Source organism: Arthrobacter russicus, assembly GCF_031454135.1.
Taxonomy (GTDB): Bacteria; Actinomycetota; Actinomycetes; order Actinomycetales; family Micrococcaceae; genus Renibacterium; species Renibacterium russicum.
Map to the genome: position 1 here is coordinate 1,822,005 of NZ_JAVDQF010000001.1, position 114,567 is coordinate 1,936,571.

Annotated in this window: 101 protein-coding genes and 3 tRNA genes (2 of these 104 running past the window's edge); 49 read left to right on the forward strand and 55 right to left on the reverse strand. The window is 64.6% G+C overall.

Features of this window, described 5'->3' with window-relative positions; translation table 11 throughout:
- From JOE69_RS08520 to JOE69_RS08530, 3 genes are all read right to left on the reverse strand, one after another.
- Positions 1-1,166, reverse strand: partial view of a beta-N-acetylhexosaminidase gene (locus tag JOE69_RS08520; protein WP_309797802.1) — the 5' portion only. The gene continues 547 nt to the left of window position 1, outside the view; only the first 1,166 of its 1,713 coding nucleotides appear in the window; it begins with the start codon at positions 1,164-1,166; the stop codon falls past the left edge of the window.
- Positions 1,167-1,295: 129 nt separating this feature from the next.
- Positions 1,296-1,868: an orotate phosphoribosyltransferase gene (gene pyrE / locus JOE69_RS08525; protein WP_309797803.1), complete on the reverse strand. Its 573-nt coding sequence runs from the start codon at positions 1,866-1,868 to the stop codon at positions 1,296-1,298.
- 74 nt (positions 1,869-1,942) lie between these two features.
- Entirely contained in the window at positions 1,943-6,760 is a 4,818-nt protein-coding gene (locus tag JOE69_RS08530) for an NPCBM/NEW2 domain-containing protein (RefSeq protein WP_309797805.1), read from the reverse strand.
- A gap of 310 nt (positions 6,761-7,070) precedes the next feature.
- Between JOE69_RS08530 and JOE69_RS08535 the strand changes: the two genes are divergently transcribed.
- From JOE69_RS08535 to JOE69_RS08565, 7 genes are all read left to right on the forward strand, one after another.
- On the forward strand, positions 7,071-8,318 hold the full coding sequence (locus JOE69_RS08535) for an ROK family transcriptional regulator (protein ID WP_309797807.1): 1,248 nt from the start codon (positions 7,071-7,073) through the stop codon (positions 8,316-8,318).
- Between the two features lie 135 nt (positions 8,319-8,453).
- The gene (locus JOE69_RS08540; RefSeq protein WP_309797809.1) at positions 8,454-9,830 is read left to right on the forward strand and encodes an ABC transporter substrate-binding protein; all 1,377 of its coding nucleotides are present in this window, start codon (positions 8,454-8,456) and stop codon (positions 9,828-9,830) included.
- A 2-nt stretch (positions 9,831-9,832) separates the two neighbouring features.
- Positions 9,833-10,831 (forward strand): carbohydrate ABC transporter permease, encoded by a 999-nt coding sequence (locus JOE69_RS08545; RefSeq protein ID WP_309797811.1) that lies wholly within the window; start codon positions 9,833-9,835, stop codon positions 10,829-10,831.
- Positions 10,828-11,730, forward strand: a complete 903-nt coding sequence (locus JOE69_RS08550) for a carbohydrate ABC transporter permease (RefSeq protein ID WP_309797813.1) — start codon at positions 10,828-10,830, stop codon at positions 11,728-11,730. Before JOE69_RS08545 ends, JOE69_RS08550 begins: the two co-directional genes overlap by 4 nt.
- Positions 11,731-11,736: 6 nt before the next feature.
- Entirely contained in the window at positions 11,737-13,008 is a 1,272-nt protein-coding gene (locus tag JOE69_RS08555; protein ID WP_309797815.1) for a family 4 glycosyl hydrolase, read from the forward strand.
- Complete coding sequence (locus JOE69_RS08560) at positions 13,005-13,997, forward strand: N-acetylglucosamine kinase (RefSeq protein WP_309797817.1); 993 nt, start codon at positions 13,005-13,007, stop codon at positions 13,995-13,997. Before JOE69_RS08555 ends, JOE69_RS08560 begins: the two co-directional genes overlap by 4 nt.
- 296 nt (positions 13,998-14,293) lie before the next feature.
- Complete coding sequence (locus JOE69_RS08565; RefSeq protein ID WP_309797819.1) at positions 14,294-15,190, forward strand: alpha/beta hydrolase; 897 nt, start codon at positions 14,294-14,296, stop codon at positions 15,188-15,190.
- A 77-nt stretch (positions 15,191-15,267) separates the two neighbouring features.
- On the opposite strand, the gene manD is transcribed toward JOE69_RS08565, so the two are convergent.
- The 9 genes from manD to JOE69_RS08610 form a co-directional block, all read right to left on the reverse strand.
- Positions 15,268-16,500 carry a D-mannonate dehydratase ManD gene (manD, locus tag JOE69_RS08570; RefSeq protein ID WP_309797821.1) on the reverse strand — a complete coding sequence of 411 codons (1,233 nt, stop codon included), beginning with the start codon at positions 16,498-16,500 and terminating at the stop codon, positions 15,268-15,270.
- Positions 16,497-17,708, reverse strand: a complete 1,212-nt coding sequence (locus JOE69_RS08575; protein ID WP_309797823.1) for a mannitol dehydrogenase family protein — start codon at positions 17,706-17,708, stop codon at positions 16,497-16,499. The genes manD and JOE69_RS08575 overlap by 4 nt, the downstream gene beginning before the upstream one ends.
- Positions 17,705-19,114: a glucuronate isomerase gene (gene uxaC, locus JOE69_RS08580; RefSeq protein ID WP_309797825.1), complete on the reverse strand. Its 1,410-nt coding sequence runs from the start codon at positions 19,112-19,114 to the stop codon at positions 17,705-17,707. Before uxaC ends, JOE69_RS08575 begins: the two co-directional genes overlap by 4 nt.
- Entirely contained in the window at positions 19,111-19,989 is an 879-nt protein-coding gene (locus JOE69_RS08585) for a sugar phosphate isomerase/epimerase family protein (protein ID WP_309797827.1), read from the reverse strand. Before JOE69_RS08585 ends, uxaC begins: the two co-directional genes overlap by 4 nt.
- Positions 19,986-21,131, reverse strand: a complete 1,146-nt coding sequence (locus tag JOE69_RS08590) for a Gfo/Idh/MocA family protein (RefSeq protein WP_309797830.1) — start codon at positions 21,129-21,131, stop codon at positions 19,986-19,988. Before JOE69_RS08590 ends, JOE69_RS08585 begins: the two co-directional genes overlap by 4 nt.
- The gene (locus tag JOE69_RS08595; protein ID WP_309797832.1) at positions 21,128-21,961 is read right to left on the reverse strand and encodes a sugar phosphate isomerase/epimerase family protein; all 834 of its coding nucleotides are present in this window, start codon (positions 21,959-21,961) and stop codon (positions 21,128-21,130) included. Before JOE69_RS08595 ends, JOE69_RS08590 begins: the two co-directional genes overlap by 4 nt.
- Positions 21,961-22,836, reverse strand: a complete 876-nt coding sequence (locus JOE69_RS08600; RefSeq protein ID WP_309797834.1) for a carbohydrate ABC transporter permease — start codon at positions 22,834-22,836, stop codon at positions 21,961-21,963. The genes JOE69_RS08595 and JOE69_RS08600 overlap by 1 nt, the downstream gene beginning before the upstream one ends.
- Entirely contained in the window at positions 22,833-23,762 is a 930-nt protein-coding gene (locus JOE69_RS08605; protein ID WP_309801221.1) for a carbohydrate ABC transporter permease, read from the reverse strand. Before JOE69_RS08605 ends, JOE69_RS08600 begins: the two co-directional genes overlap by 4 nt.
- 63 nt (positions 23,763-23,825) lie before the next feature.
- Positions 23,826-25,121, reverse strand: a complete 1,296-nt coding sequence (locus JOE69_RS08610; RefSeq protein WP_309801223.1) for an ABC transporter substrate-binding protein — start codon at positions 25,119-25,121, stop codon at positions 23,826-23,828.
- 231 nt (positions 25,122-25,352) lie between these two features.
- Between JOE69_RS08610 and JOE69_RS08615 the strand changes: the two genes are divergently transcribed.
- Positions 25,353-26,369 (forward strand): LacI family DNA-binding transcriptional regulator, encoded by a 1,017-nt coding sequence (locus tag JOE69_RS08615; protein WP_309797836.1) that lies wholly within the window; start codon positions 25,353-25,355, stop codon positions 26,367-26,369.
- 12 nt (positions 26,370-26,381) lie between these two features.
- On the opposite strand, the gene helR is transcribed toward JOE69_RS08615, so the two are convergent.
- The gene (gene helR, locus JOE69_RS08620; RefSeq protein ID WP_309797838.1) at positions 26,382-28,601 is read right to left on the reverse strand and encodes an RNA polymerase recycling motor ATPase HelR; all 2,220 of its coding nucleotides are present in this window, start codon (positions 28,599-28,601) and stop codon (positions 26,382-26,384) included.
- Between the two features lie 223 nt (positions 28,602-28,824).
- Here helR and nadE point away from each other — a divergent pair, with 223 nt between their 5' ends.
- The 6 genes from nadE to JOE69_RS08650 all read left to right on the forward strand — a co-directional run bounded on the left by nadE (position 28,825) and on the right by JOE69_RS08650 (position 34,899).
- Positions 28,825-29,646 carry an NAD(+) synthase gene (gene nadE, locus JOE69_RS08625; RefSeq protein WP_309797840.1) on the forward strand — a complete coding sequence of 274 codons (822 nt, stop codon included), beginning with the start codon at positions 28,825-28,827 and terminating at the stop codon, positions 29,644-29,646.
- Positions 29,637-30,773 (forward strand): hypothetical protein, encoded by a 1,137-nt coding sequence (locus JOE69_RS08630; protein WP_309797842.1) that lies wholly within the window; start codon positions 29,637-29,639, stop codon positions 30,771-30,773. Before nadE ends, JOE69_RS08630 begins: the two co-directional genes overlap by 10 nt.
- 99 nt (positions 30,774-30,872) lie before the next feature.
- Positions 30,873-31,562 (forward strand): ABC transporter ATP-binding protein, encoded by a 690-nt coding sequence (locus JOE69_RS08635; RefSeq protein WP_296362872.1) that lies wholly within the window; start codon positions 30,873-30,875, stop codon positions 31,560-31,562.
- Entirely contained in the window at positions 31,559-33,154 is a 1,596-nt protein-coding gene (locus JOE69_RS08640) for a DUF6297 family protein (RefSeq protein WP_309797845.1), read from the forward strand. Before JOE69_RS08635 ends, JOE69_RS08640 begins: the two co-directional genes overlap by 4 nt.
- 108 nt (positions 33,155-33,262) lie before the next feature.
- On the forward strand, positions 33,263-34,066 hold the full coding sequence (locus JOE69_RS08645) for an exodeoxyribonuclease III (protein WP_309797847.1): 804 nt from the start codon (positions 33,263-33,265) through the stop codon (positions 34,064-34,066).
- A gap of 2 nt (positions 34,067-34,068) precedes the next feature.
- Positions 34,069-34,899 carry a DUF8083 family protein gene (locus tag JOE69_RS08650; protein ID WP_309797849.1) on the forward strand — a complete coding sequence of 277 codons (831 nt, stop codon included), beginning with the start codon at positions 34,069-34,071 and terminating at the stop codon, positions 34,897-34,899.
- A gap of 21 nt (positions 34,900-34,920) precedes the next feature.
- On the opposite strand, the gene JOE69_RS08655 is transcribed toward JOE69_RS08650, so the two are convergent.
- Positions 34,921-35,355, reverse strand: a complete 435-nt coding sequence (locus JOE69_RS08655) for a DoxX family protein (protein ID WP_296362865.1) — start codon at positions 35,353-35,355, stop codon at positions 34,921-34,923.
- 149 nt (positions 35,356-35,504) lie between these two features.
- Entirely contained in the window at positions 35,505-36,455 is a 951-nt protein-coding gene (locus tag JOE69_RS08660; protein WP_309801225.1) for a LacI family DNA-binding transcriptional regulator, read from the reverse strand.
- Here JOE69_RS08660 and JOE69_RS08665 point away from each other — a divergent pair.
- Positions 36,391-36,534 carry a hypothetical protein gene (locus JOE69_RS08665; protein ID WP_309797852.1) on the forward strand — a complete coding sequence of 48 codons (144 nt, stop codon included), beginning with the start codon at positions 36,391-36,393 and terminating at the stop codon, positions 36,532-36,534. The genes JOE69_RS08660 and JOE69_RS08665 overlap by 65 nt on opposite strands.
- 3 nt (positions 36,535-36,537) lie before the next feature.
- Here JOE69_RS08665 and JOE69_RS08670 read toward each other — a convergent pair whose 3' ends face one another.
- From JOE69_RS08670 to JOE69_RS08685, 4 genes are all read right to left on the reverse strand, one after another.
- Complete coding sequence (locus tag JOE69_RS08670) at positions 36,538-36,807, reverse strand: hypothetical protein (RefSeq protein ID WP_309797854.1); 270 nt, start codon at positions 36,805-36,807, stop codon at positions 36,538-36,540.
- Positions 36,804-37,685 (reverse strand): carbohydrate ABC transporter permease, encoded by an 882-nt coding sequence (locus JOE69_RS08675; protein WP_309797856.1) that lies wholly within the window; start codon positions 37,683-37,685, stop codon positions 36,804-36,806. Before JOE69_RS08675 ends, JOE69_RS08670 begins: the two co-directional genes overlap by 4 nt.
- A gap of 1 nt (position 37,686) precedes the next feature.
- Positions 37,687-38,706, reverse strand: coding sequence for a carbohydrate ABC transporter permease (locus tag JOE69_RS08680; protein WP_296362860.1), 1,020 nt, complete (start codon positions 38,704-38,706; stop codon positions 37,687-37,689).
- Between the two features lie 69 nt (positions 38,707-38,775).
- A complete protein-coding gene (locus tag JOE69_RS08685; protein WP_309797858.1) occupies positions 38,776-40,041 on the reverse strand; it encodes an ABC transporter substrate-binding protein in 1,266 nt (421 codons plus the stop codon).
- Between the two features lie 181 nt (positions 40,042-40,222).
- On the opposite strand from JOE69_RS08685, the gene JOE69_RS08690 reads away from it, so the two are divergent.
- Positions 40,223-41,929, forward strand: a complete 1,707-nt coding sequence (locus JOE69_RS08690; RefSeq protein WP_374709743.1) for a glycoside hydrolase family 13 protein — start codon at positions 40,223-40,225, stop codon at positions 41,927-41,929.
- Positions 41,930-41,951: 22 nt separating this feature from the next.
- On the opposite strand, the gene JOE69_RS08695 is transcribed toward JOE69_RS08690, so the two are convergent.
- The 6 genes from JOE69_RS08695 to JOE69_RS08720 all read right to left on the reverse strand — a co-directional run bounded on the left by JOE69_RS08695 (position 41,952) and on the right by JOE69_RS08720 (position 44,891).
- Positions 41,952-42,563: a hypothetical protein gene (locus tag JOE69_RS08695; protein ID WP_296362858.1), complete on the reverse strand. Its 612-nt coding sequence runs from the start codon at positions 42,561-42,563 to the stop codon at positions 41,952-41,954.
- Entirely contained in the window at positions 42,560-43,192 is a 633-nt protein-coding gene (locus JOE69_RS08700) for a hypothetical protein (protein ID WP_309797861.1), read from the reverse strand. Before JOE69_RS08700 ends, JOE69_RS08695 begins: the two co-directional genes overlap by 4 nt.
- Positions 43,189-43,608: a hypothetical protein gene (locus tag JOE69_RS08705; RefSeq protein ID WP_296362856.1), complete on the reverse strand. Its 420-nt coding sequence runs from the start codon at positions 43,606-43,608 to the stop codon at positions 43,189-43,191. Before JOE69_RS08705 ends, JOE69_RS08700 begins: the two co-directional genes overlap by 4 nt.
- Positions 43,605-43,796: a DUF2273 domain-containing protein gene (locus tag JOE69_RS08710; RefSeq protein ID WP_296362855.1), complete on the reverse strand. Its 192-nt coding sequence runs from the start codon at positions 43,794-43,796 to the stop codon at positions 43,605-43,607. The genes JOE69_RS08705 and JOE69_RS08710 overlap by 4 nt, the downstream gene beginning before the upstream one ends.
- Entirely contained in the window at positions 43,793-44,251 is a 459-nt protein-coding gene (locus JOE69_RS08715; RefSeq protein ID WP_309801230.1) for an Asp23/Gls24 family envelope stress response protein, read from the reverse strand. The genes JOE69_RS08710 and JOE69_RS08715 overlap by 4 nt, the downstream gene beginning before the upstream one ends.
- 133 nt (positions 44,252-44,384) lie before the next feature.
- Positions 44,385-44,891 carry a hypothetical protein gene (locus JOE69_RS08720; protein ID WP_309797864.1) on the reverse strand — a complete coding sequence of 169 codons (507 nt, stop codon included), beginning with the start codon at positions 44,889-44,891 and terminating at the stop codon, positions 44,385-44,387.
- Positions 44,892-45,041: 150 nt separating this feature from the next.
- On the opposite strand from JOE69_RS08720, the gene JOE69_RS08725 reads away from it, so the two are divergent.
- Entirely contained in the window at positions 45,042-45,272 is a 231-nt protein-coding gene (locus JOE69_RS08725) for a hypothetical protein (protein WP_296362852.1), read from the forward strand.
- A 16-nt stretch (positions 45,273-45,288) separates the two neighbouring features.
- On the opposite strand, the gene JOE69_RS08730 is transcribed toward JOE69_RS08725, so the two are convergent.
- The 9 genes from JOE69_RS08730 to JOE69_RS08770 all read right to left on the reverse strand — a co-directional run bounded on the left by JOE69_RS08730 (position 45,289) and on the right by JOE69_RS08770 (position 56,972).
- Positions 45,289-46,503, reverse strand: coding sequence for a beta-ketoacyl-[acyl-carrier-protein] synthase family protein (locus tag JOE69_RS08730; protein WP_309797867.1), 1,215 nt, complete (start codon positions 46,501-46,503; stop codon positions 45,289-45,291).
- A gap of 117 nt (positions 46,504-46,620) precedes the next feature.
- Positions 46,621-47,175, reverse strand: a complete 555-nt coding sequence (locus JOE69_RS08735; protein WP_309797869.1) for a hypothetical protein — start codon at positions 47,173-47,175, stop codon at positions 46,621-46,623.
- Positions 47,176-47,259: 84 nt separating this feature from the next.
- Positions 47,260-48,381: an ABC transporter ATP-binding protein gene (locus tag JOE69_RS08740; protein WP_309797871.1), complete on the reverse strand. Its 1,122-nt coding sequence runs from the start codon at positions 48,379-48,381 to the stop codon at positions 47,260-47,262.
- Positions 48,378-49,982 carry an ABC transporter permease gene (locus JOE69_RS08745; RefSeq protein WP_309797873.1) on the reverse strand — a complete coding sequence of 535 codons (1,605 nt, stop codon included), beginning with the start codon at positions 49,980-49,982 and terminating at the stop codon, positions 48,378-48,380. Before JOE69_RS08745 ends, JOE69_RS08740 begins: the two co-directional genes overlap by 4 nt.
- Before the next feature lie 2 nt (positions 49,983-49,984).
- A complete protein-coding gene (locus tag JOE69_RS08750; RefSeq protein WP_309797875.1) occupies positions 49,985-51,043 on the reverse strand; it encodes an extracellular solute-binding protein in 1,059 nt (352 codons plus the stop codon).
- 200 nt (positions 51,044-51,243) lie between these two features.
- The gene (locus JOE69_RS08755; RefSeq protein ID WP_309797877.1) at positions 51,244-52,893 is read right to left on the reverse strand and encodes a carbamoyltransferase N-terminal domain-containing protein; all 1,650 of its coding nucleotides are present in this window, start codon (positions 52,891-52,893) and stop codon (positions 51,244-51,246) included.
- A gap of 37 nt (positions 52,894-52,930) precedes the next feature.
- On the reverse strand, positions 52,931-54,187 hold the full coding sequence (locus tag JOE69_RS08760) for a cytochrome P450 family protein (protein WP_309797879.1): 1,257 nt from the start codon (positions 54,185-54,187) through the stop codon (positions 52,931-52,933).
- Positions 54,188-54,529: 342 nt separating this feature from the next.
- Entirely contained in the window at positions 54,530-55,414 is an 885-nt protein-coding gene (locus JOE69_RS08765) for a methyltransferase domain-containing protein (RefSeq protein ID WP_309797881.1), read from the reverse strand.
- 310 nt (positions 55,415-55,724) lie between these two features.
- Entirely contained in the window at positions 55,725-56,972 is a 1,248-nt protein-coding gene (locus JOE69_RS08770; protein WP_309797883.1) for a cytochrome P450, read from the reverse strand.
- 505 nt (positions 56,973-57,477) lie between these two features.
- Between JOE69_RS08770 and JOE69_RS08775 the strand changes: the two genes are divergently transcribed.
- From JOE69_RS08775 to JOE69_RS08810, 8 genes are all read left to right on the forward strand, one after another.
- On the forward strand, positions 57,478-58,644 hold the full coding sequence (locus JOE69_RS08775) for a cytochrome P450 (protein ID WP_309797886.1): 1,167 nt from the start codon (positions 57,478-57,480) through the stop codon (positions 58,642-58,644).
- A gap of 10 nt (positions 58,645-58,654) precedes the next feature.
- On the forward strand, positions 58,655-59,551 hold the full coding sequence (locus JOE69_RS08780; RefSeq protein ID WP_309797888.1) for a 4-hydroxybenzoate octaprenyltransferase: 897 nt from the start codon (positions 58,655-58,657) through the stop codon (positions 59,549-59,551).
- On the forward strand, positions 59,548-60,378 hold the full coding sequence (locus JOE69_RS08785) for an arylamine N-acetyltransferase family protein (protein ID WP_309797889.1): 831 nt from the start codon (positions 59,548-59,550) through the stop codon (positions 60,376-60,378). The genes JOE69_RS08780 and JOE69_RS08785 overlap by 4 nt, the downstream gene beginning before the upstream one ends.
- Entirely contained in the window at positions 60,375-62,480 is a 2,106-nt protein-coding gene (pabB, locus tag JOE69_RS08790) for an aminodeoxychorismate synthase component I (protein ID WP_309797891.1), read from the forward strand. Before JOE69_RS08785 ends, pabB begins: the two co-directional genes overlap by 4 nt.
- The gene (locus JOE69_RS08795; RefSeq protein ID WP_309797893.1) at positions 62,477-63,262 is read left to right on the forward strand and encodes an aminotransferase class IV; all 786 of its coding nucleotides are present in this window, start codon (positions 62,477-62,479) and stop codon (positions 63,260-63,262) included. The genes pabB and JOE69_RS08795 overlap by 4 nt, the downstream gene beginning before the upstream one ends.
- Positions 63,252-64,157, forward strand: coding sequence for a diiron oxygenase (locus tag JOE69_RS08800; RefSeq protein ID WP_309797895.1), 906 nt, complete (start codon positions 63,252-63,254; stop codon positions 64,155-64,157). Before JOE69_RS08795 ends, JOE69_RS08800 begins: the two co-directional genes overlap by 11 nt.
- Before the next feature lie 175 nt (positions 64,158-64,332).
- Positions 64,333-64,938, forward strand: coding sequence for an isopentenyl-diphosphate Delta-isomerase (gene idi / locus JOE69_RS08805; RefSeq protein ID WP_309797897.1), 606 nt, complete (start codon positions 64,333-64,335; stop codon positions 64,936-64,938).
- Positions 64,939-65,178: 240 nt separating this feature from the next.
- Complete coding sequence (locus tag JOE69_RS08810) at positions 65,179-66,225, forward strand: polysaccharide biosynthesis protein (protein ID WP_309797900.1); 1,047 nt, start codon at positions 65,179-65,181, stop codon at positions 66,223-66,225.
- A 201-nt stretch (positions 66,226-66,426) separates the two neighbouring features.
- Here the strand turns inward: JOE69_RS08810 and JOE69_RS08815 are convergent.
- From JOE69_RS08815 to JOE69_RS08825, 3 genes are all read right to left on the reverse strand, one after another.
- A tRNA-Phe gene (locus JOE69_RS08815) sits at positions 66,427-66,502 on the reverse strand.
- A gap of 39 nt (positions 66,503-66,541) precedes the next feature.
- Positions 66,542-66,615, reverse strand: a tRNA-Asp gene (locus tag JOE69_RS08820).
- 56 nt (positions 66,616-66,671) lie between these two features.
- Positions 66,672-66,744: transfer RNA gene (locus tag JOE69_RS08825), tRNA-Glu, on the reverse strand.
- Positions 66,745-66,866: 122 nt separating this feature from the next.
- Between JOE69_RS08825 and JOE69_RS08830 the strand changes: the two genes are divergently transcribed.
- Positions 66,867-67,271 carry a metallopeptidase family protein gene (locus JOE69_RS08830; RefSeq protein WP_296362836.1) on the forward strand — a complete coding sequence of 135 codons (405 nt, stop codon included), beginning with the start codon at positions 66,867-66,869 and terminating at the stop codon, positions 67,269-67,271.
- Positions 67,272-67,437: 166 nt separating this feature from the next.
- The gene (locus JOE69_RS08835) at positions 67,438-68,850 is read left to right on the forward strand and encodes a C40 family peptidase (protein WP_309797903.1); all 1,413 of its coding nucleotides are present in this window, start codon (positions 67,438-67,440) and stop codon (positions 68,848-68,850) included.
- A gap of 51 nt (positions 68,851-68,901) precedes the next feature.
- Here JOE69_RS08835 and JOE69_RS08840 read toward each other — a convergent pair whose 3' ends face one another.
- Positions 68,902-69,894, reverse strand: a complete 993-nt coding sequence (locus JOE69_RS08840) for a universal stress protein (protein ID WP_309797905.1) — start codon at positions 69,892-69,894, stop codon at positions 68,902-68,904.
- A gap of 330 nt (positions 69,895-70,224) precedes the next feature.
- On the opposite strand from JOE69_RS08840, the gene JOE69_RS08845 reads away from it, so the two are divergent.
- A complete protein-coding gene (locus JOE69_RS08845; RefSeq protein WP_309797906.1) occupies positions 70,225-70,830 on the forward strand; it encodes an FAD-dependent monooxygenase in 606 nt (201 codons plus the stop codon).
- 15 nt (positions 70,831-70,845) lie between these two features.
- Here JOE69_RS08845 and JOE69_RS08850 read toward each other — a convergent pair whose 3' ends face one another.
- Positions 70,846-71,454, reverse strand: coding sequence for a copper resistance protein CopC (locus JOE69_RS08850; protein ID WP_309797908.1), 609 nt, complete (start codon positions 71,452-71,454; stop codon positions 70,846-70,848).
- A 164-nt stretch (positions 71,455-71,618) separates the two neighbouring features.
- Here JOE69_RS08850 and JOE69_RS08855 point away from each other — a divergent pair, with 164 nt between their 5' ends.
- Complete coding sequence (locus JOE69_RS08855) at positions 71,619-73,061, forward strand: NCS2 family permease (RefSeq protein WP_296362831.1); 1,443 nt, start codon at positions 71,619-71,621, stop codon at positions 73,059-73,061.
- A gap of 147 nt (positions 73,062-73,208) precedes the next feature.
- Complete coding sequence (locus JOE69_RS08860; RefSeq protein WP_309797910.1) at positions 73,209-74,156, forward strand: trypsin-like serine peptidase; 948 nt, start codon at positions 73,209-73,211, stop codon at positions 74,154-74,156.
- 83 nt (positions 74,157-74,239) lie between these two features.
- On the opposite strand, the gene JOE69_RS08865 is transcribed toward JOE69_RS08860, so the two are convergent.
- Positions 74,240-74,824 (reverse strand): DinB family protein, encoded by a 585-nt coding sequence (locus JOE69_RS08865; protein WP_309797912.1) that lies wholly within the window; start codon positions 74,822-74,824, stop codon positions 74,240-74,242.
- A gap of 471 nt (positions 74,825-75,295) precedes the next feature.
- On the opposite strand from JOE69_RS08865, the gene JOE69_RS08870 reads away from it, so the two are divergent.
- Together JOE69_RS08870 and JOE69_RS08875 are read left to right on the forward strand one after the other, a co-directional pair.
- Complete coding sequence (locus JOE69_RS08870) at positions 75,296-76,669, forward strand: hypothetical protein (protein ID WP_309797913.1); 1,374 nt, start codon at positions 75,296-75,298, stop codon at positions 76,667-76,669.
- A 266-nt stretch (positions 76,670-76,935) separates the two neighbouring features.
- A complete protein-coding gene (locus JOE69_RS08875; protein WP_309797916.1) occupies positions 76,936-83,244 on the forward strand; it encodes a beta strand repeat-containing protein in 6,309 nt (2,102 codons plus the stop codon).
- 57 nt (positions 83,245-83,301) lie between these two features.
- Here JOE69_RS08875 and JOE69_RS08880 read toward each other — a convergent pair whose 3' ends face one another.
- From JOE69_RS08880 to JOE69_RS08900, 5 genes are all read right to left on the reverse strand, one after another.
- The gene (locus tag JOE69_RS08880; protein ID WP_309797918.1) at positions 83,302-84,051 is read right to left on the reverse strand and encodes a 3-hydroxybutyrate dehydrogenase; all 750 of its coding nucleotides are present in this window, start codon (positions 84,049-84,051) and stop codon (positions 83,302-83,304) included.
- A gap of 21 nt (positions 84,052-84,072) precedes the next feature.
- A complete protein-coding gene (locus tag JOE69_RS08885; RefSeq protein ID WP_296362825.1) occupies positions 84,073-84,879 on the reverse strand; it encodes a spermidine synthase in 807 nt (268 codons plus the stop codon).
- A 13-nt stretch (positions 84,880-84,892) separates the two neighbouring features.
- Positions 84,893-85,396, reverse strand: coding sequence for a GNAT family N-acetyltransferase (locus tag JOE69_RS08890; protein WP_296362824.1), 504 nt, complete (start codon positions 85,394-85,396; stop codon positions 84,893-84,895).
- Complete coding sequence (locus JOE69_RS08895; RefSeq protein ID WP_309797922.1) at positions 85,393-86,073, reverse strand: O-methyltransferase; 681 nt, start codon at positions 86,071-86,073, stop codon at positions 85,393-85,395. Before JOE69_RS08895 ends, JOE69_RS08890 begins: the two co-directional genes overlap by 4 nt.
- Positions 86,074-86,180: 107 nt before the next feature.
- The gene (locus tag JOE69_RS08900) at positions 86,181-86,483 is read right to left on the reverse strand and encodes a thiamine-binding protein (protein ID WP_309797924.1); all 303 of its coding nucleotides are present in this window, start codon (positions 86,481-86,483) and stop codon (positions 86,181-86,183) included.
- 60 nt (positions 86,484-86,543) lie between these two features.
- Between JOE69_RS08900 and JOE69_RS08905 the strand changes: the two genes are divergently transcribed.
- Positions 86,544-87,167, forward strand: a complete 624-nt coding sequence (locus JOE69_RS08905) for a TetR/AcrR family transcriptional regulator (RefSeq protein ID WP_309797926.1) — start codon at positions 86,544-86,546, stop codon at positions 87,165-87,167.
- Between the two features lie 15 nt (positions 87,168-87,182).
- Here JOE69_RS08905 and JOE69_RS08910 read toward each other — a convergent pair whose 3' ends face one another.
- Both JOE69_RS08910 and JOE69_RS08915 read right to left on the reverse strand, forming a co-directional pair.
- Positions 87,183-87,578, reverse strand: coding sequence for a DoxX-related protein (locus JOE69_RS08910; RefSeq protein ID WP_296362820.1), 396 nt, complete (start codon positions 87,576-87,578; stop codon positions 87,183-87,185).
- Positions 87,579-87,621: 43 nt separating this feature from the next.
- Positions 87,622-89,430, reverse strand: a complete 1,809-nt coding sequence (locus tag JOE69_RS08915) for a glycoside hydrolase family 15 protein (RefSeq protein WP_309801231.1) — start codon at positions 89,428-89,430, stop codon at positions 87,622-87,624.
- A gap of 83 nt (positions 89,431-89,513) precedes the next feature.
- Between JOE69_RS08915 and JOE69_RS08920 the strand changes: the two genes are divergently transcribed.
- Positions 89,514-90,521: a LacI family DNA-binding transcriptional regulator gene (locus JOE69_RS08920; protein WP_309797928.1), complete on the forward strand. Its 1,008-nt coding sequence runs from the start codon at positions 89,514-89,516 to the stop codon at positions 90,519-90,521.
- Between the two features lie 94 nt (positions 90,522-90,615).
- Positions 90,616-91,656 carry an NAD(P)-dependent alcohol dehydrogenase gene (locus JOE69_RS08925; protein ID WP_309797931.1) on the forward strand — a complete coding sequence of 347 codons (1,041 nt, stop codon included), beginning with the start codon at positions 90,616-90,618 and terminating at the stop codon, positions 91,654-91,656.
- 64 nt (positions 91,657-91,720) lie between these two features.
- Here the strand turns inward: JOE69_RS08925 and JOE69_RS08930 are convergent, their stop codons facing one another.
- Positions 91,721-92,575 carry a glycerophosphodiester phosphodiesterase gene (locus tag JOE69_RS08930; RefSeq protein WP_309797933.1) on the reverse strand — a complete coding sequence of 285 codons (855 nt, stop codon included), beginning with the start codon at positions 92,573-92,575 and terminating at the stop codon, positions 91,721-91,723.
- A gap of 52 nt (positions 92,576-92,627) precedes the next feature.
- On the opposite strand from JOE69_RS08930, the gene JOE69_RS08935 reads away from it, so the two are divergent.
- The gene (locus JOE69_RS08935) at positions 92,628-93,884 is read left to right on the forward strand and encodes a DUF445 domain-containing protein (protein ID WP_309797935.1); all 1,257 of its coding nucleotides are present in this window, start codon (positions 92,628-92,630) and stop codon (positions 93,882-93,884) included.
- 147 nt (positions 93,885-94,031) lie between these two features.
- Here the strand turns inward: JOE69_RS08935 and JOE69_RS08940 are convergent, their stop codons facing one another.
- The 4 genes from JOE69_RS08940 to JOE69_RS08955 are packed head-to-tail and all read right to left on the reverse strand — an operon-like array spanning position 94,032 to position 97,116.
- Complete coding sequence (locus JOE69_RS08940; protein ID WP_309797938.1) at positions 94,032-94,892, reverse strand: 5-oxoprolinase subunit C family protein; 861 nt, start codon at positions 94,890-94,892, stop codon at positions 94,032-94,034.
- Complete coding sequence (locus JOE69_RS08945) at positions 94,889-95,515, reverse strand: 5-oxoprolinase subunit B family protein (protein ID WP_309797942.1); 627 nt, start codon at positions 95,513-95,515, stop codon at positions 94,889-94,891. The genes JOE69_RS08940 and JOE69_RS08945 overlap by 4 nt, the downstream gene beginning before the upstream one ends.
- Positions 95,499-96,260, reverse strand: a complete 762-nt coding sequence (locus JOE69_RS08950) for a LamB/YcsF family protein (RefSeq protein ID WP_309797943.1) — start codon at positions 96,258-96,260, stop codon at positions 95,499-95,501. Before JOE69_RS08950 ends, JOE69_RS08945 begins: the two co-directional genes overlap by 17 nt.
- Positions 96,244-97,116, reverse strand: coding sequence for a hypothetical protein (locus tag JOE69_RS08955; RefSeq protein WP_309797945.1), 873 nt, complete (start codon positions 97,114-97,116; stop codon positions 96,244-96,246). Before JOE69_RS08955 ends, JOE69_RS08950 begins: the two co-directional genes overlap by 17 nt.
- 180 nt (positions 97,117-97,296) lie before the next feature.
- Here JOE69_RS08955 and JOE69_RS08960 point away from each other — a divergent pair, with 180 nt between their 5' ends.
- Positions 97,297-98,643 (forward strand): PA0049 family protein, encoded by a 1,347-nt coding sequence (locus JOE69_RS08960; RefSeq protein WP_309797947.1) that lies wholly within the window; start codon positions 97,297-97,299, stop codon positions 98,641-98,643.
- 87 nt (positions 98,644-98,730) lie between these two features.
- Here JOE69_RS08960 and JOE69_RS08965 read toward each other — a convergent pair whose 3' ends face one another.
- On the reverse strand, positions 98,731-99,366 hold the full coding sequence (locus JOE69_RS08965; protein WP_309797950.1) for an alpha/beta hydrolase: 636 nt from the start codon (positions 99,364-99,366) through the stop codon (positions 98,731-98,733).
- 82 nt (positions 99,367-99,448) lie between these two features.
- On the opposite strand from JOE69_RS08965, the gene JOE69_RS08970 reads away from it, so the two are divergent.
- From JOE69_RS08970 to JOE69_RS09015, 10 genes are all read left to right on the forward strand, one after another.
- Positions 99,449-100,456, forward strand: coding sequence for a cation diffusion facilitator family transporter (locus JOE69_RS08970; RefSeq protein WP_374709690.1), 1,008 nt, complete (start codon positions 99,449-99,451; stop codon positions 100,454-100,456).
- Positions 100,457-100,561: 105 nt separating this feature from the next.
- Positions 100,562-101,530, forward strand: coding sequence for a helix-turn-helix transcriptional regulator (locus tag JOE69_RS08975; protein WP_309797952.1), 969 nt, complete (start codon positions 100,562-100,564; stop codon positions 101,528-101,530).
- A 127-nt stretch (positions 101,531-101,657) separates the two neighbouring features.
- Positions 101,658-102,512, forward strand: a complete 855-nt coding sequence (locus JOE69_RS08980; RefSeq protein WP_309797956.1) for a chitosanase — start codon at positions 101,658-101,660, stop codon at positions 102,510-102,512.
- A 176-nt stretch (positions 102,513-102,688) separates the two neighbouring features.
- Positions 102,689-103,477, forward strand: a complete 789-nt coding sequence (locus tag JOE69_RS08985; RefSeq protein WP_309797958.1) for a DeoR/GlpR family DNA-binding transcription regulator — start codon at positions 102,689-102,691, stop codon at positions 103,475-103,477.
- Positions 103,474-104,469 carry a 1-phosphofructokinase family hexose kinase gene (locus JOE69_RS08990; protein ID WP_309797960.1) on the forward strand — a complete coding sequence of 332 codons (996 nt, stop codon included), beginning with the start codon at positions 103,474-103,476 and terminating at the stop codon, positions 104,467-104,469. Before JOE69_RS08985 ends, JOE69_RS08990 begins: the two co-directional genes overlap by 4 nt.
- On the forward strand, positions 104,466-106,442 hold the full coding sequence (locus JOE69_RS08995; protein ID WP_309797963.1) for a PTS fructose transporter subunit IIABC: 1,977 nt from the start codon (positions 104,466-104,468) through the stop codon (positions 106,440-106,442). The genes JOE69_RS08990 and JOE69_RS08995 overlap by 4 nt, the downstream gene beginning before the upstream one ends.
- Positions 106,443-106,453: 11 nt before the next feature.
- Positions 106,454-108,166: a phosphoenolpyruvate--protein phosphotransferase gene (ptsP, locus tag JOE69_RS09000; protein ID WP_309797964.1), complete on the forward strand. Its 1,713-nt coding sequence runs from the start codon at positions 106,454-106,456 to the stop codon at positions 108,164-108,166.
- Between the two features lie 8 nt (positions 108,167-108,174).
- Positions 108,175-108,462 carry an HPr family phosphocarrier protein gene (locus tag JOE69_RS09005; RefSeq protein WP_309797965.1) on the forward strand — a complete coding sequence of 96 codons (288 nt, stop codon included), beginning with the start codon at positions 108,175-108,177 and terminating at the stop codon, positions 108,460-108,462.
- 348 nt (positions 108,463-108,810) lie between these two features.
- Positions 108,811-110,421, forward strand: a complete 1,611-nt coding sequence (locus tag JOE69_RS09010; protein WP_309797966.1) for an MFS transporter — start codon at positions 108,811-108,813, stop codon at positions 110,419-110,421.
- A gap of 83 nt (positions 110,422-110,504) precedes the next feature.
- Positions 110,505-112,283 carry a glycoside hydrolase family 35 protein gene (locus JOE69_RS09015; RefSeq protein ID WP_309797968.1) on the forward strand — a complete coding sequence of 593 codons (1,779 nt, stop codon included), beginning with the start codon at positions 110,505-110,507 and terminating at the stop codon, positions 112,281-112,283.
- An 80-nt stretch (positions 112,284-112,363) separates the two neighbouring features.
- Here JOE69_RS09015 and JOE69_RS09020 read toward each other — a convergent pair whose 3' ends face one another.
- Both JOE69_RS09020 and JOE69_RS09025 read right to left on the reverse strand, forming a co-directional pair.
- Positions 112,364-112,579, reverse strand: a complete 216-nt coding sequence (locus tag JOE69_RS09020) for a hypothetical protein (RefSeq protein ID WP_309797971.1) — start codon at positions 112,577-112,579, stop codon at positions 112,364-112,366.
- Positions 112,580-112,755: 176 nt separating this feature from the next.
- Positions 112,756-113,514 (reverse strand): SDR family NAD(P)-dependent oxidoreductase, encoded by a 759-nt coding sequence (locus JOE69_RS09025; protein ID WP_309797973.1) that lies wholly within the window; start codon positions 113,512-113,514, stop codon positions 112,756-112,758.
- 82 nt (positions 113,515-113,596) lie between these two features.
- Here JOE69_RS09025 and JOE69_RS09030 point away from each other — a divergent pair, with 82 nt between their 5' ends.
- Both JOE69_RS09030 and JOE69_RS09035 read left to right on the forward strand, forming a co-directional pair.
- Positions 113,597-113,953 (forward strand): hypothetical protein, encoded by a 357-nt coding sequence (locus JOE69_RS09030; RefSeq protein WP_296362785.1) that lies wholly within the window; start codon positions 113,597-113,599, stop codon positions 113,951-113,953.
- Between the two features lie 142 nt (positions 113,954-114,095).
- On the forward strand, positions 114,096-114,567 hold the 5' portion of the coding sequence (locus tag JOE69_RS09035) for a hypothetical protein (protein WP_309797975.1). Its footprint extends 23 nt past the window's final position; 472 of the gene's 495 nt are visible here — the first part of the coding sequence; it begins with the start codon at positions 114,096-114,098; its stop codon lies off the right edge, out of view.

The window sequence follows — 114,567 nt, forward strand, 5'->3', positions numbered from 1 at the left end:
ATCCATTCGTGCCAGGCAATCACCTTCTTGCCCGCGGCCGTCGCCACCTCATTGGCCATCGCGGTATAGGCCGTGTACTGCTCCGCAGTGGCTTTCGGCGACTCGTCTCCGCCAATGTGCAGATACCGCCCGGGGTTTTGCGCCGCCACGTCGTTGAGCACCGAGACCAGGAACTTCCGGACTTCGTCCCGGCGCTGCTGGTTCTGCAAGCCGACCAGGGAGATTCCGACGTCGAACCCGGAGTAGGGCGGAATCGCTTTCCCGTCGTCGTTGATCTCCGGAATCGAGGCCAGCGCGGCAGACGTGTGGCCGGGGCCGTCGATTTCCGGCACGATCTCGACGAACCGGCTGCCGGCATAGGCCACCAGGTCGGCATATTCCTGTTTGGTGTAGAACCACGGCCCTGAGCCGGCCACCGGATCGACGGTGCCGGGGGCGAAGCCGCTTTGCGTGCTCGCCCCGGTTTTGGTCAGCTCCGGGTATGCGTCGATCACGGTCCGCCAACCTTGGTCATCACTGAGGTGCAGGTGCAGCACGTTCAGCTTGTACAACGCCATTTGGTCGATGACCCGCTTGACATCGGCCAGCGGCACGAAGCGGCGGGCCGGATCGAGCATTACCGCGCGGTAGCCGAATCGAGGTCCGTCCACGATCTCAGCCGCCGAAATGTTCCATTCCGCCGTCACCTGCTGCCGCGACTCGATGCGGGCCGGCAGGAGTTGCCGCAGAGTCTGCACGGCGCGGAACGCGCCTTCCGGTCCGGCCGCGGAAACCATGACTCGGAGGCTGGAGACCGAAAGCCGGTAGTCTTCTGCCGCCAAGCTCTGGTCCAGTCCGAACTCGATCACCGGACCGGACTGGCTTCCCGCGGCATTGACAACCGCCAGCTGCCAACCGGTAGCCGGAGCGAGCCGGGCCGCCAAATACTCGCCAACCGGACGGAACTGCGCACCGACCACGATTTGCGTCGTCGATTTCAGTTGGAATGTCCCACCGAGGCCGACGACGAAGCTCTTCGGCCACGGGATGATCGCCGGCAACACCCCGGCGACCTGCGGTACCGCAGCAGAGGCCTGGCCTGCCGGCAGCGCCGAAGCCAGCAGCAGCGCAGCCGATCCGGTAGCCAAACTGGTCAGCACTTTTCGCCGTGATGGATCAACCGCCATGTCGGTCAGCCCCCGATGGGTTGTGCGGCTGACCGTCAACGCGACCGCAGCCTGGTTGGTTATGGCGTAAATCTAGTAAACAAGATCATATTCGCTCACATCCCGGCTGCATAGGGCAGACCGCCGAATTCAGTCCAGCCCGAGTTCGTCCTTGCTGAACGCCGCCAGATAACGGACGCCGGTTTCCTGTTCGATCAAGGCCTGCGCGCCGGTTGCGCGGTCCACGATCACGGCGACCGCCTGCACCTCGCCGCCCGCGTTCCGCACGCCTTCGACGGCCTGCAGTGGCGAAGCTCCGGTGGTCGACGTGTCTTCCAGCACGACGACGGCGCGGCCCTGCACCGAAGGCCCTTCGACCTGGCGCTTCATACCGTGCGCCTTCTGCTCCTTGCGCACCACGAAGGCGTCGATCTTCCGGTCCCGGGCCGCCGCGGTGTGCATGATCGCGGTGCCGACCGGGTCTGCGCCCAAGGTCAGGCCGCCGGCCGCCTCGAACTCGATGCCGGCGTCGTCGAGCAGGTCCAACATCACCCGGCCGACCAATCCGCTGGCTTCGTGGTGCAGCGTGATCCGGCGCAGGTCGATGTAGTAGTCGGCTTCTTTTCCGCTGGAGAGCGTCACTTTGCCGTGCACCACGGCAAGCTCCTTGATCAGTTCCAGCAGGCGGGCGCGGGCAGCGGCAGAATCCAAAGTCGAGGTCATGGCAGCAAGTTTATCGGCTCCCACCGGCAACCCCCGATCCGCGCGAACGCACACCTAAAGCAGCGGGAAGCGGGTTAGCTTCGCGGACGACGGCGGAGCGCGAGTACCACGGCGCCCGCGGCCAGTGACCCGAAGCCGAGCAGCAACAGCGGCCAGATCTCGGTGCCGGTTTCAGCCAGCGGACCATTCGACTCGACCGCGGCCGGATTCACCGAGTTGCCCGATCCGCCACCGTCCGATTGACCGTTGCCCGATTGCCCCGCTCCGGCAACAACCAGAATCGCGCTGCTCGCCACAGTCGTGCCGATCAGCACCGCGGTCAGGGTATGCGCCCCCGCGGGCACATCGGCCGGGATGGTCAGCTGCGCAGAACCGGTACCGTCAGCACCGACCGTCAGCGAACCCAACCGAACCGGCGTCGAATGCAACCAGATTTCCACCGAAGCACCAGCATCGAAACCATTCAACGAGACTTTGATCCAACCACCGGCGACGGCGTTCTGTGGGGCTTCGATCTTCGGCGCAGCTGGTTGCACCGAAATCGGCGCAACGATCACTGCTGGCGCGGCCGCAGACACATTCCCGGCCTGATCGCTCGCCCGGTAGAGCAACGACAGCCCGCCGTCGCCAGCGGCCACCGGAGCGCTGTAGCCCTGCCAGGTCTGGCCGCCGTCGAGCGAATACTCGGTGGCGGCGATCCCGGAGCCGGCATCGCTGGCAGCTAGTGCGACCTTCCGGTCGGCAACCGTGGCCGAGACCTCCGGCAGCACGGTGTCGACTTTCAACGCCAGCGATTTGGCCGCCTCGACGTTGCCTGCCTTGTCCGTCGAACGGTATTCGAAGTTCTGCACCCCGTCCGGAACGCTGACCGGAGCGGTGTAATCAGTCCACGCGCTCCCGCCCGAGCGGTATTGTGTCGAAGCAGCCGCCACATTGTCGGTAGCACTCAAGGACACGGTCGGCGCGTTCAGATACCAGCCAGAGCCCGACGGCGTTCCGCTCACCGATGCAGTGGTCACCGGGGCCTCAGTATCCGGGGCCGCACAATTGAACTTCGCATTGCCCCAGATTCCATGCGCACCGTTGATCGCATCCGCATTGGCCGGATCAAGCGAGAGCTCCAGGTACTGCACTCCGGTCAGATCGGTTTTGATCGGCTCCGGGGCAAATCCGGGTGTAAAGGTCCGGCTTTGATAGAGCTGCCGACCATCGCCGTTCACGGTGAAAATGATCTTGCCGCCGAAGTCTTTCTCCAGACCCACCGCAGCACTGAACGAGCTGCATTGACCACCCAGGTAGTAGGTGATCTTGCTCGGCGCGTGTGCACCCAAGCCCTTGGCATAGCTCGGATTCGTGCCGGTTGCCGGATCGGTGTAGTTGATCGCGAGCGGCAAATCGGGAGAATCCACAGCGTCCTTGTTCGCCACGTCCTTGCCGATCACGCCATAACCATTGCTCGCGGACACCCAGGGCCAATCCGAAGCGAAGACATCCTGGTCCGGGGCTGCGGGCAGCTTCTGCGTGACCACTTTCCAATCGAAGAACTTCACGTTCGTCGCCACCGGCAAGGTCACCGAGGCCAGTTCCTTGCCCGGGATCAGGCGCAATGAATTCGAGAACGCCTGGTACTTGTACTGGGTGTACTCCGGTGACAGCCCATTGGCGTTGTTCCGGCCCTGACTCGAGACGGCAAGCACGCCGCCGCCCAGATCTTTGGGCTGCAACCAGTTGGGAAAGAACACTGTCTGCTTCTGCTTCGTGCCGTCCGCATAGGTCAGCGTGAGTTCGGGACTGACCCCCTTGCCGCTCGCTGCGGATGCCAGTACGGCCAGGTGTGTACCGGTCCCCTTCAAGGCGATGGTTTGGCCATTGAGCGCCACCGAGTTGTTCACGTCCGGACCAGCAGCCGGCCAGGTGTAGTTGATCACCGTGCCGTCGGCGGTAGTTACCGGAACCGTGCCACCCGGCTTCACGCCGCCAGCCGGGATCGGAGCGGATGCCAGTTGCTCGGCCGCGAACGTCGCCCCTCCGCCGTCGAAATTGCCGCTCGCTTTGCCCGCAACCGTGGTCACTGACACCGCATTGAAGGCGCCTGCCAGGCTGCTGTAAGCGACATCCAATTGATTCGCGCCACTGACCGATTGCGCGGTTCCAGCGGAATCTTGGTAGCTCGCCACCGCCTCAAGCGTCTGCACGCCGGCGGCGGCTGCCTGACCTGGCACCACCACGAACTTCGCCGTGACCGTGCCACCGGCGGGCACGTTGGCCACCGAATCACCGCTGACGGAATCCACCGTCCAACCGGTCGGCGTCTTGATACTCAGCTTCAGATCGGTCTTCGCGCGATCGCCGTTATTGCTGAAACTCGCGGTCGCCGTGGTCTTCGCCCCTTGGAAAACCTGCTTGTCCAGACTCAGCTTGACCTGCGCGGCCGTGGCATCCGAGTCTTTGCCGCCCACCGCGCTGCTGTCCTTCAGCACGACGACGGTGCTCGCGTCCTTCGCGACCTGGCCCGCCTTGACCCGGACTGCTCCGGCGGCGGTGTCGTAATACCAGCCGGTCTGCGCGGCGTCGAAAGCCTTCTGGTCCACGAGCGCGGAAAGTTCGGCACCGTCCCTGACCACCGAGCTGGGCTTGGAGCCGGAATTCACTTTCAACTCATAGGGCCGAGACGCCGCCATACCGGAGTAATCCCCCTTGCGGGCGCCGATCGTCACCGTGACATCACCGGCGTTCTTCGCTGGAGCCTGTACCGCGAAATCCTGCACGGTGTTTTTGCCTTGCTGGTAAGCACGACTGGTTTTGTCGTCTTCATACAAGCTGAAGGCAGACGAACCGCTCGGGTAGACGTTCAGGGTGAGTGCCGAATCTTCCGGCACCAGGGACGCGTTCCGAGCCACGATGCCTTGCGGCACCAATGCGCCGGCCCGCACGAACAACGGTAGGGTCTGCAGCGGTGCCTTGTAGCCATTGAGTGTCTGGCCGCCTTGGTAAACGTTCCCGGTCCAGTAATCCACCCACTGGCTGCCGGCCGGGAGCACGATGCCGTTGCGGATGTCGGTGCTGGCCGAAACCGGGGCCACCAGGTAGTCCGGGCCGAGCATGAACTGGTTGTTCGCCTCGGCGCTGTACGAGGCCGGATCCTGCGGGAACTCGAGCGCCATAGTACGGGCCATCGGGGTACCGTTCGCGTGCGAACCCGCTGCCAAGGAATAGATGTACGGCATCAGCTGCTGGCGCAACTGCAAGTACGATCGGTTGATCGCCGTGGCCGCGTCGCCGTACAACCAGGGGCGCTTGTCCGTGGGCGCCCAGCCGCTCATCGAGTAAAGCGCCGGCGCGAAGGCCTTCCATTGCAGATCCCGCACATAGCTTTCCGGCGAGCCGCCAAAGATGCCGTCTACATCGGCCGTGGTGAAAGCCAGACCCGAGTTTCCGGACCCGGCGATCGCCGGAACCTGCCAACGGATCGCGTCCAGGCTGCCGGTATGGTCTCCGGTCCATTGGATGCCGCAACGCTGGGAACCGGCCCAGCCTTCGACCATCAATGCGACTCCGCGATTCGCGGAATACTGCTCGATGCCGTTGTGCGCGGATTCGCAACCGGTCAACGCCATCCGGTAACCCTCGCCGACCCAGGCGACGTCGAGTTTGCGCAAGGCGATGCCGTCTTGACCGACCTCCAGCGGCTGGTTGGTCAACGAGCGCTGGGTCCAGAGCCCGGTCTTGAGATCGGCTACCTTTTGGATCTCCTGCACGGTGCCGCCGAGCCCCTTGCCGGGATTTGCCGGATCGTACGGGTCCGGGTCTTTGGTGTATTCGCAACCGTAACCGTCGTTGACCAGCATCCAGGCCCCGGGCATGTCGTTGGCTTTGAACTGTTCGGCGGTTTTCACTGCATCGAAAGTGTTTTGTTTCGGCGCCTTGGGATCGTTGAAACCTGAGGAGGAATAGTCCGGATTGGACCGGTTGTAGCAATCCGCATCTCCGTATTCAAGGGCATAGACCGGCGGCATCATCGGCCGACCGGTGAGCTTGGTGTAACCGTCCAAGGCCTGTTTGTAATCGCCCACGAAATAGTAGGCGTCGAAGCGCTTTTCCTGATGCGTGCTGGTTTCCAGCGGACTGGCAGCAGCCGGGGTGCTGCCGAAGTCGTAGCTGCCGGGCGCGAAGGTGTTGCGGAATACTCCGTAGCCGGCGCTGGACATGTAGTACGGCACCGCATTGGGGTTTCCGCCGTCGGCCCAGTTGTAGTCCTTGCTGATGTTGATCACTTGGCCGGTGTGCACCGAGCGTCCGTTCTGCATGCCGCCACCCAGGAATTGTTCGCCGGGTTGGCCCGCCAGGGCCTGAGTGGTCGACGAATTGCCGAAGCTCAATGGTGCCGCCTCAGTCCAGACCAGGCTCCCGTCGGCCCGGCGCAGGGTGAACTTCCCGCTGGCTTTGTCCACTTCCAGTTTCACCGCAGAGGTGGCGAGGGTGATCCTGGCGCCGTCGGTCACGGTCACCGGTACTGCGCTGAACTGATCGGCTCCGACCACCAGATTGGCCGACCGCGCGGGGTCGTTCTGCGAAGTATTCGCCGGATCGCTCAAGGTCCCGCTGGGATCGGCTTGGATCCGGAAATTCTTGGCGTCCAGGAACGTGACCCGCAACGCTCCGGAGGCCGGTTTGAGCGTGATCCTCGCGCCGTCCTGCTGGAACCCGGAAATCGCACCGAGCGGTTTCCCGTTGGCATCGACTGGGACTTGGGCTTTGATCCCGGTGCTGGCCGGCGCCGCCGGGGCGGCTTCCGCGGACTGGACGCCGAACAGCGGCACCGCCCCCAAGACCAAGGCCGCGGCGATGCCTACGGCCACCGAGCGGTGTGACTTCAGGGCAGAGAAAAACACAACAGCCTCACTTCGTCCACGCTGACTTTATGTGATTGCAATCACATCATATCAATCATAAATAATCAACAGTTTGAACATGAGTGCCGCATAGCTCAACCAAATTTTCCGAGCAAGCGCACAGTTCACGCGAATGTTTTCGGTAAACACCCGCGCGAAGTGTGCACTCGCGCTTGGAGTGGTGGGGTGGAGTGGCGGGATTCGGAGATCAGGAAATTGATCGGGGAATTCCTGTTGCGCAGATCACTTTCCGGTGTATCTTGTTTTAATCGATAGGTAAGTTTCCAGACGATTGATTCGAGCGAACCCAATGTCTACCGGACCCAGCAAACTCCGCATCATCAACGACCGTGCCGCGCTCAGCCACATCCTGCGCGCCGGTGAGATTTCCCGCGCCGAGCTCGAAGACCTGACCGGGCTTTCCAAACCGGCCACCGCGGACTTGCTGAGCCGCCTGGAATCCGCCGGCCTGGTGCAGAAGCAAGGCATGCGCTCGGGCGGTCCGGGCCCCAAAGCGCAACTCTGGGGAGTCCGGCCGGAGGTCGGATTCGCAGCCGGCGTGAACGTGACCCCGGCGAATATCGACGTGCAGATCACCGATCTGTCCGGCAACGTCGTATCACAGCACCAATTCGCAGCCTGCGCCTCGGCCGGAAGCGGCGTTCGGCGGGCCATCCAGGCCGCCTGCATCACCGCGAAAATCTCGGAACAGCAAATCCTGCACACGGTGATCGGCCTGCCCGGGGCCTTGGATCCGCGCAGCGGAATGCTCAAGTTCGCGCCGCATATGCCGGCCTGGAGCAATTACGACCTGATCGCTGCCCTGGACCTGGAGCTGGACATGCCGGTCACCGTGGAGAATGACGTCAACTTGATGGCCTTGGCCGAGCTCGACGGCGGTCTGGCCGCCGCAGCGGAGAACTTCGCCCTGGTCTGGATCGACACCGGCCTCGGCGCCGCAATCGTGATCCGTCGGGAACTCTTCCGCGGTTTCACCGGCGGAGCGGGCGAAATCGATTACCTTCCGGTACCCGACCGGGCCGAGGCGGAGACCGGGTTGGACCGCCGTGGCGGCAAGTTCGGAAATCTGCTCAGCCCGCAGGCGATCGCGGCACTGGCCCGGGCCCATGGGCTGCCCGGGGACGACCCGGTGGAAACGTTGCGCACCGCAGCCCGGACCGGCTCGGCATCGGGTCATGCTGCGTTCCTGAACGATTTGGCTTTGCGGATCGCCACCGGACTGTCCGCGATCGTGACCGTCCTGGACCCTGAACTGCTGTTGCTCGGCGGAGCCTTCGGCGTGGCCGGCGGTGAGCCCTTGGCGCAGCTGGTCCGGGAAAACCTCGGCGAAGTGATGAACGCACCGCACGGATCGACCGCCGAAGTCCTCGCGCTCGGGGTTCCCAGCCCAACCGCACCGAACCGCCAGGCCAAACCAGTCGATGGAGCCCCGGTCGAAGGGATCCCGGCCGGCAACGCGCTGGCCGGAGCCAGTTCCTTAGCTCTGAAACACGCCCGCGAAAAGGCCTTCGAAACCGGCTCGGTCATGACCGGCTAGCACCTCGAGAACGAAACCCGAACACAACTGCATCACTGCCATCACGCGCTGCCCCGGCATCCCGGTACCCGGTCGCGCGGCGATGGTTCGCACCCGAAAACCCGGCATCGACCCGGGCACCACTGAGGAGGAACCATGCAGCACCGTCGCAAGAACCGCCGGACACCGTCGACCGGCCGAATCAGCAGTCCCGTCCCGGCAATCGTCCTGGCCGGGGCACTCGCCTTCGGCCTCACCGCATGCGGCGGCGTCGGCAACGGAACCGGCTCCGGCCAGGCCGCGGCAGCGCCGTCGTCGGACGAAAAGGTCAGCATCACCATTTGGAGCAAGTTCGCGGACCGTGAGCTCGCTGCGGTCAACGCGGTGCTGGACAAATTCCACCAGCTGCACCCGAACATCACGATCAAGAGTGAGGGCAATCAGGACGACGACAAGATCACCCAAGCGATCCGCGGCGGCAATGCACCGGATGTCGCGATCTCCTTCACCACGGACAACATTGGCCAGTTCTGCAGCTCCGGCTCGTTCCAGAATTTGCAACCGTATTTGGACCGGGACAAAGTCGATCTGAATCAAATCCCGCAAGCAACCCGCGACTACACCTCGTTCCAGGGGACCCGGTGCGCCATGCCAATGCTCGCGGACGTCTACGGCCTGTACTACAACAAGAAAATGTTCGAGGCCGCGGGCATTACCGCCCCACCAAAAACCATGAGCGAACTCGCTGAAGACGCCAAGAAGCTGACCCAGTTGAACGCCGACGGCAGCATCAAAGTAGCCGGTTTCGTACCCACCCCCGGATTCTACGAAAACACCGTACAAACGCTCACCCCGCAGTTCGGCGCCAAATGGCAGAACGCAGACGGGAAATCTGCCCTCGCGGGCGATCCCGCGTGGTCCACCATGCTCAATTGGCAAAAGGACCTCACCAATTTCTACGGTGCCGACAAGCTCACCCAATTCACCGCGGCTGCCGGCCAAGAATATTCGGCGGATAACAACTTCGAGACCGGCAAGACCGCGATGATGGTCGATGGCGAGTTCCGCACCGCCTTCATCGCCGCCGAAGCGCCCGACCTGGACTATGCGACGGCACCGTTCCCGGTCCCGGATGACAAGCCGGAACTCTACGGCACCGCCTACACGACCGGCACCATCATCGGCATTCCGAAAGGTGCCAAGAATGCGGGCGCAGCCTGGGAACTGGTCAAGTACTTGAGCACCGACACAGATGCCCTGGTTGATCTGGCCAATGCGCTCAAGAACGTGCCGACCACCGCGGATTCAGCGAAGTCACCCAATCTCAAACTCACGCCGCAATTTCAGACTTTCCTGGATCTGTTCAACGGCGGGAAGTTGCAGAACAACCCGTCCTCGAACAACGGCGGCGCCTACATCAAGGTGGCCCAGGACTTCGCACTCAAGTACGCCAATGGCGGTGCACCGGATCTGGCCGCCGGGCTCAAAGAAGTCGACAGCCAAATCGATAATCTCTCGACGCTGGGGCACTAAACGTGGCCACGCTCACCGAGGCCGCCAAGCAGCCGCCGTCGGCAGTTGCCTTGCCGGTGCGGAAACAACCGAAAAACAACAGCAAGGCGCGACGACGGCTGACCGTTGTGGCTTTTATGGCACCGTGGATTCTGGGCCTGAGCATCTTTTTCCTCTACCCGCTGCTCACCACGGCCTACTACTCGTTGACGAATTTCGATCTGATCAACGACCCGACCTGGGCCGGTTTCAACAATTTCAGCTACATGTTCAGCAAAGATCCGCTGATCTGGAAGGCGATCGGCAATACCGTCTGGCTGACCATCGCGATCACGGTAGGCCGAGTCGGCTTCGGTCTGGTCACCGCGATCGTGCTCACGAAGCTCAAGCGCGCATCCGGGGTTTTTCGCACGCTGTTCTACCTCCCCGCGCTCGCGCCACCGGTGGCCGCCGCACTGGCTTTCGTCTTCATCCTCAACCCGTCCACCGGGCCGCTGAACCAGTTCCTTGGCCTGTTCGGCATTCAAGGACCGCTCTGGTTCAACGATCCAGCCTTCGCCAAACCCGCGTTGACCGTGATGGCGCTCTGGACCTCGGGCACTGTGATGGTGATTCTGCTTGCCTCGCTGCTCGATGTACCCGGCGAACTTTACGAAGCCGCCGGGCTAGACGGCGCCAGCGCCTGGCAGCAATTCCGGCACATCACCCTGCCGTCAATTGCGCCAGTGCTGACGTTCGCAGTGGTCAATTCGATCATCGTCGGACTGCAATTCTTCACCGAAGCGGTGGTCGCGGGCTCGGTCGCCTCGGGCAGCTCCGCCGTCGCCGGTTCATCGCTGTCCATCGGCTACCCAGACAACTCGACCATGACCTTCCCGATGTGGCTCTACGAACAAGGCTTCCACCAATTCCACATGGGCTATGCCTCGGCGATGGCGATTGCCCTGTTCTTGGTCAGCGCAATATTCACCATCATTCTGGTGCGCCGGATGCGTTCGGCCGGCATCGGGGAGGAAGCATGAGCGTTCTAGAAGCTCCGCGCAGCACCGCACCAAAGTTGCCCAAGCTGCGCAAACCAGCCAAGTTAAAGAGTCTGCGGCAGCAAAACACGCTTGCCTGGATTGGCAATCACGCGATTGCGATCGTGCTGGCGATCGGCTTTATCGGTCCGATCCTGTTCATTGTGCTCACTGCACTGATGAGTGATCAGCAAGCCCTCACCAAGAACCTTTGGCCTACCTCCTGGCACTGGGAAAACTTTGCTGAAGTCTTTGAAAAAGCGCCCATGCTGGCCTACTTTGGCAACTCGCTGCTGTACGCAGGATTGGCGACGGCGTTCATGCTGATCTCCAGCGTTCCGGTTGCCTACGCGCTCTCCCGGTTGAAGTGGCGCGGCCGGAACACGATGTTCTACCTGGTGATTGTGGCGATGCTGTTGCCGCCGCAAGTGATCGCGGTGCCGATGTACGTGGTCTGGGCCAAAATGGGCCTTACCGGCACACTCTGGCCGCTGATTCTTCCGAACTTACTGGGCGATGCCTTCAGTATCTTCTTGCTTCGGCAATTCCTGATCACCATTCCGCAGAGCTACTCGGATTCTGCCCGCGTCGATGGCGCTTCGGAGCTGTCCATCTTGTTCCGCGTGATCCTGCCGATGGCCAAACCAGGCATCGCCGCCGCGGCACTCTTCAGCTTCCTGAACACCTGGAACGACTACTTCGGCCCACTGCTTTATACCGGTGAAAACCAAGGCAATTGGACGCTTTCGCTGGGCCTGGCCTCCTTCCGCGGCGTGCATCAAGTGCAGTGGAATCTGACGATGGCCGCCACGGTGCTGGTGATGCTGCCAGTGATCATCTTGTTCTTCCTAGCCCAAAAACAATTCATCGAGGGCATCAAGTTCTCCGGCGTGAAAGGTTAGACAAACGTGAAAGTCACTGTAGTAGGCGGAGGATCTACCTACACCCCCGAGCTGATCGACGGCTTCGCCAGGCTGCGTTCGGTATTGGACATCACCGAGCTGTGGTTGGTTGATCCGGATCCGCGCCGGTTGGATTTGGTCGGCGGGGTTTCGGAACGGATTTTCGCGCATGCCGGGCATCCGGGCAGCATCCGGACTACCTCGGATCTTGAAGCGGGCGTGGCCGATGCCGACGTCGTCCTGATCCAGTTGCGCATCGGCGGCCAAGCCGCACGCCAGGGTGATGAGACCTGGCCACATGAGGCCTGCTGTATTGGCCAGGAAACCACCGGACCCGGTGGTTTCGCCAAGGCCTTGCGGACCGTGCCGGTAATCCTGCGGGTCGCCGATGCGGTACGGAAACATGCCAAGCCGAACGCCTGGATCATCGACTTCACCAACCCGGTTGGCATCGTGACCCGAGCCCTGCTGGAAGCCGGGCACCGCGCCGTCGGGCTGTGCAATGTGGCGATAGGTTTTCAGCGAAAGTTTGCCGAGATGCTTTCGGTGGCACCGGAAGCTGTTGCCTTGGAGCACGTGGGCTTGAACCACCTGACCTGGGAGCGTGGTGCCCGGATTGCCGGCGACGACGTGCTGCCTTCGTTGTTGGCCGAACGTTTGCCGGAAATGGCAGAACACGTGCATATGCCAGCGGCGTTGCTCCGACTGCAAGGCGCGGTTCCTTCGTATTATTTGCGCTATTTCTATGCGCACGACGTGGTGTTGGCGGAGCAACTCAAGGAGCCCACCCGGGCCGAAGCTGTGATGGCGGTGGAGCAGGCCCTGTTGGCGAAATACGCTGACCCGTCAGTAGTGACCAAACCGGCCGAACTGGCCGAACGTGGCGGCGCTTATTACTCCGAAGCCGCCGTGGACCTGATGGCGTCATTGGTCGGCAATCGCGGCGACGTTCAAGTGGTGAACCTGCGGAACGACGGCGCCTTGCCATTCCTGCCCGACGATCACGTGATCGAGGTGCCGGCCCGGATCAGTTCTGCCGGCCTGGAAATTCGGCCGATTGCCGCAGTTCCGGAGGAAATGGCGGGCTTGATTTCCGCGGTGGCGCGCTACGAACGGCTTGCCCTCGAAGCCGCAACTTTGGCTACCGCGGCCGACGGCCGGGACCGGGTACTGCGCGCAATGTTGGCGCATCCACTGGTCGGCCAGTTCGACCGCGCAGAGAAACTGACCGATTTGCTGATCGCAAATAATAAGCAGCACTTGGCGTGGGCACAGTGAGCGCAGAAGCGGGACATGCTGCGGCCGTCCGAGCCGTGCTGGCCGTCGACGGCGGCGGTTCCAAAACCGACGTCGTACTGCTTTCGCTCGACGGCGAGTTGCTGGCCAGGGAACGCGGTCCCGGTTCGAATCCGCAGATCACCGGGTTGGCCGAATCGGTTTCGGTGATCGAGATCCTGGTCGGCAAAGCCTTGGCCAGGACCTCGGTCGAGCTGGCCGGCAGCAGTGTCTATTTGGCGGGCATGGATTTGCCGGCTGAGATCACCGCGTTCCGGGAAGCAGTCTCGGAGGCGCCGTGGTTCCGCGAAGATTCAGTGGTGGAGGTGGATCTGTTGGCCCTCCTCCGGGCCGGGACCAGCGAGCCGGACGCCGTGGCGGTGGTTTGCGGTACCGGGATCAACGCGGTGGGTGTCCGGGCCGACGGCGCGACGTCCCGATTCCCCTCCTTGGGCCGGATTTCCGGCGACTGGGGCGGCGGCGGAGATTTGGGCGCGGAAGTCCTCTGGCATGCAGTGCGAGCCGAGGACGGCCGTGGCCCACAGACCGAGCTGCGTGATCTGGTGCTCGCCGAGTTCTCCGTGGTATCGGTGGCCGAGGTCTTCGAAGCCCTGCACTTCGGCCGGATACCGGGCCGCGCAGTGGTCGAGCTGGCTCCATTGCTGTTCACAGCCGCCGCCTCCGGCGATCAAGTCGCGGCCGCTGTGGTGGCCCGGCAGGCCGAAGAAATCGTCACCATGGCAGTCACTTCATTGCGCCGCCTGGGACTGATCGAGGAGCCGGTGCCGGTGGTGCTGGGCGGCAGCGTATTGGCCGCCGGGCACCGGGAGTTGCTGAACGCCGTCGAACGCGGATTGGCGCTCCGGGCGCCCAAGGCGCATACCGAGTTGGTCACCGCCTCGCCAGTGCTCGGCGCCGGCCTGCTGGCGTTGGAACACGCCGGGGCCGGCCGCAATGCGCTGCTGCGCGCCGAAGCGGCCCTGACCGGTTAGCGGAACCAGCGCACGAAGCGACCTTCCTCAGCGCGCGAACGCACACTTGGTGCGGGTGTTTTCGGAAAACATCCGCACCAAGTGTGCACTCGGGTTGGGTCCCTACGTGGCGAGCGGAGTTCGACACGAAAGGGCGCGAGTGCGCACGTGTGCACTCGCTGGGCCCACGGTTGCAGGGTTCCCTGGCCGAGCTTGCGAGGTGAGGGGGGTGACTGGGGAGGGCCCACAGGCACCGGATGGTCAGGGCACTCGGCTACGATCTGGATTGAAAGCGGATCGAGCGAAGGACCAAGACCGTGAGCAAAGCACAAAGGGAAGCCGTAGATCAGATGCTGCGGCAAGGCCCCAAAGGTTTCCAGAGCGAGCCGATTGACGTGATGCGCAGCAATTTCGCGGCGTTGATGGCGAATTTCCCGGTGCCCGAGGAGATCAAGACGTCACCGACTACGCTGGCCGGCATACCCGCCGTCCAGGTCGAACCGGAGCAAACCGCTCGCGCCGGCACCATTCTTTACTTTCACGGCGGCTCGTTCTCACTGGGCTCTCCGGAAACCGCGATGGGCCTCACTGGAAACTTGGTCACCCGGACCGGTTATCAAGCGATTTCCCTGGACTATCGTCTGGCCCCAGAACACCCTTTCCCGGCCGCAATTGAGGACTGCCTAGCGGCTTACCGGGCATTATTGGAAAGTGGCGTCGATCCGAGCTCAATTGCTTTCGCTGGTGACTCTGCGGGCGGCGGGCTGACCGTCACCACCTGCCTCGCCGCACGGACTGCCGGATTGCCGATGCCTGCCGCAATCGTCGCCTTCTCCGCGGGCTTGGATCACACTCGAAGCGGCGCAAGCATCACCACGAGGCTGGACGTTGATCCGCTTTTCACTACGGAATCAATTGACTACACCGGTGCAATGTATCTCAATGGGCAAGACCCGAATCAAGAATTGCTCGCGCCGGCGGTGTTGGCCGATCTGACCGGGTTCCCACCAATGCTGTTACAAGTTGGCGGGAACGAGGTATTACTCGACGATTCAGTGCGGTTGGCCGATCGGGCTCGTGAGGCCGACGTCGACGTGACGCTAGATTTCACGGCAAATGTGCCACATGTTTTCCAGTCACTTGTCGGCATGCTCGACGAAGCCGAGCAGGCCTTGGACCGGGCGGCGCTGTTCCTCAAGCAACGGCTCGGCTGAACCCTCAACCAATTCCGGACGCGGGTGGGCACGTGTGCACTCGCGCGGAGGGGGTTACCAGTCGTGCTTGGTTACCATTACCAATCGTGTACGGTCCCGTCGGCCAGCCGGTTGTAGGGCAGATACGCCTGTTGGTACGGGTAGCGCGCGGCGGCGTCCTCATCCAATGAAATGCCGAGCCCCGGCGCGGACGGATCAAGCCGAATCAGCCCGCCGCTGAAGCTCAACGACTGTTGGAACACCTCATTGGTCTGCGCGGAATGCAGCATGTACTCCTGAATGCCGTAGTTATGGATCGCCAGGCCCACATGGCATTGCGCGGCGAAACCGACCGGCGAAATATCGGTTGGCCCATGGAATCCAGACTTGATTTGGTACTGCGCGGCATAGTCCATGACCTTCTTGAGCGGCGAAATCCCGCCAAAGTGCGTTGACGCGGCCCGCACATAGTCAATGAGCTGCTCCCGAATCAACGTCTGGAAGTCCCACACGGTGTTGAACACTTCACCAATTGCTAGCGGAGTGGTGGTGTGCTGACGCACCAAGCGCAGCGCTTCTTGGTTCTCTGCGGGCGTGCAGTCTTCAAGCCAAAACAGATCGTAGGGTTCCAGGGACTTACCCAGTTTCGCGGCTTGGATCGGCGTCATCCTGTGATGGCCGTCGTGCAGCAGCGGCAAATCCGGACCAAACTCGTTGCGCACCGCCTCGAAAACACTCGGCAAATGGTTCAAATAGGCCCGAGTATCCCAGTCCTCCTCCACCGGGTGAGCACCCCGGCCAGCCGGCTCATAATCGTATCGCTCCCCCGAAGATTGCTCCTGCGCAGCGATGCCATAAATCGCTTTCAACCCCGGCACCGCGGTCTGAATCCGCACCGAGGTATGTCCCTCGGCCAAGTTCTCCCGCACCGAATCGAACAGCTCCGGCAAATCGCGACCAGACGCGTGCCCGTACGTCCGCAAACCAGTTCGCGAAGCGCCCCCGAGCAACTGATAAACGGGCAGACCTGCCGCTTTGCCTTTGATATCCCACAACGCCATGTCGACGGCGGCAATCGCGGCCATCGTTACCGGCCCGCGCCGCCAATACGAACTGCGGTACAAGAACTGCCACGTGTCCTCAATCCGATGCGGGTCCCGACCAATCAGCAACTGGCACAGATGGTCGCCGAGATAACTCGCCACGGCCAACTCACGGCCGTTCAGCGTCGCATCACCCAGCCCAGTGAGCCCCTCGTCGGTGCTGATCTTCAGCGTGACGAAATTCCGGCTCGGACTGCTGACAATCACCTCGGCAGCGATGATTTTCATCGGGGTTCCTCCACTAGTTTCGGGTCCAACAACGTCAAAAGCGCAGTACCTGATTCGCCGGACATCAAAGCGGCATCGATCTGGTCATCTTCAGCATCGGCGCTGCGAATACCGGCCTGCATCGCTTGGATCCAGGCATCAATAAACGCCATCGAAGCGGCCCCGGAACGGCCCGCCACCCGTTCCGCACGCAGTACCGGCAGCACTCGGACCCGCAACTTAGCCGTCGAGTCAGCGGCAATCTGGCTCAGCCGATGTTCAATCCGGGCATTCGCAAAGCGCTCAATCAGCTGCTCGGCGTACGCTGCGGCACCGACCTCAACAGGCAAATGCGCCGCCGCCTCGGCCCAAAAGGCATCAACCCCGGCACGCAGTTCTGCGTCCGCAATCGCTTCCGCCACCGTCACATGTCCGCGCGCTAAGCCGGCATTCGCCAAATACGTGTGCGCGCCGTTGAGCAGCCACAATTTGCGCTGCTCCCAGGGCGTTATGTCCTGGACAAACACCGCACCGGCCGACTCCCACCGCGGCCGCCCCGCCGGAAAGTCGCCTTGCAGAATCCAGCTGGCAAAAGGCTCGGTGACCACGGGGGCCATGTCCGTCCAACCGGTGGTGCGCCGAACGCTTTCTTGGTCGGCCGGCGTCGTGCGCGGCGTGATCCGATCCACCGAGGTCGAGACGAAACTCACCTCGCCCTCAACACCCACCAGCGCGGCTAACACCTCGCCATTGCCGCTGAGATTGTCGCAAGGTACGACGGTGATCGGCCCACCTCCGGCGGCGACCCGCGCGACCAACCCAGCGCGCAGCAAGCGGATAGCCGCCGAGTCGGCGGCATAGCCCGCCTCGGTAATGGTCAGCGTCACGACGGCGGTGCTCGGCGCAGCGATCAGCTCGACCATCCGCACGGCCCCACTTTCTGCGGAGGCATCGCCTACTTCGACAATCGGCCAGAGCAGTTCAACAGAATCCCTGGCACCGCGCTGCACCAGAGTAAACAAACCGTCCTGCGGCGCGAGGGCATCCGCTGCGGTGGCCGAGCGCATACTGAACGCGGCAATCCCCCATTCGGAACCGTCAGCGGCATGTTGGGTAAACCACACCTGATGTGCGCGGTGAAAAGCGCCCAAACCCAGATGCACGATCCGGACCGGCGGCTTGGGCACAGCGACGGCAGAACGGGCCAACTCAGAACGGTTCAGCTTCATAGCTTAAATACCCGTCGAGGCGCCGCATCCACCAAATCCACCATGACCTCGGCCGCCCGGGCTTCGGAGATCCGATGTTCCGCGACCAATCTCGCCAAAAACGACGCCTCCACCCGGCGCGAAGCATCGTGCCGGGCCGGAATGGAGCAGAACGCCCGAGTGTCATCGACGAAACCAGCGCTGCGTGAGAAGCCAGCAGTTTCAGTCACCGCAGAACGGAACCGCAACATGGCATCTGGTGCGTCCAGGAACCACCACGGCGCGCCAAGAAACACCGAGGGGTAGAAGCCAGCCAACGGTGCCAGCTCACGCGAAAACACCGTCTCGTCCAAGGTAAATAGCACCAAATGGAACCCAGCAGCGGTGCCAAAGTCGTTGAGCAGCGGGCGCAAGCCCTCGGTGTATCCCACCGCAAACGGGATATCGTGCCCGGTGTCCGCGCCAAAGCGCGCGAAGGAAGGCTCGTGATGATTGCGGTACGAGCCCGGGTGCAGTGTCATCACCAAACCGTCCTCCACCGACATCCGCGCCATCTGGTACATCATCTGGCCTTCAAACGCGTCCCGCTCAGCAGCCGACAATCCGCCCCGCAGCGCAGAATCGAAAAGCCGCTCTGCTTCATCGTCGGAGAGTTTCAAAGTCAACGGCGTGCGCACGCCATGGTCCGCCGAAATCGCCCCGTGTTCAATGAAATAACGACGCCGATTGGCCAGCGCGGCAAGATACCCCCGGTACCCGTGCGCACCATCGCCCGCTTCGACAATCAGCCGATCCACCCGCTCAGCAAAGCCGGGCGCATGCGCGTTCAGATAGGCATCTGGCCGGAAGGTGGGCAGTACCCGGCCACGGAACGAAGAATCTGCCGCCAGCGCAGCGTGATCCGCTAATGAATCGAGCGGATCATCGGTGGTCGCGAGCACTTCAATGCCGAAGGAATCGAAGAGCGCCCGCGGCCGGAATTCAGGTGTGGCCAGCACCGAAACCAGTTGCTCGTAGAGCTGATCCGCATGCGCTTCATCGATCAGCGAATCATCAATGCCGAAGACCTCAATGAGCTCCGAGCGCAGCCAATAGCCTGAAGCGGTGCCGTCGAACAGCGGCCAAGCGGCACAAAAATGCTGCCAAATATCGCGCGGATCAGCCGAGGCAGAGCCAACGCCCAGCTCGGCCAAGGAGACACCAGAAGCATGAATCAATCGGGTGACATAGTGATCCGGACTGATCAGCAGGCTGGCAGGATCACCAAACGGCTCATTGTCCAGCAATAACGACGCCGGCACATGGCCGTGCGGGGACAGGATCGGCAGATCCGCGACCAGGCCATGCAGCGATCGCGCCAAGGCACGCACGCCCGGATCTGCTGGGAACAGCCGGTCGGGATCCAACTGCGGGATCGAAGCGCTCATCCGGCCGCATCCCAAGCCCGGCGCACAAAGTCAAAATTTTGCGCAGTGCGCTCCGCCAATGGCAGCTCGGTAGAGAAATCTTCCAGGGCAATCCAGCCGTCGTAACCATGCTTGCGCAGCGCGCGGAAGTAGGCCAAAACGCTCGAAATCCCCTCGCGGAGTGGAGCCCATTCGTGCCGCCACTGCGTTTCGCCAAACTCGCCTAATCCATCGGAAACCCAGCGGCCGTTTTTCACATGCACATGCGCCAAGTAGGGCCCCAGCATCTGGAACGCGGCCAAGTGATCTTCGTGGCCCTCGATCTGCACATTGCCCAGATCGTGGATCACGCCAACGTGCGCCGGATCCAAGCCATCGAGCAAGCGTAAGGCCGCCGAGGCGGAAGAAACCAGGGTCCGGTGATGCAACTCCACCAAGGCTTTGACGCCGTGATGAGCAGCCCGCCCGGCAACCCAGGCAAAATCCTCCCGGGCCTGCGAGAACAGCTCAGGATAAGCAATGCCGCTCGCTGGTTTGCCGCCCCACTCCGCGGTGCCCAGCGCTGGCACCACCACGCGTACTTGTGGCGCACCCAAGGCGGCGGTGGCCGCCAGCATCCGTTCGACGTCGTCGTGCTCACCGCACGGGACATAGCCACCGACGCCGGAGACGCCTAGGCCGGCCTGCTCGGCGAGCGCCCGAACCCGCGGCAGCTCCGCCTCCATTCCGGTCAGCGGAATAGTGCAACGATTACCTGCCCAAAAACCGGGTGTTTCGGCGGCGGTTTGATCGGTCACCCGCCACTCGACACCGTCCCAGCCTTGGGCGGCCAACTGGGTAACCGCTTGTTCCGGCGACCATTCGGGCGTCGAGGCGGTGAAGACTGAAAATTTCATCGGACTGGGCTTCCTGCCACTAGGACCTCAACATCGTCGTATTTTCCAGCTAAAACATCATCGAAGAGCACGCTCTGACCCAGAGTTGCGGAAAGATACACCGCGCGGACGCAGGCCAGTGCCCGGACCGCATCGCTCACGGTCACGCCGGGCTGCGTGCCAGCGGCCAGCGCGGCAATGATGTCCCGGTACTGTCGGGAATGGCCCAGCGGGTAAACGGTTGGGTCAGCCACGACGAGTGGTTCATCGGCGTAGCCGGCAATCACGTCCGCAGACTGATCCCAGCCTCCTTGCACACCCATTCGGGCGTCTTCGGACTGTTCCGCGGCGGCGTGAAAATAGACCAAGCGATCGGTGTCAATCCGGGCCGAGCCGTGCGAGCCCATCACCTGAATCGAGGCGCTGAGGCCCGGGTAGGCTGCGGTCGTCGCGTGCAGTACCGCGAGCGCACCGGATTCAAAGCTGATCACTGCTGCGGCGGTGTCTTCCACTTCAATATCCTGATGCGCCAGCAAACCGGTGTGCGCGGTGATCTGGACCGGCTTGCCCAGATACCAAAGCAGCAGGTCCACGGTGTGTACGCCCTGGTTCATCAAGGCGCCGCCGCCATCCATCGCCCAGGTGCCGCGCCAATCGCCGGAATCGTAATAGGACTGCGCGCGCCACCAAGCAATCGAGGCGATTGCCGAGGTGATTCGACCAAATTTCTGTCCCGCCACTGCGTCCGCCACTGCTTGGCTGGCCGGGTCGAAGCGGTGTTGGCTGATCACCGTGGCCAGCTGACCGTTTTCAGCTGCGGCAACCGCAGCGGCTTCGATCTCCTGTGCACGGTGCAGATCGACGTCGAGCGGTTTTTCAATCACCACGTGCTTACCCGCGGCGAGCACCTCAAGTGCGCCCGAGATGTGCAGGCCGCTTGGCGTGGCCAGTACAAACAAATCGGCAGCGGCCAACGCCTCCCCAATCGAGCCGAATTCGGCCGGCGCGGCCCGGCCGGTGAGCCAGTCGGTGAGTGCCGTCCGAGCTTCCGGAATCGGGTCAACCAGCGCGGTCAGCTCCAGTTCCGGTTGTTCCAGTACGACGGCGGCATGGGTGCGGCCAATCGAGCCGCAGCCCACTATGGCAACCTTAATCGGACTCATGCGCTGACTACTCCTTCATCTGCTAACACTTTGGCAAACGCCCGTCCGGCAACGCCGAATGCTGCCGGGCCGGAGAAGCCGCCCAGCGCAAAGGCATCGGCCAAATGCGGCTCCAACGAGACGAAACCTTGGTAGCCGGAATCGCGTAACGCCCGCACGGTCTCCGGCAGCTCGCCGTCGCCCTCACCCGCTGGCACAACCGTGCCGTCGGCGAGCAGCGCATCCTTGACCTGAACGTAGTCCAGATACGGCCGCAGCATTTCATAAGCCTCACGGAACGGTCGCACGCCAACCTGGACGAAATTCGCCGCATCCCACGCCACCCGCAATGCCGGTGAATCCACGCTCTGAATCAGATCGAGGACCCGATCTGGCGTGTCACCGAAGATTTCCTTTTCGTTCTCGTGCAACAGCACGACGCCGGCCTGCTCAGCCCGAGCGGCGAGCGCCCGCATCCGTTCCAGTACCGCATCACGGACAGCTTCCGGAGCGCCGTCGTAGTAAAACGAGAAGATTCGGATGTACTGAGCACCCAGTACCTCAGCGGCAACAATCGCCCGATCCAAGCGCGCCAATTCGTGCGCTACCGGCAATTCCACGGATACCTTGCCAATCGGTGAAGCGATCGCAGAGACCGCCATGCCGCGCGCGTCCAACACCGCCTTCAACTCAACCAGTTGGGCCTCGGAAAGCTCCACGATGTTCACGCCCCAGGCGCTGCGCACCTCGACGTGCCGGGCGCCGAGCGCCTGCAGCACCGCGCATTGCAGGTGCGGATCCGGGTCTATTTCGTCACCGAATCCGGACAACAACCACGGCTCGCTCTGCATTATTTGACCCCTCCGGCGGTCAAACCGCCCACTAGATAACGTTGGAAAATCAGGTACAAAATGACCACCGGCGCCGCACAGACCAAAGCCGAAGCCATCATCTGGCCGTAAAACGGCACCGCACCGCCTTCAGCGCCGGCACCGAAAACCTGCAGCGCAACCGCAGCAGTCTGGCTTTCCGGCCGGGTCAGCACCGAGGCGAAAAGCACATCGTTCCAGCCGAGCAGAAAAGCGAAGATCGCCGAGACCACGATGCCCGGCCAGGCCAACGGCACGATGATCTTGAACAACACACCCAGGTTCCCCGCCCCGTCGATCCGTGCCGCCTCCTCCAACTCACGTGGCAGCCCGCGCAGATAGGTCACCATGACCCAGGTGGAAAACGGCAACGCGAAGGTCAGATAGGTCAGGAACAAGCCCCACTGCGTTCCTATCACGGTGATATGAAGGTAAGTCTGCGCCGAGGAGAACAGCATGAAAACCGGCAACAGCATCAACGTGCCCGGAATCGACTGCAGGCCCAGCAATCCGCGCAGGATCGTCAGCCTGCCGACGAACGTGTACCGGACCAGGACGTAGGCCGTGCCCACCGCGAGCGCCGCCGACACCACCGCGGTCGCACCGGCCACCAGCACGCTGTTGCTCAGACCGTTCGCCAGGCCGACGTTGACCCAGATCTTGGCGTAGTTCTCCAAGGTCCAGGACTCAGGCCAGAAATCACCGCGGGCAATGCTGGAGTCATTGTTGAGCGAGGCCAGGAAAATGTAGCCCACCGGCAACAGCACGGCTGCACCGAGCAGCACGATCACCACGACGAGCAGCGGTCTGGGCAGCAACCGGGTCACTTCGTGCTGCCGTTCGATTCTTGCGCTCATCGGCTTGCCTCCGTTGCCGCGGCGGCCGCCGGGTTCTGCGGTTTGGCCGGGCGACGGGCGCGTCCGACCCGCGCAGCAGGCCGGTCACCGCCGTCGTCGAGCTTGACCACGCGCAGATAGGCGAACAACGGAATGAGCACCAGCACCAGGGACGCCAAAGCCATTGCGGCACTGAGTCCGAAGCGCACGCTCTGGAAACTGGTCGTATAGGTCAGCACCGGCAGCACTTCGACGTTTTCCGGCGCCGGAATGCCGAAGAGCACGAAGGGCAGCGTGAAGTTGTTGATGTGGTGCAGCAAGCCGACCAGGATCGCCAACGAAAGCGGCCCCTTCAGATACGGGAAGATCACATAACGGAGTTTGCGCCACCACAAGGCGCCGTCCAAGGCCGCCGCTTCATGCACCTCGTGGTCCACCGATTGCAAGCCGGTCAGCGCCAGCATGTAGATGAACGGCCAGGAAGCCCAAACTTGGACGATCACCAGGGTCCAATAGCTGTTCGGCCCGTTGAGCCACAGTCCGGCGTCGATCCCGACCCCGTTCAGCGTATGATCGACCACCCCGCCGGGTTGGAACATGGTCCGCCAGACCGTGGCGACCACGAAGGCAGGCAAGACATAGGGGATCAGGAAGATCGAACGGATCAAAGCCCGGCCGCGGAATTTGTTCTGCGTGGCCAGGGCGGCCGCGATGCCCAGCGGCAAGGTGATGATCATCGCGAGCACCGAGTAGGAGACGCTCAGCCAGACCGAGTTCAGCAGCGGAGTCGCGGTGAGCGCCTCGACGAAGTTCTGGACGCCGATGAACGGTGCGCTGATCCATTTCCGGATCGTGTACTGGTCCAGGTCCAGGGCCGCCATGTAAAGGCTCAGCAGCAGCGGCAGCACGATGATCAACACCATCAGGGCACCGCCCGGAATGAGCATCCAGAGCGGCCGGTTCCGGGCGCTGAGCGGTTTCCCCGGCAGTTTTTCCGGTATCGTCACGGTCTAGCCCTTGCCGGCGCGTTCGAGCGATTTCTGGCTCTTCGTTTGCGCGTCTTGCAGCCGCTGTTTCAGCGCCGCATCGCTCACTCCGCCACTGGACAGCTCCGGGATGGACTGCACGACGACGTTGGTCAGCGCCAATTGGATGTCGCCCCATGCTCCGGTGAACGGAGTGGCATGTGATTTTGTCGCGGCCTCGGTGATCGGGCCGAACAACGGATTGTCGATGGCCTTCAAGCCCTCAGAATTGGCCGGCAGGTCCCCGAAGATCTTGTTGTAGTTGAGCTGCTCGTCTTTCGAGGTGACCAATTTGATGTAGGCGAACGCCAAGTCTTTGTTTTTCGAATAATCGGCCACCACGAGGTTGTCCCCGGAGAGGATGCTCGCTGCTTCGATGCCGTTGACCGGCCGTTCGGTCTGCCCCGGAGCCACGGTGGGCATCAAGGCGAAAGCGTATTTGCCCTTGACCGCTGAAGCATCGAGGGTTTTGGCCGCCGTCGCCGTGGTGATCGGGAAGATCCCGGTCTTGCCCTGCGCGAATGCGGCGAGCGCTTGGCTGTTGCTCCAGCCGACCGACGCCGGGTCCACGACCTTGTCCCGGTTCAACCAACCGAAGTAGCTCTGGTACGCCTTCTGCACCGCGGGATCGTCGAGCTTGGCCTGGTTTCCGTCCACCAGCGGGTTGCCGGCTTCGGCGGCCATCGCCCAAATGAATTTCCACGGGTCGAAACCGTCTTTGTAGGCCACGGCCATTCCGTAGTTCCCGTTTCCGGTGAGCTGCTTGGCCTGGGCCGCCAACCCGTCCCAGGTGCTGGCCGGCTTGTCCAGCCCTGCGGCTTTGAACAGCTCGGTGTTGTAGGCCATCACGAATGGCCGGCTGACGAACGGAACACCCACCTGGTTCTGCGCATCCGGGCCGGAAATCCCCAACGCGGCCGGGTTGAAGCGGTCTTTGCCGCCCACTTTGGCCCACTCGGCATCGCCGAGCTTCACGAAGGCGCCGGTGGCGTAGGCGGTCGGGGTGAAGGTGGTGCCCAGGCTGTAGACGTCGGGGCCCTGCCCGGCAACTACCGAGGTCTGGATCTTGGTCAGTTCGTCGTTGGCGCTGGCAAAGGTTTCAAACTTCAGTTCGGCCCCGGTTTGCTGTTTGAACTTGGCGGCGATGTCCGTCATCCAGTTCTTCTGTTCTTCCGGATAGGCGGAATTCACGTTGACCAAAACGTCGAGCGTCTGGCCCTTGCCGTCGACAGCGCCGCTGCTGTCGGTGCTCCCCGAGCCGCTGCAGGCGCTCAGCAGCATTGCTGATGCGGCCACTGCAGTGATCAGGGTGAGGCTTTTGTTGCGCAGAACTTTCTTCACATTCGCTCCTCGGTTGAGGGGACGGTCCCCGGATGCCGGCCGGATTCATTGCGAGTGGAAGACCTCGGCCGTTGCCCGAGTCTAAAAATCTGCGGCAACCAGTGGCAAGCGTTTGCCATAAGTTGCCGTGAGTGTTTTCATGGCTCGCAGACCGTCCAGCAAGGGAGCCCCATGGCGCAGCAGGAAAAACCGGCCCCGGATCCGGTCACCATCCGGGATATCGCCGCAGTGGCCGGCGTCGCGGTATCGACGGTGTCCCGCGCGCTCAGCCGGCCGGAGCGGGTCAGCCCGGCAACCCGGGAGAAAATCGCCCGGATCGCCGCCGAGCTCAAGTACGTGCCCAGTGCTCAGGCGCGCGCTTTGAGCTCCGGCCGGACCGGCGCGGTCGCCTTGCTGGTTCCGGACGTCACCAACCCGTTTTACTTCGACATCATCCGCGGCACCCAGCACCAGCTCAAGGCTGCCGGCTACACGCAACTCCTGGTGGACACCGAGGAATCCGCGGAAGTCGAAGCAGAGGCGCTCGGAGCATTGCGCCGAACCTGCGACGGAGTGGTCCTGGCAGCTTCGCGGTTGAGCGATCCGGCTATCGTCGAAGCCGCTTCACAGCTGCCCGTGGTGACGATCAACCGCGGCATCCACGGGGTGCCCACGGTCATCATCGACACGCCGGATTCCATGGGCCAGGCCCTGGAACACCTGGCCTCGCTCGGCCACCGGCAGGTAGCCTACGCCGCCGGACCGGTCGGTTCCTGGTCGAACGCCCGACGCTTGCGCGCCATCGAAGACCATGCCGAACGCCTCGGCCTGCGGATCAGCCGACTCGGCCCGTTCGCACCCAAAACCACCTCGGGCGCCGCCGCAGCAGACGCCGCCCTGCATTCCGGAGCCAGCGCCGGCATCGCGTTCAACGATCTGATCGGGATCGGCATGCTGCAACGGTTCGCGGCACGTGGCGTCCGGGTGCCGGAGGACTTCAGCCTGGTCGGCTGCGACGACATCTTCGGCGCGGATTTCTGCAATCCGCCGCTGACCACGATGACCGCGCCGGTAGAGCAAGCCGGACGGGTCGCGATCACGATGCTGTTGAGCCGGATCGCGCAAGGCCCCGGCGGTGCCGGCCGCGAGCTCGCGGTGTTGCCCACGCATCTCACGGTCCGGCAATCCACCGGGCAGGCTCCAGCCTGACCGGGAGACGGCTCAACTGAGCAATACCAGCTGCTGGGTCGCCCGGGTCATCGCGACGTAACGGTCCACCGCCCCTTCGATGCCCTCGCCGAAGCCTTCCGGCTCAAGCAGGACCACCAGGTCGAACTCGAGGCCCTTGGCCAGTTCCGGCGTCAGCGCGCGTACTCGCGCTGCATCGAATCCGTTGCCCAGCGCGCCGTCGGCGCTGATCACGCAGGCGATGCCTTCAGCGTTCCCGGCAAGCCAGCCGTCGAGGATCGGGGCCAATTCGGCGACCCGCGCATGCCGCACCGGAATCCCGCTGCTGCGGATCGACGTCGGCACATTGGCGTCCGGAAGCGCTGCCCGGATGACCGGCTCGGCCTCGGCCATGATCTCTTCCGGCGTCCGGTAGTTGATGCCCAACGAGGCCACCTTGATCCGGTCGAAGCCCACCCGGGCCAGGCGTTCCGGCCAAGATTCCCGGAAACCGTGCCGGGCCTGCGCCCGGTCGCCGACGATCGTGAAGCTCCGGGACGGGCAGCGCAGCAACAGCATCTGCCATTGGGCGTCGGTCAATTCCTGCGCTTCGTCGACCACGATGTGCGCGAACGGCCCGGCCAGAAAATCGGGCTCCGGCTCCGGCAACGCCCCGTCGTCGACCAGCGCGGCCCGCAGATCCTGCCCCCGCAGCATCGACATCACGCCCATTTCGGAATCGTCGTGCGCGATCAGGTCGCCGACCACATCGGACATGGCGGACCGCTCGGCCGCGGCTCCGGCTTCCCGGCGCTGCCGGCGGCAGGAAGCCTCCGGGTCGCCGAGGCGCAACCGCGCCGCATCCAGGAAAGGCAGGTCCGCCACCGTCCAGGCCTGCGGATCGGACCGCTGCAAGGCCTGGATTTCGGCCGGCGCCAACCAGGGCGCACACCTGCGCAGGTACGCAGGCACCGACCAGAGGTCCGCCACGATTTCGGCCGGTTCCAACAGCGGCCAGGCGCGGCCGAAGGCACGGCTCAGTTCCGGGCTCGCAGCGAGGGCGCGCCGCAGTTTCTGCTCGGTGTCCCCGGTATTGATGCCGTAAGCATCGAATTCGTCTTTCTCCGCTTCCCATTCCTGGTCGAAATCGTCACGCAACTTGTCGACCAGGATCTTCAGCAGGGCCGCCCAAACCTGGTCCCGGGCCACATTGTGCGGCATCCCGGGCTCCGCGGATTCGAAGGCCTCCGCCCAGTCTGCTGCGCTGAGCCAGACGTCGAACGAGGGAGTCTCCACCCGCATCCCGGAGCTTGGCGGCTCCTCGTACAGGGCTACCGCCGGTTCGATCGCGGCGACCAGTTGCGCAGCGGATTTCAAGCGCAGCACCTCCGGATCCGACTCCGGCACCGCGGCCGCCCCCTGCGGCACCAAATCGCGCAGGGTGCAGATTTGCACCCCCTCTTCGCCGAGGCTGGGCAGCACATCCGCGACGTAGGCCAGGTATGGCTGGTGCGGACCCACGAACAGCACCTCGCCCCGATGATGTCCGAGCCTCGGGTCGGCATAGATCAGGTAGGCGGAACGGTGCAAAGCCACCACGGTCTTGCCGGTGCCTGGTCCGCCGTCGACCACGAGTGCGCCCCGGGAGCCCGCCCGGATGATCGCGTCCTGACCTGCTTGGATGGTGCCCAGCACATCCCGCATCCGGGGCGAACGGTTGCCGCCCAGACTCGCGATGAAGGCCGACTGGTCGTCGAGCGCGGCGTTTCCGACCAGCCCGTCCGCGGTGAACACTTCATCCCAGTAGTCGGTGATCCGGCCTTGGCTCCAGCGATAACGACGCCGGCTCAGCAGACCCATCGGCTGGGCGTGCGTGGCGCCGAAGAAGGGTTCGGCTGCCGGGCCCCGCCAGTCCAACAACAATCGGCGCCCGGAATTGTCGGTCAAGCCGAGCCTTCCGATGTACACCGGTTCGGCACCGTCCGTGCCGACCATCCGGCCCAAGCACAAATCCAGGCCGAACCGCCGCAATGTGCGCAATCTCGAGGACAGCCGATGGATCTCCTGATCCCGGTCCAGGGCGGCCTGTCCGGAGCCGCCCGGGGCTTTGCGTTCGGCGTCGAGCCGCTCGGCCAGCTCGCCGATCGTCGTTTCCAGGCATTCGGCAATCGCTGCGAAATGCTGCTCGTCGGCGGCGATCAAAGCCGGAGCCGCTTTGGCGGCGCGGCTTTCCGGTAGTTCGAAAGCGCTCGGGCCCAGGTCAGTCGAGGTCATGTCAGTACGTTCCATTTCCGCTTCGTTTCCGCTGATTTTCCGTTGCCGACTGACCATTGTGCGCCGTACCCGGGGCCTTGCCGCAAGCCCCCGGGTACGGTATAGATTTAAAAGGGAGGGGAGCAACGGCTCGCCCTTTTTCAGGTTTGCTTTCCGGATGCCGAGCGGCGTCCGCCCCGCAAACCGAAACCTTGCCGAAACGTCCAGGTAGTACCCTGGCACTATGCGCGAACTCCAGGCGAAAATCATTGCTGAACTGGGTGTTAAACCCTCCGTCAATCCGGCCGATGAAGTGGCCCGGCGAGTCGATTTCCTCGCGGCATACGCCAAGGCCAGCCGGGCGAAGGGTTTCGTCCTCGGCATCTCGGGCGGATTGGATTCTTCGCTGGCCGGCCGGCTCGGCCAACTCGCCGCGGAACAGCTCCGGGCCGAAGGAGTGGCGGCGAGCTTCACCGCGGTGCGGTTGCCTTACAACGTCCAGCACGACGAAGCCGACGCGCAAGCCGCCTTGGCGTTCATCAAACCGGACCGTTCCTGGACCTACAACGTGGCACCCGGCGTCGACGGTTTGGAGAAAGAATACGAAGCCACCACCGGTGAGCAGCTGAGCGACTTCAACCGGGGGAACATCAAGGCCCGGGCCCGGATGATCGCCCAATACGCCTTGGCCGGCGAACACGGGCTGCTGGTGATCGGCACCGACCACGGCGCCGAATCGGTCACCGGGTTCTTCACCAAATTCGGTGACGGCGGAGCGGATATTCTGCCATTGTTCACGCTCGACAAGCGGCAGAACCGGCAGTTGCTGCAGTACCTCGGCGCAGCCGAGCGGATCTACACCAAAGTCCCGACCGCGGACCTGCTCGACAGCGTCCCCGGCCGGGCCGACGAAGACGAGTTGGGTCTGAGCTACGACGACATCGACGACTACCTCGAGGGCCGGGAGGTTTCCGATGCGGCGGCCGAGGCGATCGAGCAACGTTATCTGGCCACCCGGCACAAGCGCACCGTGCCCGTGACCCTGCTTGACGACTGGTGGAAGTAAGCCCGGCTTCCGGGAACAATCACGCTGCGGCGCCGCAACGGCTCAGCGCCGTCAGCATCGAGTCCCGGGCCTTCGCTTTAGCCGTGCTCGTGATGCTCCTGCTCACCGCGGGAGCCTTCCTGTTCTTCTTGATCCGCAGCCAGCACCCGGCCCTTTCCGGCGACGGTTCGGTGGGTCAGTTCGCCTCGCTCGCGGTCGCCGTCGTCGGCTTGGGGATCTTCGCCATGAGCTATTCCCGCTCCTTCCAACGCCCGGAATCCGCCTGGTTGCGCCAGACTGCGCTGGCCCGGCGGATCCTCGACATCTCGGCGCTGTCCTTCACCCACGCCCTGATCGCCTTCATGCTCTGCCAAGCGGTATTTTCGCTGTTCCAAAGCGCGTTTTCGGGATTGACCCTGGAACCGTTGGCCGGCGGGCTCTTCGTCGGCGTCAGCGGCGCTGCCACGGCCTACACGGTCTCGCTCTCCGGGGCCCGGATCACCACCTATTCGCTGTCCAACCTGCTCGCGGCCTTTCTGCTCACCGGTGCGTTGACCGCCATGATCACCGCCGATGATCCGAGTTGGTGGCGGATCAACTTCAGCGCACTGGGTACCGAGACCAATGGCCTGGCCGCCTACGCCTTCAATGCGACGCTGATCTTCTCCGGCCTGGTGATCACCACCCTGGCGTCCTACATGACGCGGGATCTGCGCCGCTGGGCGCAGTTCCGGAAGATGGAAACCGTCAATGCCAAAGCCGTGCAATGGACGCTGATCCTGTTGGGCGGGTTCCTCTCCGGAGTCGGCCTGGTGCCGGTGGACGCACTGCAACTGCTGCACAATTTCTTCGCCACCGGGATGATCTTCGTCTTCTTCGCGTTGGCGTTGGGTCTGCACGCCTGGGTCCCGGACTTCCCGCGGAGTTTTTTCCTGACCACCTATGCGTTGCTGGCCGGCATCATGGTTGCCGTACTGCTGTTCTGGCCGCTCGGCTATTACAACCTGACCGGCCTGGAGCTGGCCGTCGCGGCGCTGATCTTTGGCTGGTTGATCCTGTTCATCCGCAATATCGCCGCATTGGTCGAAGACGCCGAAGAAGATCCCGGAGTTTCGGCCGGGCACGGGCGCACAAAGCACGCCGAGTGACCCGGAAATGGCTACCCGCCAGCACCATCAGCACCGCTGGCACCAGCATCCGTGCAAAAGTGTTCGAGCCCCTGCATCCGGTCGGCTAAGCTCGGCCCTATGCCCCGTTCCCCGGTATCCCTGAGAGTCTCCGACCTCAAAGTCGGCTATGGCAAAAAACAAGTCTGCGGCGATGTCTCGTTCGGCCTGGGCGCCGGGGCGCTGGCCTTCGTCGGCCCCAACGGCGCCGGGAAGTCAACCGTGCTGCGCACCGTGGTGGGGCAACTCCCGGCATTGAGCGGCAAAGTCCTGCTCAACAAGGCCGAGGTCGACGACCGGACGCCGGAGTTCCGCCGGATGGCTGCGATGGTCTTCGACGACGACGCCTTCTTCCCGGAGCTGACCGTGGGCGAGCACCTGACCATGGTCGCCGCCGGCCACGGCGTGACTGATCCGGTGGCCGCCGTCGATGCGGAGCTCGACTTCTTCCAACTCACCGAACACGACGATTCCCTCGTCTCCAGTCTCTCCTCCGGTCAACGCCGCCGATTGCTCCTGGCTGCTGCCTTCGTCCGCCCGCGCGGCCTTCTGGTGCTGGACGAGCCGGAGCAGCGCCTGGACACGCACATGCGGCGTGCGCTGGCGGCCCGGGTCGCCGACTCGGCCAAGGCCGGCGAAACGGTCCTGCTGGTCACGCACGATCCGGAATTCCTGACCACCGCGTCGAAGAAGGCCCTGTACATCGCGGACCAGGTGGAAAGCCTCACTGCGCAGCAGGCCGCCGAGCGGATCCAAGCGATGCCCGCATGAGCCTGCAACACGCTGCCGAGCAACGCGAGGAGCTGACCGCTTCGGAGTTGCGCGGCTACATCCGCAAGGCTCCGCTGACCCGGCAGACCGTAGGGTTCTACACGATCTTCAGCGAAATCTATGTCACCGTCCTGGGCATCGCGGTACTCTTGGCGAGCTCCTTCTCACTGGTGGCCCAGATCCGCGGAAGCTATCTCGAAGACTCGGCCAAGGGCGGCCCGAATCCACTGATCCAGCCGTTGACCCCGATCGTCTCGGTCAACATCGCCTGGGCCCTGCTGGCCCTGGTCACGCTCAGCGCCGCTGTGCTGTTGATCGCCCGGCTCGGCCCGGCACACCTGGATCCGCCACGCACCCAATGGCTGCTCCCGTTGCCGGTGTCGCGGGGCGGGTTGTTGCGGCCGATGGTGCTCCGTTGGGCCAGTCTCAGCGCTGCACTGGGCGCGGTCATCGGTTTGTTCTTGGCGATCGTGGAACCGAGCGAGCTGACTCCGGCCAAAATCGCCGACACGGTGCTCAGCTGCATCGGACTGTTCCTGTGCGGGTTCGCGGTGGCCCAAGCCGCCCAGAACTTTTCCGGCTCCCGGCTGCTCAACCGGGCATTGACCGCGGCGCTGGCACTCCTGGTATTGCTTGGCCTGCTCACCGCGCTCGGCCTGCCGGTGGCCGGCGGCTGGCTGCTCTGGTTGCCCACCAGCTGGCCGATTGTGGCCGCGACCGGACAACTCTGGCCGGTAGTCCTGTTGCCCGTCGGCGTCATCGCGGGCATCGCGGTGCTGCCCGGACTGCGCCGGATCAGCAGTACCTCGCTGCGGGAACATTCGGCCCGTTCCTCGCTCATCCAATCCAGCATCCAATCCATGGATGCCAGTGCGCTCTCCTCCTCGTTCGCCAAGGAGAACACCGGCTCACGACGCAGTCTGAGCCGCCGACTGCTCGGCAGCAGCCCCTCCGCGGTAGTCATCCGGGCCGATGCTCTGCGCTACCTGCGGCACCCCGGCCGGCTCTTCGGCTTGGCCGTCCTGGCTGTGATCCCCGCGATCCTGCACGCGTTCACCGGCGGGCAGGATGCCGCGGTGACCCTGGCCTCGCTGCTGATCTGCGGCCTGATGGCCAGCGGCTCCGTGGCGAATCCGCTCAAACTCAATGCGGGCAACCCGATCCTGGACCGGTTGCTCCCGATCCCCGCCGGGACCGCCCGGCGCTTGCACTCGGCGGTGCCGGCGGCGCTGCTCCTCGGTTGGGCGGTGCTCGCCTTCGGCCTGCTCCTGGTCACCGGCGTGGGTTCGTTGAACTTCTTCCTCGCCGGGGTGATCGCCGGCCCGGCGCTGGCCGGCGCTTCGCTCCGCGGCGCCTACAAGAAGCCGGTCGACTGGTCCAGGCCGGCCATCGCGACCCCGTTCGGTGCCCTGCCGCCAGGCGTGGCGGCGCAGTTTTTCGCCGGACCGGATGTTGCCGCGATCATCCTGGCACCGGTGCTGATCAGCCTGCTCGCCGGAGCCGCGCCGAGCATCCTGATTCCGGTGCAACTGGGATTGAGCCTGCTGATGTTCCTGATCCTGACCCGGCGGCGCGAGGACAAACCGGAGTAACTTTTCCGCGGACGCCTAGCAAGTCGCCGAAGAGCTCGAGACCATGCTCGCCTCGCTGCGGGCAAATATCTGAGCCATCCGGTCGGCGCGAGCAGGTATGTTGGAAGAGTGAAGATTGCCACCTGGAATGTGAACTCGTTGCGGGCCCGGGCTGACCGGGTCGAGGACTGGCTGCGCCGCACGGACGCCGATGTGCTCGCCATCCAAGAGACCAAATGCAAAGACGAGAACTTCCCCTGGGAGCTGTTCGAAAACAACGGCTACGAAGTGGCCCACTTCGGCTTCAGCCAGTGGAACGGCGTGGCGATCGCCTCCAGAGTAGGGCTCGACGACGTCCAGCGCACCTTCCCGGGGCAACCGGCCTTCGGCAAACCCGGCACCGAACCGGAACAAGAGGCCCGGGCGATCGCCGCGAGCTGCGGCGGGGTCCGGGTCTGGAGCCTGTACGTGCCCAATGGCCGGGCGCTGGACGATCCGCACATGCCCTACAAACTCGACTGGCTCAAGGTGCTCAACGACGAAGCCAAGGGTTGGCTCGCTGCCGATCCGCAAGCCCAGATCGCCTTGATGGGCGATTGGAACATCGCCCCGCAGGACGATGACGTCTGGGACCTGCAATATTTCCTGGATGAAGGGCTGACCCACGTGAGCGGGCCGGAACGGGCCGCCTTCCAGGCCTTCGAAGCGACCGGGTTCAGCGATGTGGTCCGGCCGCAGCACCCCGGCCCCGGGGTCTACACCTATTGGGATTACAAGCAATTGCGTTTCCCGAAGAAGGAAGGCATGCGGATCGACTTCATCATGGCCTCCCCCGCCTTGGCCGCCCGGGTCAGCAACACCGAAATCGACCGTGAAGAACGCAAAGGCAAAGGCGCCTCGGACCACGCACCGGTGATTGCCGAGTTGGCCTGAGCATGGCCGGCGAGTTGTATTTGGGGCACAGCAACTTGCCGTTCGTCTCGGCGCTGCGGCTCTACTTGCCGTTGGCCGAGTTCACCGAAGCAGAGCAGTCCCTGATCGAGCACGGCGCACCGCCCAGCTCGGACCGGATGTACTCCGATCTGCGCGAGTTGAGCGACTCGCTGGAGCGGGTGGTGCGCCCCGGCGCCCCAGTGCTGCCGAATGCCGCCTCGGAACGCGTGCGGAGCCTGCAGATGCTCGACGACGGCCCGGTGCTCTACAACGTGAACCAGGTATTGCTGCGCTCGGCCCGGGCGGTCGAAACCTTCAGCTCGGGCAATGGCAGCACGCTGGCCGATTTGCTGTTCAGCCCGGAACTGGTCGAGACCGTGCACGAGCACATCGCCACCGAGCGGCGGCTGCTGACCAGGACTTCGACCTGGGGCATCCCGTTCAGCTGGTTCGTGCTGATCTCCGAATCGGATCGTACCGAAGTGGTGGAATCGCGCAGCCGGGTGATCACGGTCCGGGTGCAGGTGCCATTGGCCGTAGCGAGGCAACGCCTCGAAGCCGGCCTCGGCAATCTCGTGGTGGCGGCGCCGGACCTGGACTTGTTGGAAGAACTGCGCGACTTGGAAGTTTGGCTGGCCGGGTTGCCGGATGCCGCCGTCGTCGAACTGGACTACGGCGCGATCGCGGATCGGATTTATCCGGACGAGTCGCCGATGGACGTGCGTTTGGGCCTCGAATGCATTGCCGAAGGGGACCTCACCGGCGCCGCGGCCGCATACCGCCGGCTCGCCACGCGGTGGATCCCGATCCGGCAACTGGCCCGGGCGTCCTAGCCCGGGCCAGTTGCCGGCAGACTAGGCCAGAACGCCTTTGAGCCGCTTGCTGCGGCCGAAGAGCAGTCCGTCGATCGCGAACTTGCCGGGGCCGGCCAAGGCAATGGTCGCGGACATTGCGGCCAGCGCGAGCACGAACTCATAACCGCCGACGGCGGCGAAGAAGCCATTTGGCAGGTGCACCAGGAACAGCGCCACGACCATGTCCACGACCAGCAAGACCGCGATCGGGCGGCTGAGCAGCCCAAGAACCAGTGCAATGCCGCCGATGAGTTCCAGGCCGGCGATGAACGGCGCCATCAGCTCGGGCAAGACGACCCCCATCGCGGTGAAGCCCTCGGTGGTCGCCGGAATGCCTTGGTCGAACTTCTGCCAGCCGTGCATGATGAAAATGATGCCGGTGACTACGCGCAGTACCAGCAGGCCGAAGTGGGCCGTGTTGTTGTTGCTTGCCATGGGGCGTGCTCCTTTGTGGTTGGGATGAGTCGTCTCATGGAACTCTCCAGAACACCCCTTGTTACGGGCCTCAGCTGCAAATGGTTCACAGCTGTGCGCGCTTCACAGCAATCTCCCTGGTTCGGGCCCCTCCTGCGTTTGCTCGACGGTCAGCGCGAGCGCCTGGGCGACGCGGTGGTTTCGCGCTGCAACAAGGTATACGGCGCGGTCACCGTACGGATCGCCGCTTCGTCGCCGTCCAGCCGCTTCAGCAGCATGCTCGCCGCACTCTGCCCCTGGGCGACCGGATCCTGCCAGATCGTGCTCAATCCGGCCGCCGCGGAGAATTCGTGGTCGTCGATGCCCAGGATCGAAAGCTCTTCCGGAACCCGGATGCCCCGGCGCCGCGCTTCGGCGAGCACACCGAGCGCCATCTCGTCCGAGGCGCAGAAGATCGCGGTGGGTCTTTCGGTACCGGATTCGAACAGCCAGGCGGCGGCGCGCACGCCGCTGGCAAAAGTGAAGTCGCCGACCAGTTCCCACTCCGGGCGCAACTCCAGTCCGGCCGCGAGCATGGTGGCTTCGAAGGCCCGGTTGCGCAATTTTGGCACTTCGAAGTTCATCTCATCCGCTTCGACGCCCTGCAGTTGGGCGATCCTGCGGTGGCCCAGCCCGATCAGATAGTTCGTCGCCACTTGGGTTGCTTCGTAGTCGTCGATGGATACCCCGTGGAACCCTTCCACCGGACCCACCGAAACCAGCGGGATCTCGACCCGGTGCAGATGCTCCAACTCCGAAGGGTGCATGGCCAGGCACAGCACCACCAGGGCATCGATCTGCTTCCGGAGCATGGTGTGCTCGAAGAGCCGGGACCGACTGGTGCCGTACCCGCCGAGGTTGATCAGCATCAGGTTGTAGTTCTGCGCGTGCAGCTCGATGTCCACGCCTTCGATCGCCCGGGAAAAGAACCATCGGCTGACATACGGCGCGAGCACGCCGATGGTCCGGGTGCGCCCGGTGGCCAGCCCGCTGGCCGCAGAGGAGGCGACGTAGCCCATGTCCGAGGCTAGTTCCAGGATCCGTGCTCGGGTTTTCGGGCTGACCCGGGGCAGTCCCCGGATGGCACGGGAGACCGTGGCGGTGGAAACCTGGGCCGCCGCCGCGACGTCCTCGATACTGGTGGCGATGGTGCGCTCCTGAGTTCTAGTCCTGGTTCTTGCGTTGGAGTCTGGCCCGGGAGCGGAACATCAGTGCCATGACCAGGACCACGAGGCCGAGCAGCAAGGCCCATCCCCAAGCGGAAGCGCCGCTGAGTTCCTGCCAAATCACCGTGACCATCAGAACGAAGCCCCAGAACCCCAGGAACCCGATCCCGATGTCGAGCTGTTCGGCAGCCCGGCCTTCGCGGGCCGGCAATCCGAAGACCCCGGTGTTCTGGTTCTTTTGGGCCGGCTCCCGTTGCGTCTTGCTCATTTGACCCCGCCCGCGGTCAACCCTGCAACGATTTTACGCTGGAAGACCAGCACCATGATGACCAACGGCACGGTCACAATGGTCCCGGCGGCCATCACCGCGGTGTACGGTTCCTGCTGCGGCAGCGCTCCGGAGAACGAAGCAATCGCCACGGTCACGGTCTGCGTGTTCTGATCGGAAAGCTGGCTGGCGATCAAGAACTCATTCCACGAAGCGATGAACGCCAGGATCGCCGTGGTGAAAACCGCCGGAGCCGCCAGCGGCATGATCACTTTCCGGAACGCCTGGCCCTGCGTGCAACCGTCCATCCGGGCCGCTTCTTCAAGCTCCCAAGGCATCTCCCGGAAGAACGAAACCAGGGTGTAGACGGTCAACGGGAGCACGAACGAGATGTTCGGAATGATCAGCGCCTGGTACTGCCCGATCCAGCCGAGGTTCGTGAAGAGTTCGAAGAGCGGAGTGATCAGCGCGACGCCCGGGAACATCGAGGCGCCCAGGATGATGCCCAGCACCATGAATTTGAACCGGAAATTCAAGCGGGCCAGCGCATAGGCTGCGAACACGCCGACCAGCAACGCGATCACGGTGACCACGACGCCGACGAAAACACTGTTGAACAGCGCCTGGCCGAAGTGGTTCCCGCGCTCCGTGGAAAACGCGGTCACGAAGTTGTCCCAGGTGGGCTGGGTGGGCCACAACGTGGTCTCGAAAGTGGCCGACGTCGGCCGGAAGGCGGTGGCCACCATCCAGTAGAACGGGGCGAGGCACCACAGCACGATGATCAGGGCTTGGGCGTAGGTCCGGCTCTGCGCCCAACGCAGCCGGTTGCTGGACTTGTCGTTCAACGGCAGGTTGGCGGTAGTCGTCAGGTTGCTCATCTCATTTCTTCTTTCCGCCGGTAGCCGACTGGACCGCATTGGCGCCAAGGAATCGTACGAAGAGGAAGGCGACCAGGAAAATCACGATGAAGGTGATCGTGGACAGCGCAGACGCCAGGTTGAACCCGGAGCGTATTTGGTCGATCACCAGAATCGACAGCGTCGTGGTCCCGTTGGCGCCGCCGGTCAAGATGTACGGCAGATCGAACATCCGCAGCGCATCCAAGGTCCGGAACAGGATCGCCACCATGAGCGCCGGCTTGACCATCGGCAGGGTGATCATCCGGAAACGCTGCCAAGCGCTGGCCCCGTCGACCTTGGCCGCTTCATAGACCTCGGCCGGGATCATCTGCAGACCGGCCAGGATCAACAAGGCCATGAAGGGCGTGGTCTTCCAGGTGTCCGCGATGATGATCGCGAATTTCGCAGGCCATTCGGAACCGGTCCAGAGGATCGCGGTGCCGAAGGTCTTGTTGATCACACCGTCGAACGCGAACATGAAGAAGAACAGCTTGGCGGTGACCGCGGTCGGAATCGCCCAGGGCACCAGGACTGCGGCCCGGAGCAGCCCGCGGCCGCGAAAGCTGCGCGCCATGATGACCGCCATCCAGAAGCCGATCACGGTTTCCAAGGTCACGGTCACGATGGTGAAGAAGAAAGTGTTCCCCATGGCTTCCCAGAACTGCGCGCCCAAGGTTCCCGCGGGGCAGGCCTGGGTGCCTCCGGAGGCCGCCGGGCATTGCTGGAAGAACCAAGCGATGTAATTCTGGAACCCGGCGAAGCCGCCGTCCGTGAAGAATCCGTCGGCACCGATCACCGGATCGCGCTGGAAGGACATCACGACCGCACTGACCACCGGGTAACCGATGACGACGGCGATCAGCACCAGGGTCGGCACCAACAACCAGAAGGCCCAGCGTCCTTGCTGTTTCTCCGGGTGCTGGCCGTCGCCCGGGCCGTTCTTGCCCCGGTTCTTCCGGCCGGCCCTCGTCTCGGGACTATCATGCAATGCGGTGGACATGACCCCTCCTTCTGTGCCCGTGCGTCAGCGGACAGGCGTTGATGCGCAAATTCTTCGGTTCCGAGCAGGTCATTTGACGCCCGCGGCTTCCATCGACTTCTGCATGTCGATGATCGCCTGGTCGACGCTCTTCTGCCCGCGGATCGCGGCATAGGCATTCGACTGGATCGCTTTGGTCACCGCCGGGTAGAACGGCGTGACCGGACGCGGGACCGCATTTTCGATCGACGTTTTCAGCACCGGCAGGTAAGGCAGCTTGGCCACCAACTCTGGGTCGTCGTACAGTTTCGCCAAAACCGGCGCATTGCTGGCCTGGGTGACATAGAACCGTTGGATTTCTTCGCTCGTGAGGAACTGCACGAAGTCCCGCGCGGTCGCCTTGTTCTTCGAGAAAACGCTGATTCCGGCGCTCGCACCGCCCAGCGACGAGGCGCCCGCTCCGCTCTGGCCCGGGAGTGCGGTCACCGCGAACTTGCCGGCGACTTTGGAGGTGGCGTCCGTGCTCGCGAGCGAATAGACATAAGGCCAGTTCCGCAGGAACAGCAGATTCCCGTCTTGGAAGGCCTGCCGCGACTGCTCTTCCTGATAGGTCACCGCCTGGACCGGGATATTGCCGTTGCGATAGGCCTCAACCAGATTGGACAGGCCGGCTTTGGCTTCCGGGGTGTTGATCGAGAGTTTGCTCTGTTCGTCCAGGATCTGCCCGCCGGCGGAGTTGATCGCCTCCGCCGCATTGACCGTCAAGCCCTCGTATTGGGCGTATTGGCCGGCGAAGCAACTCATGTTGTTGGCTTTCGCGATGGAGCACATCGACATCATCTCGGCCCAGGTTTTCGGTGGGTTGGGCACCAGGTCCGAGCGGTAGTAGAGCATTCCGCCGTCCGAGGTCACCGGCGAGGCGAACAGCGTGTTCTGGTAGGTCGCTGCTGCCACGGTGGCCGGCAGCATCCCCGAGGTGTCGACCGCCATCGACCCGGTCAACGGCTGCAACCAGCGCTTCGCTGCGAACTCGGCGGTCCAGACCACGTCCACCCGGACCACGTCATAGCCGGAGTTCCGGGCCTGGAAGTTGCGGACCAGATCGTCCCGTTGCTGGTCGGCTTGGTCGGTCTGCTCTTTGAGCGTGACCTTCTGCTCCGGGTACTTCGCATTCCACCGGTCGATGATCGGCTGGATCACGCCGTTGTTGTCCTTGCCCTGGACGAAAGTGATCGGCCCGCGGCCCTCCAGGTTCTGTTCCGCATAATCACTCGCCGAGGCGGATCCGCAAGCGCTCAGGCCAGCCGCGAGGACCCCGGCAACCACTAGTGGGACGACTGTCCTGGCGAACTTCATGCTGATGCTCCTCATTGAGATCGTTCGAACCGGAAGCGCCGGGAACCTGTTCAAATCCTGATCGGAACCTGACACCTGCACAGTTGAGTGGTGCCGATCATACTAGTAAGCTGCTGCAAGATAGTGCAAGCGTTTACGCAAATCTTCTGAAATTCTACTGAAAGGCTTTTTCGTGAGCCAGATCACATCCGACTCCGCTCTTGCAACCCGCAGTCGCGAATTCGATGACGACAGCGCCCCGGACCAAGCCTGGTGGCGGGATGCCGTCATCTATCAGATCTATCCGCGCTCTTTCGCGGATGCCAACGGCGACGGGATGGGCGATCTGGCCGGCGTCACCTCCCGGCTGGATTATCTGCAGCAGCTGGGCGTGGACGCCATCTGGCTCTCCCCGTTCTACCGGTCGCCGCAGGCCGATGCCGGCTACGACGTCGCCGATTACCGGGACGTCGATCCGTTGTTCGGCAATCTCGCGGATTTCGACGAAATGCTCGCCGCAGCGCACGCCAGAGGCTTGCGCGTGATCGTCGATCTGGTACCCAACCACACCTCCGACGAACATGAGTGGTTCGTCGAGGCGCTTGCCGCGCCGGAAGGCTCCGCGGCCCGGGAACGCTACATCTTCCGCGACGGCAAAGGCGAACACGGCGAACTCCCGCCGAACAACTGGCAATCCATTTTCGGCGGCGACGCCTGGACCCGGTTGACCCGGCCGGATGGCACTGCAGGCCAGTGGTATCTGCACCTTTTCGACAGCAAGCAACCCGACCTGAACTGGGAGAACCCCGAGGTCCACGCGGAGATGGAAGCGGTGCTGCGTTTCTGGCTGGACCGCGGGGTGGACGGTTTCCGGGTCGACGTGGCGCACGGCCTGGTCAAGGCCGAGGGCTTGCCCGACTGGTCCGGCGCAGCGGCCATGGTGGAAGGGCAGACCGAGGGCGGCGAAAAAGCGATCGCACCGTTCTTCGACCAAGAAGGCGTGCACGAGATCTACCGCGCCTGGAACAAAGTGCTCAAAGAGTACGACGGCGACCGGATGCTGGTTGCCGAGGCCTGGGTCGAACCGATCGAACGGATCGTGCGTTACATCCGCGCGGACGAGATGCAGCAGGCGTTCAATTTCGAGTTCCTGTTGGCCGGCTGGGATGCCGAACGAGTGAGCAGTGCGATCCGCAACTCGCTGGCCGCAGTCGAGGCGGTCGGTGCGCCGAGCACCTGGGTGCTCTCCAACCACGACACCGTGCGGCACACCACCCGCTTCGGGCTGAGCGACCCGACCGGCTTCCCGAAAGGCATCTCGGCCGAAGAGGAACAACCCGACGAAGCCTTGGGCTTGGCCCGGGCCTCGGCTTTGATCAAGATGGCGCTCCCCGGCTCCAGCTACATCTACCAAGGCGATGAGCTCGGCTTGCCGGAACACACCACGTTGCCAGCCGAGGTGCGCCAGGATCCGGCATTCGCGCGCACCGCGGGCAAGGAGACCGGCCGGGATGGCTGCCGGGTCCCGTTGCCCTGGTCCAGCCAAGGAGCCGCACTCGGTTTCATCGGCAGTTCAGCAGCCCCGGCACAGCCTTGGCTGCCGCAACCGGAGTCCTTCGCCCGCTATGCCGCCGATCTGCAGGACGGCACTCCGGGCTCGACCTTGGAGCTCTACCGGCGGATGCTCGCCCTGCGCTCGGCAGAGAAACTCGGTGCCGGCACCTTGGTATGGAACGGGCTGCACCAGCCAACCGACGGCGTGCTCAGCTTCGACAACGGCCCGGTGACCGTCGTCGCCAACTTCGGCTCCGCCGCAGTGGAACTCCCCGCGGGGAAAACCGTGCTGCTGCGCAGCTCGGACGACGCATCGCGCACTCTGGCCCCGAACGACGCGGTCTGGCTCCGCTGAGCCCAGACCGCGACCCGTGCGGTCAGCGGACGCGTTCGGCTTTGGTGAACCGGGTCCGGGCACCGCTGCCGATGCTCAACAGCACCGGTGTACGCTGCCCCAGAAGCTCGTCGAGCGCGGCCACCAGTCCGGAGACCTCGGCCGCCACCTTGTGCGGAGCCACGCCCTGCCGGGGCAGCACCCGCACCTTGAGGCCGGGCTGCCCCTTGACCTCGTAGGTCGTCACCGTGGCGCCGAGCAGATCGCCCCGCTCGCCGAGCGCTTGCCGCAGCAATTGCTCGGCGACGCTGCCGTTGATCGACACCAGGCCCTCGGCCTCACCGCTTTCCTCGTCGGCCGCGAGCACCGTGGTCCGGCCTTTGCCCTGATTCGCCACCCAGGCGATCATCCCGATGATCAGCAGGACCAAGGCCACGGCTACGCCGATCCAGATCAGGCTGCTGTTCTGACCGGGCAACGAGGTATTCGCCGCAATATCGCGGAGCTGACGCACCAACGGTCCGGCCCAACCCTGCCACCAGGCAGCGAAACCGGGGATCGCGGCGAGCGCAATCGCCAGGGCTCCGGCGGCCAAAAGCACGAGCCCGAAAATGGTCAACAGGATCCGGTTGGCGACCCGGGGGGTTTCGTTCATACTCCGATCACCCCCGCAACGGCAATGTTGACCCGAACTTGTGGCAGCGGGTTGGGGGCCATGGCTTGGAGTTCCTGCTCGATCGCGGTCTTGATTGCGTCGTGGTCCAGCGGCACCCCCGACGTCGGCCGGAGGTTGACCACTACCGCGCGCTTGGACACGACGACCACGACCTGCTCCTGGGTCACCCCGGCGGCCAGCCGGGCGCGGCGCGCCAGTGCCGAAGCGATCACCTCGTCGTCCACCACGACTGCGATCCGGGGATCGGCCAAAGTGTGCCTGGCGCGCCGGCTTTTGAAGACGCCATTGCAGAAGAAAATCAACCCCAGCAGCAGCAGGACCGCACCGATGACGCCGAGCAAGAGCGGATTAAGGCCTTGCGGCAGCTGCGCGAGCCGGTCGAGCGCCGTTTGCGGATCGATCAGCCAGGCGGGCTGATTGGCAATCCGCAAGCCGGTTTCGAGCAAGGCGTAAATGGCCAATACGGTCACGATGAAGGCGGCTATGCCGGAGAGGATCGCCCGCGAGGAAGACAACTCCCGGCGCACTACCCGGTCCATATCCAGGCCCGATGCCGGCTGGGCCGGCGGCTCCGCGCGGAACGGCTCCAGAACGTCCGTGGAACTCATCCGAGCCCTCCCTTGTGCTGTTGCCGCACTCCGGTGATCCGGATGTCCACTTTGCTGATCTGCGATCCGGTCAGATACCCGACCTGGTCCAGAACCCCTTTTTTCGCCGCGATGGTCCGCTGCCAGATCGAACCGCCGAAGCGGCCCACCCGGCCCGCATCGCCGAGCACCGAGGACAAACCGGGGACCCGGATCGGCGTGGCCAGGGCGATCGCCAGCTGGCCGGCGTCATCGGAGAAACTGACCCGCACCTCGGATGGCTGAACGCCGAAAGTCTCCGCTGCTGCCGCTTGCGCGACGCTGGTCAACGCCTGGGTGCTGATCCGGTTGTGCCCGGCGAGTTCCGGACTTTCCGACGTCGGGCTCTGCCCTGCCGGATCGGCGGCGGAACCGGCCCGCTCACGGGTGCCGCTCATGACGAGGAGCGCCGTCCGGTCAGCGCGTCCAGGACCCCGCGCAGATCAAGTTTGCCTTCGGCGGCCCGGCCCAGGACTGCGCCGACCGCCATGAACAGGATCGCGACCAAAAACCCCCAGAACCCGAAGGCGAACGCCATGAAGGCCAAGAAAGCCCCTGCGCCAATGCCGATCACGGTGTAATTCATGCTGACTCCCCACTGGGTTGGTGCTGCTCGGGACTCGAAGCTTTGCTGCCACGGTTGGCTAGCTCGGGCGTTTTGGCTTTGACCGGAGCCTTTGCGGCCTCGGCCCATCCGATATGCACGTCATTGACCTCGACGTTCACTTCGATGACATGCAGCCCGACCAGCTCCTGGACCGAGCGGTACACCTCGGCCCGGACCCGGTTGGCCACATCCTGCAACGGGCTTCCGTACTCGGCCACCAGATCGACGTCGACGGCGACCTGGGTCTCGCCGACCTCGACGCGGATCCCCTGCGACAAATCGGCCGCGCCGACTACTTCACGGATCGCGCCGATCGCCCTGGTCGAACCGGACCCCAGCGCATAGACCCCGGGCACACCACGTGCTGCGATGCCGGCGACTTTTGCCACCGCGGAATCCGAGATCACGGTCCGTCCGGCGGCCGCGGGCGGCATCCCGGTGCCGGGCCGTTCCGTTACTGGGTCACTCACCGGGCCTCCTCAAGCAGCTGGACTCATTACTCGACTTTACCTCCAACCCTACTGCGCGGGCGGGTCCGGATCGGCGAGTTCAGCGGCGAGGCTCAGATCATTTCGGCAGAGTGCACTTTTCCGAGATCCAACTGCCGATGGCCTGCATCTCGTTGCGCCAAGCACCGGCATCGAAATTGGACGGATCGGCCGCGAAGTTGGCGCTGACCTGCTGCAATGCCGCCAGATGCGACTTGAGCTCATCCGGGACCTTCGCCAACAGGCCTTCGAGCGTTTCATCGGCCTTGCCCAAATCCCCGCCGCCAAGTGCGGAGAATGGCACCAGGGTCAGCGTCGCAGTGGCAGATTCCACCGCGATGCAGGCGTCGCCGCCGGGCCCCAGGAATCCGCCGGCACCGGCCAGGCCGGAGCTGCCCGGCGGGGATTCCACTCCGGATTCCCTGGGCTCCTGATCCGGGGACCGAACCGATCCGGCGTCCGGACCCGACGCAGCAGAAGGGCCCGCCCCCGGCACGAAATTCTGCAGGCAACCGGTCAAGCCGAGGCTGCTGACCGCAAGGAGGACGAGCAGTGCCTGCTTGGCCTTGGGAGCAATCGAGTTCATGGTGGCTCAGTCCTTCAAAATCGCGGATTCGGCATAACCGTGCGGAAATCAGCCTAGAAACCGCGGCGCCCTGCGGAACAGGGCAGCCCGGGCTGTCAACCGGGCAAGGTCCGGGGGACAATAGGGCAACTGGATCTTTGAGGGGGCATCATGAGCAGCGGACCATTCGGCAGCAGTTTCAATGCATTGGATTCGATCTTCAACCCCGGCCGGGCGCATCAGATGGCGGAGGAAGTCCGGCAGCAGGTCTTGCCGGTCACGGTCGACTCGCCGGACCACGGGAACCGGCAGCGGGTCTCGATCGACCTGGACACTGGGATCGCCGTCGTGCGTCCCGCACCGTGGCGACCGGTCAAGCTACCCGAGGACGCGGACGAATAGCGGCGCCCGGCCCGGCTCAGTCGCGGCGGAACACCAAGGTCGCGTTGTGCCCGCCGAAGCCGAAGGCGTTGACTACCGCCACCCGGCTCTGCACCTGCCGGAGCGAGGTCACCACATCGGCGTCGATCTCCGGATCCAAACGGTCGAGGTTGGTCGTCGGCGGAATCACGCCGTCCCGCATCGCGCACAGCACAGCCACCGAGCTGAGCGCGCCTGAAGCGCCCAACAAGTGCCCGGTCATCGATTTCGTCGAGGTCACCGGGACCGCCTTGCCGATCGATTCGGCAAGCGCGATGATTTCGTTCTGATCGCCGAGCGGCGTCGAAGTGGCATGCGCATGGATGAAGCCGACGTCCTGCGCGTCGACCCCGGCGGAGCGCAGCGCCGCCGAAATCGTCCGCGCCTGATTCTGCGGATCTGCAGCAACGATGTCCAGCGCATCTGAGGTGACCATGGCGCCATCGACGAAGCCATGGACCGTCGCCCCGCGGGCTTTGGCGAAGGCCTCGCGCTCCAAGACCAGCATCGCCGCGCCTTCGCCGAGTACGAAGCCGTCGCGATCCGCGTCGAACGGCCGTGAGGCGGCGGCGGGATCGTCATTGCGTTTGGACATCGCCCGCATCTGGGCGAAGGCGGCGACGGTGAGCGGTGCGATGCAGGCTTCCGCGCCGCCGACCAGGACGACGTCGGCTGAGCCGGCCAGAATCATCTCCCGGCCCAGCGCGATCGCTTCGGAACCGGAGGCGCAGGCACTCACCGTGGTCCGTGCCCCCGCCTTGGCCCCGATGTCCATGGACAACCAGGCCGCAGAGCCATTGGACATCAGCATGGTCACGGTGTGCGGCGAGACCCGTCGGGGGCCGGACTCCAGGCGGACGTGTTCCTGTTCGAGCGTCGTGGTCAAGCCGCCGATCCCGGTGCCGACCACGACGGCCAGCCGGAAGGGGTCGACCTCCGGCTCGCCCGCATCGGCCCAGGCCTCACGCCCGGCCAACAACGCGAACTGTTCCACCCGGTCCAACCGGCGCTGTTCCCGTACCGAGAGCCGGTCCTCGAAACCTGCCGGCACCGTACCGCCGATCTGCACCGGAAGGCCGGCCGCCCAAGCTTCGGGCAGCCGGCTCACTCCGGGCAGCCCCGCCGCCATGCCTTGCCACATCTGCGCCACCGACCCGCCTTGCGGGGTGATCGCGCCGAGTCCAGTGATTGCCACCCGCTCTTGAGCTGCCATTTCCACAGCCTTTCACGCGCAGCCCACGATGGCGGGCAGCCAGGGCGACAAGATTTCACCCGGTAATTTTGTCTGGACCACCCAATCGGCCCCGGGAACTCGGCCCGGGAACCCGGCTCAGGACTGCGCGGAGAATCCGTTGCAGTTCTTGCTCAGCCAATCGCTGATCGGCGTGAACGCGGTTTCGAATCCGGCCTGATCGAAGTTGGCCGTGGGCTGATCGACCATGGCCTCGAGCTTGCTGAACGTCGGTTCGAGTTCCGGCGGAGTGGTGCCCTGGACTTCCGCAATCGCGTCTTTGGCCTTTTGCACATTGCCCGGTTTGATCTCTTCCATGGCCGAGGCCAGCGGCGCGGCGAGGCCCACCATCATCCGGGTGGCCGTGGCCTTGCAGGAATCAGGCAGTCCGGCGAATTCCGGCTTGGCCTCGAGGCGCTCCTTCAAACCGATCAGGATTTCCGACTTCGGGTTGGCGATCGGGCCCGACCCGTTGCCGGCGGGCGTCTGCGCCGCTGCCCCCGGGTTCGTTGCGGCGTCGGTGCCGGTCGATTGCGAGCCGGCGGACTGGGTTGCGGCTGCGGAATTTTCCGCGGTCGGGCCGGAGCAGGCGGCCAGGGCCAGCGGAGCGGTGAGCACCGCCACGAAGGCAGCCTTCACGATGAGGTTTTTCATGTCGTCCTTCAAGCAGGTGAGCATCCAGGGCAATAAAGTAAATACTCTGGAATTATAGCAAAGCTGTGTAGCTCCTGTGCCCCTTCAATCGGTCTGCGGTTTGACCGGCTCCCCCGCCCGTCCCTGCGATTCAGCCTTCGGGAGCACGTGGAATCCGGCCGCGCCGCCCAAGCTCACCCGATCCCCGATCCGATGGCCGGGCAGACCTGGCACCCGGGCCAGCACCGTGCTACCGGTAGGCGCCACAACCACCCGGTACAACGTGGAGTGCCCCCGGTATTCCACGTCCTGGACGATCCCGGCGGCGCCGGGATTTTCCGGGTCCAGGATCCGGATTTGCTCGGGACGGACCACGATTCGCACCGGACCCGGGGCCGCAGCAAACGGGAACACACCGAGCACCGAGCTGACCCGCTTCCCATCGCTGTCGCCGTCGAGCACCGTGCACTCGCCCAGGAAGCCGGCCACCCATTCGTCGCGCGGCCGAGAATACATCTCTTGGGGCGCGCCGACCTGGACGATCCCGCCATCGCGCATCAAGGCAAGCCGTTGCGCCATGGAGAGCGCTTCGTCCTGGTCGTGGGTCACCAGGACCGCGGTGGCTCCGGACGCCCGCAGGATCTGGCCCACCTCGGCTTTCAACCCGACCCGCAGCGCAGCATCGAGGGCGCCGAATGGTTCATCCAGCAGGACCAGCGACGGCTCCGGCGCGAGCGCCCTGGCCAGGGCTACCCGCTGCCGCTGCCCACCGGAAAGTTCGTGCGGGTAGCGGACGGCGAAATCGGCGAGCCCGACCAAGTCCAGCATCTCCGCGATCCGACCGTGCCGCGCTTGCCGGCTCCGGTCCGGCTGGTCCCGGCGACGCAGGCCGAACCCGACATTCGCCGCGACCGTCCGATGCGGGAACAAGGCCGCATCCTGGGGAACCAGCCCGATCCGACGGTGCTCCGGAGCCACCGCACGCGGTCCATCGACGACCAGGCGGCCGTCGATTTCCACCTGGCCGGCCCGCGCTGCCAAGAGCCCGGCCAGCGTGCGGAGGAACGTGGTCTTGCCACAGCCGCTCGGCCCCAGAACCGCGAGCAACTCGCCCTGGTCGACGGCCAGATCGATGCCGTCCAGAACCGGTGCCGCCCCTGGATGCCCGACCACGAGCCCGCGCACCGCCAATGCGATCGGCCCCGGGCCGACGGGAGGCCGGATCATGCCGCACCCGCAGCCGTCGGCCGGCGATTGCCCGGAACCCAGGCCAACAACAGCACCGGCCCGCTGCCCACGAGGATCAACAAGATCGCATAGGGTGCTGCCGCGCCATAGGCAGAAATGTCGGTCAACTGCCACAGCCGGGTGGCCAGGGTGTCGGTGCCGATCGGCCGCAGCATCAGAGTGGCCGGCAGTTCCTTCATCACGGTCAAGGCCACCAGCATCGCGCCGGCCGCAATCCCCGGCCAAGCGAGGGGCAGCGTCACGGTCAGCGCGGTACGCCAGGCCGAGTATCCGGAGGTCCGCGCGGCGTCTTCGAGGTTGCGCGGCACTTGCATGATCGCCGAGCGGACCGATCCGGAGGCCTTGGGTACGAACAAGATCCCGTAGGCAAGGATCAGGACTCCGATGCTCTGGTAGAAAGCCGGGGCCAACGTCAGCACCAGATACACCATCGACAGACCCAAGACGATCCCGGGCAGGCCATGGCCCAGATAGGTTCCGGTTTCCAGCACGGAGACCGATCGGGCCCGGTGCCGCGCGGCGAGGATGCTCACCGGCAACGCCACCAGCGTGGCCAAGAATGCGCCCGCGAGTCCGAAAGCGACGGTCGCCCCGGCTGCCTGGGCCAACCGGCCGACTTCGAGGTCCCAGTCCGCGACGCTGCGCAGGATCCGATCCACGAGCACCACGACCGGCACCCCCACGGCAGCCGAAAAGACCACGGCCAATCCGGTTCCGGCAGCGATTTGGCCCGGAAGGGCGAGCCGCCACCTGCCGCCGTCGTCGATCGCGCGCACCTTGTCGTACACCACCGCGCGGCGACGCACCGCGCGTTCGGCCAGCACGATCAAGAGGGCGAGCGCGACGATGAGCAAGGAAAACACGATGGCAAGTGCCCGGTTGAAGGTTCCAGAGAAAGCAGTTTGGACGGCCCAGGTGAGCGCCGGGTAGCGCATGATCGCGACCACGCCGAAGTCGGAGAGCGTGTAGAGCGCCACGAGCAGGGCGCCGGCACCGGCGGCCGGTGCGATTTGCGGGAGCGTGGTGCTGCAAAAGGCCCGCAGCGGTCCGGCGCCGAGCGTCCTGGCCACGGATTCGGCGTCCCGGTCCACCCGTCGGAGTGCCGCGGTGACCGGCATCGTCACATACGGCACCGAGACCAGGAACAAGACCAGGAACGATCCCCAAAAACCACGCAACGGAGTGAAGGACACCCAGGCGAAACCGGCCACATATGAAGGGATCGCCAACGGCAAGGTCGTCGCCACCATCCAGAAGGACCGGATCGCCAACGTGGTCCGGGCCAGCAGGAATGCGGTGGGGATCCCCACCGCAAGGGTCCCCGCAGTCACCGCGGCCACCAACACCAAGGTGCTGCGGACCAGCTCCCAGGTGCGGGGGCGCTGCAGCGCATTCCAAGCAGCGCCATCCGGCTGGCCCAGGAGCTCCACGATCAGGAAGACCACCGGAAAGGCCACGAAGAGCATTCCGGTGGCGGCGAGGAACAGCAAGACCTTCGACGGGCCGGTCCGACGCCGTCGCAGCGGTGGGCGGGCCGGGCGGAAATCAGCTCCGGCCCGGCCCGCCCGGGCGGAAATCACGGTCAGCCGACTGAAATTCCGGCTTCGTCGATGAGCTTGGCGCTTTGCTCGACGGAGTCCAGATCAGACAGGTCGATCTTCGGACCCTGCAACGACGCCAGTTCCGGCACGCCCTGCGGACCAGCCACGCCCGGGACCAAAGGGTACTCGAATTGCTTCTCGACGAAGTATTTCTGCCCGGCCTCGGAAAGCAAGTAGTCGACAAAAGCTTGTGCGTTGGGGTTCTGCGCAGCTTTCTTCAGCAGGCCGACGCCGGTGACGTTGACCAGGGCAGCTACGTCGCCGGGCGCACCGTACTTGATCTTGGCCCGCATATTGTCCGCACCCTGTTCTGCTGCCGCCGAGAACCAGTAGTAATGATTGGTCAGCCCCAGTTTGATCTCGCCGCTTTCGACCGCTTGGAGGATCCCGCTGTTCTTTTCGTAGCTTTTGACGCCATTGTCGGCCAGCGCCTTCAACCACTGCGCGGTCTTCGCTTCACCGTCGGTCAGGCGCATGGCAGTGACGAACGCGATGAAGGAGGCGTTTCCGGGAGTGACCCCGATCTGGCCTTTCCACTTCGGGTCGATCATCGCGGCTGCCGTGTCCGGCACCTCCCCGACGGAGACCTGGCTGGAATCGTAGGCCACCACCCGGGCGCGCCCGGTCAGGCCGACCCAGGTCTTGTCCGCTGCCCGGTACGCCTCCGGGACCTTGGCGAGGGCAGTTTCCGACAATCCGCCCAACAAGCCCGCCTGAGCCAGCAGGCCCAGGGCACCCGATTCCTGGGAAAGGAACACTTGGGCCGGCGAGTTGTCCCGTTCGGTCAGCAACAGCTGCGCTTGAGCGGCGCTTCCGGCGTAACGCACCTCGGTTTTGATCCCGGTGTCCTTTTCGAATTGGGCAATCAACGGACCGACCAGCTTTTCGTCACGACCCGAATATACGACCAACGGGCCGTTGTCGGATTCAGTAGATCCTGAGGGGCTGGCCGCGGGGGTCGCATTGGACCCGCAAGCGGCGAGGCTCAAGGCCAGCACCGCGGCCGCCAGCACCGGGGCCGGACGAAAAGCAATTCGCATAGGAGGTTCCTCCACCTGGTTCAAGTTCGACAACGACGTCGGCCATGGTGGAGCGCAATCTGCCTCGCTTCCGGAAAAGCAACGCCAGATCCAAGGACGCCCCCCACCGCCTTGTTAGATAAGGCTATCCTTAGAATTGGCTGAAAACAAGCCATGCTACAAATATGGACTCCGAGCCGGCGCGGATCAGGGCCCCGAAATCAACCCTCCTTGGTGTACAGCGTGCCTTCGCACCAGATGTATTTCGTGCCGCCCCATTTGGCCGCCGACTCGACGTCGGGGAAGAAGCCGCGCCCCTCCAAGTTCGCACTGGTATTGCACAGTACCGGCACCCCGCTGAGCTCCGCGTAGTGCATCAGGATCCGGACGGTAGCGGTGTCCTGGGTGGACTTGATGGTCTGCAGCCGCGCAGTGCCGTCAAGATGCACGATCGCCGGGACGCGCTCGGCCCAGCCCGGTCGCATGCGGTGCTCGAAGATCATGTACGGGTCGGGCGTACCGGGTTCGAAGACCTCAGGGGCGCGATCCTCCAGGCAGATCGGCGCTACCGGGCGATACGAGGCACGGTTTTTGATGTCGTTGAGGCGGTCTTTCATCTGCGTGCTGGTCGCGGGCGCAATGATGCTGCGGTTGCCCAAGGCCCGGGGGCCAAGTTCCGCGCGGCCAGACAGCACGACGACCGGTTCGTCCTCGGCATGCAGCAGTTCCGCCAGCTCCCGCTCGTCGCACGACCGAGCACGCCAACCACCCGGGAGCGTACCGACGGCGATTTTCGGACCACGGTAGACGTCCCAATCCAGTGCCGTGTGGCCGTTCCGAAACATCTCACAGGCCGCAGTGCCGATCGCCGCACCGGCATCATTGGGGAAGGGCGGGATGAAGACGTCCCGGAAGACCCCGCTAGCCCGAATCGCGGTGTTCCATTTGATGTTGAGCGCGCAGCCGCCGCCCATCACCAGGTTGTGGCCGCCACCCGGGAACCGGCGCTGCACCGCCGAGGTGAGGCGGTCGAGCAGCTTCTGGCCGAGGTAGGCCTGGTAGCTAGCGATGAGATCCGCGTTGGAAAGGCCCGGAAACAACTGCTCACGCTCGGCGGCGACCCGGTCCCCCAACTCGCCTACCCGGTCGACAGTGATATCACTGAGCTCTGCCATCAGCCCGTCGAAGACGCCGAACGTAGTGGTATCGACGACGCCTTTGGCCGCATAGGCCATGGCTTTCCCCGCGACTGACAGGTGGTGTCGGATGGCCGGCTCCGAGGTCATGTCCTCGAACGGGCGCAGGAACGGCTCGAACCGCGCGCAGAAGGCCGCGAAACTGCCGCCGAAGACCGGCATGAGCACCTCGAGGAACAACACCTCGCGGGTTTCCGCACGGACCAGGTATAGCCGCGGCGGGATGATGCCGTCCCAGACCAGGACGAATGCGTCCTGGCCCTTGGCCGCGGACGGGCTGGAGACATAGGCGCCGATGAGGTGGTTGGCCACGTGGTGGTAGCTCGCGTACTCGCCCAGGCCGGGGCTGCCGAATGCGTACCGGTCCAGTGCGTCGCCGCCGGTCTCGACGTACGGCGCGACCCGGAGCTGGATCGGATCACCGCCGGCGGAGAGCGCCACCGCGACCTCGCCGCCGGCATCGGTCGAGTACCAGCCGTCGACCACGAACTGGTCGATGTCGGAAGGCTCAAGACCCTCCGCAGCGAGGATCTCGGTCACGCGGTCGAGGTCCCCGAGCGCGGAGTACCGTTCGCCGTTGCCCAACTTCTCGATCTCGTAGCTGAAAAGAAGCCTCCCGTCCTCGATGACCGCGATGCCGCCGTCGTGTGATGCCTTGATTCCGCATATCCGCATTGCTTCTTCACACCCCTTCTATTGCGATGAAAAATGGCTACCGGTTCAGTCGTACCGGAAGTGATTCGAGCCCTCGGATGATCGTGCTGTTGCGCCACCGCAAGTCGACAGGGTCGACGGCGAGGGTCATGTCGGGGAAAGCGTCGAGCAGCGAATGAAACGCCATCTGGACTTCGATCCGCGCGAGTGGCGCCCCGAGACAGTGATGGATGCCGTGACCGAAGGCCAAATGGCCGGCGGCAGACCGGCGGACGTCGAGCGCTTGCGGGTCGCTGAACCGCAGCGGGTCGTGATTGGCGGACGCGATCGCGAGGAGCACGAAGTCGCCGGCCAGGATGTGCGCGTTGCCGACGCGCAGGTTCTCCTTGGCGCAGCGGAATGTCGCGTGTTTGAGCGGACTCTCCAGCCGGAGGAGCTCCTCGACGGCGCCAGGCAGCAAGCTGCGGTGGTCGCGCAGCGCGTCCCACTGGTCGCGGTGGCTCATCAGGTGCAGCGTGCCGTTGCCCAGCGCGTTGAGGGTGGTTTCAAAACCTGCGATGAACATCAGGTAGGCAGTCGAGATCAGTTCCGCCGTGGTGAGCCGGTCGTCGACGTCATGCGCCGCCACCAGCGCCGTGAGGAGGTCGTCGTCGGAGGTGGCGTGGCGTTTGCGTTCGATCAGACCGGCAAGATAGCCGGCGACTGCCTCAGCTGCAGCATTGGCTTGTTCCGGAGAGTGTCCCGAGACGAGCGCGCTTGACCAGTCCTTGAAATCGCCCTGCTCCTCGACCGGCACGCCCAGCAGCAGGCAGATCACCCGGATTGGCAAGGGGAACGCGAAGGCATCCAGGAAATCGACCTCGTCGTGGTCATTGAGCGCCTCGACCAATTCGTCGACGACCGTTTGGATCTGCGGCCGCAGCGCTTGGACCGCACGGCCGGTGAAGGCCTTGCCGACGAGCTTGCGAAGTCTGGTGTGGTCCGGCTGGTCGGTGTGCAACATATGGCTCGCGATGTCCTTGGAGAAGCCTCCGCGCTTGCTGCTGTCCGGTTCCTTCTGTGCGAGCAGCCCATCGATGCGATCCAGGTCGGTGCTCAGCCTGGGGTCCGCGAACGCCGCGCGCACGGCGTCGTACCCGGTGATCACCCAAACCGGCAGCCCGCCGATCAACGGCACCCCGGGCGGCATTCGTACTCGATGCGCAGAGCCCTTGGCACTGAGCTTCGCGTAGACCGCGTACGGGTCCTGTACGAACGCCGCATCGAGTTCCAATAGCGCGGATTCGGGATTGCGCAACGCGCGCTGGCCGAACACTGCTTCTCGAGGCGCAGGAAACCCGGCTTCAGGCCGTTGGTCCTTCATACCGCGCCCAGCGCCCGGTCCGCGAGTGGCGGAATCCGCGTCGGCCGGCGCTCGGCCGAAGACCCAGGGTACTCGTGCTCCAGCCCGGTCAGTGTTGAGTGTGAATCAATTGCCATGGCTGCCTTTCCAAAAATCGGTTCGCGCTTGCCGATCCGCAGCGAACGTGTCCGGCACCTGCGCGAGTGCCTGATCGCGCTCGACCCAAATTCCCCGAATACTCGTGTGTTCCATGCCGCACGCCCGGTTCGCCTAGCGCTGGCATGCGGAACTCCGGTTTGGGGCTTTCGTCGCGCATCAGGCGCGAGTCGCGGTCAGGAACACGTAACCCTGCTCTGGTGTGACCGCCGAGAGACGCATAAAGTCGAGCAACGACTGGGCGCGCTCCTCGCCGACCAGCGCGCTCAGCTCATCGCGGCGGGTCTCTACGGCGTCGGCCATCAACGCGAGTGTGCGGTTGCAGTTGGCCGTGACGTCGCGGATGTCCAGGTCAACGAACCCGTGGGCGAGTAGCGCCCCCCGGTACTCTTCGATCGTGCCGAGCGACTTCACCGCGTAGTTCGTGCAAACGTGGTCGAGGACCTTGCGGCCCTGGGGGCTCACCGGGCCGCGCTCGATCAGGTCGGCGATCGCGAGCCGGCCGCCCGGGCGCATCACGCGGGAGATCTCCGAGAGCACTTGGGCACGATCAGGCATGTGCCACATCGACTCGAACGCCCAGGCCGAGTCGAACGAGCCATCCGGAAACGGCATGTCCATCGCGTCGGCGAACTGGAACGTCGCCTTGTCCGCGAGCCCAGCGCCGGCCGCGAGCTCGTTGGCCTGCGCCACCTGTAGGCGGCTGACCGTGATGCCGATGACGTCGACGCCGGACTTCTGCACGAGACGCAGCGCGGGGTGCCCGATGCCGCAGCCGACGTCGAGCACGCGCTGGCCCGCTTGCCCGCGCAGGCCCTCGATCATCATGTCAGTGAGCCGATCCGTGGCCGTCTCGATCGAGGCTCGATCGGCGTCGTCATCCCAATATCCGTAGTGGAGGTTGGGCCCCCAAGCCGCGCCGTAGATCCGGCCGAACCCGTCGTACACGTCCGTGACGTCGCCGAGCGAGGGAGCTTGGCCGACGGCTCGGGCCCTGACCCGTGAATTCAGGTCCGCCGGTGTTGAGTTGGAGATATTTGACATGATTACCTTTCCAAGATTCGGAACTCTGCTTAAAAGACTCGAACCTCCGCATAAAAATTTGGGATCGCCCGAGTTGGATCGACTCCGCCCCGCTCACGCTTTCATGTCGCATTCAAACTTGAATTCCATCCGTTGCCGAGTATCACGAAGGAGCAATTCGGGTATTGGCAAATCATGGTGACCGGATAGGCTTTCGCTCGAAACGCCGGCAGGAACAATTAGACCGACTCAAAGAACCCGTCACATAATTTCCCGCCACCTGCACAACTACGTAATATCCCCCTTGATTTGAATTTCGCGCAACCCGTAATCAGTGCCGCACGTGCAGCTCGCGCAGCGCGCGTAGTGGAAATACCGGGCGGTACTTCGGTGCCTGGCCCGGCACGAGCGTCAGCCCGGGCATCCGCGCGGCGATCGCCTGCACCGCGACTCTCAGCTCAGCTCTGGCAAACCCCGCACCGAGACAGAAATGGATGCCGTAGCCGAACGCGAGGTGCCCCGAAGACTTGCCGTTCGGGGCAAAGGCCGCGGGACACGCATGCGCCCGGCCGTCGCGGCCCGCGGCACCGAAGAGCATCAGCAACCGGCTGCCCTCCATCAAGTGGACGTCGCCGACGACCACATCGCGGGTGGCCGTCCGGTACATGCCGGCGAGCGGACTGTCGAATCGCAGCCCCTCCTCGACGAGCCCATGCGCGGTGACCGTGCCTTCGACGACCGGTCGCCAGCCCTCAGGCGAGAGCAACTGCTGGTAGAGGATCGTGCCCAACGCCTCGGCGCACGTCATGTGGCCCGCGAAGATCAGGGTCGGAATCTGCACGGCGACTTCGGCAACACTAAGCGTGTTTCCCGACTTTCCGCTGTGCAGCAACTCGCTGATCAGATCGTCTTGGGGGTTGGCCAACCGGTCCTCGGCAATCGCCCGGGCAAACGCGCCGAACTCAACCAGGCCCTGGGCGTATTCGCGCAGCAGGGCCGGGTCGGTATCTTGCTGCAGCATCATCAGTTCGATGCGCTGTTCGGACCACCGGCGGCAGTTTCCATATTGCTCCTCGGGGATGCCGAGCAGACGGCAAATCACCTCGAGCGCATACGGCACTGCGAACGTCGAGATGAATTCGAAATCGTCTTCCATGGCAGCTTGTTCCACGAGGCCGGCGGCGATCTGCTGCATCGTCGGCTCGAACGCACTGACCCGGGCCGGGGTGAACCCGATATTGAGCACCTCACGGATGCGGGAGTGCTCGGGCGGGTCGAGCGAACCAACCCCCACTGCACCCGAGCCGCGCCAGGTCTTGAACATCTTGGCCACGTCGTCCGGCAGTGCGACCTTGGGCCGAGGGTTGTGGTCGCGCGTGGAGAAACCGCCGTCGTCCTTGAGCACGGCGAGTATGTCCTCCCGCCGGCTGACGCACCACGCATCGAGCAACGGGGCGTAGAAAACTGGCTCGTCGTCCCAGACGCCCGATAGGAATGCGTACGGGTCGTCGCGGTGTTCACCGTACGGGTCGAAATGCCTACCTTCGAGCAGCCTGCCAGAACCGTTCGACACAATCATTCACCCCCAAATATTGTTGTGTTTGCCGTCTTTTTGCCTCGATCGGTGCTGTCGGCGCTATATGAGATAGCCGATCCAATTCCCCGACCCTTCGCCCTTTTTTTGACACACCATTTTCGAGTCGGTCAATCAATTTGGAAATCGGCCTGAAAACCGTCCTGTATCTAATACAGTCGCAGATTCCTATGAAAATGCCATGGTGAACCCATGAAAGTTTCATGAAAAGCACATCGTTCTGCACAATCTTTGCACTTTGAGAGAAACTCCAATGCAGTCGATTAATTTAACGGTTCGTGATCTTGTTTAAAACACGACCTTGTGTATAGTCGGAAATAGTTGCGCAGTCAGCAATAACCTGCCCATTTCGGTTTCAATTCGCGAACCCCAGATATGGAGTTTTCATGAGCACATTCGAAACGTCGATGATCGGGCTCGCAGCGCCAAGCACCACCCAGCGCCGGAAGCTGTTGGTGCTGCTGCACGGCGCGACCTCCGGAAGGCGTCAGTGAGCACGCCGGTCCAGCTGCCCCTCGAGCAGGAAAATGTGTTGGAGCTCGCGCCCGGCTTGCGTGCGCTCCAGTCCGGAGGCCCGGTCCACCGGGTGCGCATGCCCCAGGGCGGCGAAGCGTGGCTGGTCACCGACCATGCCCACGTGCGCAACCTGCTCGACGACAGCAGGCTGAGCCGCAACAATCCCGGATCGGCCGCGGCGGACGGCGGTGCAGCACTGCTCGCGAGCCTGCTCGGCGGATTCGCCACGGACCATGCGCGGCTGCGCGAGTTGCTGGAACCGCATTTCGCCCCGGAACGGATAGCGGAACTGCGTCCGTACGTGGAGAAGCAGACTGGTCAGTTGCTGGACTCCCTTGCCGTGCAAGAACCTCCGGTCGACCTCCGCGAGGCCTTAGCGCTCCGCTTGCCGCTCCAAGTGATGTGCGAGTGGCTCGGCGTACCGCAGGAGGACAAGGACCGTTTCGGCGTCTGGACGCAGGATGCCGCGAATGTCAGCAACCCGGTCTGGTCCAAGCAGGGCTTCGACGGTCTGTCCGGCTACTGCAGACAGCTCGTTGCGGAAAAGCGCCGCAACCCCGGCAACGACGCGATCTCTCGGATCTGCGCCACGGACGGGATCACCGACGACGAGGTCCTCGGGCTGACCGTATTGCTGCTGTTCGGCGGCTACGAAACGACGGTTGCCCGGATCGGCACCTGTGTTTTGCTGCTGCTCGCCGAACCCGGGCAATGGGCGGCGTTGGCGGACGACTTGGACTTGATTCCCAATGCGGTGGAAGAGACGCTGCGACGGTCGATGCCAAACCCGCACAACGGCGGCATGCCCAGATGGGCACTGGCGGACTTCGAGATCGACGGCGTGCAGATCCGCGCCGGGGATTTCATCCTGCTGAACGTCATTGCGGCCAACCACGATGAGAAAGCGTTCGCCGAGGCCGGCCGGATTGACATCACCCGCGACGCGGCCGGCAGCCTCACGTTCGGCTACGGCGCCCACTACTGCGTGGGTGCGCCACTCGCCAGGATGCAGCTGCAGACTGTGCTGACCCAGCTCGTCAAGCGGTTCCCGGATTTGCATCTGGCCGTTGGCGTGGACCAGCTGGGCTTGCGCCACGAAACGCTCATCGGCGGCTTGGTCGATCTTCCCGTGGCCTGGTGATCGGGAACTGATGCTGCATAAGATCTCGGCGGATGTCGTCACGAAGAGTCCGGAACCGATTCGCTCGTATCTCGTACTGATGCGGCTGGACCGCCCTACTGGGTATGTCCTCTACCTGCTGCCGGGGTTGTGGTCCGTGGCCTTCGCCTTCGAGGGCCCCTCCGATCTGCTTGCTGTGCTGGCCCTGATCGTCGCCGCCGTGCTGATCCGCGGCTTCGCCTGCGCCAGCAACGACGTGACTGACAAGGAAATCGACCGGCGCGTCGCCCGCACGGTGGGACGGCCGATTGCCGCGGGGACGATCAGCGTCCGCAACGGGATCCTCTGGGCTGCCGCCCAGGCCCTGGCCGCGCTGCTGGTCCTCGCGGCGGTGAACGTCCAGACTGCCCTGGTGGCGCTGGCCACGTACCCTTTGATCGTCGCCTACCCGTTCATGAAGCGCTTCTTTGTCTGGCCTTCTGCATTCCTCGGACTCGTCATGAGCACCTATGTGTTCGTCGGCTGGACCGCGGCGACGGGCGACGCCGGCTACCCGCCGCAGGTGTACGGCCTGTTCGTCGCGGGCACATTCTGGACGATGATCCATGATGCGATCTACTCCCATCAAGACAAGGAATACGACCGGAAGATCGGAGTCAAGTCCTCTGCGCTCTTGTTTGGCAACGCCACCAAGGCCTGGTTGTCGATCTTCATCCTGCTCAGTGTCGCCAGCTTGCTGTGGGCCGGCTCGCTCACCCCGATCGGCTGGGCGTTCTACCTGATCGTCCTGTTGGCAGCGATGTACCTGTGCTACCTGGTCGTCCGGGTGGACCTGGACAACCCGAAGACATGCTGGGACACCTTCGTCGCCAACACCTACTACGGTTGGATCGTCCTCGCTGCGGTGATCGCCGGGCGGTTCACATGAGCGACTCGATGTGGCAAGGAAGCGGCGTCGATCTGGACGCGTATCTGACCCGGGTGGGCTACGAAGGCGACGTGGCGGCGAACCTCGCGACCTTGCAGCGCCTGCACGCCGCGCATGTGGAGGCGATCCCGTTCGACAACCTCGACCCGCTGCTGGGCAGGACCGAGGTTCCGCTCGACATCGCTCACGTCCAGGAGAAGATCGTTCGGCAGGGCCGCGGCGGCTGGTGCCTGGAGCAGGTCGCCTTGATGGCGGCGGTGCTCGAGCGCATCGGGTTCACCTTCACGGCGTTCGCCGGACGGACGCGAATCCGTACCGGCAGCCCGTTCGGACCCGCGTTGCACGTCGCGCTCGCGGTGCACGCCGAGGACGGACTCTGGCTGCACGACGTGAGTTTCGGTGCGTACGGGCTGCACGAACCGATGCGGCTCATGGATGGTGCGCGGTTGGACGGCGACTTCTCGTTCGACCTAGTGCGCGAAATGTCCGGCGAGCGTGTGCTGCGGTTCCTGCGGCCCGAAGGCCCGGCAGAGCTGTACGGCTTCACCATGGACATGCGCTACCCCTCAGATTTCGAGTTGTTGAATCACTTCTGCCTCACGCACCCGCGATCGCCGTTCAACCACCGGGTGGTTCTCCAACGCACGCAGGCACGGGTGAGGCACTTGCTCGTCGGAAACCAGCTCACCGAGCTCCGACCGGGGGAGCCGGCTGCGGTTCGCGAGCTCGACGAAGCCGAAGTGCTCGCTGCGCTACAGGAGATTTTCGGGATCAGCTTGCGATCCGCCGACATCATGGCTCTCGGGAAAGTCTTGGCCTGCCGATGACCCGGACATTGCTGGTTGACAACTACGATTCGTACACCTTCAACCTGTTCCAGCTGATCGCCGAGATCAACGGCCAGGAGCCGCTCGTGGTGGTCAATGACGATCCGATGTTGTCCGGACCGCTGCCGGAGGAGATCGCCAACATCATCGTCTCCCCCGGCCCCGGCCGGCCACAGAACCCGCGCGACATCGGCCTGGCCGGCGATCTGTTGCGGCGCACCAGGCTGCCGGTGCTGGGTGTCTGCCTCGGACATCAGGCGATCGCTCATCTGGCCGGCGCGTCCGTGACCGCCGCGCCTGAACCGAGGCACGGGCACCTGGCCAAGGTTTCCCACAACGGTGATCCGCTATTCGCCGGGGTCCCCCGCAAGTTCGTCGCGGTTCGCTATCATTCGCTGTGCGTCGAGGAACCGCTGCCGGAAGAGCTCATCGCCACCGCCTGGGCGGAAGACGGGGTGCTGATGGCGTTGCGGCACCAGGACCGGCCGCAGTGGGGCGTGCAATTCCACCCCGAGTCGGTCGCGTCCCAGCACGGCAGGGAAATCCTGCGGAACTTCGCCGAACTGAGCCGCCGGACGCAGCGCGGGCAACGGCCGTCCGGCACGGTCACCGCGGCTGTGAACCCCGCCCGTGACGCCGCTGCCGAACCGAGCGCGGAACTGAGCATCGTGAGTCGGATCGTGCTAACCGACGCTGACACCGAGAGCGTCTTCCTCGGGCTGTTCGCCGATCAACCGACCTGCTTCTGGCTGGACAGCAGCCGAGTGGAAGCAGGCCTGTCTCGGTTCTCCTTCCTCGGAGACACCACGGGGCCGCTCAGCGAACTGCTGACCTACCGCACTGGCAGCGGGGTGGTTACGGTGCAGACCGCGGGCGGCGTCCGGGTCGAACCCGGCAGCATCTTCGACGTCCTCGAGCAACGGCTGGGCGACCGGCGCATCGCCTCCACAGAACTGCCGTTCGACCTGACCGGCGGCTACGTCGGCTACTTCGGCTACGAGCTCAAGGCCGAGTGCGGGGCTACCGCCCGCCACACCGCCGAAACTCCTGATGCGGTCTGGATGTTCGCAGACCGGGTCATCGCGGTCGACCACCTCCAGGGAGTGACCTATTTGGTGGCGGTGCACGACGAAAAGACCGCCGACGATGCGCACGAATGGCTGGACCAGACGGCCGCGAAGCTCGTCGGCCTGCCCCCGGCCGACGACGATCCGTACCTCGCTCCAGCCCTCAGCCAGCCCGCAGAGTTAGCAGACCATCTGGTCCGCGACCGCGCCCAGTACCTCGCGGACATCGAGGAGTGTCAACGGCAGCTGAACCTGGGCGAGAGCTACGAGATCTGCTTGACCGACAAGTTGCACCTGCCATTCGAAGACGACGATGTTGCCTTTTACCGGCGGCTGCGTCGGCTGAATCCGGCACCATACGGCGCCCTGCTGCGCCTCGGCGACCTCACTGTCTTCAGTTCCTCGCCGGAGCGGTTCCTGCGCATCGAGCGGGACCGCACAGTGACCAGCAAGCCGATCAAAGGCACCGCCGCTCGCGACGCAGATCCAGTGCGCGACGCCGAGATCGCCGCCACCCTCGCTTCGAGCGCCAAAACTCAGGCCGAGAACCTGATGATCGTCGACCTGCTGCGCAACGATCTCGGCCAGGTGTGCGAGGTGGGCAGCATCAAGGTCGACCCGTACCTGGCAGTCGAGAGTTATCAGACCGTGCACCAGCTGGTCTCGACCGTCCACGGGCGGCTCCAGGACGGGATCAGCGCGATGGATTGCGTCCGGCAGTGTTTCCCCGGCGGTTCGATGACCGGGGCGCCGAAACGTCGCACGCTGGAGATCATCGACCGCCTGGAGACCGAGGCCAGGGGCGTGTACTCCGGCACTCTCGGTTTCTTCGGCCTCTCCGGCGGCACGGACCTGAACATCGTCATCCGCACCGCGGTTCGCGTCGGTGACCGGTTGAGCATCGGTGCCGGCGGAGCGATCGTGCTCGACTCCGACCCCCAGGAAGAATACGAAGAGATGCTGCTCAAGGCGGCGGCGTCGCTGCGCGCCTGGCGTGCACCGACAGCAACGAGCACGGGCGGCTCCCCGCGATGAGCGACAACGGGATTCGCCGGTGGTGGGACGACGGGTGGTCGCAGTCCGATGCCATCGGGACGGTGCGGATCGTCGATTCGTGGCTCGTGGACGAAGGACGGGTGCGGGGGTTCAGCCGACACGCCGAACGCTTTGCCAAGGCATGCTCCCGGTTCGCCGGACCGGGAACCGACCGCTTCCTGCGCGCAGTCGCCGAGTCACTGCCGGCACGGGGCCGGTGGTTTCCCCGCGTCGAACTCGTGGAGACCGGCTCGCGGACGCGACTGCGGCTGTGGCTGCGTCCCGCGCCTCCGCCCACCACCACCGTCCGGTTGTGGGATTCGGGACCCGATCGCCGGAGCCTGCCCATGGTCAAGGGCTTCGACCTCGACCACCTGGCTGCCCTGCGCGCTGCTGCGATCGCGGCCGGAGCGGACGAGGCGCTGCTGCTCTCGGCTGAAGGGCACGTGCTCGAAGGCTCCGCGACGAGCATCCTCTGGTGGCGCGGCGACACGCTGTGCGGTCCGCCCCCCGGTGCCGGCCTGCTGCCCGGAATCACCCGGGCGTTGCTCGGCGAGCTGACCGGACGCCCGGTCCTCTCCGAGTCTGCCAATCCAGCGGAACTGGCTGGTGTTCCGGTGTGGGCGGTCAACGCCCTGCACGGCATCCGGCCGGTCGCCGGAGGGCTGGGCCGCTTCCGCGACGAGGATGCCGAGCTGGCCGCGCAGTGGCAGTCGCGTCTGGAGGCACTCGCCTCCGTCCCGTACCGATCACGTGAAGGAGATTCATCAGATGCAAGCTAATTTCGAGCGCGACCTGTTGGCTCAGCTGACACAGCGTTGGAGCAAGCGGGTCGCAGTGAAGAAGGACGAGCTGGACCTGGACGGGCACTTCGACGCCTCGTTACCGGACTTCCCAGAACACCTCGTGCCGGTGCTCGCGCTGCCCGGCGCCGAAAAACTCGACCGAGACGCACGCGAGCGTATCTTGTCCGCCGCGTGGATCGCGTACAACGCCAAGACCAAAGCCATCGAGGATGAGATCATTCTGCCCGCGTGCCGGTTGATGCTGCAGGACCGGATTCCGGTGCGCCGCGACGATGTGGCCGTAGATGCCTTGCACCAGACGATCATCGACGAGCACTACCACATCCTCATGTGCCATAACGCGGTTGCCGTGACCCGCAGGCGCCGTGACATGGCGGACGTGCGGTTCGCACCGAGCATCTGGTCGGTCGTGCAGGGCAGGGAGACAGCCAGGGCCGGGCTCTCCGGGTTCGACCGAGACATCGTGGACATCGCGTTCTCGCTGGCAGCCGAGACGACGATCAGCGGGTTTCTCTCCACGTTGTCGACGGCACAGGACATCCAGCCGATGAACCGGATAACCACGGACATGCACCGGCGCGATGAGAGTGGGCACGCCGTGGTGTTCCGTGAGCTGTGCGGTTCGCTTTACCGAAACCTGGACAGCGGGCAGCAGCAAATGTTCCGCGAGGCGCTCATGGAGGGGTTGACCGCGTTCCGGTTGCCGGACCCGGAGTCGTGGGCGGCGGTCGCGGCGCAGGGCGGATTCGAGATCGGCACGGAACAGCTGCTCGAGCAGGCAGAAACCGGACCTGCGCCGAAGCGGGACAACGGCCCGCTGAACCTTTTGTTGGATGACTTGGGCATCAGCCGCGATCTGGTCATGGAGTGAGGGCAGAAGCCGTCCGGATCACCGGCCGACTAGGCTCGGGCCGATCCACCACCCCGTTTCCAGGCCGGGTGATGGACCAATGGCAACACCCGGCACGCATTCCAACGCGATCTTCATGAAACCTTCATGGATCCGTCATAGCTAGACAACAACTCGACTGAGAAAGGATGGCTTCATGCCAAATTCCACCCGGGTAGTGCTTGCCGATGAATCGGGCCATGCCGTCGGGAGCGCGTTGAAGTCGGAGGTGCACCATCTGGATACGCCTCTTCACTTTGCGTTCTCCTGCTATGTGTTCGACTCACAAGGCCGTTTTTTGGCCACGCGCCGTAGCCTTTCGAAGCTGACCTGGCCCGGTGTCTGGACCAACTCGTGCTGTGGACACCCCGCTCCGGGGGAGCGAATCGGAGACGCTGCCCACCGACGCCTGCAACAGGAGTTGGGACTGACCCCTACGAAGATGGGCATGGTGCTTCCCGACTTCCGTTATCGCACCACGATGGACAACGGGATTGTGGAAAATGAAATCTGTCCGGTATTCGCTGCTTTTGTAACCGACGGTGAGCCGAGTCCGGACCCCTCCGAGGTTGCGGACTACCGCTGGTTTGCCTGGCCGTCGTTTCGCGATCGGGCCCGGTCAGGCGAGCTTCAAGTTTCGCCTTGGGCCACGCTGCAAATCGACCTGTTGGTCAACTTTTTGGACGACCCAAAGACTTGGCCGATGCGAGATTTGTCGAACCTGCCGACTCCCTGGGATCGGCCGTTGATTGTCGGCGGTTGACGAAAAGCGGCCGTCCATACCCTTGGTCGCCGAGAAATCTTTGTCAAGCGTGGACCGGACAACGGTGGATCCGATTTGCTCCGCACCAGCAGGCAATCGCTATCACGGATATGGTCGAGATGATTGGTCTCATAAGAAACGAACTCACCAATCAGCAAAAACTAGCCAAGTAGTTTTTCCGGCAGCCTTAGGTTCAATGCACCGCACTCCATTGGCCTAGACGATCAGGAGGTAGGCGCGATGCATCCGGCAAACAGCTCTAACAACGGAACGGGTGGCGAGGAATACCTTGGCCGTCCAGCCCTTGAGCTGGCTCCGGACCCAGCACTGATTGCCGATCGGCGGATTCTGATCACCGGGGCAGGTGGCTCGGTCGGGCGGGCGCTTCTGGCGCAGATCTCGTCCTTTAGCCCAGGCCGGGTAGCGCTTTTGGAGCACAACGACTCCACGCTCTACGAGGCGCATCGTAGCTATCCGGAGGCTGATGCCTTCCTCGGCAGCATCACGGATCAAGCATTTGTTGCGTCCGTGCTGGACCGCTTCACGCCCGACGTCGTACTGCACTGTGCGGCCTATAAAATCGTCCCACTGGTCCAGACCCAAGTGGTCGAATCCTGCAAAACCAATGTTTCAGCCGCCGCCTCGCTGGCCGAAGCAGCCGCAGTACGCGGAGTCCGCGATTTCGTCTTCGTCTCAAGCTATGAAGCCCACGAACCGAAGAACGTCTTCGGGCACACCAAACGAGTCGCCGAGCTCATGCTCGCAAAAGTCGCCGGACAATTCCCGGCAACTCGCTTCGCCTCGGTTCGATTCAGCCTGGTGCTGAACTCCACCGGAAGTGTTTCGCTGCGCTTCGAGCAGTTGGCCAAAGCGGGTGAACCACTGCCCGTGACGGATCCGATGGCCGAACGGTACATGTGCAGCTTGGCCGAGGCCGCCGGTTCCATTCTTTGCTCCATCGGCCTGGCTGAAAGCGGGGCGGTCATCACCCTGGACGCCGGTCTTCCCCTCAAGGTCGTGGAACTGGCAGGGCGAATCAACCAGCGGTTCAACAATCCTGCCGGAACGGTCTGGGTTGAAAAACGACCCGGTGAAAAACTTCTGGAGTCTCCGCTGGCTAGCGGCAACCTTGTGCCAAGTCGGATTCCGGGGTTGTTACTGACCTCGGTTGCTCCGTGGGACCAGCGGGTTCATGCCGTTCCTACTGCAGAACTCTTTACCGCACTGGCGGAGTATCGGCAGGAAGATGCGGCCGGGGCGCTGCGGCGATTGTCCGAGCTGGCCTGATCGAAGCCTTGAATCTTGACCTCGGCGAGGTAACCCCTGCGAGTTTGTCCCCCGGCCTGTTCAGTGGGATATACCCATTCCGCACCACTGAATTGGCAGTTTCAGTGGGATATAGTCGTCGCTGAATCGGGGCCGCCAACCGGGCCGAGAACAAAACACAAAAAATCCCCGCACTCGTCAGAGAACGCGGGGATTTACTGCTGGTGGCTCCGACCGGCGTCGATCCGGTGACCTTTCGATTTTCAGTCGAACGCTCTACCAACTGAGCTACAGAGCCTTGGTGAACTTGCCACCGGATTCCCCTAGAGGAACCTAGCGACCCTGACGGGACTTGAACCCGCGACCTCCGCCGTGACAGGGCGGCGCGCTAACCAACTGCGCTACAGGGCCTTGCTTTTTACAAGGCTTCCAGCTTACCAGCTAAAACTGGCTGCTTTTGCCTCGCGTACCCCCAACGGGATTCGAACCCGTGCCGCCGCCGTGAAAGGGCGGTGTCCTAGGCCGCTAGACGATGGGGGCCTTGCCAGCTTCGACCCGATCAGTTGCCTGACCGCTTCTCGAAGTGGACCTCTAAAACTATAGGGCCTAGAAGCGCAATCCGCCAAACCGGGGCGCACAGGGAGACTGAATAGGCTGGAACCATGACCGACCCGCTCGCCTCAATGCCCCGCTTCGGCCGCTACGAGATGTCCCTGGCAGATTTCGAATCCGCAGTCGACGACGCGGTGGCGCAGATTCCGCCGGATCTCGCCGCCTCGATCGAGAACGTCGCGATCGTGGTCGAAGAACGTTATCTGCCGGAACCCGGCGAAGATCCCGACACAGTCCTGCTTGGCCTCTACCAAGGCGTCCCGCTCACGGAGCGCACGGAATGGTCCGACGCCGGCTCACTACCGGACAAAATCAGCATCTACCGGCAGGCCATTCTCGATATCTGCAACAACCGGGAAGAAGTGGTCGAGGAGGTCCTGGTGACCGTGGTGCACGAAATCGCGCACTTCTTCGGCATCGACGATGCGAAGCTGCACGATCTCGGCTGGGGCTGAAAGCCCGCGACACGCCGAGTCAAATGGTGAAGAATGACACCAGTGTTGTTTATGTTAATGATGTGACCAGTGTTGCCAAAGTGACACTGGCCCGCGTAGCCTCTTGATTGCTGTGTGGACGCTATTTGCCTGCGTTCATTCAAGAATCCGGTAGTGAGGTTATGTGATGAGATCGAGTTCCGCGACAAAACGGGTCCTCACCAATACGTTGGCGATATCTGCCGCGGCAGCATTGGCCTTGGGTTCCGCCGTGCTTCCGGCGAACGCCCAGCCGTCCGTTCTGCCGCAGGCGGTCCTGCCTTCCGCACCGGACATCCCCTCGGATCAAGACATCGCCAACGCCAAACAAAGCGAATCGGCCACCTCCAACGAGGTGAGCAAAATCGAAACGATCATCGAAGCGGCAAGCCAAAATCTGCAGTCGGCAGTCTCAACCGCCACCCGCGCCAATGACAACTACTCGGACGCATTGGTGGCGTTGCAGGAATACCAGGCCAAATCGGATGCCGCACAGGCCAAAGCCGAGCTGGCCTCGAAAGCTTCGGAAAAGGCACGCACCCAGGTCGGCCAGCTTGCCGGCGAGATCTACAAGAGCGGCGGAGTCGGCACCTCGCTGCCGAGCCTGCTGACCGGTTCGAACACCACCGATGCGCTCTACCAAGCCACTACCTTGAAGGCCATCGGAGACAACCGGGCCAAGATTTTCGATGCCGCTCAGTCGACCGCGGCAACTGCCAGCTCGCTCAACGATGCGGCAGCAGCTTCCAAAAAAGCGGCCGACGACGCGGCGAAAGCGGCCGCTGAGGCCAAGACGACCGCCGAATCCGCTTACAACGCGCAAAACGCGATTCTGATCCAGAACCAGCATGAGCGCGGAGTCCTGGTCGGACAGCTCGCCACACTCAAAAACACCACGGCGGCCTTGGAAGACCAGCGGCTCACCGGCCTGGAACAGCAACGGCGGCAAGCCCAGTACGACGCCGCCGTCGCCGCATCGAAGAACCAACCAGTGCCGCAGCAGCCAGGCAATGGAGGTGGCGGAAACACCGGCCCAGGCACCACGACGCCGGTTAATCCACCCGTGAATCCGCCAGTAGTGCCCCCGGTGGTTCCCCCGGTCACGCCACCGGTGACACCCCCGGTGGTCCCGCCAGTCGTGCCGCCGGTGACGCCTCCGGTCACCCCACCGGTGACCCCGCCGACTTCCGGGGTCAACATTGCCGGGATGGTCGCTTTCATGATGAGCAAAGTGGGCGGCGCCTACGTTTGGGGTGGCACCGGCCCCGGCTACGACTGCTCCGGTCTCATCTGGGCTGCCTTCCGTTCGGTGGGCGTGAACATCCCACGGGTTTCCACTGCCCAGTTCTGGGGCGCCCCGACCAGGGTCCCGCTCGCCCAGGCGCAGTACGGCGATATTCTGGCCTTCAACAATGACGGTGCCGGCAACTTTTCACACGTCGGCGTGTACATCGGCAACGGAATGATCGTCAATGCGCTCAACCCGTCCCAGGGCATCATGGTCAACCGGATCAGCGACCTGATCGGCTTGCCGGTCTACGGTTACGCGGCCCGTTACTGAACGGCCGTCGACTCAATCGGCTGGCCTCCGAATGAGCCCGCCGCCCAGGGGCTAAACGTTCCCGAGCATCGGTCCGAAGCTGCTCCGGTCGGCCAACCGGGGGTCCTCATGATCCCGGACCACCATGACCGGACCCTTTGCGTGGTGCAAGGTGCCGTCCGTGGTGGAACCGAGGATCATCCCGGCGAAACCGCCGTGCCCCCGGGTACCCAAAACCACCAGTTCGGACACCTTGCTGGCCCCGACCAGCACCTCCACCGGCGGACCGTCCAGGACGTCGGCGGTGATCGGCAAGCTCGGGAAGTGGCTCGTCAACCAGGCGACGCCGGCACTCAGCTGGACCTTGATGTCTTCGAAAAGCGCCTGCCGGTCCAAGGGTGCCGGCAGCCAGGCCATGGCTCCGGTATACGGCGGCACCGCGCAAATCACGCGTAGCGCCAGACCGGACCGTTGCGCCTGCTCTGCGGCCACGAGCACGGCGTATCTGGCCTGCTCGGAGCCGTCCACGCCAACCGTGACCACGGCTTCCACCTGCGGGGCCGCATCCGGCTGCGCCGCTTCACCCAATCGAGGGGCGCAATTCAATGGCACTGTGACAGTGGGGCATTTCGCGTGGCCCGGCAAGGCCGAAGACACCGAGCCCAGCAACCTGCCCACGAATCCGCCACGGCCACGCGAGCCGAAGACCAGCAGCTCGGCGGTTTGCGATGCTTCCATCAAAACGCTGGACGCATCGCCCCGCTCCACCCGGGTGTCGAATTCGACGTCGTAGCCGGCGAGCCTGGCGGTGGCTTGCTCGAGGACTTCGACGGCGCCTTGCCGGATCACCTCGTCGTCGATGGTGGCGAAGCCGCCGTCCAGACCGGAGGCCGCGAAAATCGGCACCGAATAAGCCGTGATCAGATGGAGCGGCCGCTTACGTGACTGAGCCTCCCGGGCGGCCCAGACGAGGGCGCAATATCCGTGGTCGGAGCCATCCACCCCCACGACAATTCCGGTTGGTTCCGGGGCTTCCACTGCCTGCGCTGGCGTTGGGTCCGTCATGGTGCTTGCCTCCCTGAGAAAAAGCAGGTTGCTTGGTTTTGACTATTCACGCTCGGTCGCGGCACGTCAAGGAGCCAAGCCGGGCAACCGCCCAGAATCGGCGGGAATCCCGCCTGGGCTCCCGGCTCGGATTTTCTACAGTCGACAGTCTTCGAAAAGCCCTATCCAGGTCCCGGGAATTTCTGTAGGCTTCGAAACAGCGCAGGCCCGGGGGGGCGTCTTCGCTAACTGCAGAGCTGACTGGGGTTCCGGTCCGGATGCAGCATCGTACACTCGAACAGTGCCCGGTGACGCAGTCGTCGCCGGACGCTCCCAAGGAGGCTCCATCTCATGACGCTTGCGCCCGCAGCCGGCGGTACCGAACGAACCACGACCGTCGTCATCGGTTCCGGATTGTCCGGTTTGGCAGTGGCCAGCGAACTGAGCCGGCAAGGCGTCGATTCGATCGTCGTGGACAGTTTGGAACTCTTCGGGGCAGCTCCAGCCGCCGGGGCCAGCCGATTGACCGAACCGGGGACCTTGATCGAGCGCAGCGAAATCCTACGGGTACTACGCCACTACGCCTCCAACCACTCCCTCGACATCCGAGCGAGCTCCAAAGCCACCGGGCTGCGGATCACCGCAGGCGCTGCTTCCGCCGGGGATCCGCAGCCCCAGCAATGGCTGGTCAGCACCTCTGACGGTGTGCTGCTCGCCGACAATATCGTGCTGACCCGTTGCGCCCAAGGCCAGTTGCGCCGGTTCTTCGCTTCGCTCGGCATTGCGATCGGCCGTGATCTGACCAGCGCGATGCGGGCTCTGGGCATTTACCTGGTCGGCATCGGAGACGCCGTGGCACCGAGCACGCGGGAAATACTCCGCCAGGCGAAAACCGTGAGCGAAGCGATTTGCGTCAGCCGGCAGCCGCGCAGCGCGGGCTTGACCGCGATCGGTTAGTCCCGGACCAGGGCTTCAGCCCTGGTCATTCGCCAGGTTGCGGCGCACCACGACGACCAACCCGGCGATGATCAGCAATGCCACCACGGCGATCACCACGATCAGCCACGGGAACCCGCCCGCCGGCGCCGGGGCCGGATTGGCACTGTTCACCGTGCCGGGGCTGTTCGGCGCGGTGGAGGTTCCGGGATCCGGCGCAGCCGAAGCCCCGCCGGAGCCGATCGCGGTGAAACTGAACGTCCCCTCGATCGGGTGCCCGTCCGAGGAAACCAGACGCCAGTTCACCGTGTAACCGCCCGCTGGCGCCCCCGCCCTGAGCTTCTGCGTGACCACCTTGTCCAGCACGGTCACCGAGTCCTGCACCCAATCTGTGCCCGAAGCGTCCTTGACCTCCACCTTGGATCCGATCGCCGCCGGAACATTGTCCATGGTCAGCGTTACCTCGGACGGCATGCTCGCCACGGTTGCCCCAGCCGAGGGCGAAGTGTTCTCCACGACGTCGTGCGCATTGGCCGCACCGGCCGGGAGCAAAAGCGCCGCCAGCAATCCGAGCAGCACCAGGACTCCGGAAAAGCGCCGGGACAGGCGGAATGCGGAGGCAGTGCGGGCAATCTGGCGGATCATCACGGTTCCCTTTGCTACAGCCGGCTATGGCCTCTGGCTCAACGGAGAGGCCGGAATCGTCATCAACGCTACGTCATCGGGGCGCCCAGGGCCGCATCTGCAACGCCCTGGCACTAGGATCGTGCTAGTTCCTTTGCATCGCATCCACTGGAGAGGCTCCCGCCATGGCCACGTTGCCCGCCGCCCTTGACCGCTATTTCAAAGTCACCGAACGTGGCTCTTCGCTCTCCCGCGAAATCCGAGGCGGCTTGGCCACCTTCTTCGCCATGAGCTACATCGTGGTGCTCAATCCGTTGATCCTGGGCGGCGCCGATTCCACCGGGGAAATCCTGGGCCGGGACCGGGTTGCGGCGGTGACCGCACTGGTCGCGGGGATTCTGACCATCGCGATGGGTGCCTGGGCGAAGCACCCCTTCGCACTGGCAACCGGCTTGGGCGTGAACGCCTTCGTGGCGGTCACCGTGGCTTCGCACCCGGGATTGACCTGGCCGGACATGATGGGCCTGATCATGATCTCCGGCATCACCATGCTGGTCCTGGTGCTCACCGGATTCCGAACCGCCGTTTTCAAGGCGGTGCCGGAAGGGCTCAAGACGGCGATCGTCGTGGGCATCGGTTTGTTCATCGCACTGATCGGTCTGGTGAACGCCGGATTCGTCCGCCGGATCCCGGACGTTGCCGGAACCACCGTGCCGGTGGGCCTGGGCTTCGACGGCAAGCTGATCGGCTGGCCCACCCTGGTTTTCGTGGTCGGTTTGATCCTGACCATCGCATTGGTGATCCGCAAGGTCAAAGGGGCCATCCTGATCGGGGTGATCGGCTCGACGATCCTGGCCAATGTCTTGGAGCTGGTGTTCAAGATCGGGCCGAGTTTCGATGGCAAGACCAGCAATCCGATGGGCTGGTCACTCGTGGTACCGACCCTAGAACAGTTCAAGCTCCCGGACCTGTCCTTGATCGGCCAGGTCAACTTGTTCGGCTCCTTCGTGCACCTCGGCGGCGTGGCCGCGACCCTGTTGGCCTTTTCGATCCTGTTGAGCATCTTCTTCGATGCCATGGGCACCATGGTCGGTCTGGCCAGCGAGGCAGGCAGCATCGACGAAAAAGGCAATATTCCGAATGTGGACCGGGTGCTGTTCGTCGACGCGATCGGCGCGATCGCCGGCGGCGGCGCTTCGGTGTCCTCGAACCAGATCTATGTGGAGTCCGGTGCGGGAATCGGCGAAGGCGCCCGGACCGGCATCGCGTCGGTGGTCACCGGCGTGCTGTTCCTGGTGGCGATGTTCTTCACGCCCTTGATCTCCCTGGTGCCATTCGAAGCGGTCGCCCCGGCGCTCGTCGTCGTCGGCTTCATGATGGTCTCGCAGGTGGGCAAGATCGACTGGTCCGACTGGGGCGTGGCCATTCCCGCGTTCCTGACCTTCACCCTGATGCCGTTCACCTATTCGATCGCGAACGGCCTGGGCGCCGGATTCATCGCTTATGTGGTGATCCGCACCGTGCAGGGCCGAGCCAAAGAAATCCACCCGTTGCTCTGGGTCGTCGCAGCGGCGTTCGTGGTGTTCTTCGGCATCGGACCGATCCAGCAGTTGCTCGGCCTGGGCTGATCCGCAGCGTCCACTCCGGCGGGGAACCCGTACGGGCAGACCTTTGCACCCCAAAGGCTCTGGCCAGACTTTTTGTCCCAAAGCGAGGATTGATGCGTACTCGGTATGCTCCGAGACCGTCAAAAATCCGACCTTAGGACGAAACTGATGAAAATCGCACTCTCGCTCGCCCTCATTGCGGGCAGCCTTTTCGGGGTGGTGCAAGCCCCGTACCCGATCGCCCCGGGAGCGGCGACCGGACTCGATTCGGCGAACGCCGCCGTGGACAAATACCCGGCCTCCGAGGTGGAATCCCCGGAAGACACCCTGGCCTACTGGACCAAAGAACGCATGGCCCAAGCCGTAGCGAACAGCGGGGCCGCAACTGCTGATGGCCGCTCAGCGGCTGGCTCCGCCGGAGCGTCGGCGATCGACTACGCGAACAGCAATCCCGCCGTCGGCGTGGTGTTCTACCGGAACTCCGACGGCGACGATCAAGTCTGTACCGGAACCGTGATCAACGACAATGCCAAGAACGTGGTGCTGACCGCTGGCAGTTGCCTGCACGGTGGAGCCGGAAAGGATTGGTCCAAAAAGGTCGCCTTCGCTCCGGAGTACTCCAATGGAACCGCTTGGCGAGGCCTCTGGGCTGGCAGCTGGATGCGGGCCTACCAAGATTGGACGGACTACAGCCGGGCCCGGCTCAACCAGGCCGTGTTTCGGGTTTGGCCTAATTCCCAGGGCCAGGAGATCGAAGACCAGGTCCGTGGGCATAAGTTGCTGACCGTGTCTTCCCCCGAGCAAGGCAACGTGCAGGCGTACTCGTACCGGCGAGATCCCGGCTCTGCCGTGGCTAACCAGTGGTACTGCGAGAACGCGCCGAGCTGGGGCAAAAAAGGCGAGCTGGGAACTCTCGGCTGCCGGTTCCCCAACCCGACCGCGGGCAGTCCTTGGGTCAAATACATCGACGCCGAAGGTTATGGCAGCATCTTCGCGGTGTCCTCCAGCTTCCGTTACGACGGAGACATCAGCTACCTTCCGGAGGCTTACAGCAACCCGACGAATCTGCAGACCGAAATCGTCAACAAGCTGAAGAAAGTTGATGACCCCGCCTAGGAACCCCACGGGCAAAGTGCGCTGCGGCCCCGGTGTCACCGCATCGGGGCCGCAGCCTTGCCTCTGGACCTGACCGCCCGGGCTCAGTTGAACTGCTGCGCCACCTGTTCCAAGCGGTCCTGGTAGTCCTGCCACCATTCCTGGCTGCCCCGGGGCATATTGTCGTTTTCCCTGCGCAAGCCGACCGAGCCGTCAATCAATTCGCGGATCACATCCGCGTGCCCGGCGTGCCGGGTGAGGTCCGCGATCACATGGATCAAGATCTGGTGCAGGGTCACCTCACTGCGCTCCTCGGGCCACCACGGCACTCGTCCGGTCGCGGCCAGATCCAGGGCATCGATGGTCTCGTCCGCTTGCACCCAGACCCGGCGGTAAAGCGTCACGATGTCCTCGCGGCTTTCCGTCTCGGTAGCCCACATGTCCGCGTTCGGCTCGGCATCTTCATCGAGCCAGGGGTAGCGCTCGTTGAACGGCCGGTCGAACGTATCGCCGAAGTATCCGAGTTCGACGCCGGCCGCGTGCTTGACCAGCCCGAGCAGATTCGTGCCGGTCGGCGTGAGCGGTTGCCGGATCTGGTACTCGGAGAGTCCCTCGAGCTTCCAGAGCAGGGCTTCCCTGGCGGATTGCAAGTAGCGGTGAAGGTCCGATTTCGGCGCTGATCCGGTCATGGCGGTCAGCCTAACACCGGGTACCGACGGATCCCTGGAGTTCGCGGCACAACTCTGCCCCGGTGATCTGCCCCTAGGTGCCTGGCCTCGGAGGCAAAGCCCCAGGGTCGAAAATCGGGCGAATCGCCGAACACCGGAAGCCGCTTGAATCAACACTGCTATCTCGACCGCGAGCATGTACTAATATTCCGAATATTCGATTCAACCGTAAATGATTCGAAATGAATCCAATCCACCATAATTTCTCTTTCCGAAAATCGACGGGTTGGCCCGCAACAAATCTCTATAACCCGGCAGAGTTCGACAACGCAGCGGCTTTGCCGATGAAACGTTCAGCCAATATCCAGCAATGTCTAGCCAATCGGCTAGCCGACTGGCTAGACATTTCCATTTCCTCTAGACCTGCCTGGGCGCCGGCCATACTCTTATCCCGTATCGACGCACGCCCAAAGAGAGGGGGTGAATCGCATCATGGAGACCACAAGAGGGGAATCGAGCGCGGGGAGCGGCCTCGAATCCACAGTTCCAGCACGCAGCCGTGCTGGCATTTCGGCGTTCCGCAAGACTTTGCGCATCGCCGCTCTCACTGGAGTCACCGGCTCCGCGATTTTCCTCTTCGGCGTACTCGGCGCACAGAGCGCGAACGCCGCTCCGGCGAACCCCAACGGCCCCTCCTCGGCGACGAGCAGCGCCACGTCCGACGGTGGCAAGCAGTCGGACGGCGGCGGCCTTCTCGGGCTCCTCGGCGGCACGCTCCAAGGCACACTCCGAACCGTCGATGCGACCGTAGGAGCCTTGCTGGCGCCGTCCCAACCGGCTCCGCCGACAGCTCCTACCGCACCGATAGCGCCGTCGAATCCGGCCCGGCCCGCCCCGCCGTTGCCGGTCAACTCGGCAGCACCGGCGCCCAGCGGACCCGTCACGACCGCGGTGAAATCAGCCACCAACATTGCCGGCGCAGCGGTGAAAACCCTCGAACCGGCCTTCCAACCAGCGGAGCAGGGCCAACCGGCAGCACCGGATCCGAAACCGCTTTTGACCGCCGCCCAGCCAGTATTGGGTACGGTGAATTCGACCCTCAGTCCGGTCCTCGCTCCCGCCGCCGATCTCTTGCGACCGGCCACCTCGGGGCTTCAACCACTGCTCGGCGGCCTGGTAAAAACGCTGACCGGCACGTTGCAAGCCGCAACCGGGACTTTGCTTCCGGTGGTTGAAAAGCTTCCGGTAGTAGGCGAAATCGTCAGTCCGCTGCTTCGGGCTTTGACCCCCACGGTCAACAATCTCCTCCCGGACCTGACCTCGAACGTACCCATAGTCAAAGATCTGGTTGGTCCGCTGACCGACCAGAACGCGGCTATCCTGCCGGCCAACAAACCACTGGTGCAGCCTCCGACCACGCCACCAGTGAGTCCGCAGCCGGGGAATACTGTGCCCGGCGTCCGCGAAGCGCCACGGCCGGCTCCGGTTCCGGACGCCGTTGCTGCAGCCCCCACCGCGGCGGCGCATCCGGATCCGCTCAAAGTTTCTTCACTCCCGCTCATCAGCAGCAGTTCATCGCTGGCAGCGATCGCAGGCAATGCGGCCAGCTCGGCGATCAGCGATGACTCCGGCTCAGGTTCCGGGCAGCATGTCACGCTGCCCCCTACTGGGCCCATCACAGCTCCCGCCGGAGGTTCCTCCTCGGCGGGTAATGGCAGCGGCTCCGCCGGTTCCGGCGGAAGCGCTGCAGCTACAACCGCAGATATCTTCGCGATGCCTTTCAGTGTGCTTTCCGGAAAGGTGGGCGTGCCCGCGCTCATCCTCCCCGAGCCCTTGGCATACGACCCCGGATCGTCTCCCGACTAATTGACGAGAAAAGCCGAGTTTATCTTCGGCAAAAGCAGCAAACTCTAAAAATGGTTTGATTTCGCTTTTTCTCATCAATTCAGTCAGGAGACTTTTTCATGCGACCGTGCTTACGCAGGACCCTTTGGGGATCCCTGTTTGCCGGAGGCATTATTGTCCTCGGCGCTGCCGCAGCGAATGCTGCAGAGCAGCCACCTACTGATGGAGCTAACAACCTGGCAAGTGCCACTTCGGCGGCCCCTGCTACACCGGCACCAGCATCGGGATTGAAAATCAATATCCCGATCAACCTTTCGGGTAACGCGATCAGCGTTATCGGCAATTCGAAAGCCAATGGTCCGACAGCTCCGAGCGCACCCGCGAACGATGGATCGATCAACCTTCCGATCAATCTCAGCGGGCACGCAATCAGTCTCCTCGGGACCGGAACCCAGGCAAAACCTGGGACTCCCCCCGCGGCGAATGCCACGCCACAAGTGGGCACGACGGTACTTGGTACCTCGACCCTCGGCGGGCTTCTTCCTGGTTTGGAACAGATCGTCAGTATCAACATTCCGATCACGCTCAGCGGCAACGCTCTGAGCGTCATCGGCGACTCCGATGCAACGTCGGCCGCTCCGGCAGCCGGCCCTGCGCCGTCGTCGCCCACCACCGGCTCCAAGGTGGACGGCGACACCATCGGCCAGGCGACCTCGGGCGGCCTCGGCGTGTTCAACGGTTGGCAAGCAGTTGCCAACGCGAACGCCCCGGTCACCGTCTCGGGCAACGCGGTATCGCTGATCGGCAACTCCAAGTCGAGCGGATCCCAGGTCGGCGCCACTGGTGCCCCTGGAACCGGCGGCGGGGCGCTGACTGGCGGCGACACCGTGGGGCAAGTGACCTCGGGCGGCGTCGGCGCGTTCAACGGCAACCAGGCACATGCAGGCGCCAAAGCACCGATCACGGTATCCGGCAACGCCGTATCCTTGATCGGCGATTCGGAATCGACTGACTCCAAGGTTTCCGGGGGCGCGGGCAGCTCCCTGGTTGCCGGGAGCAAAGTCGGCCAGGCCACGTCCGGCGGCATTGGCGCGTTCAACGGCAATACCGCGAATGCGGATGCCGCTGCACCGATCACCGTATCCGGAAACGCCATCTCGGCCATCGGCAACTCGAAGACCAAGAACTCCCAGGTCGGTGGTGGACCCGCCAACGGCAACGGTTCTCTGACCGGCGGAGACACCGTCGGCCAAGCGACCGCGGGTGGCGTCGGGGCCTACAACGGCAACGTGGCGAACGCCAATGCCAAAGCACCGGTAACGGTCTCCGGCAATGGGGTATCGCTGCTCGGCAACTCGAGCTCGGAAAACTCCAAAGTGGGTGTTCCGAACCCGGCGGCGACCGGTAACGGCGCACTCGCAGGCGGAGACGTTGTGCATCAGGCAACGGGCGGCGGAATCGGTGCGTTCAACGGCAACCAGGCTCAGGCCAACGCCGATGCGCCGATCACCGTTTCGGGCAACGCCATTGGCCTGACCGGCAATGCCGCGTCGAAGAACTCCACTGTCGGTGGCGCTCAAACGACCCCTGGCACCGGAAACGGCTCATTGGCCGGAGGCAACAGCAACGACATGGTGACTGCGGGCGGCATCGGCCGTTTCGTGGGCAACCAGGCCGATGCGAACGCCAAGGCGCCGTTGACCATCTCGGGCAACGCGATCGGCGCTTGCGACGCGGAGTCGAATGACTCCACCGTCGGTGGCGGCAACCCTGGAATCGGAGCACTCACTGGTGGCGACCGCGTCGGGCAGGCAACTGCGGGCGGCATCGGCGAGTACAACGGCAACCAGTCAGTGGCCAATGCCAAAGCACCGATCACGATTTCCGGCAACGCCATCTCGGGCCTGTCGACCGCCCGTTCCAACCACTCGGTGGTGGGCGGCAACGGCATCGGCAACGGCACGGTAGGCAACGGATCGCTCGCCGGTGGCAACAGCACCGGACAAGCAACCCAAGGCGGCATCGGCGAATACAACGGCAACACCGCCGATGCCAATGCCAAAGCCCCCGTGACGGTGTCGGGCAACGCCATCTCGGTGCTCAACCAGGCACAGACCGACAACTCGCTGGTCGGCGGCTCGAACAACTCGAGCAGCAACGGCGCGTTGGCTGGTGGCGATTCCGTCGGGCAGGCAACTGCTGGCGGCATCGGTGCTTACAACGGCAACACCGCCACTGCGAATGCCAAGGCTCCGGTCGTCGTTTCCGGCAACTCGATTTCCGGTTTCGGCAAGGCGCACTCGGCTGATTCAGTGGTTGGCGGCGCTGGCGCGAACGCTGCCGGCAACAACGGGTCGCTGACCGGTGGTGACACCGTCAAGCAGGCAACTGCCGGCGGCGTCGGCGCTTGGAATGGCAATCAGGCAGTGGCGGATGCCAAGGCCCCGTTGGTCATCTCCGGCAACTCGATCTCCGGCCTGAACGATTCCGAGTCCAAAGGCTCGGTCGTCGGTGGCGCCAACGGTGGAAACACCGGATCCCTGGTCGGCAGTGACAGCACCAGCCAAGCAAGCGGTGGCGGCGTGGGGGCCTTCAACGGCAACCAAGCGGTCGCCAACGCCAAAGCTCCGATCATCATCTCCGGCAACGCCATTTCTGCAGTACGGGCAGCCCAATCCACGAACTCCGTGGTCGGGACTTCTGCAGTGAACGGTTCATTGGCTGGCGGTGACACCACCGGGCAGACCACTGCGGGTGGCGTCGGTGCTTGGAATGGCAATCAGGCTGTGGCAAACGCCAAGGCTCCGATCGTGGTCGCGAACAACGCCGTTTCCGGCTTGGGCGAGGCGACCTCGAAGGATTCTTCGGTAGGCGCCAACACCGGCCTGGCAACCAGCAACAACGTCCAGCAGGCCAGCACCGGCGGAGTCGGCGCGTTTGCCGGCAACAACGCTGCAGCCAGCGTCAAGGTCGTTCCGGTCTGGTGCGACAACCCGTTGAATCCGATTGCGGGTTCGATTGCGGGTGCTTGCAAGGTCGGCTCGGCGCAGAATCCTGCGACTCCGGTTCTACCGGGCGTGCCAGGCTTCGGCGGCGATCCGCTCAAGATCGCTACTCCGGACCCGATCGGCAGCATCTTGCCGATCAAGGGCGGTTCTTTGGATTCGGTGATCCGGTCCATGCTCCCCGAAATTCCGGCTGTCCCGGCAATCAACGGCTCCGGCCCGGTTCCTTCGACCGACGGCACTCCCGTCGTTCCAGGAGCTCCGGTGGTTCCTGCTGATCCTCGGGCAATCGATCTGGGCAAGGTTGTCAACGGTCTGCTCTTGGGCACACCGGGCGTGGTCGGCCAGATCACTCGTCCGATCCTGCCGAGCATCCCACCGGTACCGGCAGTTCCGACTGCCCCCACCGGCACTGCTCCTTCGGTTCCCACCGTTCCGGCTGCGCCGGGGCTCGGGGTCGTCGGGCAGCTTCTGGGCGGCCTTCTCGGCCAGCGCCCGGTTCCGGCACTGCCGGTCGGCGGTTCACCGGTTGGCGTCGGCTTGCCGACTCTGCCCGGCGTTCCGGTTCTTTTGCCGGTCGGCCCGGTCGGACCGTTGGTAAGCAACATCGGACAGACCCTTCCGGGTTTGGACGACGTCGCCAACTTGATTCCCAGCCTCGGTAATGTCGGGGGCCTGGGGAACTTGGGAGGCACCATCAAGGGCCTCATCCCGACGCTGCCGAGTGTTTGCAGCTTGACCTGCAACGGCGGTCTGGGAGACCTGGGCAAGGTCATCGGCGGTCTGCTGCCGAACATCCCCGGCACGCCTGGCACCCCCGGCACCGGACTCCCGGGTCTGCCCGACCTGGGTGGTCTGATCAAGAACCTGCCCATCGTGGGCGGTCTCCTCGGTGGCGGAACCCCCGGCACCGGACTCCCGGGTCTTCCCGACCTGGGTGGTCTGATCAAGAACCTGCCCATCGTGGGCGGACTCCTCGGTGGCGGAACCGGAACCCCGGGTCTGCCCGGCCTGCCGGGTCTGCCTGACCTGGGTGGTTTGATCAAGAACCTGCCGATCGTGGGCGGACTCCTCGGTGGCGGAACCCCCGGCACCGGAACCCCGGGTCTGCCCGGCCTGCCGGGTCTGCCTGACCTGGGTGGTTTGATCAAGAACCTGCCCATCGTGGGCGGACTCCTCGGTGGCGGAACCGGAACCCCGGGTCTGCCCGGCCTCCCGGGTCTGCCTGACCTGGGCGGTTTGATCAAGAACCTGCCCATCGTGGGCGGACTCCTCGGTGGCGGAACCGGAACCCCGGGTCTGCCCGGCCTCCCGGGTCTGCCTGACCTGGGCGGTTTGATCAAGAACCTGCCCATCGTGGGCGGCTTGCTCGGTGGCGGAACCGGAACCCCGGGTCTGCCCGGTCTCCCGGGTCTGCCTGACCTGGGTGGTTTGATCAAGAACCTGCCCATCGTGGGCGGCTTGCTCGGTGGCGGCACCGGAACCCCGGGTCTGCCCGGTCTCCCGGGTCTGCCTGACCTGGGTGGTTTGATCAAGAACCTGCCCATCGTGGGCGGACTCCTCGGTGGCGGAACCCCCGGCACCGGACTCCCGGGTCTGCCTGACCTGGGTGGTTTGATCAAGAACCTGCCCATCGTGGGCGGCCTCCTCGGTGGCGGCACTCCCGGCACCGGACTCCCGGGTCTGCCTGACCTGGGTGGTCTGATCAAGAACCTCCCGATCGTGGGCGGACTCCTCGGTGGCGGAACCCCCGGCACCGGAACCCCGGGTCTGCCCGGCCTGCCGGGTCTGCCTGACCTGGGTGGTTTGATCAAGAACCTCCCGATCGTGGGCGGACTCCTCGGCGGCGGAACCGGAACCCCGGGTCTGCCCGGCCTGCCGGGTCTGCCTGACCTGGGTGGTTTGATCAAGAACCTGCCCATCGTGGGCGGACTCCTCGGTGGCGGAACCGGAACCCCGGGTCTGCCCGGACTCCCGGGTCTGCCTGACCTGGGTGGTTTGATCAAGAACCTGCCCATCGTGGGCGGACTCCTCGGCGGCGGAACCGGAACCCCGGGTCTGCCCGGACTCCCGGGTCTGCCTGACCTGGGCGGTTTGATCAAGAACCTGCCCATCGTGGGCGGACTCCTCGGTGGCGGAACCGGAACCCCGGGTCTGCCCGGCCTCCCGGGTCTGCCTGACCTGGGCGGTTTGATCAAGAACCTGCCCATCGTGGGCGGACTCCTCGGCGGCGGAACCGGAACCCCGGGTCTGCCCGGCCTCCCGGGTCTTCCCGACCTGGGCGGTTTGATCAAGAACCTGCCCATCGTGGGCGGACTCCTCGGTGGCGGTACTCCCGGCACCGGACTCCCGGGTCTGCCCGGCCTCCCGGGTCTGCCTGACCTGGGTGGTTTGATCAAGAACCTCCCGATCGTGGGCGGACTCCTCGGTGGCGGAACCCCCGGCACCGGAACCCCGGGTCTGCCCGGCCTGGGCGGTTTGATCAAGAACCTGCCCATCGTGGGCGGCTTGCTCGGCAACGGCACCACCGTTCCGGGCTTGCCCGGCCTCGGCGGACTGCTCGGTGGTCTGCCGATCATCGGCGGGCTCTTCGGCACCGGAACCCCCGGCACCACCGTTCCGGGCCTGCCCGGTCTGGGTGGCTTCCTTACCGGCTTGCCGATCATCGGTGGGCTCTTCGGCACCGGAACCCCCGGCACCACCGTTCCGGGCTTGCCCGGCCTCGGCGGACTGCTTGGTGGTCTGCCGATCATCGGCGGGCTCTTCGGTTCTGGGACCCCCGGCACCACCGTTCCCGGTTTGGCCGGCCTCGGCGGGCTGCTCGGCGGTCTTCTCGGTGGAGTGTTGCCGGGAAAACCTGCAGGACCTCTTGATCCAGGCAAAACTGTCGGCGGCCTGCCCGTCGTCGGCGACTTGCTGAAGACCATTGGGTCCTTGCCCGTAGTTGGAAACATTGCGCAAGGCCTGCCGCTCGTCGGCGAGGCGTTCAAAGGCGGCACCGGTGTTCCAGGACTTCCTGGGACACCGGCGCTGCCGGTCCTCGGCGACCTGGGGAAAGCGATCAAAGGACTGCCCGTCCTCGGATCGCTTCCTGCAGCGCTGAGCAGCCTGCCCCTGGTAGGCACGGTGCTGGATTCCCTGTTGGGCCGCGGCTCGCAGAATCCGGGCACCGATCCTGGTACCAACCCCGGCACCGATCCTGGCAAACAGCCGGGACAACAGCCGGGTCAGAACCCTGGTGGCAATCCAGGTACCAACCCGGGCCAGCTCCCGGGCAATGGGAATGGTAACAACCCGATCCCCGGGGTCGGCGTTGGGACCACCGGCAATACCCGGCCGAACGGCTGGGCTACCGGAGTGAACGGTTCGGGGGAGCCGTTAGTCCTGGTCAGCTCGGTCGCAACGCGCTACAACACATTCGGCGGAATCAGCCAATACGGTTCACAGGCAAAGGTGAATCCATTGGCCTCCACCGGTGTTGCGGATGCGCCTTTGGCCGGGGTCGGAATCGGCGTGCTGGCACTCGGAATGCTGCTCCTGGCACTTTCGGGGGCCCGCAAGCCAAAGAATGCGGTAAGGGTGCAGGCCTGAATCGCAGGTAGGAAGGCGGGGCTGCTTCTCACTGGGCAGCCCCGCCTTTCGTTTGCGCTATTTGGCCGACCAGCCGCCGTCGACCGGGTAGCTGGCTCCGGTGACCATCCCCGCATGGGGACCCGCCAACCAACCGACCAGGGAAGCCACCTCTTCCGGTTCAACCAACCGCTTGATCGCGCTCTCGGTCAACATCACTTTGGCCAGCACTTCGGACTCCGGGATCCCGTGCGCTTTCGCCTGGTCGGCAATCTGCGCCTCGACCAACGGCGTCCGGACATAACCGGGGTTGACGCAGTTGCTGGTCACCCCGTGTTCTCCGCCCTCCAAAGCCGTGACTTTGGACAGCCCCTCGAGCGCGTGTTTGGCGGTGACGTAAGCACTCTTGAACGCAGAGGCGCGCAGGCCGTGCACCGAGGACATGTTGATGATCCGGCCCCAGTTCCGTTGGTACATCCCGGGCAACACCGCTCTGATCAAAAGGAACGGCGCCTCGACCATAATCCTCTGGATCTTCCGGAACATCGCCGGTTCGTAGTCGATGATCGGCGCCACCCGTTGGATCCCGGCGTTATTGACCAGGATGTCGAAATCCAAGCGGAGCGACTCGAACTGGGCGGTCTCCGACAAGTCCACCCGCCAAACTTTCCCCTCGACTTCTTCAGCCAGTCCGGTGGCTTCGGCGAGGTCGGCGATGGTCACCGTCGCGCCCAGCCGGGCCAATTCGCGTACGACGGCGGCCCCGATCCCGCTCGCTCCGCCCGTCACCAATGCTTTGCGTCCAGAAAGCGGTAGTGCGGTGTCCATGATTGCCTCCCGGGATTGCGGCTAGTCTTTGAAAACTTGTTGGTTTCTGGCGAATCTGCGGACTTGCTCGTCATCCCACAGCGTGGCCGGCATCGCCCCGGCCAGGAGTTTCCGCGGCAGTCCACCCCCGGTCGCCAACGGGGCATCCGAGCCGGCAAGCACCAGATTGCCGAATCGCCGACCCTTGAGCATCGGCGGGTCGGCGACGATTGAGGTGTACCGGAAGGCTGCGGCAACGGTGGCAGCCTCGCGTCTGGCGTTCACCAGTGCCGGGGTATCTCCGCAGTTGAGCAAATAGATCCCATCCGGAGAAAGCACTCGCTTGGCTTCCGCGGTGAATTCCTCGGTCAGCAACGGCGACGGCGTGAATCGCCCGGAGAAAACGTCCCGGATGATGACGTCGCGGCTGTCTTCGGTCAACGACGTGGTCACCGCACGGGCCTCCCCCACCCGGATTTTCAGCAAAGGCGCCTTGGGCAAGCCGAACCACTCCCGGACGTTCACCGCGAGCTGCCCGTCGATTTCGACGACGGTGTTCCGGGAATTCGGAAATTTCGCCACCAGATAGCGCGCCAGGGAACACGCGCCGCCACCGAGGTGCAATACCCGCAGCCGATCGTCGGCGCTCCAACGATCCTCGATCAGGGCAGCCATCCAGCGCATGTATTCGAAATCCAGTCGCAATGGATCGTTCAAATCCACATGCGATGATTGCATGCCGTTGATCCGGAGCAACCAACTGCCCGGGTTGCCCGGTTCCTCTTCCAACTCCGCCAGACCGGTGTCGATCCGGTGCTCGCCGGCCACCGGGTTCGCCGTCGTTTTCACTTGCCCACCATTTTCATCGCCGCACCATTTGGACTTCCGACAAGCCGTACCACTCTGCCGGCAGCTCCCTTTTCGCCTGGTTTCGCACAAAGCCCGACTTCCGGTAGAAAGCCTGCGCCTTCGGGTTGTCGTCGAGCACCCACAAATAGGCCGGACGGTCACCGATCGCCCGGCCCACCAGCTCCTGGGCCACCCCGAGACCATGCCCCCGGGCCAACACATACAACCCGTAGAGTTCGTAGTCTTCGGGCGGCGGCCATCCGCCGTCCGCATCGTCCCGCGGCGGTCCGGCGTGCGCGAAGCCGAGCACGCCGTCGTCGTCGACGGCAATCCAATGGCTGTGTGCGTCCCGGATGATTCCGCGCTGCCGCTCGACCCGTTCCGGAATCCTAGCTTCACGAGCGGCAAAAGCTGCTTCCGGGAGGAGCCGCGCGTACGCTTCGCGGTGCGCGGCCAAATGCATGGTCACCAATGGTTCGGCGTCGTCCAAGCTGGTTTGCCGAACCAAAAAACTCATTGCACCACCGCAACGGCGAAGCCGTCCCAGCCTTTGGAATTGGCGGTGGCGATTGCGGTCGCATCGAAGGATTCGGACGATCCGAGGAACTCCAAGGTTTCCCGGATCGCCAAAGCATCACCGCTGGCCTCCGGTGCCAGGAAGGCGCCCTCCCAGACCACGTTGTCCACCACGACAACGGTCCCGGGGCGGCTCAGTTCCAAGGCCCGCCGCAAGTAGTTGACGTTGTTGCCTTTGTCCGCGTCGATGAAGATCAGGTCGAAGGGACCGGCCGATTCAGTCAATTCGGCCAGCTCGGCCAAGGTTTCCAACGCCGCGCCGACTCTGATCTCGACTTTGCCGCCGATTCCGGCCCGGTCGACGTTTTGCCGAGCCACGGCCGCATGCTCGGGCAGGAATTCGCAGCTGATGACGGTTCCGTCCGCCGGGATTCCGCGCGCGAGCCAAATCGTCGAGTAGCCGGCCAGCGTACCGATTTCCAGAACCCGTTTGGCCCCCGAGATCCGGGCCAGAAGCATCAGGAATTTTCCGGCGGTGGGCGCAACTTCGATCGGCGGCATCCCGGCCCGGGCAGCCGATTCAACGGCCTCGGCCAAGGCGGAATCGGCTTTGACCACGGTCTTGCTGAGGAAATTTTCCACGTCCAGCCAGGCGGGCTGGGAAATGTGATCGACCATGGGTTCAGCATAATCCCGATGCCGGGCAACAGCGGCGGACTCGAGCGCCGGAACCGGCCGCAAACCGCCAAATTGGCCATCGATTCCGCCAGCTGGGCCCGCCGGACTCAGCTCTCCTCGATCGCCTTTTCCAGCCGGGCCACTTTGCCGGTCAACTCACCCGTGTAGCCCGGCCGGATATCGGCTTTGAGCACCAAGGAAACCCGGGCGCCGAATGCGCCCACCGCCTCGGTGGCGCGTTTGATCACGTCGAAGACCTCATCCCATTCGCCCTCCAAAGTGGTGAACATGGCATCGGTCTGATTCGGCAAACCGGATTCCCGAACGATTTTGACCGCAGCGGCCACCGCATCGTGCACGGAACCGTCGGCATGGGCTGAGCTCGGGGACACTGAGAAGGCAACAAGCATGCTCCATGCTGACACGACGGCCAGGCTGACGCCACCGTCGGCCTACTCTATGCTGAGTCCATGTCAGAGGCAGAAAGCATGCGTCCCCGGCGGGCCGACGCAGCCCGGAACAACGATCGGCTGATCAATGCGGCGCGATTGTGCTTTCGGGTCGAAGGGCCGGACGTGTCATTGCAGACCATCGCCAAGCAGGCCGGCGTCGGCGTGGCGACTTTGTTCCGGAACTTCGCGGACAAGGACGAGATGATTCTGGCGGTGCTCGCCGAAGAGATCACGGTCCGGGTGGATCCACTGATGGAGCGCGCCCTGGCCGACCCGAATCCGGTCCGGGGCATGATGTACATCATCAATGGCATGATGGGCATTGCCAGCCGTGAAGCGAACATGATTTCCGCGGTCGGGGTGCGCCGGGAGATCCTGATCGGCATCGCCACACCGATAGTCGGCACGCTCTACGAGTTGCTGAAACAGTCGCAGGCGGAAGAACTGATCCGGGCCGAGCTCGACGTCGGTGATCTCGTAGTGCTCCTGGCGATGATCCTCAGCTCCGTGGAAAGCACACCGCCGAACTCGAGGTCTTGGAAACGGTTCGCCATGCTGCTCGCCGATTCGGTGCTGGTCCCTGGCCGGCACCGCGAGCTCCCGCCGGCGAAGGCCTTCTTCTGGACGCCGGAATTCCCCTGAACCCAGGCCGTGGAATCAGCCGCGGCGCGCCCGCCAGGCGAGCCAGACCAAAGGAATCTGCAAGGGCAACCGAACCACTCCGGCGAGCTTTTCGGCGTCGTTGCCCTCAGGCCCGAAGGCTTGCTTCAGGTGCGAGACGTGGCCCGCCGTGAACGCCGCAAACATCGCCGCGGTGCCGGTGGCTGCGGCTTTCCGCGTGGCTGGAATGAGCAGTCCGGCCGCAGCAACCGCCTCGATGACACCGCTCAAGGCGACCCAGTCACGGCGGCTGAGCACCGCGAAGTCGCCATTGGTATCGGTGGAAATGCTGCGCGGTACCACGCGATAGAAGAATTTCGGGTTGCGGAAGTGCTGCACCGAACTGGCAGTCAGCAACGCCGCCAAAGACCAGGCTGCCCAGGGCTTGCTCATCGTGCTTCCTCTCAATCGCCGCGCTGCCGCGGTTGACGAAGTCTCATCCCACCGGTGGTTTCTGCAAAGCGTCAGCGGCCCGGACCAGAGCCAGATGCGAAAACGCCTGCGGGAAGTTCCCGGCCATCCTACGCTCCCCGGTTGCATACTCCTCGCTGAGCAGACCAAGTTCATTGCAGAATCCCACGAGCTTTTCCATCAGCAGCTTCGCCTCGGCAGCTCGGCCACTGTGCGCATACTGTTCCACCAGCCAGAAGGAGCAGGCCAGGAACGGATGCTCACCCGGTTCCAACCCGTCCAAACCGGAGTCGGTCCGGTAGCGCAAGAGCAATCCGTCGGCATCCAGGAGCTCCTTTTCCATCCGGGCCACGGTGCCGAGCATCTTCGGATCTTCATAGTCGATGAAGCCGACGTGCGGCAGCACCAGGAGCGAGGCATCCGTCGTGGTGCCGCCGTAAGTCTGCGTGAAACTGTTCAACTCCTGATTGAACCCCTGGGCGAGGACCTCGGCTTTGAGTCGATCGCGCAACTCCGCCCACCGCTCCACCGGCCCGGGCAGGCCGGAAGTCTGCACGGCTTGGACGCCCCGGTCGAAAGCCGCCCACATCATGACCCGGGAATGCGTGAAATAGTGCGGATCGCCGCGCATCTCCCACAGCCCCTGGTCTTTGTCCTCGAAGTGCCGCTCCGCGAAACCGAGCAGCGAGCGCTGCAGCGGCCAGGAGAAATGGTCCTCGGTGCTGCCGGTCTCCCGCAGCCGGTGCAGGGCCACCATCACCTCGCCCACTACATCCGCCTGGTATTGGTCCACCGCGCCATTGCCGATCCGCACCGGAACGGAATTTTCGTAACCCGGCAGGTGCCGCAATTCCTTTTCCGGAAGTTCGCGTTCGCCGCCCAGACCGTACATGATCTGCAGGTCCTCGGGGTCTCCGGCAACCGCCCGGAGCAGCCAATTACGCCAAGTCAGGGCTTCTTGCGCATAGCCGTGCGTGAGCATCGCTTCGAGGGTCAACGCCGCGTCGCGCAACCAGCAGAACCGGTAGTCCCAATTGCGCGCTCCGCCGAAATCTTCCGGCAGTGAGGTAGTCGGCGCCGCGACGATGCCGCCGGTGTCTTCATGGGTCAACGCGCGCAAGACCAGCAGCGAGCGCTGCACCTCGGCTGCGAATGGGCCGTCCTGGTCGCAGTCGGCCGCCCAGTCCTGCCAACGCGCAGTGGTACTGTGCAAGGCCTCATCGATGTCGATCGCGGCCGGGATCGGTCGATGCGAGGGGTACCAGACCAGTTCGAAGTCCAGCGTCTCGCCCTGCCCGACGTCGAATCCGCCGCGGTGCCGATGGTCGACCGCGACCGGCAGGTGCGGACCCCGCAAACTCACCGCATCGGGGCCGGCGATGGCGACCAGGACTCCTTCGCCGTCGCCGTCCAGCGTGCGCGATACCCAGGGGAGCACTTGGGCGTACTCGAACCGCAGGACCAGTTCGTGGCTCATCCGGACGGTTCCGCTGAGCCCTTCGACCCGACGGACGATCGAAGCGCGCCGATCGCCGAGCGGCATGAAGTCGGTCACCCGAACCACTCCGGTCTCGGTCTCCCACTCGGTGCAGAGCACGAAACTGCGATCCAGATAACGCCAACTCCGCACTTTCGCGGCTGCGGATTCCGGGGCCAGAAGCCAACGGCCGTGCTCTTCGGTGCCGAGCAACGCGGCGAAAATCGACGCCGAATCAAACCGTGGAAAGCACAGCCAATCGATGCTGCCGGTCTTCGCCACAAGCGGCCCGGTATGCATATCGGAAAGCAAGGCATAGTCTTCGATGCGCGACGCCATAACCCCACTCAACCACATTTCCAGCTGTGCCCGGACTGTGTGCCTGCGCCGCGCCTCGGGTGCTGTCTGCTTTTTGCGTTGATTTGCGTAAACTTGACGCCATGTCACAGCGCCTTGCCGAAGTTGCGCAAAAAGTCGGGGTCTCCGAAGCCACGGTCAGCCGTGTCCTGAACAACAAACCGGGCGTCTCGGCCAGCACCCGCGAAGCAGTGCTCACCGCCTTGGACGTCTTGGGATATGAGCGGCCCACCAAATTACGCGGCGAACGCGCCCGTTTGGTGGGCTTGGTTCTGCCTGAATTGCAGAATCCGATCTTCCCGGCGTTCGCCGAGGTAGTCAGCGGGGCCCTGGCGCAGAACGGCTACACCCCGGTGCTCTGCATCCAGACCGTGGGCGGAATTTCCGAGGCCGACTATGTCGAGTTGCTGCTCCAGCAACAGGTTTCCGGGGTGGTTTTCCTCGGCGGCATGTACTCCCAGAACGAGGCGTCGCACGACCATTACAAAAGGCTGCACGAACTCAAACTGCCCACCGTGTTGGTGAATGCCCCGGTCGCCGAGCTGGGCTTCCCCGCGGTCTCCTGCGACGACGCAGTCGCGATAGAACAGGCCTTCGGCCATTTGCGCCAATTGGGACACGAAAAAATCGGCGTCCTATTGGGCCCGGCCGACCATGTTCCGTCGCTGCGCAAACTCGGCAGCGCACGGGCATTCGCGGCCAAGTCCGGCATCGGACTGCCCGAGGAGCAGATCGTCTACGGGCACTATTCGCTCGAAGCGGGCCAGGCCGGTGCCAACCGGCTCCTGCAGGCCGGAGTGACCGCGATCATCTGCGCTTCGGATCCGATGGCCTTGGGTGCGATCCGGGCTGCCCGCCGCCTGGAGCTGAGCGTGCCGCACGACGTCTCGGTAGTCGGTTTCGACGATTCCGCACTGATGAACAGTACGGATCCGCCGCTGACCACGGTGCGCCAGCCCATCGAGCCGATGGGCAAGATGGTGGTCCGCTATTTGATCGACCAGATCGAGGGCAATGCCCGGCCGGTCGACGAGCTGCTTTTCGAACCGGAACTGGTTTTGCGGGCCTCGACCGCTCCGGTCAGGAAATAGGCCTGCCGAGTGCCGGGCCCGCAAATTCTCAAACGAGTGAGCGCTCGCCGGACGAGGCCATAATGTTTCTGGACTCATCGACGAAGGAATTGCCATGCCCTTGGAACTGCCCACGACCATGACCGCCAGCGTGCTGACTCCCGGGTTGGAGTTGGTCCTGGAACAGCGCCAGGTACCGGTGCCAGACGCCGACCAGGTCCTGGTGCAGGTCAGTTCAGTTGGCGTTTGCGGCTCCGACGTGCACTACTTCCGGGAGGGCCGGATCGGCGACTTCGTCGTCGATGCGCCGATCGTCCTGGGCCATGAAGCTGCCGGAACCATAGTCGCCGTCGGCAGCGCAGTAACGCCGGCCAGGATCGGCGAACGGGTCTCCATCGAACCGCAGCGGCCGAGCTTCGATTCGGCGCAGACGCTGGCCGGGCACTACAACCTGGACCCGCAGATGGAGTTTTACGCAACCCCGCCGGTCGACGGAGCCTTTGCCGAATTCGTCCTCATCCAGTCGGTTTTCGCGCACCGGGTGCCGGAATCGGTCAGCGACGACGCCGCAGCACTGGTGGAACCGCTCTCGGTGGGTATCGCAGCCGCCCGGAAAGCCGCACTCGATCCGGCAGACCGGGTGCTGATCTCCGGCGCCGGGCCGATCGGCCTGATCATGGCGCAGGTTGCCCGGGCCTACGGCGCCCGGGAAGTGGTGGTCACTGATTTGGACCCGGCCCGCCTGGCACTGGCCCGCCAGCTGGGCGCCGATGCGGCCTTCGACCCGCGGGAAACCGATCTGAGCGCCGAGCCGCGCTTCTCAGTGTTCTTCGATGCCTCCGGAGCGCCCGCAGCGGTGAGGTCAGGCTTGCGTTCGCTGGCCCCGGCCGGGCGCGCAGTCCTGATCGGAATGGGCTCAGACGACTACGCATTGCCGATATCGGTGATCCAGAACCGCGAGCTGTCGGTCACCGGGGTCTTCCGTTATGCGAATACCTGGCCGACGGCGATCAGCTTGGTCGAGCGCGGCGCGATCGACCTCGACGCTTTGGTTTCCGGGCACTTCGGTTTGGACCAGGTGCGCCAAGCCCTGGAAACCGCCGGTTCCTCCGGCGTGCTGAAGAACATCGTGGTCCCGGGACGTGGCACCCCCTGAGCGTGGAGTTGTGGCGGTTAAGCACGGATCTTAACCGCCACAACTCCACGTTCGGCGGAGGGGACTAGCGGCCGAGCAGCGCCAGGATTGCTGCCGGCTGGTTCGTGGTGACTTCCTGCACCCCCGCGGCCACACAGAATTCCAGGTCCTCGGGTTCGTCCACGGTCCAGACCCGGAACCGGCGTCCAGCCTCCTGCCACTGCTTGATCCGGTGCTGCTGCGTCCGCAGGTACGCCACCCCCGGACCGGCCAGGTCCACCTCGCCGTCGTCAAGCATCCGCTCGGCTTCCACCACCGCGATCCGCATAGCCGCAGCCGCACCGGCCGCCGCCAACGGGCCGAAGCCCAGCTCTTTCCGAATTTCCTCCACGTCCACCGCGGCCACCAATTGGCAGAGGTGTTTCCCGGGCACCGTGGCCAGCAAATACTTGAGCGAATCCGGGTCGAAACTCATGAAGGAAACGGTCAGATTCCCCAGGGTCGAACTCTGCGGCAGCCAACCGCGCGCCAGCAGCACCTCCAGTGCGGCTTCTTCGAGCCGGTTCCCGAACGGGTCAGGATGCTTGAACTCGATGGCCAGGCCGATCGGGCGCCCGGCGGCGAGCAGGATCTCCAGCAGCTCATCGAGGGTCAGGAATTGTTGTGAGCGGCTGCCGAACTCATCCGGGATGTCAGCGCCTTTCCAGGAGCTGACATCGAGCTCGCGCAGTTCGGCCAAGGTCTGCTCGGAGACGGCACCGGTGCCGTCGGACGTCCGGTCCAAGGTGGCATCGTGCAACAGCACCACCTGTTGGTCCGCGGTCAGATGGACATCGCACTCAACACCGTCGGCGCCGTCGGCGATGGCCCGCAAATAGGCGGCTCGAGTATGCTCGGCGAATTGCGCGCTGGCACCGCGGTGGGCATAAACCAAAGTCATGGCTCCAGGGTAACTGGACGGTGTGACCGCCGCGTTAACCTAGGCTTACGGTATGGATCCGCTCACTGAAGCCGACGAAATCAAGCGCACCGGCCTGCGCCGAATGAAGACGCTGGCCCTGAGTCTGCTGATTGCCGCCGCGATCATTTTCGGCTTTTCGTTCTGGCTCCGCGATGAATACCCCTGGTTGGAGTACGTCCGGGCGGCCAGCGAAGGCGCGATGGTCGGTGCGCTCGCCGACTGGTTCGCGGTGACCGCGCTGTTCCGCCGCCCTTTGGGGTTGCCGATTCCGCACACCGCGATCATCCAGAACCGCAAAGACGCGATCGGTGCCAGTTTGGGCGATTTCGTGGAAAGCAACTTCCTCTCCGAATCCGTGGTCCGCGAAAAGCTCGCATCGGTCGGCGTAGCGGAACGGCTCGGCGCTTGGCTGGCCAAACCCGAATCCGCCGAGCGGATCGCCGCGGAAGGTGCGGTGGCGATCCGCGGCGCGATGGAAGTGATGCGCGACGACGATGTCCGCGAGGTGATCGAGTCAATGGTCCGGCAGTATCTGCTGGCCCCGCCCTGGGGACCGCCGATCGGCCGGCTCGCCGGGCAGATTTTCGCCGACGGCCACCACCGCAAACTCGTCGACCTGCTGGTGGACCGGGCCTCCGATTGGGTCGAGAACAACCGGTCCACGGTGACCAGCATCGTCTCGGACCGGGCGCCCTCCTGGCTGCCCGGTTTCGTCGACGACATCGTCGGGGACCGGATCTACAACGAAGCCTTGAAGTTCGTCCACGCCGTCCAGGCCGAACCGGACCACCAGGTCCGGCAAGCCTTGGACGGCTATCTGGTCAAGCTCGCGGACGATCTGCAGCACGATCCGGCGATGATCGCCCGGGCCGAGGAAGTCAAAGCCCAGGTCTTGGATTCGCCCCGGGTCCAGGAACTCGCCGGGCGGACTTGGGACACCGTGAAGCAAGCACTGCTCAATGCGGTCGACGATCCGGAATCGGAGCTGCGGAAGAAATTCGTCTCGGTGCTGCGTGACTTCGGCAACCGGCTGTCCACCGACCCGGAACTGGCCGGCAAGATCAATGGCTGGATCACCGAGACCGTGGCCTACGCGGTCCGGAATTACCGGCACGACATCGCCTCGATCATCACCGACACCGTGGAACGCTGGGACGCCAAAGAGGCATCGGCGAAAATCGAACTCCAGGTGGGCCGGGACCTGCAATACATCCGGATCAACGGCACCGTGGTGGGCGCGCTGGCCGGCCTGACGATCTACACCGTGGCGAATCTGGCCTTCGGCTGAGCGGCACGCCGGACGATATTGCAACCAGTATGTCCCACTGAGTCCACGTGCTCAGTGGGACATACTCGGTTTGTCCCACCGGACTGTCGGACTCAGTGGGACCCAGCCGCAGCAGATCGGCTGAGCGGGCGGACCTTGCCGGCCGGCTCAACCCAGGAAACGGATCTGCTGGCCGGGTGCCGCTTGGCCCAGCAAATCCAGGTCGGCCCGCCGGACCACGGCGATCACCGGGTATCCCCCGGTCACCGGACGATCCGCCAGGAACACCGTGGGTTGGCCCGACGGCGGCACTTGGAGCGCCCCGGTGACCATTCCTTCACTCGGCAATTGGCCGTCCCGGACGAATCCGAGCGGCCGGCCGGAAAGCCGCACGCCGATTCGATTGCTGTCCGCGGAGACGGTCCAAACCCGCGCGCCCAGGTCATGCCAGGCACTCGGCACGAACCAGTCCAACCGCGGCCCCGGGGTCACCCGCAGGGCCAACGGCTTGCCCGGCGTCGGCGGGTCCCGGAAGAGCAGAGCGCTGGTCGCCCGGCTTTCCGTTTCTTCCGCTGGGCCGATCTCGATCAGGTCTCCGGCGGTCAGCGGGGCCGGCCCCAATTGCGCCAGCACGTCCCGGGAGCGGGATCCCGCGACCGGCTCGGCGAGCAAGCCGCCGGACACCGCGAGGTAATACCGCAAACCGGCGGCAGCCGGCCCGATCGAAAGCTTCGAGCCGGAGCGCACCGGCTGCATGGTGTTGCCGGGGACCGGCACGCCATCGAGCATGATCTCGCCCTGCGCTCCAGTCACCGCGATGCTCCCGGATTGCCGGAACTCGGCGGCGAAACCACCGATCAGGATCTCCAGCGCAGCGGCCGATGCGCGGTTCCCGACTAGTCCGTTCGCCGCGGCCAGGGCTTGCCGGTCCAGCGCACCGCCCGGCCCGAGTCCCCAGGACGCCGCGCCGGGGCGGCCCGAGTCCTGGATCAGCGAAAGCGGGCCCGTGGAAATGATCTGCATGCTCATGATGCCCGGAACCGCACTTTGGCGCCGGGACGGATCAACGCCGGGCTCGCGGCATTCCCGGCATCCCACAATCGGGCCGACGTCCGGCCGATCAATTGCCAACCGGCCGGTGAGGACGTGGGGTAGATCGCACTGAATTCGCCCGCCAGCGCCACCGAGCCAGCCGGAACCGACGTCCGCGGGGTGTTCCGCCTGGGCACCCGGAGCCGCTCGTGGTCGGTGACCAGATAGGCGAACCCCGGGGCGAAACCGGTAAACGCCGCGGTCCATTCCGAACCGGTGTGCAGCTGCACCACCTCATCGACGGTGAGCCCCGCGTACTGCGCGACTTCCGCCAGATCCGGACCGTCGTAGACCACGTCGATGAGCACCTCGGGACCGCTTTGTGCCGGCTGCTCCACCGGCTCCGCGGCATCGATCCAAGCCAGCACGGTCGGTTGCTCCAGCCGTTCCGGATCGAACGTGACCAAAATCGTCCGGGCTGCCGGGACCACATCGATCACACCGTGCGGCGGCGCACCCAGCGCACGGAACAATGCCAGTACCGATTGCAGATCGGGAAGCTCGACCAAAACCGCGGAATCGCCGCAGGGCAAAAGCCGGGGTTCAACTGAAGCGGGCAAATTCCACCCCGGCGGCTTCCAATGCAGACCGGACCGCGAGCGCCATCTGCACCGCGCCCGGGGTATCCCCGTGCACGCACAAAGAAGCCGGCTTCAGCTCGACCAAGCTGCCGTCCACGGCTGCGACGACGCCCTCGGTCACCATCCGCACGGCACGCTCGGCGATCTGTTCGACGTCGTGCAACACCGCGCCCGGCTGCCCACGCGGCACCAGCGTGCCGTCCGGCAGATAGCCGCGGTCCACGAAGGCCTCTTCGAAAAACGGCACCCCGGCATCGGCGCAGGCCGCTTGGATCCGGGATCCCGGCAAGCCGAGGACCGGCAGATCCGCGCGGAAATCCGAAACCGCAGCAGCGACCGCCGCCGCCTGCCCGGGATTGGCGGCGATGCGGTTGTACAGCGCACCGTGCGGTTTCACATACGCCAACCCTGCGCCCCGGCTGCCAAGCATGCCGGCCAGGGCCCCGATTTGGTAGAGCACGTCGCCGTACAGCTCATCGTGCGGAATCTCCATCGCGCGCCGCCCGAATCCGGCCAGATCCCGGTACGCCGGATGCGCCCCCACCGCCACGCCGTTGGCCAGTGCGGTCTGCGCGGTGCGCAACATCGTCACCGGGTCTCCGGCATGGAAGCCGCAGGCCACATTGGCGCTGGTCACGGTTGACAGCAAAGCCTCGTCGTCGCCCATCGACCAGGCCCCGAAGGATTCGCCCAAGTCGCTGTTGAGGTCAATCTGCAACGGCATCGATCTCTCCTGTACCCGTTCCGGTTCGGTCGGCGGCGGGCTTCTTCCGGCCTGGCAATTTCGCGGTGATCGCCTGCAGTTGGCCGCGGACCGATACCGCAGGGGCCGGTGGCAACGCCAGATCTCCCGGCAAGGCCAGCGGCGGCGGGCCGAAGGCGATTTTGGTCGCCCGGACCACGGACCGGCCCATCATCAGGTTTCCGGCTCCACCGATCACCGCGCCCACGCCGAACGGCACCATCCGGCCGAGCATTGCGCCGCCTTGGCTGACCACCATCCGCCTGACGAACATTTTCTGGATCCGGCTGCTGACCATTTTCATGGCCCCCATCGGCACGTTTTTGCCGAGCATGGTTCCCCAGGTGGTCAGCGGACTGCCGCCGCGGCCCAGGGCCCGGCCCGCGAAGGACTGCATCAAGGCAGTGCCTTCTTCGCCGAGCATGATCGCCATCACCATGGTCCTGGCACGCTCCGGGTCCTGCAGGTGGACCCCGTGCAATTCCGCGATCGACAAGGCGTACAATGCCGTGGTCTCCATGAAGACGACGGTTGCCGCCGCGGAAATGCCCATCGAAGCCAGCGTGCCGATGCCGGGAATGATCGCAGTAGCACCGATCGCGGCGCCCGAGCCGGTCACCGTGTTGATGAACTCGCGGTCCAAGCGGACCGCCAATTCGGCCGGGCTGGCTTGCGGATACTTCCGGCGCAGTCGGCGCAGATTCGCCCTGACCATCGGCCGCTGGCTCTCCACCGCCTGCAACAAGGCATTCTGCAGGGCGGGCTTGGGTTGGCCGTCCGCGGTGAACGCTGCATCCGCGGCGATCCTCATCGCCCGGTTGGGCTTCTGTTTCGCCATACCGACTAGCCTAGGCGACGAAAACCGTGCCGCTGCCCGGAAACTGGCAAAACACCGCCAATTTCCGAAATATTGTTGAACAATCTGATTTCCGGTCGCATACTCATAGGAACGAACGTCGGCGTTCGCCGACCGGGAGGCCGCTTGCGGGCCGCTTCGACGATGCTAAGGGGAAGCACCATGAAGAAATCTCTGAGGATTCCGGCCGGCCTGCTGGCCAGCGCTTTCGCCGTCGGCAGCCTGGGCTTCGCCGCGCCGGCGACCGCGGTTCCGGAGGCACCGAAACTGACGACCACGGTTCCGGAGGAATCAGCAGTGAATCAATGCAGCAATCCACTGGCGCCGATCACGGTCGAAGAGCAACGGCTGAGCGTCGTGCTGCAAGGCCAGAGCAGGCCTACCGCGAGCATTCTGATCGAAGCCGGCGGATTCAACGCGAATGTCGACAAGCTGGTCGGCGAGCTGTGCTCGACCGCTACGCTGGCTGCGGCGAAAACTCTGGTCGCCGCAGCCGGAAACCAGCTCTGGCGCGACGCCGTCGACAGGGCCCAGGGCCGGCTCCAGCAAGGCTCCGCAGAGCAGATCGACGACCGACCGCTCTATTGGGCGCGGCTCGCGATGACCAAAGCCGTTCGGCAATGGCTGCCGCTTTTCGTGCTGGAACCCGCGCAGCGCGATCAGCTGATCAAAGACTTGGACTACGCATCGCGCGGGGTCACCTCGATCGGCTTCCCCGCCGGCGCGGAAGACCAGCGCCGAGTCCTGCTGACCGGCTTCGATCCGTTCTTCCTGGACGGCACCGGCGCCAAACGGATCAACCCGTCCGGAATCGCCGCGCTGCAGCTGGACGGCAAGGAGATCGAGACCGAAAACGGACCGGCCGTAGTGCAGGCCGCGATGCTGCCCGTGGATTGGCGGGCCTTCGACGGCGGGATCGTGGAACAGATTTACGGAACCGCTTTGAGCGCCTCGGCCGAACAGCGCCCGGGAACCATCATCACGATCAGCCAAGGCGCGGGGGCCGGCTACAACATCGAAAAATGGGCGGCCAGCAATCGCGGCGGCACCCAGGACAACAACAACTACAGCGCGCGCGGCGATGCGCCGCAGGCTTCGGGCTGGCCGCAGGTCGACAACCAATTCATCGAGACCACCCTGCCCGCGCAGCAAATGATCGATGCCGGCACCGGCACCCGCTCCGTCCAGTTGAACCCCAAGTTCTGCGAGTCCGCCAATGCCAGCAGGACTCCGTCCAGTTGCAAGACTTCCGGGGCCCCGGCACCGGGCAGCTACTCGGTCTCCGGCGGCGGTGGCGACTACCTCTCCAACGAAAGCATGTATCGGGCCAACCGGGTGCGGCTCGGGCTCGGGCTGACTACGCTGGCCGGCGGCCACCTGCACACCCCGTACTACGATATTCCGCCGGTGATCAACGGCTCGGGAAACACGGCGTTCTTCGACACGCTGCGCCGGGACACCCAACAAGTGGTGAATCTGGTAGCCGCCGCGGCGGCAGCCCAGCCCTGATCTGCCGGGTCGGGCCTTGGCCCCACAAGGCAAGCGGGTTTTGGCAGGCTGGCCAGCCGGCCAGGCAAGCGGGGGCGGTCAGACTGGTCAGACCGAGGGACGGAACGGCAGCGTCGCGGTCAGAAATGAGCTGGCATCGACCAGTTCGGCGGCACCGATGCCGTGGCCCATGCCGGGGTAACGCTCAGCCTGCAGCCTGGTGTTTTCCCGGAGCCAGATTTTGCTGAATTCGACGGCGTCGGGGTTGATCACCAGATCTGCCACGTCGCGGGCCCAGAAAAACGGTGTCTTGGTCTTCAGCGGCTCCGAGGCGGCCAGAAGCGCATTGTCCAGCACGAATCCGGAGAGTCCGACCACTGCGGCAAAAGCGTCCTGCCGCAGCCGCAGCATGGTGCTCGCCATGGCCATGCCTTGCGAGTGGCCCAGCAGGCTCACGCTGCGGAAACCGGATCGAGCCGTCTCGGCATCCAGCCACGCGAACACCTGGTTGGTCGCGGAGATGACGTCGGCGAAGTCATTGTTCAGGAAGTAATCCAGCAAGAACCAGCCGTACTCGCCGTCCATTTCGAACGGTCCGCGCGGCGCGGCGCAGGTGAACCGTTGCGGCATCGCGGAGAAATGTTCCGCCATCCGGGCTTCGCCGGAACCGTAACCGTGCAGCATCACCAGCAAGTCGGTTCCGGCACGTTCCGACTCAGGCTTGGACCAAAGCGCATTGAGCATGCATCCAGCCTATGCGGCGATTCCGCTTCCGGGCATAGGCTGGATGCATGCTCGGTTTGCAGAGGCAACAAACGGTGCCCCGATGAGGGCCAGCCCGCCGGCCAACGATCAGGCACGCCGCGCCATTTTGGCCGAAGCCATGACGTCTTCCGGAGCATCGGCGAGCACAAAAGAGAGCAGCTTCACGGTGGTTTTGGCCTTCACCGTGAACCTGGTGATCGCGGTGGCCAAATCGATCGCGGCCGCACTCACCGGATCCGCGTCGATGACCGCCGAAGCCGCCCACTCCTGGGCCGACGCCGGCAATGAGGTCTTCCTCTTGGTGGCAGACCGGCGTTCGCAGCGGCCCCGGGACAACCGGCATCCCATGGGTTACGGCCGCGAAGCCTACGTCTGGTCGATGTTCGCGGCCTTCGGCTTGTTCACCGCCGGCGCGGTGGTCTCGATCATGCACGGCATCCAGGAGCTGCTGGACCCCGAGCCGGCCGGGGATTTCCTCATCGCCTACTTGGTGCTCGGCGTGGCTTTCGTGCTTGAAGGGATCTCTTTCACCCAGGCCTACCGGCAAGCGCACAAGACCGCCTCGGCCTTGCAGACCAGCACGCTGGAACACGTGGCAAATAGCTCCAACCCCACGCTGCGCGCGGTCTTCGCCGAGGACGCAGCCGCCTTGATCGGCCTGGCCATCGCCTTTCTCGGCATTTTCCTGCACCAGGTGACTGGATCGCCCGTGCCGGACGCGATCGGCTCGATTGCGGTCGGCGTGCTGCTCGGCGTCGTCGCGGTGATTCTGATCGACCGCAACCGCAGGTTCCTGGTCGGCCAATCGGTGAGCGACGACGTCGAAATCCTGGCCGTCGGCCTTTTGCTCAAACGGCCGGAAATCGACCGGGTGACCTATATCCATCTTGAGTACGTGGGACCGAGCAAGCTGTACCTGGTGGCTGCAGTGGATCTGACCGGAAACGCGGACGAAGACGATGTCGCCGTGCGGCTGCGACGCCTCGAACGGGATCTGGAGAACCTCGATTACGTCGAGGAGGCCGTGATCACGCTGTCCACGAAGGACGAACCCTCGCTGCCCGGGTAGTCCTCGGAATCCGGCCCGCGATTCGCGCCGCAACCTGGCCCGGGCGGCCGGCGCCGGATCATCCTGCAGCCAATTCCTGACCCCGGCGTCCGGAATACTGGGGGAATGGCGAACACCAGCTCCCGGTCCTTCCGTTTGCTCTCCTTGTTGCAGCACCACCGGTTCTGGCCGGGCAAAGACCTCGCGGAGAAACTGGAGGTCTCGTTGCGCACGCTCCGGCGGGATGTGGAAAGACTGCGCGAGCTGGGCTATCCGGTGCAAGCCACCCGGGGCAGCGACGGCGGCTACCAGTTGGCCCCGGGAGCGTCTTTGCCGCCTTTGGTGGTCGATGACGAAGAAGCGGTGGCACTGGCCATCGGCTTGCGAATGGCCGCCCAAGGCGCCGTCTCCGGAATCGAAGACGCTTCGATCAGCGCCTTGGCCAAAGTGATCCAAGTGATGCCCGCCAAACTGCGCCGCCGGGTCGAGGCACTGCAGCTGGCCACCATCCAGTCCTCCGCAGCGCCAGGCCCGATGATCGACGCGAATACGCTCACCACTCTGGCCCAGGCCTGTAGGGACGAGGAACGGCTCGAGTTCCGCTACACGGCACGATCAGGCGAGCCGAGCCAGCGCCTGGTCGAACCGCACCGGCTGGTCGCCGTCGGCCGCCGCTGGTACCTGGTGGCCTACGACCTGAGCCGATACGACTGGCGCAGCTTCCGGGTTGACCGCCTTGCCGATCCGGAGCGCACCGGAGCCCGGTTCCGGACGCGGACCTTGCCGGCCCGGGATGCTTCGGAATTCGTCCAGCGGAGCCTCAGCGAAGTTGCCGGTCCGCAAACCTACCGGGTACGTTTGCACGCGCCCTTGGCCGAAGTCCGGGATCAGCTCGGCGATTGGGCGCAATTGGACGAATCCGGACCCGGGTACTGCGAATTGGCCGTGACCGGGGACACTCCGGCCTGGGCGGCCTTTGCGACGCTCAGCACGGGTGCCGACTTCGAGGTGCTCGACGGTTCCGATCTGGCCGCATTTTTGGATTCCTGGCAGGCTCGAATCCGCAAGAATATGAAAGTTTCTGCAAAACCTTGACAATAAACTGCAATATTGGTGAAACTGAGGGACATAAGCCCGCCAGCGGGGGCGCGGCGCGCAGCACTCGTGAAGTCCAGAAGCACCGAAATGCAGAATGCACCCTTCTCGAATAGGAGCTCCCCCAGTGACAAATCTTCGAACCCGCAGTACCGCAGTGGCCCTCGGCGGCCTCCTGCTCGCCAGCGGCGTGGTCGGCACCGTCGCCGCCCAGGCCGATGCGGCACCAGCACCAGCCTCCGCATTCCTGGCTCCGCGGATCGCCGCCACCGGCGACCTGTCCGCGCCGGCCAAAAAGGAAATCGCCATGCAACTCGTCTGCAGTGCCGAAAACTCCTCCTTGGACTGGCGGGCACAATACGGCTACATCGAGGACATCAATGACGACCGCGGCTACACCGGCGGCATCATCGGCTTCACCTCAGGCACCGGCGACATGCTGCAACTCGTGCAGAACTACGCCAACACCAAGCCGGACAACAATGTGCTCAAGCCGTTCCTGCCGGCCCTGCGCAAGGTCAATGGCACCCCCTCGCATGACGGACTCGGCCAGAAGTTCGTCGACGCCTGGCACCAAGCCGCCAAAGACCAGGTCTTCCTGACCGAGCAGGACAAACTTCGGGACAGCATGTACTTCAACCCCTCGGTCAACCAGGGCAAATCCGACGGCTTGAGCAATTTGGGCCAATTCATGTATTACGACGCCATCGTGATGCACGGCCCCGGAGATTCCGCGGATTCCTTCGGCGGCATCCGCAAGGCAGCCATGAAGAACGCCAAGACCCCTGCCCAAGGCGGCAATGAGAAGACCTACTTGCAGGCCTTCGCCGCAGCACGCAAGAAGATCATGAAACAGGAAGACGCCCACTCGGACACTTCCCGGGTGGACGACGCCCAGCTGAAGTTCCTCAATGAAGGCAATTACGACCTGCACACTCCGTTGAAGTGGAAAGTCTACGGAGACGCCTACGAGATCAAGTAGCCGAGATCCACACCGGCGCCCCGTCTGCCCCCGGCAAGCGGGGCGCCGGTGTTTCTGCGCCAGCTGCCGGGGCAAGCCGTGGACAGCCCCGATTGACAAGTAAAGATAAACACAGATAAAGTCATCCAAACCAACATTGATGTGACTCTTGTCACCGTATGCGCAGGGGTGATTCCGTGTTTGCCCACGAAAGGCACGAACGCATTGCCGCGCTGGCCGCCGCCGAGGGCCGGGTCAGCGTCCACGAACTCGCCGAGCTCTTCGACGTGACGCAGGAAACCGTGCGGCGGGACCTGGATGCGCTCGAAGCCGAAGGCAAACTCCGCAGGGTGCACGGCGGCGCAATCGCGATGGACCGGCTGAGCATGGTGGAGCCGAGCCTGAGCGAACGGCAGAGCCAGAACCAGCAACAAAAACAAAGAATCGCGCGGGCCGCCTTGCGCTTCCTGCCACGCACCAGCACCGCATCGGTCATCCTCGACGCCGGCACCAGCACCGAGCTGCTGGCCGAGCAGCTGACTGCTTGGGCGCCGGCCGCAGCCGCCGAAGAGCTCCTGGTCATCACGAATGCGGTTCCGATCGCGCAACGCCTGTGCAACCGCCCCGAGGTCAGTTTGGAAATCCTCGGCGGCCGGGTCCGCGGTCTGACCAGCGCCGCGGTCGGCTCCGGGGTGATCGCACAATTGCAGGGCCTCCGTCCGGACATCGCGTTCATCGGCGCGAACGGTTTGCACTCGCGCTTCGGCCTGAGTACTCCGGACGCCCTGGAAGCAGCAGTGAAAACCGCCATGGTCCAGGTGGCGCACCGGGTCGTCGCGCTCGTGGATTCCTCCAAATTCGAGCAGGAGACCTTGGTCCGCTTCGCCGCCTTGGAAGCCATCGACGTCCTGGTCACCGACCAACGGCCCGGCGCCGAGTTGGCCGCAGCACTCGACCAGGCCGGCGTCGACGTGGTCGTCGCATGATCCTCACACTCACCCCCAATCCCAGCCTGGACCGGACCATCGAGCTGGCCGCGGCGCTCAACCGCGGCGGCGTGCAACGCGCGGTCTCGGCCCAGCAACAGCCCGGCGGCAAAGGCGTCAACATCGCCCGGGCGATGACCGCCTCCGACGTAGAGTGCCTGGCCCTGCTGCCCGGCTCCGCCGAAGACGCCGTGTTGACCGCCTTGCGGAAGCAGGGAATCGCGCATCTGGGAATGCCGATCGGGGCCGCCCTGCGCTCCAACGTCACGATCACCGAACCGGACGGCACCACCACCAAGGTCAACGAACCCGGCCCGGCGCTTTCCGCAACCGAACAGGCCGAACTGATCGGGCTGGCGGTCAGCCACTCCCGCGACGCCGATTGGCTGGTCCTGGCCGGCTCGCTTCCGCCGGGGACCGAGGCCGATTTCTACCCCCGGGTGATCGAAGCCGTCCGCGGCGCCTGGGGACCGACGGCGCCGAAAATCGCCGTGGACTCCTCCGGGGCCCCGTTGGCGGAAGCGGTCAAAGCCAAGCCGGACCTCATCAAGCCCAATGCCGAAGAATTGGCGGAGTTGGCCGTCGCAGCCGGTCTGTTGGATCTGCCCGGCCGGCCAGGAGAGGCCGAATCGGAGCTGGAAGCAGATCCCGGGCTGGCTGCCCGGCTCGCCCGCGAACTGGTGGACCTGAGCGTCGGCGCGGTTCTGGCCACGCTGGGTGCACGCGGGGCAATCCTGGTCACCCCGGACGGCGCTTGGTTCGGGCACGGCCCCAAGATCACCGCACGCAGCACCGTCGGCGCCGGCGACTCGGCGCTGGCCGGCTATCTGCTGGCCGAGCTCGCCGGCCGATCCGAACCGCAATGCCTGCAGCAAGCCGTGGCGCACGGCGCGGCGGCTGCCGCGCTGCCCGGATCCACGGTCCCCGCTGTCGCGCAAACCAACCCCGCCGCCATCACTGTCGCCGCACTCACCCTGAAAGGGCAATCATGAGCGAACTCATCACGGCTGATCTGGTCAGTCTCGACGTCGCCGTCGGAAGCACCCCGGAACAAGTGATCCGCAGCCTGGCGGCCCGGATCTCCAGGGCTGGCCGGGCGACGAATCCGGACGGCCTGTTCGCCGACGCCTGGGCCCGGGAACAGAAGACCGCAACCGGAGTGCCCGGCGGGATCGCGATTCCGCACTGCCGGTCCGAAGCAGTTTTGGCGCCCACTTTCGCCATGGCCCGGCTCCCCGAAGGCGTGAATTTCGGCGCCAAGGACGGTCCCGCAGATCTGATCTTCTTCATCGCGGCACCCGCCGGCGCCGACCAGACCCACCTGAAGTTGCTTTCCGCCTTGGCCCGGGCTCTGGTCCGCAAGGACTTCACCGCGGCACTCCGGTCCGCGGAAAGCCCGGAAACGGTCGTGGAACTGGTCAATCAGGCGGTTTCCCCGCAATCCGCGGACTCTGCTGCGGCAAAGCCCGCCGGCGACGGGACGTCCACCGCGCAGACCCGCAGACTGGTCGCGGTCACCGCTTGCCCCACCGGCATTGCGCACACCTACATGGCAGCCGACTCGCTGCTCGCCGCGGCCCAAGAGGCAGGCGTGGACCTGCAGGTGGAAACCCAAGGCTCCTCCGGCGCGAAGCCGCTGGACCCGGCAGTCATCGACGCCGCCGAGGCAGTGATTTTCGCGGTGGACGTCGACGTCCGGGACCGGGGCCGCTTCGCCGGCAAGCCGGTGGTCAATGTCCCGGTGAAACGCGGCATCGACGAGCCCGCGGAATTGATCCAGGAAGCGCTCCGGGCCGCTGCCGATCCGCGCTCCGCCAAAGTTCCGGCCGGCGGTGGCAGCGGCGACGCCAAAGAACAGAATGAGCACTTCGGCCAGAAACTGAAACGGGTGCTGCTCACCGGGGTGAGCTACATGATCCCGTTCGTTGCGGCCGGCGGTCTGCTGATCGCGCTCGGCTTCCTGCTCGGCGGCTACGAGATCACCAAAGTGGCCGACGATGTGGTGCTGCAGAACAGCCTGTGGAACTTGCCCGACGGGGGCTTGTACATCTATCTCGGCGCGATCGCCTTCAAGATCGGCGCACTGTCGATGGGCTTCCTGGTCCCGGCATTGGCCGGCTACATCGCCTATGGCATCGCGGACCGGCCGGGCATCGCACCGGGCTTCACCGCCGGCGCCGTCGCGGTTTTCATGGGTGCCGGATTCATCGGCGGCCTGGCCGGCGGTCTGCTGGCCGGCGTCATCGCCTGGTGGATCGGCAGTTTCAATGCGCCCCGCTGGCTGCGCGGCCTGATGCCGGTAGTGATCATCCCGTTGCTCGCCTCGATCGTCGCCTCCGGCCTGATGTTCCTGGTGCTCGGCGGGCCCATCGCGGCCTTGACCACGGCGCTCAACGATTGGCTCTCCGGGATGACCGGGGTCTCCGCAGTATTGCTCGGCATCATTTTGGGTCTGATGATGTGCTTCGACCTGGGTGGACCGGTCAACAAGGTCGCCTATTCCTTCGCGGTGGCCGGTTTGGGCGCCGGATCCGCAACGAACCAGGGCCCGTGGCTGATCATGGCCGCGGTGATGGCCGCCGGCATGGTTCCGCCGCTGGCCATGGCGTTGGCCACCTTCCTCGACCGCAAGCGGTTCTCCGCAGCTGAACGGGAAAACGGCAAAACCGCAGTGCTGCTCGGCTTCTCCTTCATCTCCGAGGGCGCGATCCCCTTCGCCGCAGCCGACCCGCTGCGCGTGATCCCCGCCTCGATGCTCGGCGGGGCTTTGACCGGGGCGCTCACCATGGCCTGGGGCGTCACTTCGCAAGCACCGCACGGCGGCTTCTTCGTGTTCTTCGCGATCAACCCGTTCTGGCTCTTCGTGGCTGCGATCCTGGCCGGAACGGTGCTCAGCGCACTGGCGGTGCTGGCGCTCAAACGCTTCGTCGCCGCAAAGCCGGCGGCTGCTACCGTAGCTGCCTGAGGGGGTAACCGATGACGACGTTCAACGGAGTGGGAGTCAGCCCGGGCCGGGTGGTCGGCCGAGTCCGGCAGATGCCGCCGGCCGTGAGCGAGCCCCCCGCCGGGCTGCCCCTGGCCGAGGGCACGACGCCGGAACAGGCCGTCGCGCAGCTCAAAACGGCCGCCGCCGCGGTTCAGTCCGCGCTGCGCGAGCGCGCTTCCGGCGCCAGCGGCGACGCCAAAGCAGTACTGGAGGCGACCGCCCTGATGGCCGCGGATCCAATGCTGATCAAGGCCGCCACGAAGCAGATCGAATCCGGAGCCGCCGCCGAACGCGCGCTGTGGGAGGCCGCCGAGGGGGTGGCCAGCATGCTGCTGCAGCTGGGCGGCTACATGGCCGAGCGCTCGCGCGATGTGTACGACGTGCGGGCCCGGATCGTGGCCGAGCTGCGCGGCGTTCCGGCACCGGGCATCCCGGATTCCGACGAGCCGTTCATCCTGCTGGCCGAAGACTTGGCCCCGGCGGACACCGCGACCTTGGATCCGCGCAAGGTTTTGGCCTTGGTCACTGCCGACGGCGGTCCGCAGTCGCATACCGCGATCATCGCCCGGGCGCTGGGTTTGCCGGCCGTGGTGGCTGCCCCCGGAGTCCGCGCGATCCCGGACGAAACCGAAGTCTACGTCGACGGCACGGCCGGCAGCCTGAGCACCGACGTCGGCCCGGCCGAGCTGTCCGCGGCCCAGGACTGGACCGCCCAGGCGTCCCGGCTGAGCTCCTTCGAGGGCCAGGGCGCGCTCTCCGACGGAACTCCGGTGCCACTTCTGGCAAACGTCGGCAACGCTGCCGAGGCAGCGGCCGCAGCGCAGGCCGGAGCCGACGGCGTGGGGCTGTTCCGCACCGAGTTCTTGTTCCTGGACCGGGAAGCAGAACCTTCAGCGGAGGAACAGACCGCTGCTTACCGAGGGGTATTCGACGCTTTCCCGGGCAAGAAGGTCGTGGTCCGCACGCTCGACGCGGGCGCGGACAAACCGCTGCCCTTCCTGAGCAGCAGCGACGAGCCCAACCCGGCGCTGGGCGTGCGCGGCTACCGCACCGACCACTATCGGCGCGAGCCGGCGGTTCCGGGTGTCCTGGCCCGCCAGCTCAGCGCCATCGCCGCCGCAGCAGCAGTCGGCACCACCGAAGTCTGGGTCATGGCGCCGATGGTTGCCACCCCGGTCGAGGCCGCACGTTTCGGCCGGCTGAGCCAGGACGCCGGGCTGAAGACCACCGGCGTGATGATCGAGGTGCCTTCGGCGGCGTTGAGCACCCGGCACATCATGAAACACGTCGACTTCGCGAGCCTGGGCACCAACGACCTGACCCAGTACACGATGGCCGCAGACCGGCAGTTGGGGCCGCTCGCCGAGCTCAACGACCCGTGGCAGCCTGCGGTGCTTTCGCTGATCGCGGTGGCCTGCAATGCCGCACAGCAGAGCGCCGTCGGGCAGAGCACGGAAAAACCGGTCGGGGTCTGCGGTGAGGCTGCCGCCGACCCGGCGCTCGCCGTCGTCCTGGTCGGTTTGGGCGTGCACACCCTGTCGATGACCGCCCGGGCGATCCCGGCAGTGGCCGCGGTGCTGCAAACCGTCAGCCTGGAGCAGGCCCGGCAGATCGCTGCGGAGGCACTCCAACAAGAATGTGCGGCAGCGGCAAGGGCCTCGGCCCGGGCCAAGCTGCCGGTGCTCGAAGAACTCGGACTCTAGGAGGAACCATGTCAGAACGCCATGCCACGATCGCCAGCCGGGTGGGCCTGCACGCGCGGCCGGCGGCGATTTTCGCCGAAGCCGCAGCCGAACTCGCCGAACAGCACGGACTCGAGGTGAGCATCGCACCCGAAGGCACCCCGGCCGAGGACGCCTTGGACGCCGCCAGCATCCTGTCCTTGATGGGCCTCGGCGCGGCGCACGGCGACCGGGTGGTACTGCGGGCCGAAGGCGCCGGTGCCGAGGAAACCCTCGACGCCCTGGTCGCCATCTTGGAGACCGACCACGACGCCTAATCACGGCGTGGGCATGTCCCGTCGAGTCGGTCGACTCGGCGGGACATGCTTGTTTCTCCCGCCGAGTGCGGCAACTCGGTCGGGGCGGCTTTGCGGGAACTCGCGCCGAGCCGGTTTGCGTCGAGCCGGACGCCGTTTCCGCAGCCGATATGTAACGATACGGTAACGCCTGATCTGAGCAGGCCAGAGCTGCGATCCGCGGCGCTTTTCGTTGCCTCAGCGACCCAAAATTCCCGGTTTTTCCAGCATCCTGCGGTGGAAAAGACTAAAATCGAAGGCCTGCCCGGGCTACCCCGGTGCGGTACGGCTAACAGTCGCAAGCAAATGACCTCCCCAGGAGATGCCCAAATGCCCACAGACAACAGCACGATGACCCCGCCTGAAGAGGCGAGCCCGAGCGGAGGAAAATCCCCGGGCACGGCCGGGAGGCCGGCCAAGGCCCGACGCCTTCCGCGGCTGAAGCAACGCCGCCTGGCGGTCGACGACGTCAATGTCGTGGACAAGCCGATGCTCAAGAAAGCGCTGGGCGGCACCGTGGTCGGCAACACCATGGAATGGTACGACGTCGGCGTCTTCGGCTACTTGATCACCACTATGGGCCCGGTCTTCCTGCCTGAGGCGGACAAGACCGCGCAAAACCTGTTCCTGCTCGGGACCTTTGCCGCGACCTTTTTCGCCCGCCCGCTCGGCGGCATCTTCTTCGGCTGGCTCGGCGACAAAATCGGCCGGCAAAAAGTGCTCGCCGCCACGCTGATCCTGATGGCAGCATCGACCTTCGTGCTCGGCCTGATCCCCGGTTATGCCACGATCGGAATCTGGGGCGCCGTGATGCTGGTCCTGGTCAAGTTGGTGCAGGGCTTTTCCACCGGCGGGGAGTACGCCGGCGCCACCACGTTCGTCAGCGAATACGCCTCGGACAAACGGCGCGGCTTCTTCGCGAGTTTCCTCGACATGGGCAGCTACCTGGGCTTCGCGCTCGGCGCCGCGCTGGTTTCGGTCCTGCAATTGACGCTCGGCCAAGGCGCCATGGAGGAATGGGGATGGCGGATCCCGTTCTTGGTCGCCGGGCCGCTGGGCGCGGTCGCGATCTACTTCCGCTTGAAGATCGAGGAGTCCCCGCAGTTCCAGGCGACCCTCGACGCCGCGGAGAAATCCAACCAGGACGCCCAGTCCCAGGACGCCGCGGCGAAAAATCCGGTCAGCCTGGTCAAGGCCTACTGGCGGCAAATCGTCCTCGCGGTGATCCTGGTCGCCGCCGCGAACACGGTCGGTTACGCGCTGACCACCTATATGCCGACCTATCTGACCACTTCCAAGGGCTGTGACGAGGTGCACGGCACTCTGCTGACCATCCCGGTGCTGCTCGTGATGAGCATCTGCATCCCGCTCACCGGACGGCTTTCCGACCGGATCGGACGACGGCCGGTACTCTGGACCGGTGCGATCTCGACGATCGTGCTCTCGCTGCCGGCCTTCATGCTGATCGGCGTCGGTGAGATCTGGTCCACGCTGCTGGGCCTGGCCCTGATCGCATTCCCGGTCACTTTCTACGTGGCCAACCTGGCATCCTCGTTGCCGGCGCTCTTCCCCACCTCCAGCCGTTACGGCGGAATGGGCATCGCCTACAACTTCTCGGTGGCGATCTTCGGCGGCACCGCGCCGTTCATCATTGAGAGCCTGCTCAAACTCAGCAACAACGATTTGATGCCGGCGTTCTACCTGATGGCGACCTCCGCAGTCGGCGCGGTGGCGATCTTCTTCCTGCGTGAATCAGCCGGCCGGCCGCTGCCCGGATCGATGCCGAGCGTCGACACCGCCCAGGAAGCCCGGGAACTGGTGGCCGGGCAGGATGACAACCCGGATCTGGATCTCAATGAAATGCCGTTCGACGAGACTTTCGAGCCGCCGACGCCGGCCGAAGGGGTGCCCGCGGTGCCGATCGCGGACGCCAAACTCTGAGCGCTCGGCGCAGCCGACGACGGCCGGGTTCCAGCATGTGGGCAACCTCGCCGCCGGCGGCGTCTGCGGATAGCATCGGAGGCATGCCATCCGAGGAATCAACGCTGAGTTATGCCGACGGCCGCCTGCTCCGCAACGGCGCCGAACACCGGCTGCTGGGCGGTGCGATCCATTACTTCCGGGTGCACCCCGCCCAATGGGGTGATCGGCTGGACCGGCTGAAAGCCATGGGCGCCAACACCTTGGACACCTACGTCGCCTGGAATTTCCACCAGCGCCGCGAAACAGACCGGCCGGATTTCGATGGCTGGCGGGATCTGGTCCGGTTCATCGAGCTGGCCGGCGGGCGCGGTCTGGATGTGCTGGTCCGTCCTGGTCCGTACATCTGCGCGGAATGGGACAACGCCGGGTTCCCGGCCTGGCTCACTGGCAGGCCCGGCGTCGGCCTGCGCAGCATGGAATCCGAGTACCGCCGCGCGGTGACCGAATGGTTCGACGTGCTACTGCCCTTGCTGACTCCCCTGCAGGCCAACCAAGGCGGACCGATCGTCGCTTTCCAGGCGGAGAACGAGTACGGCAGCTACGGCGACGATCCGGAGTATGTCGCCTGGACCAGACAAGTCCTGCTGGAGCACGGCGTCACCGAGCTGATCTTCAGCGCCGACGGCGGCAACGACTTCTACCTCGACGGCGGGGCTCTGGACCCGGCGGCGAATCCGACGATGCTCGCCACCGGGACGTTGGGCAGCCGGGGCGCCGAGGCAATCGAGACCTGGCACCGCCGTCGGCCCGGCGAGCATTTCATCGCTGCGGAATTCTGGAATGGTTGGTTCGACCACTGGGGTGAGGAACACCATCGGCGCGAGGCAGCCGAAGCGGCCGCCGAAGTCGAACAGATCCTCGACGGCGGCGGTTCCGTATGCCTCTACATGGCCCACGGAGGCACCAACTTCGGGCTCAGCTCAGGCGCCAATTTCGACGGCGGGCTGCAACCCACGACAACGAGTTACGACTCGGATGCACCGATTGCCGAGGACGGCGCACTGACCGGGAAGTTCCACGCGATGCGGGCGCTTTTCGGCCGGTTCACCGAACTTCCCGAGCTCGGCAGTTTGGCGGAGCCGGAACCGGTGTTGCCCGCACAGACACTTCCGCTGACCCCCGGCCTCGAGTTGCTCTCCGCCTTGCGGAAACCGGCCGGAGTGGCCAGCAAGACCCCGTTGGGCTTCGAGGAGTTGAACTGCCCGGACGGACTGGTGCTCTACCGTGCGCAGCCGATTCTGCCGCGCGGCGGGTACCAGCTGCGGGTCGACGGCCTGCATGACCGCGGCATCGTCTACATCGACGGCGAACGGGTAGGCGTCTTCGAAGCCACCGCGCACGAGCCGTTGCAGTTGCAGGGTTCCGGTGAGCGCGCAGTCGTCGAAATCCTGGTGGAGAACCAGGGCCGGATCAACTACGGGCATTTGCTGGGCCAAGGCAAGGGCATCCGCGGCCTGCTGATCAATCAGCGGCTGAGCTTCGGCTGGACGCAGATTCCATTGCCGTTGCCGGATTTCAGTGCCGAGCAGTTGCAGCAGTTCAGCGTCGCGACCGAGCGCTCCGTGGCGGAACCGGGTTTCTTTTCGGCACATCTGCAACTCGTCGAACCACGCGACACCCACCTGGCGCTGCCCGGCTTCGGCAAGGGCTTCGTCTGGGTCAACGGCTTCCTGCTCGGCCGCTACTGGGCTCGGGGTCCGCAGCGAACGCTCTACGTTCCGGCGGGGTTGCTGCAAACCGGCGAAAATCTGTTCACCGTGCTCGAACTCGAGCACGGTGGCGACGCCATCGAGTTCCGCGAGCGCGCCGACCTCGGATAGCACCGTCGAGTGGCCAGCTCTGCAGGCTTCGGATCCATTTTGGCCTGCAGATCTGGCCACTCGGCAGGGTGATTCCGGGTTTACCAGCGGACTTTGCGTTCCCGCTTGCCCTGCTTGCCGCTAACGTGCGTCGGCTTGTGTCCGCGGGTCAGACCCGGCACGCCGGGTTGCCCGGCTTGCGCCTGCTTGCGCGCCAGGGATTCCCTGGCGGCATCGCTGAGCTTGGACTCCACTGCGGGTGCGAAGCGGATTTCAGGTTGGTTTTGGCCGGTTTCCTGATGTTCAAAGGGGGGCATGGTTGCTCCTTAACAAGTTCTGGAGGCTCGCTGAGGGGACGCCGAAAGCGTCGGTTCAGTGGAAGTGCGGAACAGCATTGCTCGGAGGCGGAGCCTCAACGAGCCTGGGGTGGTCTGGTTGGCGAGTGGGCCAGAATCAGCCGTAAATTAATGTTCCCATGCATCCAGAATACACATCAGCGGCCGCGTTTGCCCGCCAGGGCGGCAAGTTTGTCGGAACTGAACTTGCTGAGCAAAACCATCGCTTTGTACTTGAGCGAGGGGATGCTCACGGATTTCCGGCCGGCCGAATCTTTGAGCCCTTCGCGGACCACTTGATCGGCATCAAGCCACATCCACGATGCGATTCCGGCCGTGGAGGCGTCCATGCGCTGATGGAATTCGGTGTGCACGAAGCCCGGGCACACCGCGGTCACCGAAACCCCGCGATCGGCATACTGCACATTGGCCCAGCGGCTGAAACTGATCAACCAGGATTTGCAGGCGCCGTAAGTGCCGCGCGGAATGAAGCCGGCGACGCTGGCCACATTGATGATCCGGCCGTGCCGGCGCGCCAGCATGCCGGGGAGCGCCGCGTGCATCAACGCCATCGGCGTCTTCACGTGCACCTGCAAGTGGTCGAACTCATCGGCCAGGTCATTCTGCTCGAAGGACTTGACCAGCCCGAATCCGGCATTGTTGATCAAGATGCTCACCGGTGCTGCGGCGTCGGCCAACCGCTCAGCCACTGCGTTGATCCCGGGTTCGGTCAACAAATCGGCCGAGATGGTCTCCACCTCGATGCCGTACTCCTGCCGCAACCGGGCCGCTTTGGCGTCCAGTTTGCCCTGGTCGCGGGCCACCAGCACCAAATCGGTGTGCGTCTGGGCCAGTTGCTGCGCGAATTCCGCACCCAGGCCTGCGGTAGCTCCGGTGATCAGGGCACGTTCCGTCATGAGACCATGCTACGCAACTATGCTGGAGAAGCCCGATGACCCGTGCCGAAGCAGTAGCGAACAGATTGGCGAGTGGACCAGATTGAGTAGCGAACCGGCCAGCGAACAGATCCGAATTTCCGAAGTGGACGAACACGGCACCGCGGTCGAAGCCGCTGAGCTCGAAGCAGAACTCAGCGCCGGCAACCGGGTCAATCCCTGGTTGGTTGCCCTCTGGGTGCTTGGTGCGGCATCGGTGGGATTGTTCGTCCTGGCCTTGCTCGGCGCTGCTTTCAGCTATCCGGCGAGTTACAGCGCCGACTACCCGAATGCGCCGTATTTGGAACGTCCCTGGTACGCCGCCTTGGCGCCGTTCTCCTGGATGTTCCTGATCATGGCTTTCCTGACCGTGCTGTGCAGCCTGATCCTGCATGCGGTGTTCTGGGACCGCCGCCGCTGAGCCGGTTCGACGATCGCGGCAGGTCTGCGGATCGGGATGAGCCTCGCAGCGCCAAGCTCAGACCGAGGTCTGAGCTTGGGGCAACCGGGATTCCGCCCCGGGGCCGATGCCCGGCGGCAGGTGCGGAAAATAGTCTGGAAGCATGAAGAAAAACCTGACGATCATCGCCCTCGCCGCAGCAACTGCGGTTTCCCTCAGTGCTTGCGGCACACTCGGAAACACGTACGACAAACGGGAGACGAAGACCTTCAGCAACGGAGCAGCCGGCAAGGCCGACGGCGCGTTGCCGAGCTGGGTGCCGGACGGAGCCACGGACATCAAGATGATGTTCCGGACCACTGGCGCCGAACGGATCATGGTGTTGAAGAACGGATCACCGCTGCCCACTACCTGCACCGCGGTGCCGGCCGGCCAGAAGCCGGTTTCCGGCGAAGATCCGGACAACGCGTACCCGGCCAAAGATTTCTCGAACGGCCCCGCCACGCTCAGCGCGGACTGGTGGCCCAGCGGCACCGAACAGAAAGCCAGCAGCGTCTGCGGTCGCTGGTGGGTCACCATCGACGGCGATAAGACTTACGCCTATGCTCCGGAAACCACCCAGATCGTTCAGGAAG

Excerpts from the sequence above, each read along its gene's own strand:
- pyrE (WP_309797803.1), bottom strand. The coding sequence starts at position 1,868 with ATGACCTCGACTTTGGATTCTGCCGCTGCCCGCGCCCGCCTGCTGGAA.
- JOE69_RS08535 (WP_309797807.1), top strand. The coding sequence starts at position 7,071 with ATGTCTACCGGACCCAGCAAACTCCGCATCATCAACGACCGTGCCGCG.
- JOE69_RS08540 (WP_309797809.1), top strand. The coding sequence starts at position 8,454 with ATGCAGCACCGTCGCAAGAACCGCCGGACACCGTCGACCGGCCGAATC.
- JOE69_RS08550 (WP_309797813.1), top strand. The coding sequence starts at position 10,828 with ATGAGCGTTCTAGAAGCTCCGCGCAGCACCGCACCAAAGTTGCCCAAG.
- manD (WP_309797821.1), bottom strand. The coding sequence starts at position 16,500 with ATGAAAATCATCGCTGCCGAGGTGATTGTCAGCAGTCCGAGCCGGAAT.
- JOE69_RS08575 (WP_309797823.1), bottom strand. The coding sequence starts at position 17,708 with ATGAAGCTGAACCGTTCTGAGTTGGCCCGTTCTGCCGTCGCTGTGCCC.
- uxaC (WP_309797825.1), bottom strand. The coding sequence starts at position 19,114 with ATGAGCGCTTCGATCCCGCAGTTGGATCCCGACCGGCTGTTCCCAGCA.
- JOE69_RS08585 (WP_309797827.1), bottom strand. The coding sequence starts at position 19,989 with ATGAAATTTTCAGTCTTCACCGCCTCGACGCCCGAATGGTCGCCGGAA.
- JOE69_RS08590 (WP_309797830.1), bottom strand. The coding sequence starts at position 21,131 with ATGAGTCCGATTAAGGTTGCCATAGTGGGCTGCGGCTCGATTGGCCGC.
- JOE69_RS08595 (WP_309797832.1), bottom strand. The coding sequence starts at position 21,961 with ATGCAGAGCGAGCCGTGGTTGTTGTCCGGATTCGGTGACGAAATAGAC.
- JOE69_RS08600 (WP_309797834.1), bottom strand. The coding sequence starts at position 22,836 with ATGAGCGCAAGAATCGAACGGCAGCACGAAGTGACCCGGTTGCTGCCC.
- JOE69_RS08605 (WP_309801221.1), bottom strand. The coding sequence starts at position 23,762 with ATGCTCATTCCGGGCGGTGCCCTGATGGTGTTGATCATCGTGCTGCCG.
- JOE69_RS08610 (WP_309801223.1), bottom strand. The coding sequence starts at position 25,121 with ATGCTGCTGAGCGCCTGCAGCGGCTCGGGGAGCACCGACAGCAGCGGC.
- JOE69_RS08615 (WP_309797836.1), top strand. The coding sequence starts at position 25,353 with ATGGCGCAGCAGGAAAAACCGGCCCCGGATCCGGTCACCATCCGGGAT.
- helR (WP_309797838.1), bottom strand. The coding sequence starts at position 28,601 with ATGACCTCGACTGACCTGGGCCCGAGCGCTTTCGAACTACCGGAAAGC.
- nadE (WP_309797840.1), top strand. The coding sequence starts at position 28,825 with ATGCGCGAACTCCAGGCGAAAATCATTGCTGAACTGGGTGTTAAACCC.
- JOE69_RS08635 (WP_296362872.1), top strand. The coding sequence starts at position 30,873 with ATGCCCCGTTCCCCGGTATCCCTGAGAGTCTCCGACCTCAAAGTCGGC.
- JOE69_RS08640 (WP_309797845.1), top strand. The coding sequence starts at position 31,559 with ATGAGCCTGCAACACGCTGCCGAGCAACGCGAGGAGCTGACCGCTTCG.
- JOE69_RS08650 (WP_309797849.1), top strand. The coding sequence starts at position 34,069 with ATGGCCGGCGAGTTGTATTTGGGGCACAGCAACTTGCCGTTCGTCTCG.
- JOE69_RS08655 (WP_296362865.1), bottom strand. The coding sequence starts at position 35,355 with ATGGCAAGCAACAACAACACGGCCCACTTCGGCCTGCTGGTACTGCGC.
- JOE69_RS08665 (WP_309797852.1), top strand. The coding sequence starts at position 36,391 with ATGTCCGAGGCTAGTTCCAGGATCCGTGCTCGGGTTTTCGGGCTGACC.
- JOE69_RS08670 (WP_309797854.1), bottom strand. The coding sequence starts at position 36,807 with ATGAGCAAGACGCAACGGGAGCCGGCCCAAAAGAACCAGAACACCGGG.
- JOE69_RS08675 (WP_309797856.1), bottom strand. The coding sequence starts at position 37,685 with ATGAGCAACCTGACGACTACCGCCAACCTGCCGTTGAACGACAAGTCC.
- JOE69_RS08680 (WP_296362860.1), bottom strand. The coding sequence starts at position 38,706 with ATGTCCACCGCATTGCATGATAGTCCCGAGACGAGGGCCGGCCGGAAG.
- JOE69_RS08685 (WP_309797858.1), bottom strand. The coding sequence starts at position 40,041 with ATGAAGTTCGCCAGGACAGTCGTCCCACTAGTGGTTGCCGGGGTCCTC.
- JOE69_RS08695 (WP_296362858.1), bottom strand. The coding sequence starts at position 42,563 with ATGAACGAAACCCCCCGGGTCGCCAACCGGATCCTGTTGACCATTTTC.
- JOE69_RS08700 (WP_309797861.1), bottom strand. The coding sequence starts at position 43,192 with ATGAGTTCCACGGACGTTCTGGAGCCGTTCCGCGCGGAGCCGCCGGCC.
- JOE69_RS08705 (WP_296362856.1), bottom strand. The coding sequence starts at position 43,608 with ATGAGCGGCACCCGTGAGCGGGCCGGTTCCGCCGCCGATCCGGCAGGG.
- JOE69_RS08710 (WP_296362855.1), bottom strand. The coding sequence starts at position 43,796 with ATGAATTACACCGTGATCGGCATTGGCGCAGGGGCTTTCTTGGCCTTC.
- JOE69_RS08715 (WP_309801230.1), bottom strand. The coding sequence starts at position 44,251 with ATGCCGCCCGCGGCCGCCGGACGGACCGTGATCTCGGATTCCGCGGTG.
- JOE69_RS08720 (WP_309797864.1), bottom strand. The coding sequence starts at position 44,891 with ATGAACTCGATTGCTCCCAAGGCCAAGCAGGCACTGCTCGTCCTCCTT.
- JOE69_RS08725 (WP_296362852.1), top strand. The coding sequence starts at position 45,042 with ATGAGCAGCGGACCATTCGGCAGCAGTTTCAATGCATTGGATTCGATC.
- JOE69_RS08730 (WP_309797867.1), bottom strand. The coding sequence starts at position 46,503 with ATGGCAGCTCAAGAGCGGGTGGCAATCACTGGACTCGGCGCGATCACC.
- JOE69_RS08735 (WP_309797869.1), bottom strand. The coding sequence starts at position 47,175 with ATGAAAAACCTCATCGTGAAGGCTGCCTTCGTGGCGGTGCTCACCGCT.
- JOE69_RS08740 (WP_309797871.1), bottom strand. The coding sequence starts at position 48,381 with ATGATCCGGCCTCCCGTCGGCCCGGGGCCGATCGCATTGGCGGTGCGC.
- JOE69_RS08750 (WP_309797875.1), bottom strand. The coding sequence starts at position 51,043 with ATGCGAATTGCTTTTCGTCCGGCCCCGGTGCTGGCGGCCGCGGTGCTG.
- JOE69_RS08755 (WP_309797877.1), bottom strand. The coding sequence starts at position 52,893 with ATGCGGATATGCGGAATCAAGGCATCACACGACGGCGGCATCGCGGTC.
- JOE69_RS08765 (WP_309797881.1), bottom strand. The coding sequence starts at position 55,414 with ATGTCAAATATCTCCAACTCAACACCGGCGGACCTGAATTCACGGGTC.
- JOE69_RS08770 (WP_309797883.1), bottom strand. The coding sequence starts at position 56,972 with ATGATTGTGTCGAACGGTTCTGGCAGGCTGCTCGAAGGTAGGCATTTC.
- JOE69_RS08780 (WP_309797888.1), top strand. The coding sequence starts at position 58,655 with ATGCTGCATAAGATCTCGGCGGATGTCGTCACGAAGAGTCCGGAACCG.
- JOE69_RS08785 (WP_309797889.1), top strand. The coding sequence starts at position 59,548 with ATGAGCGACTCGATGTGGCAAGGAAGCGGCGTCGATCTGGACGCGTAT.
- pabB (WP_309797891.1), top strand. The coding sequence starts at position 60,375 with ATGACCCGGACATTGCTGGTTGACAACTACGATTCGTACACCTTCAAC.
- JOE69_RS08795 (WP_309797893.1), top strand. The coding sequence starts at position 62,477 with ATGAGCGACAACGGGATTCGCCGGTGGTGGGACGACGGGTGGTCGCAG.
- JOE69_RS08800 (WP_309797895.1), top strand. The coding sequence starts at position 63,252 with ATGCAAGCTAATTTCGAGCGCGACCTGTTGGCTCAGCTGACACAGCGT.
- idi (WP_309797897.1), top strand. The coding sequence starts at position 64,333 with ATGCCAAATTCCACCCGGGTAGTGCTTGCCGATGAATCGGGCCATGCC.
- JOE69_RS08810 (WP_309797900.1), top strand. The coding sequence starts at position 65,179 with ATGCATCCGGCAAACAGCTCTAACAACGGAACGGGTGGCGAGGAATAC.
- JOE69_RS08830 (WP_296362836.1), top strand. The coding sequence starts at position 66,867 with ATGACCGACCCGCTCGCCTCAATGCCCCGCTTCGGCCGCTACGAGATG.
- JOE69_RS08835 (WP_309797903.1), top strand. The coding sequence starts at position 67,438 with ATGAGATCGAGTTCCGCGACAAAACGGGTCCTCACCAATACGTTGGCG.
- JOE69_RS08840 (WP_309797905.1), bottom strand. The coding sequence starts at position 69,894 with ATGACGGACCCAACGCCAGCGCAGGCAGTGGAAGCCCCGGAACCAACC.
- JOE69_RS08845 (WP_309797906.1), top strand. The coding sequence starts at position 70,225 with ATGACGCTTGCGCCCGCAGCCGGCGGTACCGAACGAACCACGACCGTC.
- JOE69_RS08850 (WP_309797908.1), bottom strand. The coding sequence starts at position 71,454 with ATGATCCGCCAGATTGCCCGCACTGCCTCCGCATTCCGCCTGTCCCGG.
- JOE69_RS08855 (WP_296362831.1), top strand. The coding sequence starts at position 71,619 with ATGGCCACGTTGCCCGCCGCCCTTGACCGCTATTTCAAAGTCACCGAA.
- JOE69_RS08860 (WP_309797910.1), top strand. The coding sequence starts at position 73,209 with ATGAAAATCGCACTCTCGCTCGCCCTCATTGCGGGCAGCCTTTTCGGG.
- JOE69_RS08865 (WP_309797912.1), bottom strand. The coding sequence starts at position 74,824 with ATGACCGGATCAGCGCCGAAATCGGACCTTCACCGCTACTTGCAATCC.
- JOE69_RS08870 (WP_309797913.1), top strand. The coding sequence starts at position 75,296 with ATGGAGACCACAAGAGGGGAATCGAGCGCGGGGAGCGGCCTCGAATCC.
- JOE69_RS08880 (WP_309797918.1), bottom strand. The coding sequence starts at position 84,051 with ATGGACACCGCACTACCGCTTTCTGGACGCAAAGCATTGGTGACGGGC.
- JOE69_RS08890 (WP_296362824.1), bottom strand. The coding sequence starts at position 85,396 with ATGAGTTTTTTGGTTCGGCAAACCAGCTTGGACGACGCCGAACCATTG.
- JOE69_RS08895 (WP_309797922.1), bottom strand. The coding sequence starts at position 86,073 with ATGGTCGATCACATTTCCCAGCCCGCCTGGCTGGACGTGGAAAATTTC.
- JOE69_RS08900 (WP_309797924.1), bottom strand. The coding sequence starts at position 86,483 with ATGCTTGTTGCCTTCTCAGTGTCCCCGAGCTCAGCCCATGCCGACGGT.
- JOE69_RS08905 (WP_309797926.1), top strand. The coding sequence starts at position 86,544 with ATGTCAGAGGCAGAAAGCATGCGTCCCCGGCGGGCCGACGCAGCCCGG.
- JOE69_RS08910 (WP_296362820.1), bottom strand. The coding sequence starts at position 87,578 with ATGAGCAAGCCCTGGGCAGCCTGGTCTTTGGCGGCGTTGCTGACTGCC.
- JOE69_RS08915 (WP_309801231.1), bottom strand. The coding sequence starts at position 89,430 with ATGTGGTTGAGTGGGGTTATGGCGTCGCGCATCGAAGACTATGCCTTG.
- JOE69_RS08920 (WP_309797928.1), top strand. The coding sequence starts at position 89,514 with ATGTCACAGCGCCTTGCCGAAGTTGCGCAAAAAGTCGGGGTCTCCGAA.
- JOE69_RS08925 (WP_309797931.1), top strand. The coding sequence starts at position 90,616 with ATGCCCTTGGAACTGCCCACGACCATGACCGCCAGCGTGCTGACTCCC.
- JOE69_RS08930 (WP_309797933.1), bottom strand. The coding sequence starts at position 92,575 with ATGACTTTGGTTTATGCCCACCGCGGTGCCAGCGCGCAATTCGCCGAG.
- JOE69_RS08935 (WP_309797935.1), top strand. The coding sequence starts at position 92,628 with ATGGATCCGCTCACTGAAGCCGACGAAATCAAGCGCACCGGCCTGCGC.
- JOE69_RS08940 (WP_309797938.1), bottom strand. The coding sequence starts at position 94,892 with ATGAGCATGCAGATCATTTCCACGGGCCCGCTTTCGCTGATCCAGGAC.
- JOE69_RS08950 (WP_309797943.1), bottom strand. The coding sequence starts at position 96,260 with ATGCCGTTGCAGATTGACCTCAACAGCGACTTGGGCGAATCCTTCGGG.
- JOE69_RS08955 (WP_309797945.1), bottom strand. The coding sequence starts at position 97,116 with ATGGCGAAACAGAAGCCCAACCGGGCGATGAGGATCGCCGCGGATGCA.
- JOE69_RS08960 (WP_309797947.1), top strand. The coding sequence starts at position 97,297 with ATGAAGAAATCTCTGAGGATTCCGGCCGGCCTGCTGGCCAGCGCTTTC.
- JOE69_RS08965 (WP_309797950.1), bottom strand. The coding sequence starts at position 99,366 with ATGCTCAATGCGCTTTGGTCCAAGCCTGAGTCGGAACGTGCCGGAACC.
- JOE69_RS08970 (WP_374709690.1), top strand. The coding sequence starts at position 99,449 with ATGAGGGCCAGCCCGCCGGCCAACGATCAGGCACGCCGCGCCATTTTG.
- JOE69_RS08975 (WP_309797952.1), top strand. The coding sequence starts at position 100,562 with ATGGCGAACACCAGCTCCCGGTCCTTCCGTTTGCTCTCCTTGTTGCAG.
- JOE69_RS08990 (WP_309797960.1), top strand. The coding sequence starts at position 103,474 with ATGATCCTCACACTCACCCCCAATCCCAGCCTGGACCGGACCATCGAG.
- JOE69_RS08995 (WP_309797963.1), top strand. The coding sequence starts at position 104,466 with ATGAGCGAACTCATCACGGCTGATCTGGTCAGTCTCGACGTCGCCGTC.
- ptsP (WP_309797964.1), top strand. The coding sequence starts at position 106,454 with ATGACGACGTTCAACGGAGTGGGAGTCAGCCCGGGCCGGGTGGTCGGC.
- JOE69_RS09005 (WP_309797965.1), top strand. The coding sequence starts at position 108,175 with ATGTCAGAACGCCATGCCACGATCGCCAGCCGGGTGGGCCTGCACGCG.
- JOE69_RS09010 (WP_309797966.1), top strand. The coding sequence starts at position 108,811 with ATGCCCACAGACAACAGCACGATGACCCCGCCTGAAGAGGCGAGCCCG.
- JOE69_RS09015 (WP_309797968.1), top strand. The coding sequence starts at position 110,505 with ATGCCATCCGAGGAATCAACGCTGAGTTATGCCGACGGCCGCCTGCTC.
- JOE69_RS09020 (WP_309797971.1), bottom strand. The coding sequence starts at position 112,579 with ATGCCCCCCTTTGAACATCAGGAAACCGGCCAAAACCAACCTGAAATC.
- JOE69_RS09025 (WP_309797973.1), bottom strand. The coding sequence starts at position 113,514 with ATGACGGAACGTGCCCTGATCACCGGAGCTACCGCAGGCCTGGGTGCG.